95 protein-coding genes, 1 tRNA gene and 4 pseudogenes are annotated in these 96,761 nt (G+C 42.5%); 44 read left to right on the forward strand and 56 right to left on the reverse strand.

Annotated features, from left to right (window positions below):
• Positions 1 to 767: 767 nt before the first annotated feature.
• On the reverse strand, positions 768 to 2,222 hold the full coding sequence (locus tag C5469_RS16395; RefSeq protein ID WP_166308929.1) for a carbon starvation CstA family protein: 1,455 nt from the start codon (positions 2,220 to 2,222) through the stop codon (positions 768 to 770).
• 155 nt (positions 2,223 to 2,377) lie between these two features.
• Here C5469_RS16395 and yihX point away from each other — a divergent pair, with 155 nt between their 5' ends.
• The 3 genes from yihX (at position 2,378) to fabY (ending at position 4,599) form a co-directional block, all read left to right on the forward strand.
• The gene (gene yihX / locus C5469_RS16400) at positions 2,378 to 2,983 is read left to right on the forward strand and encodes a glucose-1-phosphatase (protein ID WP_166308932.1); all 606 of its coding nucleotides are present in this window, start codon (positions 2,378 to 2,380) and stop codon (positions 2,981 to 2,983) included.
• 189 nt (positions 2,984 to 3,172) lie between these two features.
• Positions 3,173 to 3,610 carry a D-aminoacyl-tRNA deacylase gene (gene dtd / locus C5469_RS16405; protein WP_166308935.1) on the forward strand — a complete coding sequence of 146 codons (438 nt, stop codon included), beginning with the start codon at positions 3,173 to 3,175 and terminating at the stop codon, positions 3,608 to 3,610.
• A 71-nt stretch (positions 3,611 to 3,681) separates the two neighbouring features.
• Positions 3,682 to 4,599, forward strand: a complete 918-nt coding sequence (gene fabY, locus C5469_RS16410) for a fatty acid biosynthesis protein FabY (RefSeq protein ID WP_166309125.1) — start codon at positions 3,682 to 3,684, stop codon at positions 4,597 to 4,599.
• Between the two features lie 111 nt (positions 4,600 to 4,710).
• Here fabY and C5469_RS16415 read toward each other — a convergent pair whose 3' ends face one another.
• From C5469_RS16415 to C5469_RS16425, 3 genes are all read right to left on the reverse strand, one after another.
• Positions 4,711 to 5,019 (reverse strand): hypothetical protein, encoded by a 309-nt coding sequence (locus tag C5469_RS16415; protein ID WP_242689500.1) that lies wholly within the window; start codon positions 5,017 to 5,019, stop codon positions 4,711 to 4,713.
• Between the two features lie 129 nt (positions 5,020 to 5,148).
• Positions 5,149 to 5,433: a hypothetical protein gene (locus tag C5469_RS16420; RefSeq protein ID WP_166308941.1), complete on the reverse strand. Its 285-nt coding sequence runs from the start codon at positions 5,431 to 5,433 to the stop codon at positions 5,149 to 5,151.
• Between the two features lie 222 nt (positions 5,434 to 5,655).
• On the reverse strand, positions 5,656 to 7,362 hold the full coding sequence (locus C5469_RS16425) for an AsmA family protein (RefSeq protein ID WP_166309128.1): 1,707 nt from the start codon (positions 7,360 to 7,362) through the stop codon (positions 5,656 to 5,658).
• Between the two features lie 570 nt (positions 7,363 to 7,932).
• Here C5469_RS16425 and C5469_RS16430 point away from each other — a divergent pair.
• Positions 7,933 to 9,486 carry a 4-hydroxyphenylacetate 3-hydroxylase N-terminal domain-containing protein gene (locus tag C5469_RS16430; RefSeq protein ID WP_166308944.1) on the forward strand — a complete coding sequence of 518 codons (1,554 nt, stop codon included), beginning with the start codon at positions 7,933 to 7,935 and terminating at the stop codon, positions 9,484 to 9,486.
• Positions 9,487 to 9,564: 78 nt separating this feature from the next.
• On the opposite strand, the gene C5469_RS16435 is transcribed toward C5469_RS16430, so the two are convergent.
• A complete protein-coding gene (locus C5469_RS16435; protein WP_166308947.1) occupies positions 9,565 to 10,950 on the reverse strand; it encodes a uracil-xanthine permease family protein in 1,386 nt (461 codons plus the stop codon).
• 242 nt (positions 10,951 to 11,192) lie between these two features.
• Between C5469_RS16435 and gltS the strand changes: the two genes are divergently transcribed.
• Positions 11,193 to 12,401 carry a sodium/glutamate symporter gene (gltS, locus tag C5469_RS16440; RefSeq protein ID WP_166308950.1) on the forward strand — a complete coding sequence of 403 codons (1,209 nt, stop codon included), beginning with the start codon at positions 11,193 to 11,195 and terminating at the stop codon, positions 12,399 to 12,401.
• 94 nt (positions 12,402 to 12,495) lie between these two features.
• Positions 12,496 to 12,741 carry a HigA family addiction module antitoxin gene (locus C5469_RS16445; RefSeq protein WP_166308953.1) on the forward strand — a complete coding sequence of 82 codons (246 nt, stop codon included), beginning with the start codon at positions 12,496 to 12,498 and terminating at the stop codon, positions 12,739 to 12,741.
• A 2-nt stretch (positions 12,742 to 12,743) separates the two neighbouring features.
• Here C5469_RS16445 and C5469_RS23255 read toward each other — a convergent pair.
• Positions 12,744 to 12,885, reverse strand: a pseudogene (locus C5469_RS23255) (transposase); the annotation flags it as partial.
• Positions 12,886 to 12,989: 104 nt separating this feature from the next.
• Here C5469_RS23255 and C5469_RS16450 point away from each other — a divergent pair.
• The gene (locus C5469_RS16450) at positions 12,990 to 13,763 is read left to right on the forward strand and encodes a Fic family protein (protein WP_166308956.1); all 774 of its coding nucleotides are present in this window, start codon (positions 12,990 to 12,992) and stop codon (positions 13,761 to 13,763) included.
• A gap of 371 nt (positions 13,764 to 14,134) precedes the next feature.
• Here C5469_RS16450 and C5469_RS16455 read toward each other — a convergent pair whose 3' ends face one another.
• Positions 14,135 to 14,428 carry a type II toxin-antitoxin system RelE/ParE family toxin gene (locus tag C5469_RS16455; RefSeq protein WP_023046512.1) on the reverse strand — a complete coding sequence of 98 codons (294 nt, stop codon included), beginning with the start codon at positions 14,426 to 14,428 and terminating at the stop codon, positions 14,135 to 14,137.
• A gap of 2 nt (positions 14,429 to 14,430) precedes the next feature.
• Positions 14,431 to 14,700 carry a type II toxin-antitoxin system Phd/YefM family antitoxin gene (locus tag C5469_RS16460; RefSeq protein WP_012776389.1) on the reverse strand — a complete coding sequence of 90 codons (270 nt, stop codon included), beginning with the start codon at positions 14,698 to 14,700 and terminating at the stop codon, positions 14,431 to 14,433.
• 334 nt (positions 14,701 to 15,034) lie between these two features.
• On the opposite strand from C5469_RS16460, the gene C5469_RS16465 reads away from it, so the two are divergent.
• Both C5469_RS16465 and C5469_RS16470 read left to right on the forward strand, forming a co-directional pair.
• Positions 15,035 to 15,985: an Rpn family recombination-promoting nuclease/putative transposase gene (locus tag C5469_RS16465; protein WP_166308959.1), complete on the forward strand. Its 951-nt coding sequence runs from the start codon at positions 15,035 to 15,037 to the stop codon at positions 15,983 to 15,985.
• A 98-nt stretch (positions 15,986 to 16,083) separates the two neighbouring features.
• On the forward strand, positions 16,084 to 16,233 hold the full coding sequence (locus tag C5469_RS16470) for a hypothetical protein (protein ID WP_021326377.1): 150 nt from the start codon (positions 16,084 to 16,086) through the stop codon (positions 16,231 to 16,233).
• A gap of 405 nt (positions 16,234 to 16,638) precedes the next feature.
• Here C5469_RS16470 and C5469_RS24530 read toward each other — a convergent pair whose 3' ends face one another.
• Together C5469_RS24530 and C5469_RS16480 are read right to left on the reverse strand one after the other, a co-directional pair.
• On the reverse strand, positions 16,639 to 16,767 hold the full coding sequence (locus C5469_RS24530) for a CcdB family protein (protein WP_166308962.1): 129 nt from the start codon (positions 16,765 to 16,767) through the stop codon (positions 16,639 to 16,641).
• Positions 16,764 to 17,030 (reverse strand): type II toxin-antitoxin system CcdA family antitoxin, encoded by a 267-nt coding sequence (locus C5469_RS16480; RefSeq protein ID WP_166308964.1) that lies wholly within the window; start codon positions 17,028 to 17,030, stop codon positions 16,764 to 16,766. Before C5469_RS16480 ends, C5469_RS24530 begins: the two co-directional genes overlap by 4 nt.
• A 604-nt stretch (positions 17,031 to 17,634) precedes the next feature.
• Between C5469_RS16480 and C5469_RS16485 the strand changes: the two genes are divergently transcribed.
• Positions 17,635 to 18,945 (forward strand): RCC1 domain-containing protein, encoded by a 1,311-nt coding sequence (locus C5469_RS16485; RefSeq protein WP_166308967.1) that lies wholly within the window; start codon positions 17,635 to 17,637, stop codon positions 18,943 to 18,945.
• 81 nt (positions 18,946 to 19,026) lie between these two features.
• Positions 19,027 to 20,322 (forward strand): RCC1 domain-containing protein, encoded by a 1,296-nt coding sequence (locus C5469_RS16490; protein WP_166308970.1) that lies wholly within the window; start codon positions 19,027 to 19,029, stop codon positions 20,320 to 20,322.
• Positions 20,323 to 20,939: 617 nt separating this feature from the next.
• Here the strand turns inward: C5469_RS16490 and C5469_RS16495 are convergent.
• From C5469_RS16495 to recG, 3 genes are all read right to left on the reverse strand, one after another.
• On the reverse strand, positions 20,940 to 21,200 hold the full coding sequence (locus C5469_RS16495) for a hypothetical protein (protein WP_166308972.1): 261 nt from the start codon (positions 21,198 to 21,200) through the stop codon (positions 20,940 to 20,942).
• Positions 21,201 to 21,404: 204 nt separating this feature from the next.
• Complete coding sequence (locus C5469_RS23700) at positions 21,405 to 21,572, reverse strand: hypothetical protein (protein ID WP_242689501.1); 168 nt, start codon at positions 21,570 to 21,572, stop codon at positions 21,405 to 21,407.
• Positions 21,573 to 22,133: 561 nt separating this feature from the next.
• Positions 22,134 to 24,215: an ATP-dependent DNA helicase RecG gene (gene recG, locus C5469_RS16505; protein WP_166308975.1), complete on the reverse strand. Its 2,082-nt coding sequence runs from the start codon at positions 24,213 to 24,215 to the stop codon at positions 22,134 to 22,136.
• Between the two features lie 429 nt (positions 24,216 to 24,644).
• Here recG and C5469_RS16510 point away from each other — a divergent pair, with 429 nt between their 5' ends.
• The 12 genes from C5469_RS16510 (at position 24,645) to C5469_RS16565 (ending at position 36,259) form a co-directional block, all read left to right on the forward strand.
• Positions 24,645 to 25,211 (forward strand): tyrosine-type DNA invertase, encoded by a 567-nt coding sequence (locus C5469_RS16510; RefSeq protein ID WP_021326372.1) that lies wholly within the window; start codon positions 24,645 to 24,647, stop codon positions 25,209 to 25,211.
• Positions 25,212 to 25,638: 427 nt separating this feature from the next.
• Entirely contained in the window at positions 25,639 to 26,226 is a 588-nt protein-coding gene (locus C5469_RS16515; protein WP_166308978.1) for a fimbrial protein, read from the forward strand.
• Positions 26,227 to 26,351: 125 nt separating this feature from the next.
• Positions 26,352 to 27,092, forward strand: a complete 741-nt coding sequence (locus tag C5469_RS16520; protein ID WP_166308981.1) for a fimbrial biogenesis chaperone — start codon at positions 26,352 to 26,354, stop codon at positions 27,090 to 27,092.
• A complete protein-coding gene (locus C5469_RS16525; RefSeq protein WP_242689502.1) occupies positions 27,076 to 27,690 on the forward strand; it encodes a fimbrial protein in 615 nt (204 codons plus the stop codon). Before C5469_RS16520 ends, C5469_RS16525 begins: the two co-directional genes overlap by 17 nt.
• Positions 27,691 to 27,757: 67 nt before the next feature.
• Positions 27,758 to 28,435 (forward strand): fimbrial protein, encoded by a 678-nt coding sequence (locus C5469_RS16530; protein ID WP_166308984.1) that lies wholly within the window; start codon positions 27,758 to 27,760, stop codon positions 28,433 to 28,435.
• Between the two features lie 54 nt (positions 28,436 to 28,489).
• On the forward strand, positions 28,490 to 29,161 hold the full coding sequence (locus C5469_RS16535) for a hypothetical protein (protein ID WP_023044536.1): 672 nt from the start codon (positions 28,490 to 28,492) through the stop codon (positions 29,159 to 29,161).
• A 52-nt stretch (positions 29,162 to 29,213) separates the two neighbouring features.
• Positions 29,214 to 29,963: a fimbrial biogenesis chaperone gene (locus tag C5469_RS16540; RefSeq protein ID WP_235184673.1), complete on the forward strand. Its 750-nt coding sequence runs from the start codon at positions 29,214 to 29,216 to the stop codon at positions 29,961 to 29,963.
• A gap of 68 nt (positions 29,964 to 30,031) precedes the next feature.
• Positions 30,032 to 30,793: a fimbrial biogenesis chaperone gene (locus C5469_RS16545; RefSeq protein ID WP_023044534.1), complete on the forward strand. Its 762-nt coding sequence runs from the start codon at positions 30,032 to 30,034 to the stop codon at positions 30,791 to 30,793.
• A gap of 84 nt (positions 30,794 to 30,877) precedes the next feature.
• Positions 30,878 to 33,610: a fimbria/pilus outer membrane usher protein gene (locus C5469_RS16550; RefSeq protein ID WP_081704201.1), complete on the forward strand. Its 2,733-nt coding sequence runs from the start codon at positions 30,878 to 30,880 to the stop codon at positions 33,608 to 33,610.
• A 164-nt stretch (positions 33,611 to 33,774) separates the two neighbouring features.
• Complete coding sequence (locus C5469_RS16555) at positions 33,775 to 35,196, forward strand: hypothetical protein (protein WP_166308987.1); 1,422 nt, start codon at positions 33,775 to 33,777, stop codon at positions 35,194 to 35,196.
• Between the two features lie 143 nt (positions 35,197 to 35,339).
• Positions 35,340 to 35,831 (forward strand): CaiF/GrlA family transcriptional regulator, encoded by a 492-nt coding sequence (locus C5469_RS16560; RefSeq protein WP_166308990.1) that lies wholly within the window; start codon positions 35,340 to 35,342, stop codon positions 35,829 to 35,831.
• A 35-nt stretch (positions 35,832 to 35,866) separates the two neighbouring features.
• Positions 35,867 to 36,259 carry a hypothetical protein gene (locus tag C5469_RS16565; RefSeq protein WP_207629110.1) on the forward strand — a complete coding sequence of 131 codons (393 nt, stop codon included), beginning with the start codon at positions 35,867 to 35,869 and terminating at the stop codon, positions 36,257 to 36,259.
• Here C5469_RS16565 and spoT read toward each other — a convergent pair.
• From spoT to C5469_RS16590, 8 genes are all read right to left on the reverse strand, one after another.
• On the reverse strand, positions 36,256 to 38,373 hold the full coding sequence (spoT, locus tag C5469_RS16570; RefSeq protein ID WP_166308996.1) for a bifunctional GTP diphosphokinase/guanosine-3',5'-bis pyrophosphate 3'-pyrophosphohydrolase: 2,118 nt from the start codon (positions 38,371 to 38,373) through the stop codon (positions 36,256 to 36,258). The two genes, C5469_RS16565 and spoT, sit on opposite strands and share 4 nt — an antisense overlap.
• A 17-nt stretch (positions 38,374 to 38,390) precedes the next feature.
• On the reverse strand, positions 38,391 to 38,666 hold the full coding sequence (rpoZ, locus tag C5469_RS16575; protein WP_011144672.1) for a DNA-directed RNA polymerase subunit omega: 276 nt from the start codon (positions 38,664 to 38,666) through the stop codon (positions 38,391 to 38,393).
• Between the two features lie 54 nt (positions 38,667 to 38,720).
• Positions 38,721 to 39,344 (reverse strand): guanylate kinase, encoded by a 624-nt coding sequence (gene gmk / locus C5469_RS16580; protein ID WP_021326362.1) that lies wholly within the window; start codon positions 39,342 to 39,344, stop codon positions 38,721 to 38,723.
• Positions 39,345 to 39,706: 362 nt separating this feature from the next.
• The gene (locus C5469_RS16585; RefSeq protein WP_166308999.1) at positions 39,707 to 40,552 is read right to left on the reverse strand and encodes a hypothetical protein; all 846 of its coding nucleotides are present in this window, start codon (positions 40,550 to 40,552) and stop codon (positions 39,707 to 39,709) included.
• Positions 40,553 to 40,669: 117 nt separating this feature from the next.
• Positions 40,670 to 40,798 carry a hypothetical protein gene (locus tag C5469_RS24085; protein ID WP_278249770.1) on the reverse strand — a complete coding sequence of 43 codons (129 nt, stop codon included), beginning with the start codon at positions 40,796 to 40,798 and terminating at the stop codon, positions 40,670 to 40,672.
• Between the two features lie 38 nt (positions 40,799 to 40,836).
• Complete coding sequence (locus C5469_RS24090) at positions 40,837 to 40,965, reverse strand: hypothetical protein (RefSeq protein ID WP_278249770.1); 129 nt, start codon at positions 40,963 to 40,965, stop codon at positions 40,837 to 40,839.
• A 254-nt stretch (positions 40,966 to 41,219) separates the two neighbouring features.
• The gene (locus C5469_RS24095; RefSeq protein ID WP_278249771.1) at positions 41,220 to 41,351 is read right to left on the reverse strand and encodes a hypothetical protein; all 132 of its coding nucleotides are present in this window, start codon (positions 41,349 to 41,351) and stop codon (positions 41,220 to 41,222) included.
• 651 nt (positions 41,352 to 42,002) lie between these two features.
• On the reverse strand, positions 42,003 to 42,488 hold the full coding sequence (locus C5469_RS16590) for an SH2 domain-containing protein (protein ID WP_166309002.1): 486 nt from the start codon (positions 42,486 to 42,488) through the stop codon (positions 42,003 to 42,005).
• Positions 42,489 to 44,034: 1,546 nt separating this feature from the next.
• Here C5469_RS16590 and C5469_RS16595 point away from each other — a divergent pair.
• On the forward strand, positions 44,035 to 44,265 hold the full coding sequence (locus tag C5469_RS16595) for a hypothetical protein (RefSeq protein ID WP_166308920.1): 231 nt from the start codon (positions 44,035 to 44,037) through the stop codon (positions 44,263 to 44,265).
• A gap of 247 nt (positions 44,266 to 44,512) precedes the next feature.
• Here C5469_RS16595 and C5469_RS16600 read toward each other — a convergent pair whose 3' ends face one another.
• Positions 44,513 to 44,791, reverse strand: a complete 279-nt coding sequence (locus tag C5469_RS16600) for a helix-turn-helix domain-containing protein (protein WP_036837648.1) — start codon at positions 44,789 to 44,791, stop codon at positions 44,513 to 44,515.
• Positions 44,788 to 45,108, reverse strand: a complete 321-nt coding sequence (locus tag C5469_RS16605) for a type II toxin-antitoxin system RelE/ParE family toxin (protein WP_162120309.1) — start codon at positions 45,106 to 45,108, stop codon at positions 44,788 to 44,790. The genes C5469_RS16600 and C5469_RS16605 overlap by 4 nt, the downstream gene beginning before the upstream one ends.
• A gap of 88 nt (positions 45,109 to 45,196) precedes the next feature.
• Here C5469_RS16605 and C5469_RS16610 point away from each other — a divergent pair, with 88 nt between their 5' ends.
• Positions 45,197 to 45,499 carry a hypothetical protein gene (locus tag C5469_RS16610; protein WP_166309005.1) on the forward strand — a complete coding sequence of 101 codons (303 nt, stop codon included), beginning with the start codon at positions 45,197 to 45,199 and terminating at the stop codon, positions 45,497 to 45,499.
• Positions 45,500 to 45,613: 114 nt separating this feature from the next.
• On the opposite strand, the gene C5469_RS16615 is transcribed toward C5469_RS16610, so the two are convergent.
• The 4 genes from C5469_RS16615 to C5469_RS16630 form a co-directional block, all read right to left on the reverse strand.
• The gene (locus tag C5469_RS16615) at positions 45,614 to 45,886 is read right to left on the reverse strand and encodes a type II toxin-antitoxin system RelE/ParE family toxin (protein ID WP_166309008.1); all 273 of its coding nucleotides are present in this window, start codon (positions 45,884 to 45,886) and stop codon (positions 45,614 to 45,616) included.
• A complete protein-coding gene (locus tag C5469_RS16620; protein ID WP_166309011.1) occupies positions 45,886 to 46,326 on the reverse strand; it encodes an antitoxin PaaA2 family protein in 441 nt (146 codons plus the stop codon). Before C5469_RS16620 ends, C5469_RS16615 begins: the two co-directional genes overlap by 1 nt.
• Before the next feature lie 551 nt (positions 46,327 to 46,877).
• Entirely contained in the window at positions 46,878 to 47,201 is a 324-nt protein-coding gene (locus C5469_RS16625; RefSeq protein ID WP_166309014.1) for a CcdB family protein, read from the reverse strand.
• The gene (locus C5469_RS16630; protein WP_132351939.1) at positions 47,201 to 47,449 is read right to left on the reverse strand and encodes a type II toxin-antitoxin system CcdA family antitoxin; all 249 of its coding nucleotides are present in this window, start codon (positions 47,447 to 47,449) and stop codon (positions 47,201 to 47,203) included. The genes C5469_RS16625 and C5469_RS16630 overlap by 1 nt, the downstream gene beginning before the upstream one ends.
• 177 nt (positions 47,450 to 47,626) lie before the next feature.
• Between C5469_RS16630 and ligB the strand changes: the two genes are divergently transcribed.
• A complete protein-coding gene (gene ligB, locus C5469_RS16635; RefSeq protein WP_242689503.1) occupies positions 47,627 to 49,498 on the forward strand; it encodes an NAD-dependent DNA ligase LigB in 1,872 nt (623 codons plus the stop codon).
• Here ligB and C5469_RS16640 read toward each other — a convergent pair.
• Entirely contained in the window at positions 49,492 to 50,109 is a 618-nt protein-coding gene (locus C5469_RS16640) for a trimeric intracellular cation channel family protein (RefSeq protein ID WP_166309017.1), read from the reverse strand. The two genes, ligB and C5469_RS16640, sit on opposite strands and share 7 nt — an antisense overlap.
• Before the next feature lie 134 nt (positions 50,110 to 50,243).
• Here C5469_RS16640 and C5469_RS16645 point away from each other — a divergent pair, with 134 nt between their 5' ends.
• Entirely contained in the window at positions 50,244 to 51,533 is a 1,290-nt protein-coding gene (locus C5469_RS16645) for a YidR family protein (RefSeq protein ID WP_166309020.1), read from the forward strand.
• 58 nt (positions 51,534 to 51,591) lie between these two features.
• On the opposite strand, the gene C5469_RS16650 is transcribed toward C5469_RS16645, so the two are convergent.
• A complete protein-coding gene (locus C5469_RS16650; RefSeq protein ID WP_166309023.1) occupies positions 51,592 to 51,912 on the reverse strand; it encodes a YceK/YidQ family lipoprotein in 321 nt (106 codons plus the stop codon).
• 290 nt (positions 51,913 to 52,202) lie between these two features.
• Here C5469_RS16650 and C5469_RS16655 point away from each other — a divergent pair, with 290 nt between their 5' ends.
• Positions 52,203 to 52,331, forward strand: coding sequence for a type II toxin-antitoxin system HigB family toxin (locus tag C5469_RS16655; RefSeq protein WP_339414565.1), 129 nt, complete (start codon positions 52,203 to 52,205; stop codon positions 52,329 to 52,331).
• 3 nt (positions 52,332 to 52,334) lie between these two features.
• A pseudogene (locus C5469_RS16660) lies at positions 52,335 to 52,442 on the forward strand (transcriptional regulator); the annotation flags it as partial.
• A 92-nt stretch (positions 52,443 to 52,534) separates the two neighbouring features.
• On the opposite strand, the gene C5469_RS16665 reads toward C5469_RS16660, so the two are convergent.
• A complete protein-coding gene (locus tag C5469_RS16665; RefSeq protein ID WP_166308923.1) occupies positions 52,535 to 52,729 on the reverse strand; it encodes a hypothetical protein in 195 nt (64 codons plus the stop codon).
• Here C5469_RS16665 and C5469_RS16670 point away from each other — a divergent pair, their 5' ends adjacent.
• On the forward strand, positions 52,730 to 52,954 hold the full coding sequence (locus C5469_RS16670; protein ID WP_166309026.1) for a hypothetical protein: 225 nt from the start codon (positions 52,730 to 52,732) through the stop codon (positions 52,952 to 52,954).
• Between the two features lie 212 nt (positions 52,955 to 53,166).
• On the opposite strand, the gene C5469_RS16675 is transcribed toward C5469_RS16670, so the two are convergent.
• Positions 53,167 to 54,420 (reverse strand): valine--pyruvate transaminase, encoded by a 1,254-nt coding sequence (locus C5469_RS16675; protein WP_166309029.1) that lies wholly within the window; start codon positions 54,418 to 54,420, stop codon positions 53,167 to 53,169.
• 205 nt (positions 54,421 to 54,625) lie between these two features.
• Positions 54,626 to 55,183: a DNA-3-methyladenine glycosylase I gene (locus tag C5469_RS16680; RefSeq protein WP_166309032.1), complete on the reverse strand. Its 558-nt coding sequence runs from the start codon at positions 55,181 to 55,183 to the stop codon at positions 54,626 to 54,628.
• A gap of 195 nt (positions 55,184 to 55,378) precedes the next feature.
• On the opposite strand from C5469_RS16680, the gene glyQ reads away from it, so the two are divergent.
• From glyQ to C5469_RS16705, 5 genes are all read left to right on the forward strand, one after another.
• Complete coding sequence (glyQ, locus tag C5469_RS16685; RefSeq protein WP_166309035.1) at positions 55,379 to 56,293, forward strand: glycine--tRNA ligase subunit alpha; 915 nt, start codon at positions 55,379 to 55,381, stop codon at positions 56,291 to 56,293.
• A gap of 9 nt (positions 56,294 to 56,302) precedes the next feature.
• Positions 56,303 to 58,372: a glycine--tRNA ligase subunit beta gene (gene glyS, locus C5469_RS16690; RefSeq protein WP_166309038.1), complete on the forward strand. Its 2,070-nt coding sequence runs from the start codon at positions 56,303 to 56,305 to the stop codon at positions 58,370 to 58,372.
• 119 nt (positions 58,373 to 58,491) lie between these two features.
• The gene (locus tag C5469_RS16695) at positions 58,492 to 58,752 is read left to right on the forward strand and encodes a type II toxin-antitoxin system RelB/DinJ family antitoxin (RefSeq protein ID WP_021325378.1); all 261 of its coding nucleotides are present in this window, start codon (positions 58,492 to 58,494) and stop codon (positions 58,750 to 58,752) included.
• Positions 58,752 to 59,024, forward strand: a complete 273-nt coding sequence (locus C5469_RS16700) for a type II toxin-antitoxin system YafQ family toxin (RefSeq protein WP_166309041.1) — start codon at positions 58,752 to 58,754, stop codon at positions 59,022 to 59,024. Before C5469_RS16695 ends, C5469_RS16700 begins: the two co-directional genes overlap by 1 nt.
• Positions 59,025 to 59,240: 216 nt before the next feature.
• Positions 59,241 to 59,317 (forward strand) — tRNA-Pro (locus tag C5469_RS16705).
• A 100-nt stretch (positions 59,318 to 59,417) separates the two neighbouring features.
• Here the strand turns inward: C5469_RS16705 and C5469_RS16710 are convergent.
• The 4 genes from C5469_RS16710 to C5469_RS16725 form a co-directional block, all read right to left on the reverse strand.
• Complete coding sequence (locus C5469_RS16710; RefSeq protein WP_207629112.1) at positions 59,418 to 60,494, reverse strand: methyltransferase domain-containing protein; 1,077 nt, start codon at positions 60,492 to 60,494, stop codon at positions 59,418 to 59,420.
• A 133-nt stretch (positions 60,495 to 60,627) separates the two neighbouring features.
• Positions 60,628 to 61,008 carry a PadR family transcriptional regulator gene (locus tag C5469_RS16715; protein ID WP_166309044.1) on the reverse strand — a complete coding sequence of 127 codons (381 nt, stop codon included), beginning with the start codon at positions 61,006 to 61,008 and terminating at the stop codon, positions 60,628 to 60,630.
• Between the two features lie 212 nt (positions 61,009 to 61,220).
• Entirely contained in the window at positions 61,221 to 61,505 is a 285-nt protein-coding gene (locus tag C5469_RS16720) for a helix-turn-helix domain-containing protein (protein ID WP_166309047.1), read from the reverse strand.
• The gene (locus tag C5469_RS16725) at positions 61,495 to 61,752 is read right to left on the reverse strand and encodes a type II toxin-antitoxin system RelE/ParE family toxin (RefSeq protein ID WP_166309050.1); all 258 of its coding nucleotides are present in this window, start codon (positions 61,750 to 61,752) and stop codon (positions 61,495 to 61,497) included. Before C5469_RS16725 ends, C5469_RS16720 begins: the two co-directional genes overlap by 11 nt.
• Positions 61,753 to 61,908: 156 nt before the next feature.
• Between C5469_RS16725 and C5469_RS16730 the strand changes: the two are divergent.
• A pseudogene (locus tag C5469_RS16730) lies at positions 61,909 to 62,632 on the forward strand (helix-turn-helix transcriptional regulator).
• A gap of 222 nt (positions 62,633 to 62,854) precedes the next feature.
• Here the strand turns inward: C5469_RS16730 and C5469_RS16735 are convergent.
• Positions 62,855 to 63,739 carry a DUF1266 domain-containing protein gene (locus C5469_RS16735; RefSeq protein ID WP_166309053.1) on the reverse strand — a complete coding sequence of 295 codons (885 nt, stop codon included), beginning with the start codon at positions 63,737 to 63,739 and terminating at the stop codon, positions 62,855 to 62,857.
• A 1,038-nt stretch (positions 63,740 to 64,777) separates the two neighbouring features.
• Here C5469_RS16735 and dppA point away from each other — a divergent pair.
• The 7 genes from dppA (at position 64,778) to C5469_RS16770 (ending at position 73,113) form a co-directional block, all read left to right on the forward strand.
• Entirely contained in the window at positions 64,778 to 66,385 is a 1,608-nt protein-coding gene (gene dppA, locus C5469_RS16740) for a dipeptide ABC transporter periplasmic-binding protein DppA (protein WP_166309056.1), read from the forward strand.
• Positions 66,386 to 66,602: 217 nt separating this feature from the next.
• Positions 66,603 to 67,622, forward strand: a complete 1,020-nt coding sequence (dppB, locus tag C5469_RS16745) for a dipeptide ABC transporter permease DppB (RefSeq protein WP_166309059.1) — start codon at positions 66,603 to 66,605, stop codon at positions 67,620 to 67,622.
• Positions 67,623 to 67,633: 11 nt separating this feature from the next.
• Positions 67,634 to 68,536 (forward strand): dipeptide ABC transporter permease DppC, encoded by a 903-nt coding sequence (gene dppC / locus C5469_RS16750; RefSeq protein WP_166309062.1) that lies wholly within the window; start codon positions 67,634 to 67,636, stop codon positions 68,534 to 68,536.
• Between the two features lie 12 nt (positions 68,537 to 68,548).
• Positions 68,549 to 69,529 (forward strand): dipeptide ABC transporter ATP-binding protein, encoded by a 981-nt coding sequence (dppD, locus tag C5469_RS16755; RefSeq protein ID WP_166309065.1) that lies wholly within the window; start codon positions 68,549 to 68,551, stop codon positions 69,527 to 69,529.
• Complete coding sequence (gene dppF, locus C5469_RS16760; protein ID WP_166309068.1) at positions 69,526 to 70,545, forward strand: dipeptide ABC transporter ATP-binding subunit DppF; 1,020 nt, start codon at positions 69,526 to 69,528, stop codon at positions 70,543 to 70,545. The genes dppD and dppF overlap by 4 nt, the downstream gene beginning before the upstream one ends.
• Before the next feature lie 216 nt (positions 70,546 to 70,761).
• Positions 70,762 to 71,496 carry a HAMP domain-containing protein gene (locus C5469_RS16765; RefSeq protein WP_166309071.1) on the forward strand — a complete coding sequence of 245 codons (735 nt, stop codon included), beginning with the start codon at positions 70,762 to 70,764 and terminating at the stop codon, positions 71,494 to 71,496.
• 141 nt (positions 71,497 to 71,637) lie between these two features.
• The gene (locus C5469_RS16770; protein ID WP_166309074.1) at positions 71,638 to 73,113 is read left to right on the forward strand and encodes an insulinase family protein; all 1,476 of its coding nucleotides are present in this window, start codon (positions 71,638 to 71,640) and stop codon (positions 73,111 to 73,113) included.
• Positions 73,114 to 73,538: 425 nt separating this feature from the next.
• Here C5469_RS16770 and C5469_RS16775 read toward each other — a convergent pair whose 3' ends face one another.
• The 7 genes from C5469_RS16775 to C5469_RS16805 all read right to left on the reverse strand — a co-directional run bounded on the left by C5469_RS16775 (position 73,539) and on the right by C5469_RS16805 (position 84,567).
• The gene (locus tag C5469_RS16775; RefSeq protein WP_166309077.1) at positions 73,539 to 74,429 is read right to left on the reverse strand and encodes a LysO family transporter; all 891 of its coding nucleotides are present in this window, start codon (positions 74,427 to 74,429) and stop codon (positions 73,539 to 73,541) included.
• Positions 74,429 to 75,187, reverse strand: a complete 759-nt coding sequence (locus C5469_RS16780) for a 2OG-Fe dioxygenase family protein (protein ID WP_166309080.1) — start codon at positions 75,185 to 75,187, stop codon at positions 74,429 to 74,431. The genes C5469_RS16775 and C5469_RS16780 overlap by 1 nt, the downstream gene beginning before the upstream one ends.
• A 487-nt stretch (positions 75,188 to 75,674) precedes the next feature.
• Positions 75,675 to 75,881 carry a 2-hydroxymuconate tautomerase family protein gene (locus C5469_RS16785; protein ID WP_012776434.1) on the reverse strand — a complete coding sequence of 69 codons (207 nt, stop codon included), beginning with the start codon at positions 75,879 to 75,881 and terminating at the stop codon, positions 75,675 to 75,677.
• 54 nt (positions 75,882 to 75,935) lie between these two features.
• Positions 75,936 to 76,931: an inner membrane protein YhjD gene (gene yhjD / locus C5469_RS16790; protein ID WP_166309083.1), complete on the reverse strand. Its 996-nt coding sequence runs from the start codon at positions 76,929 to 76,931 to the stop codon at positions 75,936 to 75,938.
• A 189-nt stretch (positions 76,932 to 77,120) separates the two neighbouring features.
• Positions 77,121 to 81,563, reverse strand: a complete 4,443-nt coding sequence (locus C5469_RS16795) for a hemagglutinin repeat-containing protein (RefSeq protein ID WP_166309086.1) — start codon at positions 81,561 to 81,563, stop codon at positions 77,121 to 77,123.
• A 61-nt stretch (positions 81,564 to 81,624) separates the two neighbouring features.
• A complete protein-coding gene (locus tag C5469_RS16800; RefSeq protein ID WP_166309089.1) occupies positions 81,625 to 83,292 on the reverse strand; it encodes a ShlB/FhaC/HecB family hemolysin secretion/activation protein in 1,668 nt (555 codons plus the stop codon).
• A gap of 681 nt (positions 83,293 to 83,973) precedes the next feature.
• Positions 83,974 to 84,567 carry an inclusion body family protein gene (locus C5469_RS16805; protein ID WP_166309092.1) on the reverse strand — a complete coding sequence of 198 codons (594 nt, stop codon included), beginning with the start codon at positions 84,565 to 84,567 and terminating at the stop codon, positions 83,974 to 83,976.
• Positions 84,568 to 85,079: 512 nt separating this feature from the next.
• Here C5469_RS16805 and C5469_RS16810 point away from each other — a divergent pair.
• On the forward strand, positions 85,080 to 85,808 hold the full coding sequence (locus C5469_RS16810) for a LuxR family transcriptional regulator (RefSeq protein WP_166309095.1): 729 nt from the start codon (positions 85,080 to 85,082) through the stop codon (positions 85,806 to 85,808).
• Positions 85,809 to 85,999: 191 nt separating this feature from the next.
• Here C5469_RS16810 and C5469_RS16815 read toward each other — a convergent pair whose 3' ends face one another.
• The 12 genes and pseudogenes from C5469_RS16815 to C5469_RS16870 form a co-directional block, all read right to left on the reverse strand.
• Positions 86,000 to 86,269, reverse strand: a complete 270-nt coding sequence (locus C5469_RS16815) for a type VI secretion system PAAR protein (RefSeq protein ID WP_166309098.1) — start codon at positions 86,267 to 86,269, stop codon at positions 86,000 to 86,002.
• Positions 86,270 to 87,105: 836 nt separating this feature from the next.
• Positions 87,106 to 88,137 carry a hypothetical protein gene (locus C5469_RS16820; RefSeq protein WP_166309101.1) on the reverse strand — a complete coding sequence of 344 codons (1,032 nt, stop codon included), beginning with the start codon at positions 88,135 to 88,137 and terminating at the stop codon, positions 87,106 to 87,108.
• 95 nt (positions 88,138 to 88,232) lie between these two features.
• Complete coding sequence (locus C5469_RS16825) at positions 88,233 to 88,742, reverse strand: hypothetical protein (protein ID WP_166309104.1); 510 nt, start codon at positions 88,740 to 88,742, stop codon at positions 88,233 to 88,235.
• A gap of 508 nt (positions 88,743 to 89,250) precedes the next feature.
• On the reverse strand, positions 89,251 to 90,225 hold the full coding sequence (locus C5469_RS16830) for a hypothetical protein (RefSeq protein ID WP_242689505.1): 975 nt from the start codon (positions 90,223 to 90,225) through the stop codon (positions 89,251 to 89,253).
• A gap of 62 nt (positions 90,226 to 90,287) precedes the next feature.
• Complete coding sequence (locus C5469_RS16835; RefSeq protein WP_242689506.1) at positions 90,288 to 90,941, reverse strand: hypothetical protein; 654 nt, start codon at positions 90,939 to 90,941, stop codon at positions 90,288 to 90,290.
• The gene (locus tag C5469_RS16840) at positions 90,932 to 91,132 is read right to left on the reverse strand and encodes a hypothetical protein (RefSeq protein WP_166308926.1); all 201 of its coding nucleotides are present in this window, start codon (positions 91,130 to 91,132) and stop codon (positions 90,932 to 90,934) included. Before C5469_RS16840 ends, C5469_RS16835 begins: the two co-directional genes overlap by 10 nt.
• Positions 91,133 to 91,761: 629 nt before the next feature.
• On the reverse strand, positions 91,762 to 92,613 hold the full coding sequence (locus tag C5469_RS16845; RefSeq protein WP_166309110.1) for a hypothetical protein: 852 nt from the start codon (positions 92,611 to 92,613) through the stop codon (positions 91,762 to 91,764).
• 243 nt (positions 92,614 to 92,856) lie between these two features.
• Entirely contained in the window at positions 92,857 to 93,708 is an 852-nt protein-coding gene (locus C5469_RS16850; RefSeq protein WP_166309113.1) for a hypothetical protein, read from the reverse strand.
• A 55-nt stretch (positions 93,709 to 93,763) separates the two neighbouring features.
• The gene (locus C5469_RS16855) at positions 93,764 to 95,365 is read right to left on the reverse strand and encodes a hypothetical protein (RefSeq protein ID WP_166309116.1); all 1,602 of its coding nucleotides are present in this window, start codon (positions 95,363 to 95,365) and stop codon (positions 93,764 to 93,766) included.
• Between the two features lie 2 nt (positions 95,366 to 95,367).
• Complete coding sequence (locus tag C5469_RS16860) at positions 95,368 to 95,550, reverse strand: hypothetical protein (RefSeq protein WP_166309119.1); 183 nt, start codon at positions 95,548 to 95,550, stop codon at positions 95,368 to 95,370.
• 43 nt (positions 95,551 to 95,593) lie between these two features.
• Positions 95,594 to 96,406 (reverse strand): DUF4123 domain-containing protein, encoded by an 813-nt coding sequence (locus C5469_RS16865; RefSeq protein ID WP_166309122.1) that lies wholly within the window; start codon positions 96,404 to 96,406, stop codon positions 95,594 to 95,596.
• Positions 96,406 to 96,761 (reverse strand): annotated as a pseudogene (locus tag C5469_RS16870) (type VI secretion system Vgr family protein); the annotation flags it as partial. The pseudogene C5469_RS16870 and the gene C5469_RS16865, both read right to left, overlap by 1 nt.

Consider the following 96,761-nt stretch of genomic DNA (forward strand, 5'->3'; position numbering starts at 1 on the left):
GATAGAAACGCTTAAAGCGTACGTTGCCAGTCAAAATACGCCGGAGTGACGTGTTTTAAAGCCCTGCGGGCTTTTCGCCTTATATCCCCGCCCGCACTGGGCTAGGGTTTACGGCGGATTTTGCTAAGTTTAGGATCGTTTACTTCGATACAAGCGAGCAGTTATCTATTAAAAGAAATGCTTTGATGACATTAATGAAAACAACTCTTTTTGGTATCACATTTGAAAACGTACAAACCTGCATTATTAAAGTGAAGTTTTAGTATTTGAATAGTGTGTGATTTAACCCACTATTCGTAGTGTGCTGCTAATAACAATTGTAGTCAATACTATTTATGTCTGCCACCATGCAGAAGGATGAGCGTGATTATAATTTGGTGAGAGTTTGTATGAGTTGTTTTTTATTTAATAGTTAAGCAAGAAACGATTAAAAGCGGTGAAGGGTATCTTTGCTTGAAGACTCTCCAATTTAACCATTATTGGTAGGTTTACTTTTAAATGGTTTAGTCTATCTAATTTTCTACAATGCACGCCTCCACACGATTAAGAAGCTATATTTAAATAATAGAAAACCTGATGTTCTGATTGATGTTGGGATGCTCTTTCAGATAAGAAGTCATCGGTTGGATATTCATTACTTATAAAGAAGTTATCCCAGACATTTTCTATGGGGAAAATTATGTTTTTATCTTATAAAAGAAATCGGGAATTAAAAACCCCTCAACTGCTTATCGTGAGGGGCTATATTTAACTATCTTTTTTAGTTTTTACTCATTAAATGCTTCGGTTTCTATATTGTTAGAAACTGATTTAGAGCGGACTTTCGCAAAGAAAACAATAGTGATAACCGCCGTTGCTACCAGACCGATAATGACGGAAGTATTCCAGTTCAAAGCAAAACCTTCTGGAGCAAATGCCAGATAAGTGAAGCATACCGCTGTCATAAACATGGCTGGCAGGGTAGTGATCCAGTGGAATTTATCACGGCGTAGTAGCCATGCTGAGGCAGCCCATAACATGACCATTGCTGTGGTTTGGTTTGCCCAGCCGAAGTAACGCCAGATGATATTGAAATCAGTTTTGGTAATCAGATAACCGACAATAAACATTGGCACACTTAATAACAGGCGTTTAATCATTTTTTGCTGAGGAATATCCAGGAATTCAGCAATAATAAGGCGTGCAGAACGGAATGCTGTATCGCCGGACGTGATTGGCAGAATCACCACGCCGAGGATTGCCAGAATGCCGCCGACAGTGCCCAGCAGAGAAGTAGAAACTTCGTGAACGACCAAGGATGCCGTACCTTTATCGATCACTGCCTGTAGTGCGTTAGTATCTTCATAGAAGCTCAGACCCAGCGTACACCAGATCAGCGCGATAATACCTTCACCAATCATTGCACCGTAGAAAACAAAGCGGCCATTCTTCTCATTCTGCATGCAACGCGCCATTAGCGGCGATTGGGTGGCGTGGAAACCAGAAATTGCGCCACAGGCAATAGTGACAAACAGTAACGGCCAAATAGGTAGATCTTTCGGATTAAAGTTAGTGGCGAAATCCAGCCCTTGTGAATAGAAAGGCTTATCACTCATAACTAAACCGGCCATCAGCGCGACAGACATAAATAGCAGCAATGCACCGAATAGCGGGTAGAGACGGCCAATGATTTTATCGATAGGAACCAGGGTTGCGAGAATATAGTAAGCAAAGATAACGCCAACCCAGATGGCAATGTTATCCCACCCCATTGCATCTTTCAGCAAGTTGTTCAGTAGACCTGCTGGACTCAGAACAAAGACTACACCCACCAACATCAGTAAAATGACAGCAAAGATATTCATGAAATGCTTCATGGTTTTGCCCAGCTCGTTACCGACGATAACGGGTACTGATGCTCCGCGAGCACGAACACTGAGCATACCGGAGAAGTAATCATGTACTGCACCGGCAAAGACACAGCCAAATACAATCCACAGCATAGCAAGCGGACCGTAGAGAGCACCAAGAATCGGGCCGAAAATAGGGCCAACGCCAGCAATATTCAGTAACTGAATTAACCAAACTTTTGGGGTGGACATGGCGACATAATCGACACCGTCAGCCATAGAAATAGCAGGAGTTTTTCTTTCTGGCCGAATGGTGAATATTTTCTCGACAACTTTGCCGTATATGAAATATCCAGCCAGAAGAAGCCCGATACAGAACAGGAACCACAACATAAAATAATACCTTACTCTACTTTTTTGATCTGGATGCTACTTTATCGTTTCATAAGAAAAATACCGTGAAGTAATTCGCTTTTTACTTTTCCGCTCTGTTTTCTAATTAGAAATACGATTAAAGTAAAAAGTCATTAATTAGCCAGGAGGTGGTTATGCTATATATCTTCGATATGGGTAATGTGATTATTGATATTGATTTTAAACGAGTTTTAGCTGTATGGAGTAATTTGAGCGGTACACCTCTTGCGACGTTGACTAAAAGTTTCTCTATGGGCGAAATGTTTGAAAAACATGAGCGTGGTCAAATTACTGATCTGGAATTCGCGGATACTTTATGCCAGGAAATGAGTATTTCACTCAGTTTTGAGCAATTTGTTGCTGGATGGCATGCTATTTTTATTGATATTCGACCTGAAATCATTCAGATAATGAAGAAATTACGTGAAGCAGGGCATCGGGTTGTGGTGTTATCCAACACAAACCGTTTACATCTGGATTACTGGCCACATAATTACCCTGAAATTGCAGTATCGGCGGATTACCTTTATCTGTCCCAGGATTTGGCAATGCGTAAACCAGAACCTGATATTTTCAAGTATGTTCTTGATAAAGAAGGTTTTTATTCGGATCAAGCCGTATTTTTCGACGATATGCTGGAAAATGTGGAAGCGGCCAGTGCTCTGGGGATCAAGGGTGTTCATGTTGTTGATAGGCAGACAGTGCCAGATTATTTTAAAGCAATCGGTTTTTCTGAATAAAATGAGGGATTGTGCGGATAATATATACCCAATAGATTTCAAATTGCAGCGCGGCGGCAAGGGAGCGAATCCCCAGGAGCATAGATAACGATGTGACTGGGGTAAGTGAAAGCAGCCAACAAAGCAGCAACTTGAAAGATGAAGGATATAGGACAATATATTGATGCTAATCTCTGAACAAGGAAAAATATGATTGCGTTAATCCAGCGAGTCACACAGGCAAATGTTGTTGTTGAGAACGAAATTGTTGGGGAGATTGGTCACGGCTTGCTGGTATTGCTGGGTGTTGAAAAAGAGGATGATCAACAGAAGGCAAAACGGTTATGTGAGAAGGTGATAGGGTATCGGATATTTAGTGATGAGCAGGACAAAATGAACTTGAATGTCCAACAGGTCGGAGGCAGTTTGCTGGTTGTCTCCCAGTTTACACTGGCTGCCGATACTCAAAAGGGCATGCGACCAAGTTTTTCTGGCGGAGCAAGCCCGGATAAGGCTGATGAATTATATCGCTATTTTGTTGAACGATGTTGCCAAAGTGGTGTAAAAACAGAAACCGGGCGGTTTGCTGCCGATATGAAAGTCAGCCTGACAAACAATGGGCCAGTCACTTTCTGGTTGCAGGTCTAGAACGAAAAACAGCCAGTAAAGCGCAACCATCCCCGATGACACATCATGATCAAGAGAAAAGGGCCGTTTCTATGTATTATCTGCGAGTACCTGAAACAGAACAAGAATTGGAAGCATATTACCAATTTCGTTGGGAAATGTTGCGTAAGCCGCTGAATCAGCCTGTAGGCTCTGAGAAAGATGGTTATGACACTATGGCTCATCATCAGATGGTTGTGGATGAGAAAGGTAGCCCAGTGGCGGTAGGGCGTTTATACATCAATGCGGATAGTGAAGGCGCAATCCGCTTTCTGGCAGTACATCCCCATGTGCAAGGTAGAGGGTTAGGAAAATTAATCGCAATGGCCCTGGAATCCGTTGCCCGTCAGGAAGGTGTTAAACGGGTAGTATGCAGTGCTCGTGAATATGCGGTGGAGTTTTTCAGTAAATTAGGGTTTGAAAACCGCGGGCCAATTACTAGCCCGCAAACGACACCAGTTCGCCATTTTCTGATGATAAAACCGGTGGCAACACTTGATGATATTCTTCACCGGCCAGATTGGTGCAACGAACTGCAAAAAGCTTGGTACAAACATATTCCCCTCAGTGAGAAAATGGGTGTGCGGATTTCTCAATATACCGGCCAAAGTTTTATTACCACGATGCCGGAAGCAGGGAATCAAAATCCTCACCAAACTCTCTTTGCAGGTAGTCTGTTCTCATTGGCAACGCTAACCGGTTGGGGGTTGATCTGGCTGTTGTTACAGGAACGCCAACTGGGGGGAGATATTATTCTGGCTGATGCCGATATCCGTTACAAAAAGCCTGTTATTGGCAGGCCAAAATCTGTTGCGGATCTTAAAAATATGAGTGGCGATTTGGCTCGTCTGGCACAGGGCAGTAAAGCGAGAGTGAAGCTGGAAGTGACGGTTAGCGGTGATCATGGGCTAGGTGCCGTGTTTACTGGTACCTACATGGTATTGCCAAATGCTTATACGGCTATCGCTTAGATTGACAGTGGCATTAAATATGCCACTGGTAATATTTCTATAAAATTAAGCTTCGTTGAGCACACGCAGCATAAAGTCATCAAGTTTAGTGCGGAAATTGGCTATATTGCTTCATGTATATTTTATATGTTCAGCAGCTTTGCGTACAACATCGTAGTAACTGGCTGGCAATATACCCATCCGAGGCGAAACAGGGGCAGGGAATGAGCGGCGGGGTGGTGCGACATTGAACCACTCGGATGTGTAATAGAGTTTTAATCGATGATTAAGATTAAACTTCGTATCATACGCGAGGCCCGTAAGGTCAAAGTCAGGATCAGTTGTCGGTATGATAAATTCACCAAGATAGATCTTGTCAGTTTTCTGGGAAGTGCCATATGCCACAACTAATGCGTGCTCCGTGGGTGATGCGGCCAACACAAGGGCTGGCCTTGGTTTTGGTCCTGGGACACCGATATGCTGTGGAAATCGGCACCAGAGAATACTTCCGATCGTAGCAAGTGGGGTGAAGCGAGTAATTCTCTCTTTTGTTGCCATTTGTCACTTCCGTCAAATCAAACTTTGAGTAAAGACATCATCTGACAGGGCGTTTGCTTCGCTTGCGTTACGGATAGTGGAGAGCTGTTCGTTCGTCAGCGGGCCATCATCACGTTCATAATGAGGTAGGTACTGGTCGGCCAGATTGCGTAAAGCAAGGTGGGTGAGTTCTGTTTTGCTCATTCCAGTAACGTTTACCAGAGCCTCAAGTGTTTCAGCGCTGATACCGGTAGGTGTATCCTGATTGCGCAGACGCAAAAGGAAACTTGCTACTGGTTTTTCATGATTCCGTTGCATAAGTGTGCCTCGTATGAATGTATCTGTTTAGACATGATTGATAGCATATTTATATCAGATATAAATATGCTATCAATCTTTATCTGATATGTAGTAATCACGAATAAATAAAGCGCGAAATATCAAAGCTATCAGGCATGTTTCTGTGAAGTGGGCATGTTCTCCTTTCGGAAGCACAAACATACGGCATCTTACTTCCTATGGGACAACATGCCCAGATGGCTATAACTTAACAACCGGACAGGTTTCACAGTTTGGTGTGGATATTTGTCCCTTATCGATGATTTGAGTTTCCTGGCCTGATTGTTTGTCTGTGGCAATAAATGTGCCATTGATAGTGTTTTTAATGTCATTAGCAGATAGATCTCCCTGTATTAACAGCGTGAAATTACCTTTGCCCTGTAATTTCAACGGAATCCAGCCCCATTGAGGCAAAATTGCTAAATCTGCATCTATTCCCCGGAAATCTAAAGTGAATGGCTTCTGTACTTGTTGATCCACTGTGCCTTTAATTTTCAGTAACCCATCATCAATAGAGGCATCTAATTGGTCGAGGATCAGTTTATTGCCCTCCGTATGTAATTTAAGGTAAGGACGATGTAATTCAACTTTGTTGAATGTTGCGCTGGTGGCGCTCAGGTTTGAAGAGCCGTTCCAGATCCCCCATTTCCCTTCTTTTAATAATTCCATGTTATCTATGTGACCATTGAGAGCAGTAAGCTGGAATGGAAAATCGGGATTAATATCAATCAACAAGCTGTTATTAATCGTCAGTTGGTTAATAGAAAATTCGGATATCCATTTAGGAAGGGATTCTTTTAATGATTGGTGCCAATTTTCTGGCAAGGTATAAGTTAAACCAGCAACCGTTGCATTTGTGATGTTGAGTTGCTTTGTTTGGTGATCCCATTGAGCTTTGACGTGGAATAATCCCTTTTCCCAACGGGTAGTGAGATTGGAAATACGGAGTTCATTGCCTGCAAGACGCAGGTGACCAATAGCGTCAGTGAAATGAAGATCATTCAGCGTAGTGTCCATGACGTTGAAATCAATGATGCCTTCTTTTGTTTGCCAACTCCCATTAGTCAAACCAATATTTTTTACTGAGGCATCCAAATAGTTAGCAGACCAGTTTTTACCTTCCAGTTTAGCATTAGTCAGGCTTAGATCTTTGATGCTGATTGCGGGTAATTTACTCACTTTTAGCCATAACTCTTTAAGAGTCATTGGCGTTTGCCAACGGACATTGCTGATAAGTAAACTATCCCACTGCCAGCTACCATCGGGCAGACGTTGCCCATTACCCGATATCGAACCCTGTGCCAATGTTGCACCAAGTGAATGGATAATAAGGGCATTCTGCTGGCTATCTCCTTGCATAATGACTTTTTCAAGAGGAATACCATTCAGCTTCAGCTTCTCGGCACTAAACTGAAATTTGCCACTTCCTGACAACTCATTTGGTTGCGGGTTCCATGGGGTTATGCCGCCGGTAATGTTTTGTCCCTGAATTTGCCAGTCTGCATTTTCTGACTGAATAGCCATCTGATTAAGTTGCAGGATATTGGCGCTAAAAGGCAGGGATTGTCGTTGGTCTTTTATGGTTAATTGGCCCTGTTGCAATAACAGACGATGAAAATGACGTGGGGCAGTGAGTTGTTGCCAGTTGAAATCGAATGATGCAACTTGAGCGGCTAAAGTGAAAGTGTGTTGCTTATTGCTAATGACGATATCGGAGAATGCCAGGGTTTTAGGTTGTGACCAGCTATGTTTAATATTGTTAATTTGAACCTGATAACGACTATTATTACTAAGCCATTGACTAAGCTGATGTGCTCCCCAGTTTGTTTGCATCACAACATAAATAGTGATCATTGCCAGTATTAGCAGTAATAACAGAGTAACCAGCGATTTTCCTAACCATCTCATCATTAGACTCCAGCCTAATCGGTTTAACCAATGCCCTTTTATGCCGTAATTTTCTTGTTCACTCAAGAGATAGAGTGTAAAAGTTATGAACAGGAATGATTATTTATAACATTTATATAATTGGATAATAAAAACAGAGATACCAATCAATAACCCTGTTAATTGCCAGCTTTAATGATTATCAGATAGCGAAATAAATTGAAAATAATTCATTATTATTAGTGAGTTTATTTCAACAAAAACAAGCTGTAAGTATTTATTTTTATTTGACTGTGTTTTTATTTCCTATACAAAGCTGAATTTTTTGTTAAAATTTTAGAGCATGTTTTTAGTCATATAAATAGTTATATTGTGTAACTAATGTCACTATTAAAGTTATCAAGAGTGGCGTAGTGATATCGCAAAGCTTTTCCCAAAAAATTAATGTATTACGAGGTGATCATAAATAATGTAATAATTTTATTTGCATAATTAAACCTATTTTTATCCTGGTTTAATTGATGTTTGGAATAAAACGTCGCGATTGATTTTACTTATTTACCAGTGAATAAATAATGTCAGGAATATACTATGTCAGATGAAATGAAACAAAAATCGCCGGATGAAAATAATGCCCGTATCACCCGCCCACTAAATGGCAAGGAATATCTGGAAGGGTTAAATGATGGTCGGGAAATTTGGGCTTATGGTGAGCGTATTCACGATATTACCAGCCATCCTGCTTTTCAAAATCCAGCCCGCGCTGTTGCGAAACTCTATGACGCCTTGCACGATCCTGCTTATCGTGACGTACTGACTACAGCGACTGATACGGGTAGTTGCGGTGTGACACATCCCTTTTTTCGTATCCCGCGCTCACAGCAAGATTTAATTGCTGATCGTGATGCTATCGCCGCGTGGGCGCGCATAAGTTATGGTTGGTTAGGGCGAAGCCCTGATTATAAGGCTTCGTTTCTTACCACACTGGGCGCAAATCCGGAGTTCTATGGTGATTTTGCTGATAATGCGAAAACCTGGTACACCCGTTCACAGGAAAAAGTGCTTTACTGGAATCACGCAATTGTTAACCCGCCAATAGATCGTCATTTACCTGCTGATGAAATTGGTGATGTTTGTATTCATGTGGAAAAAGAGTGCGATGATGGATTAATCGTTAGCGGTGCTAAAGTCGTTGCCACGGGATCAGCAATCACCCACTACAACTTTATCGGCCATTATGGTTTACCGATCAAAAAACGGGAATTTGCATTGGTCTTTACCTTGCCGATGAATTCACCGGGGTTGAAATTAATCTGTCGCCCCTCTTATGCATTGGCGGCGGATAAAATGGGAAGTCCTTTTGATTACCCACTCTCTTCCCGCTTTGATGAGAACGATACCATTATTGTTTTGGATAAAGTGAAGGTCCCATGGGAAAACATATTTATCTATGGTGATATCGAGAAAACATCGTCGTTCTTTTCTGAAGCTGGCTTTTTTCATCGGGCATTGTTACATGGCGTCACCCGGTTGGCCGTTAAACTTGATTTTCTTTGTGGGTTAATTATTAAAGGCGTTGAAGCGACGGGTACGCAAGATTTTCGTGGTGTGCAAACACGTATTGGTGAAGTATTAGCATGGCGTAATATGTTTTGGGCGATTAGTGATGCAATGGTTAAATCACCTCAACCTTGGCATGGGGATGCTTTATTGCCGCGATCTGAGTATGGAATGGCTTATCGCTGGTTTATGACGTTAGGCTACCCGCGGATAAAAGAAATTATTGAGCAGGATTTAGGGAGTGCGCTGATTTATGTTAACTCTCATGCCAGTGATTTTACTAATCCGGAACTTGCTCCCTATCTTAATAAATATGTGCGTGGCTCAAACGGTTATAGCGCTGTTGAGCGCGTAAAACTGATGAAACTGATTTGGGATTCTATCGGCACAGAATTTGCCGGCAGACACGAATTATATGAGCGCAATTATTCCGGCAACCATGAAAATATAAGAATTGAACTGCTATTAACTGCCCAAGCGTCAGGATTAGTGGATCAATTTAAGGGATTTGCTGAGCAGTGTATGAGTGAATACGATCTTAATGGTTGGATTGGTGACGATTTTATTTGGCCTTCCAGTCGCTAGGCTAAACCATAATCACGCACAACTATGATTTTATGTGCGTGATTATCTGCAACCTGATATTGGACTTTTCGGCGGATATTATTTTTCCTGAGGAAATACCAAATTAAGAATAATAGCGGTCATACCACCAGCGGCAATACCAGAAGAGAGTAGCGTTTTCAGCCAGTCAGGCGCGAACTGTAAAATCAGTGGTTGTTGAGCAACGCCCATTCCAACCGCTAAAGATAGTGCGATAATCATAATTGCCCGGCGGTTAAGTGCCTCTCTGGAAACGATACGGATACCAGACGCGGCAATTGTACCGAACATCACGATAGTAGCCCCTCCTAATATCGGTTCAGGGATCTGTTGTACAAATCCTGCCACCGCAGGAAACAGACCTAACAGAATCAGCATCAACGCCACGGCATAACCCACATGACGGCTGGCAACGCCGGTTAACTGGATAACCCCATTATTCTGCCCAAAGCAGGAGTTCGGGAAAGTATTGAATACGGCAGAAAGCATAGAATTTAGGCCATTAGCTAAAACACCGCCTTTAATACGCTTCATATATAGAGGACCGCTGACCGGTTGTTCAGAAACATCTGACGTCGCGGTAATATCCCCGATGGTTTCCAGTGAAGTGACCATAAAAATCAGCATTAATGGGATCAGCAGATTCCAGTCAAAGGAAAGACCATAATAGAGTGGCGTAGGAATCGTTATCAATGAACCGTTCTCCTGCACCGTTGCTTGCGGCAGCATACCCATTAGCCAGGCGACAACATAACCGACTGCCATTGCAATCACCAGAGAAGCGACACGTAGATAAGGATTACGCTGGCGATTCAACAAAACAATCACCGCTAACACAACACCTGCCAGAAACAGATTATCCGGAGAACCAAAAGTATGATTTTCGATAGCAGAGAATCCGCCACCGATAGAGGTCAACCCAACCTGAATAAGAGACAAACCGATAATCATTACAACAACACCGGAAACCAGCGGGGTGATAATTCTCCGAGCCAGATGTAATACGCGGGATAACAGAATTTCAGTAACGGATGCCAACATCAGGGTACCGAATAGTGCTGCCATCATGGTCGGGATGTCTGCCCCACCGTTTTTGAGTGCCAAACCGCCCATGATCAGTGGGGAAACAAAGTTAAAACTGGTTCCTTGAATGGAAAGTAAACCAGAACCAACTGGCCCCCAGGTTCGGATCTGGATTAATGAAGCTAACCCTGAAGCAAACAGAGACATACTGATGATCCGCTGTGTATCGTGAGCGGGTAGCCCCAGCGCCTGACAGATTAAAATTGCTGGCGTGATAACAGCGACAAACATTGCCAGTAAATGCTGGCAGGCAGCAAACAACGTTTGTAGCAGCGGTGGCCGATCTTCTAAGCCATAAATTAATTCACTGTCTGATTTTTTCGGGGGTATTGTTGCAGTTTGTTCAGGGGATGAAGTGAACATGGTGTGAAATTCCGGACCGACAAAAAACGCATTTTAATCATCTACTGCGCAAAAGCAATCGTTTGCGTAAAAATTCTGTTATTTGTCATGATTCACGCTGGTCACATTTTTATATGTTTTAACTTGTGTTTGTTGCAGATTTTTTTTCTAATCCAGCGTTGCCTGCTTTTGGCGTTTTCTAAAGGATGAGTATAACGTCGTAATAACTTACATAATTTTAACAATATAGCTGGGGTACATAGATGTATCATCTTGATGTTTATGGCACGCTTGTTGCGTCCGCATTAGTACTATTACTTGGGCGTAAACTTGTACAATCAGTTCCATTTCTTGAAAAATACACCATTCCGGAACCTGTCGCGGGTGGCCTGTTAGTTGCTTTGATGCTTTTAGTCGTTAAGCAAATGACTGGCTGGGAAATCAGCTTTGATTTGTCTCTTAAAGACCCTTTGATGTTAACTTTCTTTGCCACGATCGGCCTGAATGCGAATCTTTCCAGTTTGCGAGCGGGTGGTAAGGTACTTTTCACTTTTGTCTTCGTTGTTGTTGGCTTGTTGTTGGTGCAGAACACAGTGGGTATCGCGCTGGCTGAATTGCTGGGCCTGGACCCACTAATGGGCTTACTGGCGGGATCTGTTACCTTATCTGGTGGTCATGGTACGGGAGCCGCTTGGGGTAAACTGTTTAGTGAGCGTTATGGTTTTGAAAATGCGACAGAAGTGGCAATGGCCTGTGCGACTTTCGGTTTAGTACTGGGTGGTTTGATTGGTGGCCCGGTTGCCCGTTTTTTGGTGAAAAATACAAAAACCCCAGGGTTGAAGGCAGATGATACCGAAGTGCCAACGGCGTTTGAAAAACCTTATACCGGCCGGATGATTACACCGCTGGTCATGTTGGAAACTATCGCATTGATCGCTATCTGTCTGATGGCAGGTAATTTTATTTCTGAGCTTATGCAAGGTACATGGTTTGAATTACCGACATTCGTCTGTGTGTTGTTTATTGGGGTTATCCTCAGTAACAGCTTGTCGGCGTTAGGTTTCTACCGGGTATTTGATCGGGCGGTTTCTGTCTTGGGTAACGTGAGTCTTTCGTTGTTTCTGGCAATGGCGTTGATGAGCCTGAAATTGTGGCAGATGGCATCTCTGGCATTGCCAATGCTGACAATTCTTGCGATACAGGCAGTCGTCATGGCGTTGTATGCAATTTTTGTCACCTATCGTGTGATGGGTAAAAACTATGATGCTGCGGTTTTGGCTGCGGGTCATTGTGGTTTTGGTTTGGGGGCGACACCGACGGCTATTGCGAACATGCAGGCGATTACCGACCGTTTCGGTCCATCTCATGTGGCGTTTCTGGTGGTGCCGATGGTAGGCGCGTTCTTTATCGATATCGTTAACGCGATTGTGATTAAACTCTATCTGCTGTTGCCGGTATTCCCGGCGGTGTAGGGGCAAATTAGAGAGATACTGCGCCAGCGATTGAGTTGGTGCAGTATTGTGATTGTGTTTCAGCCTTTCTTTTGAAATATGAGGATTATCACTAATGGAAATGTTCAATCCTCCTCATCCAGGCGAAATTATTGCTGATTCTTTGGAAGAGCTAGGCTTGGGAATTCGTGATCTTGCGCGGGCATTAAATGTTGCTCCGTCTACGGTTCAACGTTTAGTTTCGTGTAAAGCGGCAGTCACGCCAGAAATGGCGGTAAAGTTATCTAAAGTACTTGGTAGCTCTCCACGGTTGTGGTTGAAACTGCAAGAATCTTATCAGACCGCTGACAAACCTTGTTAAAAATAACGGTGTCCGCGTACTGCTTCGCATCTGCAAAACTGCGCTCTATCGTCTCCTTTCGTCGTTTGTAAATCTTTTCCCCCATGAGGTTAATCGGTTTTCTCTGGCTTGCTCTTTACTGGCCTCCCAGACATGGCAGGTTATCATTAAGCGAGAGCGTTTCTGGCGGGAAAGTCTGGGAAGGTGGTCTTTTACTGTGTTTTACTTATAATTTAGCGCATTCGAAATAGTAAAAAGGATGAGCAACAATGAAGCTTTTCAACGCTCTGGGGTTTCGTTGGGACCGGTCTGCTGTTCCTCTTTTTGTCCCGATTTACTCCATTGAACGGGTATGTTTCCGTTTTCACCGAATGTTGCCAGAATTTGTTTGGGATGCCAGCGTGCTTGAAGGTAATCCTTTTACTTTCCCAGAAGTGAAGACATTATTAGACGGTGTAACCGTCGGTGGTAGGCAAGTTTCTGATCAGGAGCAAGTACTGAATCTCGCAGAAAGTTCCAGGCGACTGTTATTTATGGTAAGAAAAGGTCAATTTGAGTTGACCAAAGCTACATTTACTGAACTTCACAGCATAGTTGCCCGCAACGAAGCCTTGGAATGGGGACGGTTCCGTGGAGAAGGGCAAGAGGAGAATTACACTCCAGATGTCAGTTTGGGCGAGTATGGTCGGCATACTCCGTTACCTACTGTACCCGGCGCGCCAGAATTGAACCGCATTTTTCAAGCCGGTATGGCTGCATTGGATGAGTGTCAGCCTTTCGAAAAGGGGGCCGCATTCTTCCTTTTCGGCGCGCTACAGCAATTCTTCTTTGACGGTAATAAACGTACTTCGCGTTTCATGATGAACGGTATTTTGATGTCAAATGGCATAGATGCTATCAGCGTGCCTGCGGCGAAAATACATGAGTTCAACGAAAAGATGGTGCGCTTCTACTTGAGCAAAGATGCTTCTGAGATGATGGCGTTCCTTGTGGATTGTCACCCGGAAGCAGAGCAAATTCGTGCGCTGAATACACGAAATTAGCGATCACTGCGCCTAACCTGTTGGATTCGTCCCTATATGTTTTCAATCATGCATTGCCATAATGTGTATTCGGTAACTAGCGTTCAATTCATGTTCTTTCCCCAAGCTTGACGATAAAAAAGTTATTTTGTTTTTATCGTCAACGCTTAGTTTTTTGATCTAAAAAAGGTCTCTGATATGAGCCCATGGCGGGATTCCACTTTGTTTACCCTGCCATGTGGTAATTCATTTACCAGCGATTCTATACTCCACTTATAGCAAAAATTTTTATTGCATTACAAATGTCATTACAGGAGATAACGTTATGAGTACTATTCAGGTCAGAGTTGATGAAGAACTTAAAAAAAGTGCCCCACGTTTTATGCTCTTCATTATAGATGGTTATGTGGATCTTGCGTCTGATGCAACACCGCCAACACTTCAATACCCGTCGGAACTTCCCGGTAGTAAATCATGTGGCTCTCTACGGGGAAACTCAGCACACCAAAATAAAGATCCTCACTGCGATCACGACCGGGGGATGGGTGACGATCAAGAATTTTCGTCATAGTCACACGTAACGAAGTTGAATAAGCTTCCGCAACATTCGCCCCCCATCGGCGCATAGAATAGAGTTTGATTGCACGAATATGCTCTCTGGCTTTCTTAGTAAACCGGACACCCATCCTTAAGCCTTACCCTCAAGTTCATCAACCGTCAACGGCGCAAATACATCATCAATACTATGTAATTCGCCACGATCAGCTTGTGCAATAGATTCAGCCAGAACGGCTTTTAAATTCTGTAACTTGAGCTGTGCGAACTGATCATACTCTTCAGGAGAGATAACCACGGCCACACGCTTACCATGCTTACTAATTTCCACAGGTTCACGCTGAACTTTCATAAGCAGATCACCAAACTGGTTCTTAGCTAGTTGTGCGGGAATAATTTCCATACATCACCTACCGTCTAAAATGGCTCGAATAGCTATTATAGCTAAAAATGCATGGAGCTACCAGTAATCAAAATAGCCAACCGCCAACCAAGATGACTTTTGGGTGTCGCTCGTCAAGTGAAAGAGTTTCTGGCGGGAAAGTCTGGGGAGGTGGTGTTCTTAAGCTCAGTTTGGTGAGCGGAGCTTAATTAACCTGAACTTCGCTTAAGAAGGAAATTAAAGTACCTGAGATACGATCAACGTTTTTGTCAAAGAAAATTCAAGACATCTCAGTCCGCTTGGTTTCTTGCTTAATATTCCTTCAATATAAAAGAAAGTATGCTACCATTCACCAATGAAGAGAAAAAATACACCAACGCCCCATGACTCTGTTTTTAAGCAGTTTTTAAGTCATATTGATACTGCCAGAGACTTTTTGGAGATACATTTGCCGGCGAGATTACGGGCAGTTTGTGATCTGGATACACTGCGGTTGGAATCAGGGTCATTTATTGAAGACAATCTGCGGGCGCATTATTCCGACATTTTGTATTCATTGAAAACGGCGCAGGGTGACGGTTATGTGTATTGCGTCATCGAACATCAGAGCTCTCCAGACAAAATGATGGCGTTCCGATTAATGCGCTACGGTATTTCAGCCATGCAACGGCATCTGGAGCAGGGACATGAAAAATTGCCGCTGGTCATTCCGGTATTGTTCTATCACGGTAAAATACAGCCGTATCCTTGGAGTACCAATTGGCTCGACTGTTTCGATGATCCGGCCCTGGCGGAGGAAATCTATTCCAATAAATTCCCGCTGGTCGATGTGACGGTAATCCCGGATGATGAAATCTTGACGCACAAACGGGTCGCGCTACTGGAAATGGTGCAAAAGCATATCCGCCAGCGAGATATGGCAGAACTGCTGCAAGAGTTGGTTATACTGCTGACGTATGATTACTATACGGATGAGCAGCTAAGAAGCATGCTAAACTACTTATTACAGGTGGGAGATACCGCCGATCCAGAGGGTTTTATTCGGCGACTGGCAGAACAGTCCCCGAAGTATGAGGAGGTACTGATGACAATAGCACAAAGATTGGAACATAAAGCACGTCAAGAAGGACGTCAGGAAGGGCGTCAAGAAGGACGTCAAGAAGGACGTCAAGAAGGACGTCAAGAAGGATGTCAGGAAGCAACGTTAAAAATTGCTCATGCATTGCTGAACAGCGGAATCGACCGTGAAACGGTGATGAAAACCACCGGTCTGAGCCAGAACGAACTGGAGCAAATACGCCACTAACTCGTATTGAGAGTCCTCAATCAGCATTCAACGATCCGTGTTAGAAGAGGATCTTACTGCGACTGGCAGAACAGTCCCCGAGGTATGAGGAGGTACTGATGACAATAGCACAAAGATTGGAACATAAAGCACGTCAAGAAGGACGTCAGGAAGCAACGTTAAAAATTGCTCATGCATTGCTGAACAGCGGAATCGATCGTGAAACGGTGATGAAAATCACCGGACTGAACCAGAGTGAGCTTGAATAAATGTCCGACAAAATTACTGTTGATACATTATCGGCATAAAAATGCTTGAGTTAATGTATGAAACGCATAGAAGTGGCACACTTGCATTCCAAGCGATAAGACCGAGTCTGAATCTACGTGTTTCTGAAATCTCTGTTCTTAAGCAGAACTGAGGTTAATTAAAACAAAGTGCTGAATAAAAAAACCAGCACTTTGTCAATAATCTGAAATTAATACAACAAAATTTTGGATGATCCAGGTTTACAACCCCTATACTGAAACCTTATTTTGAAATTGATCTAAAGTTTAAATCAACCAATTAAATCCCTGAAACGATAGTATCTAAAGCTGCCATGATATCGGAGTGAATACCCGGCATAACACAGACGATATCCGCAGCTTTTAACTTGCTCTTTGCTACCGTTGTCACTGACTTTGTAATATTGTCCGTGAATTATAATCGTCTAATAGGTCATTCTGAATGTCGATAATCAAAGGGTATTGCGCCCTCGATTTAGGGGATTTGTTGCGGTAAACGGCGTACTGAGCTATCAAATAACCCCGTATTCATCATCATCGGTAAATAGCCCTGCACTACGCTCAAATTCATTGAAAGCGTGGATACCGGCTTTGTTTTCAGCTTTCCATTGCTCTCTTCTTTTCTCACGAACAACCTCGGACAACATTTTATCTAGTGTTGCTGATAAGTTGATCCCTAAATCACGGGCTTCATCTACCACCTCAGCGGTCAAATACACATTTGTACTACATTTACCGGATTGTTTTCGTTCTACGGTTGAGACGCATTTTATTTTCATCAGACACCTCATTTATGCGCATAAATTTATAGCAGATAGTGAGCATCTTCAAGGGGTTCTAAGCTGAAACCGCCGGAATTTATGACACCTTACGCGCATAGTGAATATGATTAGCTAATCTATTAAGTATTATTTTGTTATTGCCGACCATTAACCAATATCTGAGAAAAATATAATAATTCAACCTATAAAAAGTCAAAGCAACTCACTTCTTTATAAATAGAAAATATATTGCGATCCTATTGGTGGTTTTTATTCTTTTCCTTACAGATAATACTTAGTAGATTAAGTTACATGTTTGCGTATTAATAAGAGTAGCCATAAAGGTGTATATCCCCGCTAAATTCTGTCGCTCAAGCCTCATAGTTTTAATTTTTACTCTTTATCGATAAAAATAATCTGAAACCAACTACCAAAAAATCAATTTGGTATTAACCTAAAGTTATCAGGAAATAACTTGTTTCTATTATCTTATTTATAAAAGAACGGCTAGTATTAAATTGCAGTAGAAATTCAGCTTAACCCACAAGGGATAGATTTTATGGCATTAGACTCCCGTGTGGGTAAAAGGTAAATCCGATATAACCATCATTAGGAGAATAATATGAATCAAAATAACGATTCCTCACCAAACATGGATACCGAAGGTAATCCTATCAAGCAATATTGGCAACCGGACAGGAATAGTCTCGCTGATAATAGTACTTCTATCGTATCTAATAACGAGTCAACCGCCATGTTATTGCCAAATGGCAGAGTGATCGCTTGGGGAAATGATTTTAGTAGCCAAATACCACCTGACATTGCCCAATTGCAGGATATCGTCAGTATCAGTGCAACAAGTGAAGCTTTTGCGGCTCTGCGGAAAAACCGTAGCGTGGTCACTTGGGGGAACGAGGATAAAGGTGGTCAGGTCCCCCCAGAAATTGCTCAGTTGCAGGATATTGTCAGCTTGAAGGCAACAGATTCTGCTTTTGTGGCCTTACGGGTAAACGGTGGCGTAGTTGCCTGGGGAGATGAGAATTTCGGCGGCCAGGTTCCACCAGAAATTGCCAAATTGCAGGATATTGTTAGCCTAAGTACAACAGGTTCTGCTTTCGCGGCCCTACGGGCGAACAGCAGCGTAGTGGCTTGGGGAGATGAATATTCTGGCGGTCGGATACCGCCTGAAATTGCAGAGCGGCAAGATATTGTCAGCTTGAGTTCAACAATAAACGCATTTGCCGCCCTGCGGGCAAATCGGAGCGTGGTCGCTTGGGGACTTGAGAACTGGGGCGGGCAAGTTTCGCCAGAAATTGCCCAATTGCAGGATGTTGTTAGCCTGAGTGCAACAGATGCCGCTTTCGCAGCCTTACGGTCGAACCGCAGTGTAGTCGCCTGGGGCTTCAAAAATTCGGGCGACCAAGTTCCGCCTGAAATTGCTGACTTACAGGATATTGTCAGTATCAGTGTAACAGGAACTGCATTTGCCGCCCTACGGGAAAATCACAGTGTCGTCGCTTGGGGAAGCAAATATTCGGGTGGCAGTATTCCGCCAGAAATTGCCCAACTACAGGATGTCGTCAGTCTGAGTACAACATATGGTGCTTTCGCGGCCTTACGGGCAAACCGTAGTGTAGTTGTCTGGGGAGGCAATGGTATTTCAGCTCCGCCCGAAATTGCCGCATTGCAGGATATTGTCAGTATCAGTGCAACAGAAACTTCGTTTGCCGCCCTACGAGCGAACGGTAGCGTCGTTGCCTGGGGATATGGCAGTTACCAAGGCAACCAAATTCCATCCGGGATAGCCCGATTACAAGATGTCGTCAGCCTGAGTGCATCAAGGAACTCATTCGCTGTATTGCGGGCTAATGGTCGGAAGGTGGCCTGGGGCTCTGCTTACGATAATAACTTGCATCATGAATATGAAAATTAATTAACCCATTGGGCAAAGGTCTTACGGTACAAACCTCTTGTGGGTAAGGTAAATCCAATATGACCTTATTAGGAAAATAATATGAACCAAAATAACGAGTTCTCACTAAACGGGGATACCCGCAGTAATTCTATAAATCAATACCGGCAATCCGGCATAAATATTAACTCTGATGACAGTATCTTCAGCGTTTCTAACGGGGCCAGCGCCATGTTATTGCCAAATGGCAGAGTGATCGCCTGGGGAGATGAACGTTATGGCGGCCAAATTCCGCCAGAAATTGCCCAATTGCAGGATATAGTCAGTCTAAGTACAACAGGCTATGCTTTCGCGGCTTTGCGGGCAAATCGTAGCGTAGTCGCCTGGGGACTTAAAGATTGGGGCGGCGAGCTCCCGTCAGAAGTTGCTGAATTACAGGATATTGTCAGCTTGAAAGCATCGGTTTGTGCTTTCACAGCCCTGAGGGCAAACCGCAGTGTAGTCGCTTGGGGGGCTTCGGACTATGGCGGGCAAATCCCGCCAGAAGTTGCTGAATTACAGGATATTGTCAGTCTAAGTACAACAGGCTCTGCTTTTGCGGCTTTGCGGGCAAATCGTAGTGTAGTAGTCTGGGGGGACAACTCTTTTGGAGGTGAAATCCCTCCCGAAATTGCCAAATTACGGGATATTGTCTGCCTGGAAGCAACGGGAGCTTCATTTGCAGCCCTGCGGACAAACCGTAGCGTGGTCGGCTGGGGACTTGTAAGCTCGGGTGGTCAAGTTCCGCCAGAAATTGCCAGACTACAAGATATTGTTAGCCTGAGCTCAACAAATGCTGCTTTCACAGCTCTGCGGGCCAACGGTAGTATAGTTAGCTGGGGGAGCAGTTTTTTTGGAGGTGTAATCCCATCCGAAATTGCTGCATTAAAGGATATCGTCAGTCTGAAAGCAGCAATTTATACCTTTGCTGCCCTGAGAGCAGATCGCAGCGTGGTCTCCTGGGGGGAGAGTGCCAGAGTCCCACCCGAAATTGCTGCATTAAAGGATATCGTCAGTCTGAAAGCAGCAAATTATACCTTTGCTGCCCTGAGAGCAGATCGCAGCGTGGTCTCCTGGGGGGCGAGTACCAGAGTCCCACCCGAAATCGCCAAATTGAAGGATATTGTCAGCCTGAGAGCAGGTGCTAATGCTTTCGCGGTCCTTCGGGCCAACGGTAGCGTGGTCGCTTGGGGGCCCCTAAGCTTGAATGTCCAGGTCCCCCCCGGAATAGCCCGACTACGGGATATCGTTAGCCTAAGTTCATCTGGACGTTCATTCTCAGTCCTGCGGGCGAATGGAGAAAGATTAGCTTGGGATGTTGGTAACGATAATACAGTACACAGTGAATATGATGATTAATCCATTGTTATTATAAATCACTAAAAAACCCTAAAACCAAGGCTGAGCTATAATACTTGGGTTCAGCCTATCGTTTATTCCATTTGGAATATTATCTCTCCCGCTCTTGTTATTACCAAAACCACTTTTCAAATAAAAATTAAAAGACAATAACTTTATGAAATAATTTGGAATGTAAATCCTAAAGAAACCAAAATAACCCACTTTTTTATAAAAAGAAAAAATATTAATCCACCCCTGGTGATTTTTATTCTTTGCTTTACAGCTAATCATTACAAGATTATGTTATATATTTAAGTTACATATTTGCGTATTAATAAGGATAGCCATAAAGATATATATTCCCGCTAAATTCTGTCGCTTAAGCCTCATAATTTTTACTCTTTATCGATAAAAATAATCTGAGAATAACTACCGAAAAATCAATTTAGCATTAACCTATAGTTATCAGCCAATAAAATTTTTCTATTATATTATTAATCAAATGTTGGGACTAAACACCTAGTCTGGAAATATCTTTATCAGTCAAGCAGAAAAACAAGCATTAGGGGAAAAAGTAAATAGCTCAGGAATGGAGATTCCATTCCTGATTATGGTGATTTAATTGGGTCTAACTCTCATTTATCTTGATGAGATATATTAGTGCCGCTATCTTGTACATAATCATCAAAAACAATAATAAAACTGTTATGCGAAGCAGAATATGATTTTTCAATACCTTTCTGTATTACTGACAATGTAAAACCATGCGTATCGGATAGATCCCACACCTTTACATCTTCACAATCAATATCTAAATATTCCTCTCTACCCTCATTTCCATATTTATTAACCGAAACTTTAATCGGTTTAGTTGAGAGGTTTTTAACATAAATCATAAATCCTCCACTATATCAATAATGCAGATTTTAATTTAATTCAACAGCATACGAACATAAATTAAGAAAACCAGTGAAATAATAAAAATTTTTTAGACAGATTGTGCCGAATATAAATAATTTATCTGTTCGCCATTATTCTCAACCTTGTCATTATAAATAATTATGTAGCCATCTGATCTAATTGAATACAACCATGTAACATTATCCTTGAATACTACTGACATTAAAAAAACCGCGCTCATCTGATCTACCCCATTGAGCCACCTCTCCTGGATTAATTTCAATATATTCGTCATTACCTTCGTCACTACTCCATTTGCTAATTGCAACTTTAACCACATAATCTGAAATATTTTTGGCATAAATCATATTAAGCTCTCTATGATATCAACGTAGATTTATTTAGACCTAATTTAAAAACACCCTAATATGTACCATAATGAAATATAAGTATAGATGAAAAAAAACCAACAAAACTACTATTTGCGTGACTTCCATCAAAGTTTTATACTTCGAAAAGAAAATATTTAAAATTACATTCATTGGGTTAATAGAAACATTTACTATATAAACTTAGTAACTCAATATTACATTGATGAAAAATAGCGAAACAGCCTGTCACCCCAATTAGCTGGTAAAAGACTTCGGATAGTGACATGTCGTATCAATTAATTAGAGGTATTATATTCGATTTTTTAAGAAAATAATAAAAACCATTTATATTTTTTGGGGATATATTTTAACGCTGTTATTAATTTAGGAATAATTCGTAGTTGTATTTTTCATTCCTTTAGCAATAATACATTATCAATTTAATAGAATAATTAAAAGAAAGCTCTATAGCAGAGCATCTTAATTATTGAATAAAGCCAGATATCCGTATTTTTGGCAGCGGTGAGAAACGAAAAGCCCGCTCCGATATATTATCAATTACGCATTACTATAATGTGCCCGTTCCGGTAACCAGCGTTCAATTAAGGCGCGAGCATGTTCAGGATAGTGCTGGTGGATATGACGAGCAATACGCTGAACTTCCGGCAACATTCCTTGATCTCTCAGCAAATCAGCCACCTTAAATTCGGCATTCCCTGTCTGACGCGTCCCCAGCAGTTCACCGGGACCGCGAATTTCCAGATCTTTCTGTGCGATAACAAACCCATCATTACTGTCCCGGAGCACTTGCAGGCGTATTCTGGCGGTACTGCTCAACGGCGTTTTGTAAAGCAACACGCAATGAGAGGCGATAGCACCACGGCCAACTCGTCCGCGTAATTGATGAAGTTGCGCCAAGCCAAGCCGTTCCGGGTTATCAATGATCATCAAACTGGCATTCGGCACATCCACACCGACTTCGATAACCGTTGTTGCAACCAGAAGTTGTAGCTCTCCACGCTTAAAAGCCTCCATCACTTCCAGCTTTTCGGCGGCTTTCATTCGGCCATGCACCAACCCGACTTTCAGTTCCGGCAAGGCGAGAGTCAATTCTTCACTGGTAACTTGTGCCGCTTGAGCTTCCAGCACATCAGAATCTTCAATCAGCGTACAGACCCAATAGGCTTGTCTGTTTTCATCAAGGCAGGCATTTTTGATCCGTTGGATAATCTCTTCACGACGTGTATCCGGGATCGCAACGGTCGTGACCGGTGTTCTCCCCGGCGGCAGTTCATCAATAATAGAAGTATCAAGATCGGCATAAGCAGTCATTGCTAAAGTTCGGGGGATAGGGGTTGCCGTCATTATCAATTGGTGAGGATGAAAACCCTGTTCGCGCCCCTTTTCCCACAAAGCCAGACGTTGATGCACGCCAAACCGATGTTGCTCATCAATAATCACCAACGCCAGACCGGAAAATTTAACCTGTTCCTGAAACATGGCATGTGTGCCAACAATCATAGCGACCTGCCCGCTGGCAATGGCTTCCTGTTGTTTCTGACGTGCTTTCCCTTTTTGTTTACCCGCCAGCCAGCCGATCTGAATCCCCAAAGGCTCCAGCCATTGTCGGAAGGTATTAGCGTGCTGCTCTGCCAGTAGTTCAGTCGGCGCCATCAGGGCAACTTGTTTACCATGCGTAATAACCCGCAACGCAGCCAATGCGGCAACCAGCGTTTTTCCTGAACCAACATCGCCCTGAATCAGTCGCATCATCGGAACATCTTTTGCCAGATCTTGCTCAATTTCCGCTACAACCCGTTGTTGCGCGTTAGTTGGAGAAAATGGCAGACGGTTGAGGAACTGCTGTTTTAACTTATTTTCAGTCGGCAGCGACTGAGCATGATGGCGTTGTGCGCCCGCTCTAGCTTCTAACATACTTAAATGATGAGCCAGAAGTTCTTCCAGGATCAGGCGGCGGTGAGCCGGGTGTTTGCCGGTTTCCAGATCAGCCAGAACAATATCTGGCGTGGGGCGGTGCAGGGTATGTAATGCTTGTGGCAGGCTGATCATAGAACGGCTTAACTCTTCCGGCAGGAGTTCGTTGATCGCACAGGTATCAAGCAATTGCAGGGTCTGCTCAATCAGCTTACGGAGAGCCGCCTGGCGAACACCTTCCGTCGTCGGATAAATAGGCGTTAATGTTTCTTGAAGACGTACATTTCCAGCATAATTTTGAATCTTATACTCAGGATGGATAATCTCCGCTCCCTGACTACCTCTTTTGATTTCACCGTAAGCAACAACCTGCTTCCCTTTTGCCAGATTGTTTTTCATTGCCGCAGAGAAATTAAAAAAACGCAGTGTAAGTACACCAGTGCCATCACTGATTTGGCAGATCATCATCCGGCGGCGGCCAAAAATAACATTGGTATGGAGGATTTCTCCGGTGACTGTGGCATGGATACCCGGTAAAAGATTATTAATCGTATAAAGGCGGGTCTGGTCTTCATAACGAAGCGGGAAGTGCAATAGCAGATCCTGCAAGTTGATCAGGCCCATTTTTGCCAGTTTAGCTGCCTGACTTGCCCCGACGCCATGCAGGGAAGTTAAAGGGATGGCATCAAGCAGTTGGCCTTTCATGCGATTTCTTCTCTCCATTGCTTGCTTGACAGTTCGTCATGTTTCATTGGTTGCGAACCAGTCTTGCTTATTTTCCATAATAATACAGACCAGGTTAATGTAATCAACGTAATATTTTCCTAATAATTGGTTGAAAATCATGTCAATACACTGCGGGTAAACACCTGTAATCATCAAGGTTATCAACCAAATTTAACAGCATGCTCCTGTAATGATGAAAAAATAATCAAAAAAAGGTGTTTAAATCCTACCTCTCATCTGTATAACCCTCTGTGACCCCGGTGAACAACATACCATTTGGGCAAATTGATGGTGTGTATTTTATTCCCAGGTTCTGTCGGTTGCTGGCTTATGTCTCGAAGTTGGGAACGATTCTGTCAGGGGGAATAATAGCCGGGTTATGCTATCAATATGTTTGGAGAAATAGTCATGGGCCAAAGAAAATATCTGACTCAGTCAGAAATAGAAAGTATGCTGGAAATGGCGAAAGTCGGTGCTAATCCAGAGCGGAACTATTGTCTGGTGTACATGAGTTTTATCCATGGTTTTCGTGTCAGCGAAGCCAGACATTTACGGTTATCTGATATGGAATTGAAAGAGCGATGCCTGTATATCCGGCGGTTAAAAGGAGGATTTTGTACTAACCATCCTCTGTTGCTCCGTGAGGTTCGGGCGATTAAGGCATGGCTTAAAGTGCGCAAAACTTTCTTGGGGGCAGATAGTGATTGGTTGTTCTTGTCACGCTCTGGGAAGCCACTTACACGTCAGCGGATTTACCAGATTATTAGTCGATTAGGGCAATTGGCGAATATTGCTGTCGTTCCGCATCCGCATATGTTGCGTCATGCCTGTGGTTTTGCCCTTGCAGACCGGGGAGTGGATACCCGACTGATACAAGATTATCTTGGACATAAAAACATTCGTCACACTGTGCGTTATACAGCGAGTAATGCTGAACGTTTTCAAGGAGTTTGGGGCGTGAAAGGCAAACGTTAATCACTACAATTAGGACCATTTTGACAATCAAGATACACCCACCGCGAAACTATACTGAAGATTTTCTAATAAAGAAAGATACAGAATTGTATATCTTTGTAAAGCATTATGTATTCTAACACAGCTATATCAAAATAACCTAATTTTTCCCTGAATCCCCCCAAAATACCTCATTTCCCAGGCTCCTTTCTTGAAATTGTTGATTTCACTTTTCAGATTCAACAATAAAATATTCTTAAATTTTGCAAGTAGTCATTGGATTGTTTTGTTTGTGGCGAATTTTTGAACATAAGTTTCAGGGTGTATCTTGATTGTCAAAATGGTCCTAATTGACAATTTTATGTACAGCTAAGTGTTACTGATAATCAGCAAATGGTATGTAAAGTTAAGTCTGATTTTTGTTCTATAGTTAAGCGAGATTAATGAAATGAAAAAGATATTAAAGATAAGCGTCGTGGCGGCGTTGGTTTTGGGGGTAGTTTCGGCTGCCAATGCGGCGGATAACGCAGTTGTTACAGTTACTGGCATGATTTTGGCTGCAACATGTGATGTTACTAACCCTGGTTCAAATGGGTCGGTGGATACGGGAAACCATAGAATAGACGAGTTTGCAAAGCCGGGTGATGATAAATTTCCAAGCATAGCAATTGCGAAATATATACCAAAAAGTGAAAGGCATTTCACTATCCGTCTTGCTAACTGTGATGCAAATAATACAGATGCAAGTAAAGTTAAGTTGTATGTGACGGGTAATACGTTGGAAAAAGCAGATTATCTCTTTAATGCAGTTAAAGAGAAAAAGTCAGGTATAGCATTAAGTTATCTACAAGATAATAAATCAGAGTTTGTTAAAAATGGCACCCTAATTCCTATGAATGTTTCTACTGATAAATCTAATGTAGCTGATATCAAGAATAGCTATAAGGATTTTACTGTATATATAGCATCATATGACGATTCCCCTGAAAACCAGAGTATTAACGCTCCTATCACCTTCTCCTATGCGTATAACTAATGCTTATGTTGTTTCAGCCTGAGGGATGCTTCCTCAGGCTCCTTCGATGAAGAATCTTAGATGATTGATGGTGCCTTTTATTAGGCAACTACTGGTTGGTTGAGCCAAGATATGAGAAACAAAAGATGATCAGTAAACACCGACTTCCTAACATCATAGTAAAAAGTCTTGTATTTGCCGCGTTTTTGTTCGCGTCACAGAGTCAGGCTGAAGGCGGATTTGGCATCAATGCTACACGTATTATTTTTCCACAGGATAAAGCTGGAGCAACGGTATCGGTGCGCAATACAACAACCAATATCCCTTATCTGGTGACAACTAAAATCACTCGCACTGTTGATGGCAAGGGTAAAACACCGTTTTTCGTCTCACCGCCTTTATTTCGTCTCGATCCTAAAGGGACTAATGCCCTGCGCATCTTAGGTGATACCAGCAAATTGCCAACCGACCGGGAGAGTGTCTTTTATTTTAATGCTTCCGCTATTCCCAGTAGTAATCCTCTGGGCCAGCGCTCTGAAAGCGCTAAGATTTCGGGTGGGCTGGTCTATGCCATCGGCAATACCATCAAACTATTTTATCGGCCAACGGGGTTAGTGGGTACGCCAGAGCAGGCATACAAAGCGCTGCGCTTTACCCATGCTGCCGGGGGCATTCAAGTCAGTAATAATTCGCCTTATCACATCAGCTTTACGCAGATCAAAGTTGATGGGGTGCCAGTGAAGTTTTCTGATAGTCATCCGCAAATGCTGGCGCCTTTCAGTACCCATGTTTATCCCGCTCAGAATAATCAGAATAAAAAGAAAGTGGAATGGGCGGTGATCGACGATCTCGGTGGAGGAGATAACTTCGATGGCACAATCCAATAAAACCGGTATCTCAATGGTTCTGTATGTACGCAGGTACCTGAGTTACATCGGCATGGCGGGGGTTTTGTGGCTTTTTTCTGCTCCTTTGTGGGCGGAGAATTCTGTCAGTGCCAAGTTTAAGGCCACAATTACCCAAGGGACCTGTGATATCTCTGTGAGCGACAGCAATATCGAACTCGGTACTGTGCAATTTAAAGACGTAGTATCAGGCAAAATCAACAAGGAAGCCTATCTGACGCTGAAAAATTGCACTGCTGTGGTCAATAAAGACAGTATTACTCCCACAATCACCGTTACCGGCGATCACGTTGATACGGATGAAACGCTGTTTCGTAATCGTGATAAACAAAGCCCGGCAATGGGCGTTACTGTGCAATTGAAGACACTCAATGGCGGGGAGTGGTCCTCGGATTTGAAGAACGGAGTCCCATTTCACTTGGCTAATAAAGGCACAATCATAAATGACCACGCCCCTTCTGTTTCTGTGCCGGTCAAGTTTTCACTGATGTGTGCTCCAGTCGTCGGTGAATCGGCAGCTGATTGCAAAAAGACAGGCAAAATCAGCGCAACGATGACATTCACGTTTGATTATCGCTGATGTTATCGGCATTGCAGTGCGATATCCGTTAACAGAAGAGTCATAGAATTAATTTGAGGCAAGTACGATGTTTGGGACAGTGACAGGACAAGAAAAAAATAGGCTGAATGACCCGTTGGCCTGTCTGACCAAGGGCAGATATGCGGTAATGCGCTGCTTTTGCTGTTCTATATTGGTTCTATTGTTTCTGGCGGGCAGTGGGGCGGCTGAGGGGCATTACCCCAGAAGCACGAGTGGAGTGGATGTGGAGTTTTATGCTGGGATTATTCCAGAACCTTGTGATATGGAGATAAGCAGCGGAGGTACGCTGGATTTCGGTTCGTTGTCGGCAGCGAGCTTTGCAAAGCCAGGGGATATATTAAGCCCTCATAAGCTTCAATTGAAGTTGACTAATTGTGGCTATCCGAATGCCAATACTCTCAGTAGTCCCGAGATATCTGTGGAAGGTACTACTATCAACAACGGACGCATCATGTTCCGTGATTCTGATGGCCCTGATAGTTCTGAGGGATTTGGATTTGTTCTCATGTATTCAGTGTCGGATGATGGAGGCGACGAGATTGATTGGGGTGACTTAATATCCACTGGAAGGGGTACATCGCTAGACGATCTTGGTATTGAAATTGAAGACCAGCAGGCGGAAGTTCCTATAGTGGTAGCGATCGCTAGGGAGCGGCAGGGTGATGGTGTTATTCGACCTGGTCAATTACATGCGAGTGTCACTTTTACATTTACCTATCGGTGAGGGCGGTTTATCACGGAGGATACAAAGTGGGAAACGAGTGATAAGGGGAGTTGGATGAAAATGAATAATAAAAAACTTATGAACAGTTGTTTAATAGGCTATCGCAATCGGACAAAGTATTTGTTACTCGTCATGATAATGGTCGGGTTGAGTGTCAATCTGGTTTTGCCGGTGCAAGCTCAAACTCAACCTCACGACACAACTGCTCATTTTTCATTGGACGGTTTTCTGTTGCCCCCGACTTGTGTGCTGTCAGTGAATGGCATGTCCGGTGGCAAATATTCTATAAACTACGAAAAACCTTACAGGGCCAGTCAGTTCAAGGATGGTGTATCTCTGGAAGAAACGAGAAAAACGTTAAAATTCACTCTGTCGGGTTGTAATCAGGCACCTCTCAAAGGGGACGGCACTCAAATTAGAAAGCAACCGACTCTGTTCGTATGGGGTAATAAGGACACTGATAGTAACAATCTTTACCTTTTCTGGATGCCAGGTTCTACCGCTAAGTGGGTGGGAATTTTGCTGAGCAAAGAGGGGGGAGTTAACCAGGGACCAGTCAAGGTGAAGTCTGTCGAGGACCCGGTACGCTTCGATTTTGAACCTAACCTTGATAAGGACGATGGTCAATCCATGACATTTTCGGTGGTTATGGCCGGTGATAAAGAACATAGAGTGATCGGAGGAGAACTCCTTGTCTCTATACATTTTGAGTTTGAGTATTCGTGATAACTAAGTTCAGGTACGCCTGATAAATGTTGCCAGAAGTGAAGTGGAAGGTATGAATATAAAAACGGTGAATATAAAAGCGTGGATAATGGGATTATTGGGGCTATGGGCAATGATGGCGTTACCGGCTCATGCCGGTCTGATGCTAGGACAGACACGGCTGGTTTATCATCAAAGTGACAAAGTACAAAGTATCTCGTTGCAGAATTCGGGTGATGGCGCGTATCTGATACAAGCGGCAGTGACCTCATGGGATGATACCAAGACTCGGTCATCGGCGTTTACTGTGCTGCCCCCCTTATTTCGTATAGAAGGTAACAGTGCGAATGTGATGCGCGTTATCCGTACCGGTGGTGATTTCCCGGCTGATCGTGAGTCACTGTTTCGTCTTCGCATCAATGCGATTCCTGCGGGGGTAGTTCCCCGTGAGTCTGATGGGCAACAGGATAAGGTTGATGCATCCTTGTCTATCTCGCTAGGTATGAACATTAAATTTATTTACCGGCCAGATAATCTACCGATGACACCGAAACAGGCGTATTCCCGGCTGACGTTTACGCGAACCAGCAATGCCGTCGTGGTGGTTAATCCGACGCCGTATTACCAAACGTTTTCTTGGCTGAACTTGGCTGGTGAAAGCATAAACCTGAATAAAGCGCCATCCATGTTAGCGCCTTTTGGTCAGGTGACTTATTCCCTGACCGGCTTGGCAGGTAAAGCGGCTGATAAGGTGACGTGGGCGATGATGACCGATTTCGGGGGAGAAAGTAAGCCGCAGAACGGTGTATTGCAGAGCCACTAAGCAATGTTTTGGACTGAGTAATATTTTTGGGATGAAGAAATACTGCATGGCATTAATGGGATACTTCAATGAAACAGATATATACAGCTGTGTTGTGTACTTTGTTAATGATCTTGCCTGTATCGCGACTGAAAGCAGAGCCGCAGGGGATGTTTATCGATGAGCCGCGTGTGATCTACCTTGGGTCATCCAGCAACGGTGCTATGTCGACTTTCAGTAATAACAGTGACGACAACTACCTTATTCAGTCAATGGTACGGGAAATGGACCCAAAGAGCGGTTTACCGACAGCGGTTAATGCGCCGTTTATCGTGATTCCTCCTCTGGGCAAGGTGAATGCGCACAGTAGTCAAGTACTGAAAATCCTTCGCACTGGTGGGGACTTTCCAAAAGATCGTGAGTCGGTGTTCTTTCTAAATGTGCGCCTGTTGCCTTCCGAGAAGGAAAATTCTGTGCCAAATAACCTTGTCCAGATGAAAGTGGTCATGACTCTGGCAGTGAAGTTGTTCTATCGCCCGAAAGGATTACCAAAAGAGGGGGTTGCTGGAGCAGTGAAGCAGTTACAGGTATCGGTCAAGGAAGATACTGTGACTCTAACGAATCCGTCGCCGTTCTGGGTAACGTTGCAGACTTTGAAGGTGAATTCGTTTGCTGTGCCTGTTGGGAGTTTGTTCAGTATGGTGCCGCCATTGAGTCAGCAGAGCTGGTCACTGCCATCGGGTAAAACACTACCGGGCAGTCATGTCACAGTATTGTGGCGAGCTATCGATGAATTTGGTTTAAATACCGATGAAGAGAGCCGGTCCGTTGTTGTCTCTGGCAGCCACTAGCTAATAGTGAGTGGCGTTGCAGATATCAACAGAAGATATGTGAGCAATGGACCTATCATTAAATAATAGAGATGGCAATTAAGAATGAAAGTATTAATTCCGGCAATAAGCTGTCGTTCAGAACGTCCGTCTATTTGTCGTATAAATCCGGGCATTTCCACCGCTATATCCTTGTCAAAATGCGGAATAGGATTGTGCCTTTCTCCGGTTTTTTGCCGGATGATGCTGGTATTACTGGCGGGTTGGCATACTCAGGTAACAGCGCGTGACTATTTTGATCCTTCTTTATTGGAGTTTGGCCAAAGTTCAGGGCAAACGGTGGATTTATCACAGTTTGAAACTGCTGGTGGTCAGGCACCGGGAACTTACCGAGTTGACATCTACATTAATGGTACTTTCTTTGATTCACGTGATGTTACGTTCCAGCATAATGGTGCTGGTAGTAACGAGCTGGTTCCCGTACTTACCCCAGATTTATTGGAGGCTGCGGGTGTCAATGTGAGTAGTATACCGGCATTAAAAGCATTACCGGCGGATAAGCCAATGGGTAGTCCATTAAGCAAATTCATTCCTCAGGCCACGGCTCATCTGGATTTTTCTCAGATGAAGTTGGGCTTGAGTGTTCCCCAGATAGCGATGAAACCTTTGGAGAATGGTCTGGTTGATCCAAAGTTGTGGCAAGAGGGGATTCCGGCTTTTTTATTGAATTACAATATTAATGGCAATCGGAACCGACGCTCACAATCTGGCAATAAACAGACGAGTCAGAGTCTGTTCGGTAGCTTTAATTCTGGGTTGAATTTGGGGGCCTGGCGTCTTCGTAATACTGCCACCTATTCTTATAGTGCTCAGACTTATAATTGGTATGACTCATTTAATGGTCCAGTGAAGAAAACGACTCAATCCCAGCAAAGTTGGAATTTCTTACAAACCTATTTGCAGCGTGATGTAGTGATGTTACGCAGTGATCTGACGATAGGGGATACCTCGACTGGCAACGTGGCGGGTCAGGTATTTGATGGTTTTCCTTATCGGGGTATTGGGCTTGCTACCAGTGACTCAATGATGCCTGGCAGGCAGAGTGGTTTTGCACCGATTATCAGCGGGATAGCTAAATCCAATGCGCAGATTACGGTGACGCAGAATGGAAGCGTGATTTACCAAACCAACGTCGCGCCAGGCCCATTTCGTATCACAGATCTGGTCAGTAGCAGTACTGCGGGCGACTTACAGGTAACGATAACCGAGGCGGATGGTACCCACCATGGGTTCAGTCAAGCCTATTCTAGTTTGCCCATGATGCTGCGGCAGGGGCAATTTAAGTACGAAGTGGCAGCCGGACGCTATCGTGCGGGGGGATACAACAATCGTAAGCCGGTGTTTGGCATGGCCTCGATGATTTACGGTTTGCCTGGCAACGTCACATTATACGGTGGGGGTTTGGTGGCGCAATCGTACCAGTCTGCGGCGCTGGGGGCTGGGTTTTCCCTTGGTATGATGGGGGCGTTATCTGCGGATGTCACGACGGCTCGAACTCGGTTGCAAAATGCGACTAACTTCCTGCGCGGGGAGTCTTACCGTGCTAAATATTCGAAAAGTATGCTGACCACTGGCACGACAGTGGATTTAACCGCGTACCGCTATTCCACCCGTAATTATCTGAGTTTCTCGGATGCGAATATCCAAGGCTACAGTGTTTGGGGAGAACTTCCCTATTGGATGTCTGAACGGCGGCGTAGTAGTTGGCAAACGAGACTAAGCCAGTCATTGCCCGGTAATTATTCCTTGTGGCTCAGTGGTCGGCGGGATAACTACTGGGGCAGCTCTAAAACCAATACCACTCTGTCGATGGGGTTGAATGGTTCTTTCTACCGTGTGGGTTGGGGGCTTAATTACAGCATTGATCGCATGCGAGGTAATGGTGATTGGCCTGAGAACCGGCAAATTTCGTTGAACGTGAATGTTCCTCTGAGCTTATTTGGCTCCTATGCGGCCCTGAATAATGCGTATGCTAATTATAATTTTTTCCGTGATAGTTCCGGGCGTAGCAATAGCCAGCTAGGGTTAGGTGGCTCCGTATTGGATGACAATAGTCTGTCCTGGAGCGTATCACAAAGCCAAGCTAATCAAGGGCAAGGAAACAGTGGTTCCGTGTCGATGGGATACAATGGCGCTTTCGGGCAGGCGAACTTGGGATACAACTACGATTCACAGGGGGGGCGTAGTGTGAACTATGGGTTTAACGGAGGATTGATTGCTCATCAGCATGGTGTCACCTTGGCATCGCGTATTGGCGATGCTGCTGTGTTAGTGCGAACAGCGGGGGTTGAAGGTGTGCGTGTGATGAACTCCAGCTCGGTTACTACTGATCGCTGGGGGTATGCGGTTATGCCATATGCTAGGACGTACAGCCGTAACAGTATCAGCTTAGACCCGTCATCGCTGCCTGAAGGGGCGAATATGGAGCAAGGCAGCAAGAACGTATTCCCGACGAAAGGGGCTGTTGTGATAGTGGATTACCCCGTACGTATTGGGCAGCAATTGCTGATGAATCTCACCTATCACGGTAAACCTGTACCGTTTGGGGCAATGGCGGGGCTGAAAGGGGAGGCAGATACAAATCTGGCGGCGATAGTGGGAGATGGTGGGCAAGTGTACCTGAGTGGTATGCCGTCTAAGGGGGTACTGAAAGTGAAGTGGAGTAATACACCGGATAGCCAGTGCGAGGTGGCATTTGACCTGGGAGCACCTCCGGTAAAGAAGAAAGGCGATAAGAGTTGGAGTCCAATGAGGCAACTGAACGAAACCTGCCGTTAAAAAGGGATGCTGTATGGTGACAATCTGCACGGGCAATCCAATGCAGAAAACCAAAAGAAGAGGAATCCCTGAGAGGTGGATGTATTTCGGCTGAGACGGGGTGATGGCAACGAATGAGAAGTTCTAACAGGACAATTGGGGAGTAATCCTTGGTTGGGTATCGCATGAATATGAATAAAATGTTTATTAACAGGATAATGCAGGCTGTTGGTCGGATGGTAGCTTATCGTTGCCAGTGGCAGTGGCCGACATGGGCAGGCGTGATATGCCTATCTGTGGGTATCTTTTCTTCCTCCTCGGTACTTGCTACACAAGTAGAATACTGGAATGCGGCGGCAGTCAGTGATGCGCTTGGGCCTAGGCAAGCAGTGCCGTGGAATCGCTCTGTCATCACCTATCCAGCATCGGGGAAAGCAAACTTAGGCGCAAATATTGTGTTTCCCAATGTGTCATCAATGTTGTGGCAAGGAGATGACCCCAAAATAACGATGGAGAACGCTAAGTTTCGGCTCGTATCTAAGGGGAAAATCTTTGACGCTTTGCAAGTTAGCTCGGGTACATACAACTGTAAAATTAAAGCTAGCTTTAAGGATAATCGTCCGGGAACAGCGGAAAAGCGTTTTTCGCTGGATATGATGAATAATTCAGGTCTTAATCAAACTGAATACGAATCTCTTGAAGTAAACAATGGCGATACCAAGGTTGATGAAGATGTAAAAAATGCGGCATTGCAAGATTTCAAATTCGATGTTTCTTGTAGTGGGGACAACTTTTCATGGCAGCGACATCCCGATCAGAAGATCAAATTCGACACGAGTCCTAATGGTGATCTTGTAGGATTTCAGGTTAAGACCTCAAGTGAGAACGATTTTGTGGTTTGGCAACGACCACTAGGTAGTCTCCCTGAGATCAAAGACCCTACAGTAATATTGCAGCCCCCAGAGTGTTTTATTCCGGTTTTTACTGGCAGGAGATTTAGCTTTGGTGAGGTTCAGCCAATAGACGAACCCCCGGGAAGCGGTCAGTTCAACCCCGTCAAACTCAAGGACATGAACTTTATTATGCGAGTTTCCTGCATTGTCACCGAAGGAGAAAATACAGGTGGCACTGTAATTGTGGTGGCATCTTCTAATCATATAATGCCAGGTACTCAGAATCAAATGTTGCGGGTGATGCATAATGCAGAGGCTGATAGTAAAGAGATTGATAATGAAGCGTTGGGGGTAAAGCTTGAGCTGTCTAGCGTAGAAGTCCAAGGACCTTCTAAGAGTGGTCCGGTTAGTTTCAGTGCTGATCCTGATCCTAAATTTAGTTGTATGGGGAATGTTGTTGTGGGTAAAGGTAATACAACTCAGTCAATGAATAAGCAAATAACATTTGCCGACGGTAGTAATAGTACAGATGCAGGAACTGGTGGTTTTGTGTGCCTTCAAGTAGAGAGCCCTACACCATCTACACCACCTACACAACAGACTACGAAGTTTAACTTCAATGTCACTGGAAGCCTCTGGCAACTCCAGAGATTGAAGCTTTCGGATTATGGTTATTTCCAGACGAATTTGGACATGACGTTGGTAAGGCCATAGCGCCTGCGGAGAGCGTTATTTTTACACAAATCATTAAATATGGTGGGCGGATTAGCCTATAGGTATTTCATTTCAGATAAATCACAGTATTTCATTTCTCATGTGGTAACAGGTAAACCAGTTAGTCACCGGGGGAGAGTAAAATGACAATCAATGTTAATGATTCAATGCTGCTTCAGATAAGCGGCAGTCAGACCGATTTGCTTGGAAGTCAGACTATTACGGGTAAACAAAGTAATCATGGGGATTTTCGTCTGCCTGCCTGCTTGTCTCATTTGAATGATACACCGTTGTACATGGCGGTCGCGTATTGGGGATTATTGAAGGGACGCGGATTTACTAAACGTGAAATCAGCCAGGTGTTCCGGGTGACAGAACGCCGGGCAACAGATGTGATGAATTATATCTACAATGAGCGACGTGATGTGATTGCCTGTGAAAAAGTCTTCTTTCGTGAGAAGCAGGGAAGTCGTCGGCTGATGCTGATTGTTACGGCAGTCGTTGAACCAATGCCCCAGAAGGGCCAGGCGCCGGTAACGAAAACGGTGAAGTCGACGCGCTCCCGGACGTCACTACAAGCTAATCACATGCGCACTTGGTTTTTACAACGCGCTTGCGGTCCGTTTATCTCCTGAGTCGTATCACACATGTGGCTATCTGGCGGGACATGATGGAAGGCGAGTTTTTATCGATTGTGTGTGTGATGCCTTATGGGATGCTGATAAGCCGGGTGGTACTGGTTATCGGTATCGTATTGCTGGCTGGCTGTGGGTTTTTGTTAGGCAACACAATTCGCCATTCGCGGTATCCCCGTATGCTGTTAGCGTATTGGTGCCGAACATGGATCTTGCCACTGTTGTTTATCACTATCGGGCTGGTATTGATGTTTGGTGTGGGTGGGGAGGGTTGGTTAGACCGCATACTGGATGAAGTTGATTCAGTATTGATTGGTCTGTCCTTTGATAACCGGGATGACGTGCGGCTGGTGCCGTCATTGCCGGGTCGGCTGTGGATAGCGCTGTTGGCTGTTCACCTGCTGATTTGCACGGGCTATCCGGTTTAGTTTCTGTTACGGCTGACTCGCATCACATCCGGCATAATTCGGATTTTGCGCATAATATTCGCTAACTGAATACGGTCTTTGGTGGTCAGCCGGATAAAAGCGCAGTAAACACGACCATCTTTCTCTTCTGTATTCATACCTTGAATACTGGAATTGGCTGCGTTAATGGCGGCAGTCAAATTTGCCAGCGCCCCTTGGTGGTTAAACATATCCACTTTTATTTCGGCAGTGAAATCGTTATTGATCTCTTTATCCCATTCAACCGCCATAAATTTTTCGGGTTCTTTCTGATAACCACGAATATTACGGCAGGATTCATGGTGGATAACCAACCCTTTTCCGGGGCTGATATGGGCGATAATCGGGTCTCCGGGGATGGGGCGGCAGCATTTGGCAAAAGTAATCAGCACACCGTCAGCGCCTTTGATGGGCAATTTACGTGCTCTGTTGTTATGGCTACCGGTGCTTGTGGTATTTTCCTGTGCGCCTAACAGGTTGCGGGCGACGACGATACTCATGGTATTGCCAAGCCCGATTTCAGCCAGTAGATCATCTATGGTCGCGAGTTTCATTCTCTTCAACTCTTTACTGATATTTTCCTGCGGAATATCAACCAGCTTTTTCCCGTTACCCAACGCGTGATTCAACAGGCGGCGACCTAGCCCAATGGAGTCTTCCCGTTTAAGGTTTTTTAGCAATTGACGGATCTTAGCGCGTGCTTTTGAACTGACGACAAAGTTCAGCCAGGCGGCATTTGGGCGAGCGCCCGGTGCGGTTATAATCTCAACGGTTTGACCACTGGTAAGCGATTGAGATAATGGGTATGGCTGGCGATCAACTCGTGAACCAACACAGGCGTGACCAATATCGGTGTGTACGGCATAGGCAAAATCAACTGGGGTGGCACCTGCGGGTAATTCCACAATACGTCCCTTCGGGGTAAAAACGTAAATCTCATCAGGAAACAGATCAGATTTAACGCTTTCGATAAATTCAAAAGAGCTGCCGGCACTTTGTTGTAGTTCCAGCAAACTTTGCATCCAGCGTTGAGCACGAACTTGCGCGGCTGTACCGGATTCACCTTGTGCTTTGTAAGCCCAATGTGCAGCAACGCCCATTTCAGCCATTTGATCCATATCTTCGGTGCGAATTTGAACTTCAACGGGCACGCCATGAGGGCCAATCAGGGAGGTGTGCAGGGATTGATAGCCGTTAGCCTTAGGGATGGCAATGTAATCTTTGACTCTGCCCGGGCGGGGTTTATACAGGCTATGCATCTGCCCCAAAACCCGATAGCAGATATCAACATTATTAACAATGACCCGAAACGCATAGATATCCATAATAGAATGGAAACGTTGTTCTTTGAGGTGCATTTTCCGGTAGATAGAATAGAGATGTTTTTCCCTGCCGCTGACTTTGCATTCAATACTGGCTTCGGCCAGCCTGCCTGCAATTTCAGACAGAATTTTCTGGATCATCTCTTTACGGTTACCACGGGCAGCTTTTACCACCTCTTTGATAACCCGGTAGCGGTTGGGGTGGAGGGCTTCAAACCCGAGTTCCTCTAACTCCGTTTTCAGATGATGAATACCCAAACGATGAGCTAAAGGGCTGTAGATCTCTAACGTTTCCCGGGCGATACGACGGCGTTTATCTGGACGTAACGCCCCGAGAGTACGCATATTATGGGTACGGTCTGCCAGTTTGATCAAAATGACGCGGATATCTTGCACCATCGCCATGATCATTTTGCGGAAGTTTTCTGCTTGTGCCTCTTTTTTATCGCGGAAATTCAGCTTATCAAGCTTGGAAACCCCCTCAACTAACCCAGCGACCACAGGGCCAAAAGGTTGTGCGATATCCTGAAAGGTGGCGGGTGTGTCTTCAATAACATCATGCAACAAAGCGGCCATCAGTGTCTCATGGTCGAGACGCATCTCGGCCAGAATACAGGCAACCGCGACAGGATGCGTAATGTAGGGTTCACCACTGGTACGGGTTTGCCCTTCATGGGCATCCCGTGCAACAGAATAAGCCTGCTTGAGGAGTTCAATTTGACTCCCAGGCAGGTATTTTTGGATAAGCTGATTCAGGCTTTCAAACAGATACAAGGCAGACCTACCGTAGATTAACGACGACTTTCCGCGATAGCGGAAACCGCTTGCATTTCTGCTGCTTCCTGCTCTTGTTGTTCCTGGCGTTCACGGACATCCAGGATTTTACCGTTAATCAGACCCTCTTCCACTTCACGCAGAGCGATAACGGTCACTTTATCGTTCTCTTCAGCAACCAGCGGGTCTTTACCGCCTGTTTGCAGTTGACGTGCTCGACGAGCAGCGACCAACACCAGGTCAAAACGGTTACCAATTTTTTCTACAGCGTCTTGAACAGTTACGCGTGCCATATGTGTGCGACTCCACAGGTAAAGAAATGACTGGGCATAATACTGAAATTGGGTTCAGTCTGCCAATAATTTGCTGATTAAAGCATCATGCCGTTGTGCCTGGCGCTCCCGATGCAGGCGTTCTGAACGGATAATGGTGTGCAGATCGGCCAATGCAGTATTGAAATCGTCATTAACGATTAAATAATCATACTCGTTATAGTGAACCATTTCTGCAACAGCCTGCTCCATGCGTTTTTCAATAATGTCTTCACTGTCCTGACCCCGACCGCGCAGACGGCGGCAAAGCTCTTCTTTTGATGGTGGCAGGATAAAAATACTGCGGGCAGAGGGCATTTGTTTGCGGATCTGCTGCGCGCCTTGCCAATCGATATCAAGAAAGACATCAACGCCACTGGTAAGGGTTTCTTCAATCACTTTCTGGGATGTACCGTAATAATTACCGAAAACACGGGCGTGTTCCAGAAATTCATGATTATCGATCATTTGGCAAAAGGCTTCTTCAGTGATAAAGAAATAGTGTTCACCATGATTTTCACCGGGACGCATTGCGCGCGTGGTATGGGAAACAGAAACCTGAGTATCGTACAAAGGTTGTGTTTTTAATAAAGCCTGAATTAGACTTGATTTACCCGCCCCGCTTGGCGCAGAGACAATATATAATGTGCCTTGGATCATGATGATATCTTGGTTGATTGGATAACAATGTATACCCTTTATCTTTCAGGTTGCTGCTTTCACTTACTGCTGCGTTGCAACTTGAAATCTATTGGGTATAAATAAAAGCAGAATAAAATTCTTGTAACAGTATACACGTACCTGCTCATACGTGTCGCGTTACCGATGCATTTCCACAGAAATTTTCTTGGGGAAAGATGGCTAGTGGATATTTTGTATCGCCGCTTGTTTGGTTTTACCCGTCGGAATTTATAGGCTGAATGTCTAACTCGCCCTATTCAACCGGGGATTGTTCCCCGGCTGCCTTGTTAAAGATGACCATTTGTTGCCATCACCCCCTCCCGGGTAAATTACCTTTACTCTTAGGGGGTCACTTTCTGCTGGTTATCATTGTTTTCTGCGTGAGGTTGTACTATGGCTGGATCTTTAAAATTGGGATTTAAACCACCTGGTGGACTCCAGAAAGCAACGTTATAGATATAATAGTTGGGATCTTTGCTGTCTTGCATTTCAATTGATGGCACCCCATTCTTCCAGTCACTTTCGAATTTGACTTTCTCTTCAGGTTTCCGCTGCCATGAAAAACCCGTTCCCTTACAGGATACAGTGTAATTCAGATCTACTAGTTTGGACTCCATCACGTTACTATCCCCTTTAAACCAGTGGATATCCTTATTTACAACGACTGCATCTGTAAAAAGTGTTGACTTGGCCTTTCCTGCTGCCTTGTCTTTGCGGTAGGCCGTCATCTCACAGGTGTACTTTCCTGTAACGACGTGTGGAACAACGAAGAGACGGTTTTGCGCTCTAACCCAAAGCATGAGATCTTTTAACACGGTGGGATACTCTGTTTCTGGAAACTCAACATTGAACCTTGATGGAAAAACACCTATTAAGTTTTTTGTCCCTTTTGGCGGATAACGAACTGGCTTACCGTTATTGTTTTCCCCATCCAATACCGGCTGCCCGAGGGCAACAATGGCTAGCTGGGGAACCCAGTCTATGATTTCAGCTTTATATGCAAGAACCGGGGTAGAGAAAAGCGCACTTACAGATAAGCTCACTCCCACCACCCATATCGGCCACCGGCGACAATGCGCCGTTATCCGGCCAATATCCTGTTTCACTCCGCTGATGGATGTGTTGCCAGCATTCATTAAATATTCAGATGGGGATGATTCCCCGATTGTTAGGTTAAAAATTTTCATTCTCTGTGATAACCCTGTCCCGGCCAGATTGTATTGGCCTTTTAAGGGTTCTCCTTTTTCAGATGATTATTTTCTGCATCGGATCACCCGTGCAGGCCGTTATTACACTTACCTGCCTTAACGGCAGGTTTCGTTCAATTGCCTCACATCACTTTCAAGATCCAGGATGATGGCATATTGCTTAAGGTATATTTGCCTGCCATCTTCCGTTATTGCTGCCAGATTTATCAGCAATTTTTTCTGCATCGGATCACCCGTGCAGGCCGTTATTACACTTACCTGCCTTAACGGCAGGTTTCGTTCAATTGCCTCACATCACTTTCAAGATCCAGGATGATGGCATATTGCTTAAGGTATATTTGCCTGCCATCTTCCGTTATTGCTGCCAGATTTATCAGCAATTTTTTCTGCATCGGATCACCCGTGCAGGCCGTTATTACACTTACCTGCCTTAACGGCAGGTTTCGTTCAATTGCCTCACATCACTTTCAAGATCCAGGATGATGGCATATTGCTTAAGGTATATTTGCCTGCCATCTTCCGTTATTGCTGCCAGATTTATCAGCAATTACTGGCCGTACACATGGATAATCCAACATGACTATTGCCCATTGCGTTTGAGGCCGGAGGGAAGACTATCCCGGATAATTAGTCTTATCCCAAAAACTTAGGGGGTTGCGTATAGAATACGGGTATTGCTACGAGAGCCATTACCTTTTCCAGAATAGGATCTCGGTATTGCCTTTATAAGGTTATCGCTAATATCCATGCCAAGGGAGAAAATGTCATTTTGATTCATATTACTCGCCTAAATTAAGGTTATATCGGATTTACCTTTTACCTACAGGGGAGCCTATACCATAAAAATTATCTCTTGCGAGTTAAGCTGTTTTTTTACTGAGACTAATAAGACATAGATAATATTAGCAGCTCTTTTTAAAAAAGGGTAATAGAAAATAGTTATCAGCCGATAACTTTAGGTTAACACTAAATCTGCTTGTTGGTCGTGGTTTTAAGGTTATTTTCTACAGATAGATTAAAAGCGTGAGCGTAATGAGGTTTAGGCAGAAGAATTTAGAAGAGATATACATCTTTATGACTATTATTACGTGAATGAGTAACTTAATTTACTAATAATTAATTGCAAAGTAGGAAATAAGGTGTTGTTAGGGTTTTGTCGTAATTCTTGTGCTGTGTGGTTTATAAAAAGTCAGTTATTTTGAGGATTTTAATATTTATTTTCCAAACTGTTTCGTGGAGTTATTGCCTTTTCATCTTTATTTGGAGGGTTATTTTAGTAATAACAGCGGGAGGGGGAGCCGATATTTCAAATGGAATAAACGACAGGCTAAGCCGGGGAGGATGATGCCGGAAATCTGTGAGGATCTCCGGCTGTTCTATTAACGATGTTTATTTATTGTATCCGTCCTTCTTAATTATCCTGGATAGATTACCTGGTTTCATCACTGGGACCCGATTGCTCCGGGTTAGCACTCTCCGTACCCGGCTTCATGATGGCTGGGTCTTTAAACGTATCATTCGGGTTGTCGTCGTATGGTGGTACCCAGAACACAACATCATGAATCCAATTGCAAGTGTCTTGCATTTTAATTGACGGCACCCCGTTTTCCCACTTGCTTTCCAATTCAAATTTTTCTTCGGGTTTACGTTCCCATGAAAATCCGGTTCCCTGGCAGATTACTGTGAACATCAGGTCGTTCACGTTAGATTCCATAACGTTTTTGTCCCCCTTGAACCAGTAGATGGTATGATTCTCAACGACAGCATCTGTATAAAGGGTTGCTATGGCTTGCCCTGGCGTTCCATCTTGACGTTTGGCAATCATCCTACAGGTATATTTACCTGTGACCACATGTGGAACCTTGAAGATTCGGTTTTGTGCTCTGACCCAGAACTTGCCCTCTTTTAGCATCATCTTTTTTCCTACCGGTATCGGAAAACTATGGTCTATGACTGCCGGAAAGACTCTCACTAAGTTACGGGTACCCACTGGCGGGTAACGAATGGGTTTACGCCGTTGTCTTTCCTATCTATCATCGGACGCCCGAGAGCTTTAACGGCGTACTCTGGGTTCCAGGGGGGCAGCCGGGATCGATGGGTCTTGCATTGTAATCGAGGCAACATCCTGATTCGCTCTGCTGCTGAACTTTTTTTCAGTATTCATCGGAGACTCTGAGGGGAGTGTTCCCCGGTTGTTATGTTAAAAGTTTTCATTCTCTGTGATAACCCTGTCCCGGCCAGATTGCATTGGCCTTTTAAGGGTCCTCCTTTTTCAGATGATTATTTTCTGCATCGGATCACCCGTGCAGGCCGTCATTACACTTACCTGCCTTAACGGCAGGTTTCGTTCAATTGCCTCACGTCACTTGCAAGCTCCAGGATGATGGCATATTGCTTAAGGTATATTTGCCTGCTATCTTCCGTTATCTACGGTTATGTCAGTCTTTCAGTCTATTTTTAAGGGTTCATACGAAGAAATACGTAATAGACCAATGAATCGTAGCCAGGGGTAAAACCGTCGTTTTGATTCATATTACTCTCCTAATGAAGGGTGTATCGAATTTACCTTTTACCCACAGGTAGTCTATGTCATAAAACCTATCCCTTGCGGGTTAAGATGAATTTCTACTGATGTGAAGAATATTGTCTATTCTTTAAATATAATAGGAAAAATAATTAAGACTAATTATAAGTCTATTCTTTTAATCCGTTTTCAATTGCTTTTCTAGCAATAAGTGATAGAAATTACAATTTTGAAGTTTGATAAGAAAAATTTAAAGGAAATATATATCATTATGGTTGTTAATAATATATGAATGCATAAATTAATTTACTAATAATTAATCGAAAAACAGAAAGCGAAGAATTATTAATGTTTTTGTTGTAATATCTATTCTATATAATTTATAAAAAGCCTGTTATTTTCGGGGTAATGTTTGTTTTTAAAACTATTTCGTAAAGTTATTTCCTTTTGATATTTATTTTAAAGTTGATATTGATAATAATAACAGAGAGAGGAGGCTGATATTCCTAATTAATGCGTAATAGGCAGAGTTATTATATTTATCTCTACCTTGGACGGAATCTGCCGTTATGTATGGATAGCCAGAGAGTAATGGATACTTAATTTATTGATATTGGTTCTGTTCATTGTTTTCAGTACATCGATAGTTGCGGCTGAGACATTGAATACAGAGAAAAATTGCCCTGATTGATATGGTATTTTTTACATGATGACATATTCAGGCGCTATTATCGAGCGCCGGCTTGTAGCGAGATGAATGTGTTAGAAACAATGCAAGAAAAATAAAGTAATGAACAAAAAAGAGGTTGTCCGGGGTAAGAATGGAATTTACACTGCATTCTATGGTGTATAATTTATCAACAGTTATTGCCTTAATATCATTAAGTTAATTTTATTCTGTCATAAGTTTGTGGTGCAAATTATAGGGGTTACAGTGATGAGGCTTGAACTGCAAAATTTAGATGAAATGTCACCGGCGCAAGAGCACACTTTTATGACTATCTTTGATGCTCAATTGGCAAATGACGATGGCTCGGAGGCGCGTGCTCACCTCAATGCTGGTGAACCAATTTATTATGCGGAGTTTGATACTCCAGCAGGGATGGTTATCAAGGAATACCCTGGTGGCCGTAGAGAGTTGGTTAGTTTTATGAGTGGTACAGAGTAAATGGTTGAGGTTTTGGAAGCATGACTCATCGGCCTCAGCTATGGGTTATTGCGGGACCTAATGGAGCTGGAAAATCGATGTTGGTTTGATGTCACCTAACGGAAAAAGTTTCTGTAGTTAATCCCGATAATATAGCAGGAGAACTCACTCTGCATAATCTATCACTGAAAAATACGGATGTATTTGGTTGTTACAAAAGAAAATAAATATGAAAAACACCCGAAGATGCTTTTCTATATCGCTTGGATTAAATTGTTTTGAAGCCAAAATGTAGTTCACAATTGCAAGCTCTGGCGTAGTTCAATAGTGTTTTAAGTGTTGGGTTTCCATTTCCTTTTTCAAGCCTGGAAATATTCGCTTCTTTTGTTCCCATACGTTGCGCAACTTGATTTTGAGTTAAACCAGCAGCACGCCGCATGTGTAATAGAGTATTAATTAGCTCGAATTCTGGTTCTAGCGCATCATATTCAGCTTTTACATCTGGGTTAGCTAATGCTTTGGATTTTAGAGACTTTAAACTACTCATTTTGTAACCTCTTTCATTCGTTCATAAGCGAGATCAAGATCCTTTTTAGATATCTTCTGGTTTTTCTTAATAAACGCATGAAGGACAATGATATTTGAACCTTGTAGATAGCAAAACAATCCGCGTCCTAGACCTTCTTGCGCTTTGGCGCGAATCTCGAATAGACCTTTTCCCATTGACTTAGTGTGTGGTTCTCCAAGATTAGCGCCATGTTCTTCAATAAGCTCAAGCAGTTTTAGCATGCGAGCCTGAATTCTGGGTGGCATATTGAGGATCGCATCCTCGACACCATCATAGAGTTCAATGTTCCAGTTCATATTCAATATTGCCCTTAATCTTATCTTATGTGATAAGTTTGTAAGTTGTCAAGACTCTGTTTTCGATGAAAACCACTGGTGGCGGAGATTGTTGATAGCAGCCCTGAACCAAGTATTAAATACATCAGGTTTTCACCATGATATCCGCTCTATGCAGTATATGAAAAAGCTCGTTATCTTGGGATTTCAGGAAGTTATTCCTTCGAACCGCTTCGCAAAGTTATTATCTCAGCCTTGGACAGCCTCTCTTTATCCTCTATTTTGCCGTTATGCATGGATAGCCAGAGAGCAACGGATGCTTAATTTATTGATATTAATTCTTTTCATTATTTTCAGTACATTGATAGTTGCGTCTGAGACATTGAATACAGAGAAAAATTGCCCTGATTGATCTGGTATTTTTTACATGATGATATATTCAGGCGTTATAATCATTCAATCACCAACTCGTAGCTAGATAAATGAGTTAGAAACAATGTAAGAAAAATTTTATCGCTGTGAATAACTAGGGCCATTGCCGGGCGGTATGTAACACTCTGAGTATCTGTAAAAGGTTTCTCCGAACCCGGTAGATCATTACGTAATGGGGATGAACGACAGCCTCCCGCGTCCCTTTCACCCTACCAGGTTTATACATCTTGGGATGTTGGCAGGCAGTTTCTGCCGTCAATTCAAATTCATTATCCAGTTCAATTGCAGCTAGCGGATTATCCAGCGCGATATATTCCATAATAGCCTCACGATCAGCCAAAGCCATTGGCTTCCATTCCAACTCCATTATATCTCCTTACGTAGGGCCGCTTTTTTGGCTGCAAACCGTGCTTTAACTTCCTCATGAGGAACGCTGGGGTGGCGATCATCGATAGCTGCCTGAACTTGCTGACGGAACCATGCATCATAGGCAGCAGCCTTATGTGCCCGTTTCAGGGCTTCTGCACGGTCTGGACGGGCCGTTTTCGTTGGGGTATCCAGATTATAATTGGCTGCATCTACATTGAACTGTGCAATGCCTATGTCTTTAAGATAAGTGACAAGGGTTTCCAGCCGTTTAAACAGGCGTACTTGACGGCTGCGCTGGGCAATCAGAGGACGCTCCACTGCGCCATATTTCACCATCAGAGTCCACCCATCGTTATGACCTACCACATGTACCGAGTTAACAGCACCGGCTTCAATCAGGCGATTTAGTGTGGAATGATCGATTGTTTCTGTGACCATAAACGTTCTCCTGAGTTATTTATATGCAAGTATACCCGTTATCTTTCAAGTTGCCTCTTTGTTGGCTGAACTCGCTCACCCCGGTCACATAGTTCGCTATGCTCCCGGGGATTCACTCCCGTGCCGTCGCGATGCATCTTGAAATCCATAGGGTATATTTAGAGTAGCATATGCATTTAATTATTAATTGCAATGCAATAAATAGTTAAATGAATCAGGTTTTCACCATGATATCCGCTCTATGCAGTATATAAAAAAGCTCGTTACCTTGGGATTTCAGGAAGTTATTCCTTCGAACAGCTTCGCAAAGTTATTATATCATCCTTGGACAGCCTCTCTTTACCCTCTATTTTGCTGTTAGTCATGAATAGCCAGAGATCAACGGATGCTTAATTTATTGATATTAATGCTGTTCATTGTTTTCAGTACACCGACAGTTGCCGCTGAGACATTGAATACAGAGAAAAATTGCCCGGATTGAGCAGGTATTTTTTACATTCTCCGCACGAAGGGGTCTGACGGTTCTAGTTATCTTTCTTCTCTTTGCGGGTTCAGGTGTTCATTATGATGGCATCGAGGGCTGAGATAATTTCATTTCTGGATGAGGCTACGTTGCATATAAAATCTGATTTGTTGATTTTTTTTGCATCCAGAAACGTTATTGCCGGTGTAAATATATAATAAATGTTATTATTAATAACCACCTGAGGGGTGATTCTTTTCTGGTTGAGGCTAATGTCATTTTTAGATACCAGAGGAACAATAATCCTTGTTGTTAAATCATCAAAATAATCATTCTGGATAATAAGGTAAAACGGCCAAAGCCTGTTTGTTTTGGCCGATGGATTACGATACACATCAAATTGCTGCGGCATTACAGGCTCCCGAAAAATTCATCGTCCGTAAGCATTCCAGCTTTCGCCATGAATATGTTCATAGCCTGCATATCTTCTTTTTCTTTCTCTCTCTCATCCTTTTTAGCTTCTATAGCCTGCGCCAGAAGGATATCTAGCGTTGCTGAGAGATTCATGTCCATACTACGGGCTTTATCGACCAGTGAGGCCGTCAGGTACACGTTGGTGCTTCTTTTGGTGCTGTTACGGGGAGAGGTAACGGTATTCATGGTGTTTACTCCTATGCGCAAAGGTATGCGCACAAGTATGATGGGTAACGGAAAAACAATCAAGTATCCTGCTTCTTGAAAGACTTAGAGTAGCATATGCATTTAATTATTAATTGCAATGCAATAAATAGTTAAATAAGTCAGGTTCTCACCATAATTATCTGTTTTGTGCAGTATATGAAAAAGTTCGTTATCTTGGGATTTCAGGAAGTTATTCTTTCGAACCGCTTCGCAAAGTTATTATCTCTGCCTTGGAGAGCTTCTCTTTATCCTCTATTTTGCTGTTATGCATGGATAGCCAGGGAGCAACGGATGCTTAATTTATTGATATTAATTCTGTTCATTATTTTCAGTACACCGATATTTGCGGCTGAGACATTGGATACAGAGAAAGATTGCCCTGCATGGTCGCAAGACAAATTACAACGTGAAACAAAAAGTCTGATGCAACAGATGGTTCTATGGGATCAACTCTATCGTCAGAAAGGGATCAGCGAGATCGATGATGAAGTTTATGATCAATTAATGGCGGAGCTAATTCATTGGCAACTCTGTTTGAAACAAGCGCCTCATTCGGATTTTCCTGTGGCAGTTATTACAGATAATAAGCTTGTTCATCCGGTTGCTCATACCGGATTAAGTAAACTAAAAGACGAACGGGAAATTAACCGATGGTTGCATGGCAGATTACCTGTCTGGTTACAGCCAAAGATTGATGGCGTGGCGGTAACATTGATTTACCAGAAAGGAAAATTAGTTTCATTAATCAGCCGGGGTAATGGCTCTGAAGGCATAGATTGGACAGCGAAAAGCCAATATATCTCTGAGATTCCTCAAGAGATAGAAAATGTACCGCCTTATATGGTACTGCAAGGGGAGCTTTTTCTGCATAAGGATGGGCATATACAGCAATCTTCTGGTAGTGATGGCGCTCGTAATCGTGTTGCGGGTTTGATGATGCGCAAGGAGCATTCGCCAGAATTAAAGCAAGTCGGTTTGTTTATCTGGAGCTGGCCGGATGGCCCTGCCGAGATGGAAAATAAATTGCGAAAACTAGCGGATATGGGTTTTCCATTAGCGCTTCGCTACAGTCATAAAATAGAGAAGCCAGAACAGGTACAGAAACTGCGGATGCACTATTTTGAACAACCTATGCCTTTTGCCACAGACGGTATCGTGCTGAAACAGGAAATTGAACCTAAAGGAAGTCAGTGGCGGTCTGGATCTAACAGTTGGGCTGTGGCATGGAAACACCCTTTGCGCCATCAAGTCACATACGTCAGGGAAGTGAGTTTTACTATTGGCAGAACGGGCAAAATCTCAGTTGTGCTTGGGCTGGATAAGGTAAAACTGGATGACCGACAAATCAGTCGAGTCAATATTGGTTCAGTCCGTCGTTGGCAGCAGTTGGATGTGTTACCGGGGGATCGGGTGACTCTCACGCTGGCAGGTCATGGTATCCCGAAATTAGATCAAGTGGTGTGGCGGATTAAAGAGCGTCAGGATATTCAGCCACCCGATAAGCAGCGTTATCATGCGCTGAGTTGCCTGACGTTAACGGTGGGCTGTGAACAGCAATTTAATGCACGACTGAAATGGCTTGGTGAAAAGCTGCACATGACAGGTGTCAGTAGCGGTAGTTGGGCAATGTTGACTGAACGGAAATTAGTCACTGATTTAACCGGTTGGTTGTCACTTTCGGTTCAAGACATTGAGGCTTTACCGGGAATCGGAGATAAACGAGCACAGGCTATTTATTCACAATTCAGGAAGGCAAAAAATCAGCCTTTTTCTTATTGGATGAAAGGCATTGGGGTGCCTTATATGGATAAGTTGTCTGACGATGTTGATCACTGGCAGCAACTGGAGCAGAAATTAGCCGGAGCACAGTTAAAACAACAGCTCACTGCCGGGCAATTGAAAAAGTTGTCTGATTTTGTCAATGACACGCAGATTAAAATAATTGCAGAAAAACTGTCAGTAGCAGGGATAACGGGTTTTGACCGGGAAAACGGGGTCGTGGTTAACCCCGTTGGTATAGTTCAGTGATCGGAGTGCTCATAACTAAAGACAGGTAATCCAAGGCGGTAGCGAATAGCAACCAGTCTTGCTGTCAAACCTGCGATCAGGGTAATTAGAACAATGCCGTTTGGCGGTAACAGCGTGTGTTGTAAGCCAATATATAACCAGGCAGCGGCAAAAGAGACACCAGCATAAATCTCTTTTTGGAAAACCAGAGGTATGGTGTTACACAACATATCGCGTAACACACCACCGAAAACACCAGTGATAACCGCAGCAATGGCGGCAATGATTGGGCCATAGTTCATATCCAGTGCAATCTGGGCACCGATAATGGAGAAAACAATCAAACCAATGGCATCAAGGATCAGGAACAGACGGCGTAAATGCTTCATCATGGGGGCGACCCAAGTGGTTATCACGGCGGCGCAGGCGACGGTGACAATATATTCAGGGTGTTTAACCCAGCCAAGAGGATAATGCCCTAGTAGTATGTCCCGAACGGAGCCACCGCCAATGGCGGTTACTGAAGCAATAATAATCACGCCGAACATATCCATCTTACGGCGGCCAGCGGCTAAAGCACCCGTCATCGCTTCAGCAGTAATACTAATGATATAAAGAACACTCAGTAACATAGATTATTCGATGTGCACAGCGTAAAAAGGTAAGGGTAATGTCGAAATGGTAAAGTCTCGACTGAAATTTTTTAGTTCCATCTGTTTCGGATTAATATTATTTATCCGAAAAACCCTGATATAAGGATAATGCAATGGCCTTTCAGGAACGGCAAATCACGTTTGACAATCGCAGCCATCAGCTTACTAATATTAATGTCTGGACACCAGACAGCCAGTGGTTAGCTTATGATGTTCGTCCCCATGGTGCTTCTTTTACCGGTTTAACAATAGAAAAAATTCATGTACACGGTGGCAAAACAGAAATTATCTATCAGGCCAAAGATGGCGCTCATGTTGGCGTGGTGACGGTCAGCCCAACAGAACCCGTCCGGTATGCGTTTATTCATGGGCCTGAATTCCCTGATGAGCAATGGCATTATGATTTCCATCACCGGCGGGGGGGGATTGTCAGTGAGGATTTACCCAGAAAAGCGGTTACATTGGATGCCATGGATATTACTGCCCCTTATACACCGGGAGCGCTGCGCGGAGGCAGCCATGTTCATGTATTCAGCCCGGATGGTAGTCGTCTGAGTTTTACTTATAACGACCATGTTATGCATGAGCTTGATCTAGCGCTGGATTTACGCAATATCGCCGTGGCTGTGCCTCTCAAGTCGGTTGAATCACCTAAACACCATCCTCGTGAATATGATGGTAGCTATTTCTCCGTTGTAGTCAGTAGTACAACACCTCAGCCAGAGCTGGGTAGTGATGAGATTAACCGTGCCTATGAAGAGTGTTGGGTCGGTCAAGCTGGATATTGTAAAGCGGATGGCAGTTGGCAGCGTTGGGCGTTGGCATTTATTGGCGATACTATTTCTGCAACAGGGGAAAAAGTACCAGAAGTTTATATTGTTGATTTACCCGAACAGGATGCTGATTATGCGATAGCAGGGGAAAAACCACTGGAAGGTACGGAAACAACATTACCTGCACCGCCGGCTAATGTCATGCAACGTCGTTTGACATTTACCAATCATGAACGTTGGCCGGGGGTGGTGATTAATCCGCGTCATTGGTTGCGGGTTTCACCTGATGGTGAACAGATTGGTTTTCTGATGAAAGATGACAATGGCATTGTACAACTGTGGACAATATCGCCAAATGGCGGAGAACCGTGTCAGATAACTAAAAGTAATTATGGTATTCAATCTGCTTTCAGTTGGGAGCGGAGCGGTCAGTATGTTGTTTTTATTTGTGATAACAGTGTGATGCTGTGTGATGTGCAAAATAGTCAAATACAGCGTTTGACGAAGCGTACCGAGAAAGCACCTGCTGCGGATGCCGTTGTGATTTCACCTGATAGCTGTCATGTTGCCTTTATGCGTGAAGTTAATGGCTATATGCAAATCTTCTTGGTGGAAACCGAGCTAAAATAAATACATTTGCTACCAGTTGGTTACCCACTGGTGGCAATCAATAAACCAGAACGAATGATTAATTTGTTTTAGGCTGATTTTGTGCTTTTTCTATTTTTTCAATTCGTTTTTTTGGTGAATTTGCAGACTGATCCTCATCAGATTTTATATAGTCATAAGGTAATAAAAGGGTATCTAACAGCGCAGAAAAAGGGAGATCAATCGCTAGTAATGGCTTCATCACCCAGCCAGTATCATTATCTGTCAGCATTTCGATATTTGCCTTAGTACCGGGATAATAACCGAGGCTAGGCCCTGCATGTGTCATGATGCTGGTACATCCGCTGGTTAACAGCCAGCCTAATGTGACGCAAAATAGAATTAATTTATTGCTCTTCATCGGTTTTACTGATCTCGTATGGTCAAACAGCCAGAACATTCCGCTTTAATTAAGTTACTCTGTTACCTGTCGGGTGACTAATATTTACCAGGAGAACTTAGCTAAGGGCTTCTATCTATATCAGTCACTATAATCACACTATGCAACATTGAACATAGGACGAATACCTGAGAATAGTGAATTTTTTGTGTCATACGATTTTTTTCTATATCTTTTTGATGAATAAAAAGCAATTCAAGCCATATAATGAGTTGTGGAGCCTATTAATTTAAACCATCTTTAAGGGTAAAGTGATTTGGTCTGAGCTAATACACTTAATTGTTTCCATTTTTTACCCGATTGACTGGTTGTATGTGAAATTTGTTGGAACACATCGGCAATATGATGCGATAGACGCCAACACAATTGAGCCGGAGTAAGCTATGAATATTAAACCAATCAGAACAGAGCAGGATTATAAGGCAGCTTTAAAAGCCATCTCACCATTGTTTGATAATCAGTCTGAAATTGGATCTCCCGAATTTGATTATCCAATGCGCCGTAAAACCCCGTCCTTCATGGCATAGGTATCTACACATCTTCGAACTGACCCAATGCTCTTGCCGCTAAACGGGTCAGTTCTTCAAGGGGATACTCCGATAGCAATGTCAGCGTGTTCAGGAGTACCGATAATCCAGCAAGGAGAGCAGGTGCACTCTCTAACGGCGATGCGGTCGTTATTGAGAAAACGCCAGACAGCTTGGGTCGTCGCGAATGTGGTTTTCTGGGCACTGGCGACATCTTTAATTGCGCAGGCGAGCGGGTCTGAAGGAGTCATATGTTGTTTAACCCGCATCTGGTATCGGCGGTTAAGCCGGGCATCAAGCCCGGCGATAGAGAAATTGAATGCATACTGAAGAGTAATATCATTAATTTCAATAAATGTGTAGATACCTATGCCGCACTGGGCAAGGGTTTACGGCAGTTTTTGCTAACACTACCAATGATTCGGAAACTTAATAAGCCGTTTGGCATATCGGCTGAAAGTCTCATTAATGCATAATGCACTAGCTCTCAGTAAACGCACAAAAACCGGCCTATTCAAGCCATTGAATTGATGATTTTCTGATTAAATAGTACTGCTTAAGGAGAGCGGTTAGACAGGGAATGTTTCTTTCTCTTCTTATGTACAAAATCTTCTGAAAATAATCATATGAAAGTCCTCGTTGTCATTTAGCTCCTGCATTTCCCAGCAGGAGCTTTTTATTGTTAATTTCAGGCGGCTTGCTGATGTGCCAGTTCAATTTCTTCCGCCAGAATTGCAATGCCTTTTTCGATACTTGTTGGGTCAGGAACGTAGTTCATGCGCATACATTCGTGAGCATGTGGCCAGTTTTGTTCCAGTCCGGGGAAGAAATAGTGACCTGGAACCATTAGCACGCCGCGTTTTTTCAGTCTTTGGTAAAGCGTTTCTGTTGTTATCGGCAGGTTTTTAAACCATAACCACAGAAAAATGGCACCTTCTGGTTTATGGATAAGGCAAAGTTCTGTTGGCAGATAGCGACGGATAATCTGAATCACGTCCTGAACGCGTTGTTGATAGAACGGGCGGATAACTTCCTGTGACAAGCGAAGCAGGTCATTGCGACGGATCATCTCTAATGCTATTGCTGGACCAACACCACCTGGTGCAAGGCTGATGATGCCGTTCATGTTACTAACAGCATTGATGATTTTATCGTTAGCAATAATGATTCCGCAGCGTGAACCCGGTAGACCTAATTTGGATAAGCTCATGCACAGAATAATATTGGGATTCCACAATGGCGTGGCTTCGCTGAAAATAATACCAGGGAAGGGGACGCCATAAGCATTATCAATCAATAGTGGGATTTGATGTTGTTGGGCCAAACGATCTAACCGTTGTAACTCTTCATCAGTGATAACGTTACCGGTTGGGTTGGTTGGACGAGAAACACAAATCAAGCCAATATCTTTGGTAATTTTCAGATGGTCGAAATCAACGTGATATTTGAATTGACCTTCTGGTAATAATTCAATATTGGGTTTATTGGCAACAAATAAGCCGTCATCTAGCCCTGAGTCAGAATAACCAATATATTCCGGTGCCAGTGGGAACAGCACTTTACGAATAGAGCCATCTTCACTGCGCCCAGCAAGCAGGTTAAACAGATAGAAAAATGCACTTTGGCTGCCATTGGTCAGGGCAATATTTTGTGTGCCAATTTCCCAACCAAGCTTTTCGTGCAACATGTCTGCCAGCGCCTGAATTAGCGTATCTTTACCTTGAGGACCATCATAGTTACATAGCGTGTCAGCCAGTTGACCGTTTGCGGCCATTTCGGTGAGTAATTGTTGAAAATAGTCATCCATTTCCGGGATATGTGCCGGATTGCCACCGCCTAGCATAATTGCACCGGGAGTCCTCAACCCTTGATTAAGATCATTCATCAGGCGGGTTATGCCTGCATCTTGTGTGAATTTGTTGCCGAATTGAGAAAAAATCATAGCCGTGTTCGTTATCGGTGTGTTGTTTGAATTAGGAGATATAACACCATACCCTTCGCATTATCGGGGTGCAATCTGGAAAATTATGACTATTAATTATTTAATATGGCATTTAATTCAGCATTTAAAATAAAGAGCTAAATGTTTGGTTAATATCCAGTTTTATTCTTGGTGTGAATCTTGGGGCTATTGTAATTCCCTGAATTTATTTTCTACATAAACAGTCAGTTATATGGTCATTGACCAAGCCTGTCGCCTGCATAAATGCATAGCAAGTGGTACTGCCGATAAATTTGAACCCTCTTTCTTTCAATGCTTGTGATAACTCATCTGAGAGATCTGTTTTTACCGGCACCTCTGTGGTGGTTTTCCACTGATTAATAATCGGTTTGTTATCAACAAAACGCCAGATAAAGGCGCTGAATTCCTCACCCTGTTGTTGCATTTTAAGATATGCCCGCGCATTGTTGATAATGGCGTTAATTTTGGCACGATTACGGACAATGGTGCGATCCTGCATTAACCGTTCTACATCATTTTCATTCATGACCGCGATTTTTTCTGGGTCAAATTGGTGAAAACATTGGCGATAGCCTTCACGTTTTTTCAAAATAGTCAGCCATGATAATCCAGATTGCTGCCCTTCCAGGCAGATCATTTCAAACAATTTCTGACTGTCTTTTTGTAGTTTTCCCCACTCATGGTCATGATAAGCCAGATACTCAGGATCAGACGTAACCCAATGACAGCGTGTTAATTCCATAGTTGTGATTTCCTGTGCTGTTGGTTGAGAATTGATCATACTTCAACTGTATATATATACAAGTAAAATAGCCAGATGGGGATTTTTTTATTTCAGGGTCGAATTGAACATTAATTCAGGGCTGTATATCTTAAGGTCAAAGGGTATACTGGCCTACTTCCTTTCAAATTCATATATATCGCGTGCGAATCCAACATGCAAAAATTTGATACCAAAACCTTTCAGGGGCTGATCCTGACATTACAGGATTATTGGGCGCGCCAGGGCTGCACCATTGTCCAATCATTGGACATGGAAGTCGGCGCTGGTACTTCTCATCCAATAACTTGCCTGCGTGCACTTGGCCCGGAGCCAATTGCTGCGGCTTATGTGCAACCTTCCCGCCGTCCGACGGATGGCCGTTACGGTGAAAACCCTAACCGCTTACAACATTACTATCAGTTTCAGGTCATTATTAAGCCCTCACCAGACAATATTCAGGAATTATATCTGGGTTCTCTGAAGGCGCTGGGGTTGGACCCAACGGTTCATGATATCCGTTTTGTTGAAGATAACTGGGAAAACCCAACGTTGGGGGCCTGGGGATTGGGTTGGGAAGTGTGGCTTAACGGGATGGAAGTCACTCAGTTTACTTACTTCCAGCAGGTAGGTGGCCTTGAGTGTAAACCTGTCACTGGTGAGATCACTTACGGTCTTGAGCGTCTGGCAATGTATATCCAGGGCGTAGATAGTGTTTATGATCTGGTTTGGAGCGATGGTCCGCTGGGTAAAACCACTTATGGTGACATTTATCATCAAAATGAAGTGGAACAGTCCACTTATAACTTTGAATATGCGGATGTCGATTTCCTGTTTACCTGTTTCGAACAATATGAAAAAGAAGCTCAGGATTTATTGGCGCTGGAAACACCGCTACCTCTGCCAGCTTATGAACGCATTCTCAAAGCGGGTCATACATTCAACTTACTGGATGCCCGTAAAGCCATCTCGGTGACTGAACGTCAGCGTTATATTCTGCGTATCCGCGCCCTGACCAAAGCTGTTGCAGAAGCGTATTATGCCTCCCGTGAGGCATTGGGCTTCCCTATGTGTAAAAAGAATCAGAACTAAGAGGCTGTCATGACTCAACAGACTTTCCTGGTGGAAATCGGCACAGAAGAGTTGCCGCCGAAGGCTCTTCGTTCACTGGCTGAAGCATTTGCGGCTAATTTTGCGGCAGAACTGGATAACGCTAATTTGGCTCATGGTGAAGTGAGCTGGTTTGCCTCTCCGCGCCGTCTGGCGCTGAAAGTAGCCAATCTGGATGAAGCGCAGGCTGATCGTGAAGTGGAAAAACGTGGCCCGGCGATTGCTCAGGCATTTGATGCGGAAGGTAAACCGACAAAAGCGGCTGAAGGTTGGGCTCGCGGCTGTGGTATTACGGCTTCTCAGGCTGAACGGTTGGTGACAGATAAAGGCGAATGGTTACTGTATCGCGCGCTGGTTAAGGGCCTCAATGCAAAAGAGCTATTGGCGGGTATGGTCAACAATGCACTGAGTAAGTTGCCAATTCCTAAACTGATGCGTTGGAGCGATAAAGAGACTCAGTTTGTTCGCCCGGTTCATACCGTCACCATGTTGTTTGGTAATGAATTGATTGAGGGAGAAATTCTGGGAATTAAATCCGCTCGTGTCATTCGTGGTCACCGTTTTATGGGTGAATCTGAGTTTACGATTGAGAACGCGGAACAGTATCCTGCGATTTTGCAGCAACGCGGTAAAGTGATCGCAGATTATGAAACCCGTAAGGCGCTCATCAAACAGGATGTGGAACAAGCAGCTGTTCAACTGGGCGGCATTGCGGATATTAGTGACAGCCTGCTAGAAGAAGTGACTTCGTTGGTTGAATGGCCGGTTGTGCTGACGGCGAAATTTGAAGAGAAATTCCTTGCCATGCCGGCAGAAGCACTGGTTTATACCATGAAAGGGGACCAGAAATACTTCCCGGTTTACGACAATGCTGGTAAGTTGATGGCGAACTTTATTTTTGTCACCAACATTGAATCTTCTGATCCACAGCAAATTATTTCTGGTAACGAAAAGGTGGTTCGTCCACGTTTGGCTGACGCAGAATTTTTCTTTAAGACGGATCGTAAACAGCGTCTGGAAGATAATCTACCTCGGTTAGAAACGGTTCTATTCCAGAAACAGCTTGGTACTTTGCGTGATAAAACGGATCGTATTCAGGCGCTGGCTGGCTGGATTGCAGAGAAGATCGGCGCTAATGTTGATCACGCTACCCGTGCGGGCCTGTTGTCTAAATGTGACCTGATGACCAACATGGTATTTGAGTTCACCGATACGCAGGGTGTGATGGGGATGCATTACGCCCGCCATGACGGTGAAGCGGAAGAGGTTGCTCTGGCACTGAATGAGCAGTATCAACCGCGTTTTGCCGGTGATGAATTGCCTTCTTCCGGCGTTTCTTGTGCGTTAGCCATTGCGGACAAAATGGATACTTTGGCGGGTATTTTTGGCATTGGTCAGCATCCAAAAGGCGATAAAGACCCGTTTGCGCTGCGTCGTGCTGCGCTGGGTGCTTTGCGTATTATCGTTGAGAAAAAACTGCCGCTGGATTTGCAGGCACTGACAGAAGAAGCGGTTCGTTTGTATGGTGACAAGCTGACGAATACCAAAGTCATTGATGACGTGGTGGAGTTTATGCTTGGCCGTTTCCGTGCCTGGTATCAGGAGCAAGGTTACAGCATTGATACCATTCAGGCTGTGTTGGCTCGTCGTCCAACCCAACCCGCTGATTTCGATGCCCGCGTTAAGGCGGTGACTCACTTCCGTACCTTGGATGAAGCCGCAGCATTGGCAGCCGCGAATAAGCGCGTTTCTAACATTCTGGCGAAGTCTGAAGAGACACTGAATGAGAAAGTCAGTGCTTCTGTGCTGAAAGCACCTGAAGAGGTGAAACTGGCAACGCATCTGGTGGTTTTACAAGATAAGTTGACGCCTTTGTTTGCTGAAGGGTGCTATCAGGAAGCATTGGTTGAGTTGGCCTCCCTGCGTGAAGTTGTCGATGCTTTCTTTGACAACGTGATGGTGATGGATGAAGACCAGCAGGTGCGAGTGAATCGCTTAACTTTGTTAAGTGAATTGCGTGAGTTATTCCTGAAAGTGGCGGATATTTCGTTACTGCAATAATAAGCTGAAATAGCTAATTCCGGCTGTTGTGAGATGCAATGGCTGGAATTTAATACCTCTAACCTTGATTTTGTAGCTCATTCGAGCTACGTTTTATTTATAAATTAAAAGGGGGATTTATGGCTGCAAATGCGTTTGTTCGGGCAAGAATCGATGAGACATTAAAAGCAGAAGCTACCGAGGTTTTGGCTGGTATGGGGTTAACCATATCTGATCTAGTGCGTATCACCTTGACTAAAGTTGCGAAGGAAAAAGCATTACCGTTTGAAATGCGAGTACCTAATAAATTGACTGCCGAAACTTTGGCTAAGAGTGATCGTGGTGAAGACATTCATCAAGCAAAGGATGCTGACGATTTATTTGATCAGCTTGGTATCTGATGCGCCAACCAAGATATTCAAGTCAATTTAAGCGTGATGTGAAATCTGCACAAAAACGTGGCAAAGATATGAACAAACTTAAGGTCCTAATGAGTTTGTTGATTGATAATAGACCATTGCCTGCTAACTATCAGGATCATCCTCTCCGTGGTGAATGGAAGGAGTTTCGTGATGCTCACATTGAGCCTGATTGGTTATTGATTTACAAAGTAGTTGGTGATGTCGTTAGGTTTGAACGAACAGGAAGACATTCTGACCTATTTGATGAATAAACCTTTCTGGGGGTACTGGGTAGCAGGTTAAATTAACTTAGTTAGGAAAAAGAAAGTCCAGATTTAGCTACAACATTATTTTTTACCTAATTGACGTATTTCTGTGAAATCCGTGAGAAAGTGCGACGTTCATGCTGTTTTTATCAGCAACTAATCCCTGATTATCAAAAAGGTATTGACGGCCTGTAGCGAGCGCAGTAAGATTCGCCTCGTTTTCGGCGAGTAGCGCAGCTTGGTAGCGCAACTGGTTTGGGACCAGTGGGTCGGAGGTTCGAATCCTCTCTCGCCGACCAGTTAATAGTTTGGGGATGTTGAATAAGTCCGCAGACTTAAAAGAAAGTAGAAAAGCCTTGCAGTGATTGCTGTAAGGCTTTTTGTCATCTGCTGCTTACTCTAACAGCCACAGTCGCCTGGTGCATAAGTTTGCATGACTTTGATATCAGCATCAAAATTCTTTGGCCTTCCACTTTTGAAAAGACCGTAGTGTTTCTTTCCATCACCCATTAAATCAAAAAGTGTATGATAACGACTTTTGGTGATCATATCGGCGGTATTGCGGCATATGGGAACAGCTCTACCTGTCTCAAAAATATGTTCTTGATCAAGAACAAACTGATCCGGTGCATCCGGTAAATTGCCTTTGTAAATGGCAACTTGACCATAATCTTCACAACGGTCTTCCAAATCTAATTTGAATAGCCTCAGCGTCATTGAATACAGTTTTGCGCCGCCTAGTTTTGCTTTGATCTCCTTATTATTTATGGATTTCAAGCTGCTATTAATGATACGAACATCATTGAAACCGGCTGTTTTTGCCAGCCGTATGAAATCTTCAAAATACAGAGCGTCACCAATACACTCACAAACCATCTGCTGATCATTTTTCAGTGATTGATCCAACCTTCTATCTAAAAAAATATCAGAAAAATAGATTTCACCACCCGATTTGAGTAAACGAGCCATACCTGCCAACACGCTCGCTTTAGATACCGATAGATTGATGACACAGTTTGAGACGATAACGTCCATACTTTCAGGCGGTAAATTAAGTTGTTTTAGTGACTCGATATATCCTTGCTGAAAATGCACATTGGTGGATGGGTAGTTAAAGGTCTGACGATGATAATCCACAAAACGCTGGGCAAACTCGATTTGTTCTGCTGTTGCGTCAATACCAATAACTTTACCCTCAGTACCGACGAGGTGGGACAGGATAAAACAATCACGTCCACTCCCACATCCTAAGTCTAATACTGTCGTTCCTTCTAGCAAGGGAGGAAAAGGCGTACCACAACCGTAAAAACGGCTCTGTACATCAGGATGGATAAGCTTAAGAACTTCTTTGATTTTGTCTGAAGTAGAGTTGTCTACAGTGCATACATTTATAGCAAGATCCTCTCTATTAGACAGGGTTTTGCCATAATAGTGTTGTATGTCTTCGATCCGCTGTTTAAGCGATTGTTCGTTCATATTTATTTCCTTCAAATTAAATCATTTAATAGGCCGATATTACGTTTCGGTAATTTGGCGCCAGATTTACAATAGATCCCTCATATTCCTGATCAATGCATAGATGATCAATGTATATAGTCAAAAAAAACCGTCATTGCTGACGATTGATATGTGTAGCGACTTCCATCCAGGCTTCCACAGCGACAGCAAAGGCTTCGCGCCCTTTGTCTGTTAATGTGTATACTTTGCGTCCACGGCCTGCAACAGTTTCGTTGTGTACCGTTACATACCCACCCTGTTCAAATTCACGCAGCACCGGATAAATTGTACCTTCAGTTGGTGAGCAACATCCTTGGGTGGAGCACTCAACCTCTCTGGCAATTTCATAACCGTGCATAGGCCGTTGTTGCAGGGCACTGAGAATAAAAAACTTGGATAGGCTCATCTTAATGATGCCGTTCCAATACATTCTGTCCGTGTAGTCCACTGTTGTTCGTTTAACAGTACTGTGTGTGTTTTTAGATTTGTTCATAACGGCATCATATGCATTGAACATCAAGGTGTCAATGTATAAGATAGTCCGTTTAATTTACTTTATTATTGACTTCATTCATCATTATGAGTCACCTATTTATAGAGATAAAGTCCATACTGGAATTATGCCGATTACGCCGTTTCTGCTCCACGATAGGATTGAGTAAATGAATAAATTTCTGACTACATTCAATGCTATACTTTTTTTCATCAACCCATGACTATTTTGATACTGGCCCCACATGCCGCAGCGTACCGTTCAAGTGTTGAAATACTGGCTTTGCTGGCGTTTTTTTCTAATTTGCTTACGGCTGGCTGAGTGATACCCATACGTTCAGCAACTTGAGTACTGTTTATGCCAGCTCGGCGGCGCATATCAGCCAAAAGTTCCTGTAGTTCTTCCTCTTTCTTCTCTGCGAGATAAGCGGCCATCACATCTGGATTTTGTAAAGCCTTTGCCTTTACTTCAGAATAAGGAATACCTTTAACTTTCATATGTCAGTTCCTCTAGTCTCTTCAATGCTAATTGGATCTCTGCCGAGGGCGTCTTTGCCGTCTTTTTAACGAACGTGTGCAAGATATATATTTTTTTACCTTTAGCAAAAGCAAAAAAGGTACGTGTAATATTCTTTTTGCCAGTTCTTAACTCGAAAAGGCCATCCTGAATAATATCAGTGTGTGGATAATGCAACTGATTACCTTGTGACTCAAGCTTATCCAGTGCAGCGAACGCCTTAGTCATTAACAATATCTATATTTCCTTTTTCCATATAAGGTTGTAAGAGATCTTCAATAATCTCTCGAATCATGGGTTTATAGTAGCGATTAAAATAATCTCTTGAAAGTCTTTGCATGGAAGTTATTACAGTTTTTTTATTCAATCATGATAGGTGAAATTATGGAAGATAAAAGTATGAGTTTCTCTGTAAACAGGGAGCTGGATGTTCATTCAAAAAGTTTTGATGCCTTCATATCATACTATGGAAAACAGCAACGATCTTTGGGTTATAAAAGACAAAGAATCTCGATTCGTCTATGCTAATGGTGCTACGCTTTATTACAGTGGCTTTCCTAAGGGTTTTAACATAGAAGGTAAGCTTGATAGTGAATGTCCGGCACCGTCGGCTGAGTTTGCAGATATTATACAAGCTAATGATAAAAACGTAATGACCATTGAAAAAACCATTCCGGTACTAAACACCTTCATTTATGGCGGGAGAAAAAAAATGATCCAACCGTTTCTAGCTCATATTACACCGCTAATGAAGGATGGAAAGTGTATTGGGGTTGTTGGACACGGTAGAAAACTTGAAATTTATTCCATGTATCATTTTGAAAACAACAGGCATCCTGGCTCATTAACTTTTGGCACACCAGCTGATTTATTTACTGATAGAGAGTTCGATATCGTATTTTTTGCTTTGCAATCACTAAGTGCCAAAGATATAGCTAAAAAATTAGGTATTTCATATAGAACGGTACAAAGTAGGCTACAATTAATTTATCAAAAAATGGGGATAAATTCATTAAGCCAGTTAAAAGAATATTGCAGGGGTAAAGGATATGATAACTATGCTCCTACTAGATTTATTAATCCTAATCCCTATATACCTCTAGTGTAACAATGAGCCACCTCCTAAGGAGGTGGTCTTTTACTGTTATTATCTTTTACATGGTTTTTTTATCTCGTTGCGACCATATTGAAAATGTTATCAATAATGGGATAACAAAGATTGATTTTCTTATAGGAAATTTCTGTTCGGAGAATAACCGATAATTATCTAATTCATAATTATCGATTGGATAATTATCGAGATAAAATAACTTTATCTTTGGCCGAGTAATTATTCTTGTATTTCGGCTGGCTCAGGAAAATATCCACCATTATCCAGTGTTGACTGAATCATATTCTTTATTTCATCCTCTCCTAATTTTTCTCCTTCTTCATCTTCATAGCCTAATGTTAAAACAGCATTAACAAAGGGATCGATATTAGCTTCTGATAAGTTTGCATTCCAGTTTAATGTGTTGGATGGGCCGCCAGGTTCTTTGTTGATAAGTGTGACAATTTTACCATAGAGATCTTGTGTAATGGTCCAGCGCATATCTGTACTGCTCCAGTACCATCTTCCCAGTAAAAAATGATGCCAGAACTCTTCCCAGCTCTTATATTCTCTCTGAATGGTATGGGTGATAATCTGTACAAAATTGTCTGCTTCTTCTCGACTCAGATATTCTGTACTGATACCATTGCAAATTAACTTGATATAACGGACGTAATCCCAGGCAAGAAAATTTACTGTTTGAATATTATTTAAATTTTTACGAACAACTTCGGCCCGCCAGAGAAGTTCTTTAGCTTCTCCATCTTCATCATCTTCTTTTTGAATGTCTTTCTTTATTTGCTCATAGTCTGATCCGGATACACCAGAGAAGAAATAGACTTCTTGGCGGAATTTATGCCGATGACCATTAGTTAATAAATGAAATAATTGAGCAATCAGGCTTTCTCTGTCATTAATACCCCAGGCAGTCTGAAGTGAGCCAGCATCTTTGCTGCCGGGAACAATAATCGGATCATTACAGGGATATTCTTCAACAGCAGCATAGGGAGTTCCCAATATATAAGCCCAGTCTTTGGATTCAAATTTTGGTAATTTACCCGATGCTCGACTTTGGTATTCATTTCTCAAATTATTAAGGATTTTTTTCTCAACAATTGATTTCATAATGATGACAGCGAAGATAATAAAGAGAATAATAGAAACAATGGTAACTAAAGTATAGTGATACCATCTCCAATCTGAGAATAAATCTGAAAACATGATTATTGCTATTCCTTATTTAGTATAAAAAATGGGTTATTTCTATGAGTTAGTTAAATTGGTAACTTGTATTAGTTACTATATAATCTAATGCAATATCTTTAAGATATAAGATACCAGTTTCGATATGGGTATTTAAACAAAATGAGAAGGTAACTCATGTTTTCCATACTAACAAAATTATTATTAAATATAAAGCTGAATTGTTAATTTTATCTTAAGTAGTTAATCGTGTTTCTGGAATATCTGTAGGAATGTAGGTGTTTCACTTAATATATTTTGCCGTTACATTTCTTTGGTACGTAAAAAAGATTTGGATGATTGAGTGAATGTTTAAGGTATGCCATGGCCGTTGACCGGAAAAGAGATATATTTTTCGGTGAAATTTTGTCATGGGCTACTTTGGATTAGGTCGTTGGGGCTGGCAGTTTGGTAATTACCTGTTTACTGGTACACCATTAATAGAATCAAAGAGATTAAAGGTTATAAAAGTAGATAGACTACTAACAGGTTTTTATATTGATTTACATGATTAGTATTACACTTATTTGATTCACTTTTAGGTGCCAATTTTATTCGGCATACAATATTTTGTGCCAGTTTTTACCTTTCCTACTGAAACAATAGTTTACTATTTAAGCATTTAACCGCAAATTTTGCGTATGGGTTAATAGTTACTCATGCTATAACCATCACCTTATTATGGTCTTTTTGGCTGCAAAATGTGCATTGTGTCATGTTTTTGTGCTAATTATGTTAATAATAGGTTTCCTTTGTGTTTTCCTGTTGCTTATGACATCTGTTGAGATCTTATTGACGCAAGAGACAACAGTTGTTTAATTGATAAGCTGAAAATAATAAAAAACCCCAAACAGCACAGTTCCTGAAACAAAATTCAGGTTCTCGCTGTACACAACAACATCACAAATGGAGTGCAAGAGAATGACAACTTCCTCTAAAAAGACAGGGTTATTGAAGCTAGGGATCAGCTTAATTGCATTGGCCGTCACTGCCAGCATTCAGGCAAAAACATTGGTTTACTGCTCTGAAGGCTCACCAGAAGGATTTAACCCACAACTGTTCACGGCGGGTACAACTTATGATGCCAGCTCCAGACCACTGTATAACCGTTTGGTTGATTTCAAAACAGGTAAAACTGAAATTATCCCGAGTCTGGCTGAAAAATGGGATGTTAGTGATGACGGTAAAGTTTACACTTTTCATCTGCGCAAAGGCGTTAAGTGGCACGATAACAAAGAGTTCAAACCAAGCCGAGAATTCAATGCTGATGATGTGATCTACACTTTCATGCGGCAAAAAGATACCAACCACCCATACCACAAGGTGTCAGGCGGCAGCTATGAGTATTTTATTGGTATGGGTATGAGTGAGATGATCAATAAAGTTGAAAAAGTAGACGATTATACGGTCCGGATTGAACTGAGCCGCCCAGAAGCACCATTCTTGGCTGACTTAGGAATGGATTTTGCCTCTATTCTGTCAGCCGAATATGCGGATAAGATGATGAAAGCCGGTACGCCGGAGAAAGTCGACCTGAATCCAATTGGTACAGGCCCGTTCCAGTTGCTGCAATATCAGAAAGATTCTCGCATTCTGTATAAAGCTTTCAAAGAGTACTGGGGAGATAAAGCCAAAGTTGACCGGCTAGTTTTCTCTATTACTCCTGATGCATCCGTTCGTTATGCAAAATTACAGAAAAATGAATGTCAGATCATGCCATATCCAAATCCAGCGGATATTGCCCGCATGAAGAAGGATAAAGATATCGTCTTGATGGAACAGCCTGGTCTGAATGTCGGTTATGTTTCTTTCAACGTCACCAAAAAGCCATTGGATAACGTCAAAGTTCGCCAGGCGCTGGCAATGGCTGTCAATAAAGACGCTATTATTGATGCGGTTTATCAAGGCGCTGGTCAGAAAGCCAAAAACCTGATCCCACCAACCATGTGGAGTTACGACAATGATCTTAAAGATTACTCGTACTCTCCGGAAAAAGCGAAGCAGTTACTGAAGGAAGCGGGGATGAGTGATGGTTTTGCTATCGATTTGTGGGCAATGCCAGTACAACGACCGTATAACCCGAATGCTCGCCGTATGGCTGAAATGGTTCAAGCTGACTGGGCGAAAATTGGTGTTAAAGCCAAAATTGTCAGCTATGAATGGGGGGAATACCTAAAGCGGGCTAAAGATGGTGAGCATCAGATTGTGATGATGGGTTGGACGGGGGACAATGGGGACCCAGATAACTTCTTCGCAACTTTGTTTAGCTGTGCAGCCAAACAGCGAGGTTCCAACTACTCTAAATGGTGTTACAAGCCGTTTGAAGATGTCATTCAGCCAGCACGAATCGCTTCTGAGCATGCTAAACGCGTTGAGCTTTATAAACAGGCTCAGGCTGTGATGCACGAACAGGTTCCGGCGCTGATTATCGCTCATTCCACGGTTTATGAACCGGTACGTAAAGAGGTGAAAGGTTATGTCGTTGATCCTCTGGGCAGACATATTTTCAGCAACGTATCTCTTGAATAATCTTGTTTTTACTCGGTTGTGATAGGCCATCTTCCTGATTTTTTAATGGAGGTGGCGACTTTTCCCCGGCTATCAGTTATCGCCGGGGAAAGGCTGACAAACAAGTAGAGGCAGGAAGTTCATTGAGTTGTGAGCGAAAAGGGGGAAAGTCCTCCCCCTTATCAAGCCAAGCGGCCTGAGAGCTGTAACCGGCATTTAAAAAAAGAGAGTTTGGGATATGTTGCAGTTCATACTCCGACGTCTGGGGTTAGTGATCCCAACGTTTATCGGCATTACTTTGCTGACTTTTGCTTTTGTCCATATGATCCCCGGAGACCCGGTGACTATTATGGCTGGGGAACGTGGAATATCTGCTGAGCGCCATGCTCAACTAATGGCTGAAATGGGGTTGGATAAGCCACTCTGGCAGCAATACTTTCATTATGTAAATGGTGTATTACACGGGGATCTTGGTATCTCCCTGAAAAGTCGCATCTCTGTGTGGGAAGAATTTGTTCCCCGTTTCAAAGCAACCCTCGAACTAGGGGTATGCGCCATGCTGTTCGCTATTGCTGTGGGTATTCCGGTTGGAGTACTGGCCGCAGTAAAACGTGGATCGGTTTTTGATCATACTGCGATAGGGCTTTCCCTAACCGGATATTCCATGCCGATCTTCTGGTGGGGGATCATGTTGATTATGTTGGTCTCTGTCCAATTGGATCTGACTCCGGTATCCGGCAGGATAAGCGACAGCGTTTTCCTGGATGACAGTTATCCACTGACGGGCTTCATGCTGATGGATACCCTTATCTGGGGAGAAGAAGGCGATTTTAAAGATGCCATGATGCATATGATCTTGCCTGCTATTGTCTTGGGGACGATTCCACTGGCGGTCATTGTCCGTATGACCCGCTCTTCTATGTTGGAAGTGCTGGGTGAGGATTATATCCGTACTGCTCGCGCAAAAGGTTTGAGCCGCATCCGGGTGATTGTAGTGCATGCACTGCGCAATGCATTGCTGCCAGTTGTGACCGTCATAGGCTTGCAGGTGGGTATTATGCTGGCGGGGGCAATCCTGACTGAAACTATCTTCTCTTGGCCGGGGCTTGGGCGCTGGTTGATCGATGCCCTTCAACGCCGTGATTATCCGGTGGTGCAGGGAGGCGTATTGCTGGTAGCGATCATGATCATTTTGGTGAATCTGGTGGTTGACGTGCTGTATGGCATTGTTAACCCGCGTATCCGTCATAAGAAATAGGGGGGCACATTATGTCTCAAGTGACTGAGCCTGTAGCAAACAGTGCGCCTAAGATTATGACGCCGATACAGGAGTTCTGGTATTACTTCAAGCGCAATAAAGGGGCGGTTGTTGGTCTGGTTTATATTGTACTGATGTTACTCATTGCGCTGTTGGCGGGGGTACTTGCTCCGCATGGTGCGGCTGAGCAGTTCCGTGATTCCTTGCTGACGCCACCGGTGTGGCAAGAAGGAGGAAGCTGGCAATTTATTCTGGGTACCGATGATGTAGGGCGTGATTTGCTTTCACGTCTGATGTATGGCGCCCGGCTTTCATTGCTGGTGGGATGTCTGGTTGTGGTGTTATCCCTGTTGATGGGGGTTATGCTGGGCGTACTGGCGGGTTACTTCGGTGGTGTGGTGGATATTATCATCATGCGTATCGTTGATATTATGCTGGCACTGCCAAGCTTGCTGTTGGCTCTGGTGTTGGTAGCAATATTTGGCCCATCAATTGTCAATGCTTCGCTGGCGCTGACTTTTGTCGCTCTGCCACATTACATTCGTTTAACCCGCGCTGCGGTGCTGGTGGAAGTTAACCGCGATTATGTTACGGCTTCACAAGTGGTGGGTGCCGGTTCCATGCGTCAGATGTTTGTCAATATCTTGCCTAACTGTCTGGCACCGTTGATTGTGCAGGCTTCTTTGGGTTTTTCTAATGCCATTCTTGATATGGCTGCTTTAGGTTTTCTGGGGATGGGGGCGCAGCCACCTACACCGGAATGGGGAACGATGCTGTCTGATGTATTGCAGTTTGCACAAAGTGCCTGGTGGGTGGTGACATTCCCAGGATTGGCAATTCTGCTGACAGTGTTGGCATTTAACCTGATGGGTGACGGTTTGCGTGATGCACTTGATCCTAAACTCAAGCAGTAGCGAGGTAGAGAAATGGAACTGTTAAATGTAGAAAAATTATCGGTCCACTTCGGTGACGAAGAAGCACCATTCCGCGCCGTTGACCGCATCAGCTACCGTGTTGAACAGGGGCAGGTTGTCGGGATTGTTGGAGAATCCGGTTCCGGTAAATCAGTCAGTTCATTGGCCGTGATGGGATTGATTGATTATCCCGGCAGGGTGATGGCGGACAAACTGGAATTTAATCAGCGTGATTTGACCAAAATCTCCGAGAAAGAGCGCCGCCAATTGGTCGGGGCGGAAGTGGCCATGATATTCCAGGACCCAATGACCAGTCTGAATCCCTGTTATACCGTAGGGTATCAGATAATGGAGGCGCTGAAAGTACATCAGGGTGGAAATCGTCGCACCCGCCGCCAGCGGTCGATTGATTTGCTGACATTGGTTGGTATTCCCGATCCTGCATCGCGTCTGGATGTTTATCCGCATCAGTTATCTGGTGGTATGAGTCAACGGGTCATGATCGCAATGGCGATTGCTTGCCGACCAAAATTACTGATTGCTGATGAACCGACAACAGCTTTGGATGTCACCATTCAGGCGCAAGTTATTGAACTGTTGTTGGAGTTGCAACAGCGGGAAAATATGGCACTGGTATTAATCACCCATGACTTGGCATTGGTTGCGGAAGCGGCTCATCATATTATCGTGATGTATGCCGGGCAGGTTGTGGAATCCGGCAAAGCATCGGAAATCTTTCGGGCACCACGCCATCCGTATACTCAGGCGCTACTCAGGGCATTACCTGAATTCGCCATAGATAAATCTCGTCTTGCCTCTTTACCGGGCGTTGTGCCGGGGAAATATGACCGACCGGTTGGTTGCCTGCTGAATCCACGCTGCCCATATGCCAATGATCATTGTCGTCAGATGGAGCCAGAATTAAGGTGGGTAAGGGAACGTCAGGTGAAATGTCACATGCCGTTAGATGATGCGGGGAGGCCGACCATATGAGTGAACATATTTATCAGGAACAAGAAACATCGACGGCACCGTTATTAAAAGCGACAGAACTGAAAAAGTATTACCCGATCAAAGGCGGACTTTTTTCACCTATCCGTACCGTAAAAGCGCTGGATGGTGTCTCTTTCGAACTGGAGAAAGGGAAAACGTTGGCAGTTGTTGGTGAATCTGGTTGTGGTAAATCCACGCTAGGGCGGCTGCTGACGATGATTGAAAAGCCAACAGAAGGTGAACTTTATTATCAGGGACAGGATTTACTGGTGCCAAATAAAGAAGCTGAAAAGCTACGGCGCCAGAAAATACAGATTGTGTTCCAAAATCCTTATGGTTCACTCAATCCACGTAAGAAAGTTGGACAGATCCTAGAGGAACCACTGCTAATCAACACCAAACTGAGTGCACATGAGCGCAAAGAGAAGGTGTTGCAGATGATGGAGAAAGTGGGGCTGAAAACCGAACACTACAGCCGTTACCCGCACATGTTCTCTGGTGGTCAGCGTCAGCGAATTGCGATTGCCCGTGGGCTGATGTTGAACCCGGATGTGGTGATTGCAGATGAGCCGGTTTCTGCGCTGGATGTATCGGTGCGGGCACAGGTGTTAAATCTTATGATGGACTTGCAGCAAGATTTAGGACTGTCCTATGTCTTTATTTCTCATGATTTATCTGTGGTCGAGCATATCGCTGATGAAGTGATGGTGATGTACCTTGGCCGCTGTGTGGAAAAAGGCAGTAAGGAGATGATCTTCAGTAACCCACGTCACCCCTATACACAAGCGTTATTATCAGCAACGCCACGGCTGAATCCTGAATTACGCCGTGAACGGATAAAACTGACAGGTGAATTGCCAAGCCCAATGAATCCACCACCCGGTTGTGCATTTGCGGCCCGCTGTCGCCGGGCACTTAGCGTTTGTACTCAGTTGCAACCAAAACTGAATCAACATGGTGATCAACTAATTGCTTGTTTTGCGGTTGATCAAGATGAAAATGTTGCTGTGGAATAATTGTTTAGCAATTATTCAATAAAATATCTTTGGTGATAATGGGTTAACCATTATCACCATTTAAATATTTGTATGTGTTGCTAAAGGTAATTATTTCTGAAAAATAACGACTTGGATAAGTGAAACAGGGATCGTTAGCGATAAAATCAAGTATACTCCATTCCATTGATGACATGTTATAACAGCAATATCCTATAGGCATTGGTTTGAGTGAAAATGAAATTGCGCGTCAAACGTTCGTTAACCATTAAACAGATGGCCGCAGTGACCGGCGTCACGCTGGTAACCATTGCTATTTTTATTGCTATTCAGTTGTGCCATCTTATACAGCAACGTAAAGATGATTATATCAGCCAGCTTAATAATGCAGCAGTTCAGGTGCAGGCACCGTTAACGGAAGCACTGCTCAGTTCTGATCTCAGTAAGGCAAAGGAGTTGCTGATAGGGCTGCGTACAGCGGGTATTTTAGGGCGGGCAGATGTGGTGTTACCGGAAGATATCCGGGTGATACGATTGAATTTTGCCACCCATCGCCCGATTCCCGAACTGGCTAAACGTGTTTTTGGGATACCGGTCGAAGTGAGCATTCCTCTTTATGCGTATGGCTCAGTACCAGCAAATGCCAAACCGTTAGGGCATTTGATTTTGCAGGTGGATTCTAACCGGGTATATCGTTTTGCTATTAATACATTGGCACTGATGCTGACAGCTTATTTATTGCTAGCGCTTATTCTTACGATATCAATAAGCTGGTGTATCAACCGGATTATTGTGCACCCATTGCGCGACATTGCACGGGATCTTAATAACGATCAACCACCGGAGCCAATGACTTGCCCTAAACACCATCAGGATGATGAACTGGGCCTGCTGATCAGGGGATATAATCGTCAATTTGATAAGCATAAATTTCCGTCATCAAGAAACCATTCGGGGCGGTTTGAGGTCTAACCCTCAGTTATAATCCTGACAGGATCTTGCCTGCTAAAATTCAGGTTTTTGCTTTTGTTGCCGTTATTATTGGTCAAGGGGAACATATTCCGTTATCAATAGAAGGCTAAAACCAAGGATAGACATCGTATAGGGGTTCACATGCAGGGTACGAAAATTCGTTATTTTATTGGTGGGATAATGCTGGTCGTTGCAGGCCAGACGCAGGCAGAAGTCCTGCAACCTGACCCTGCCTGGAAACAGGGTAAACTGGAGAACGGTTTTAACTGGCAAATTTTACAGACTCCACAACGTCCTAACGACAGAATACAGTTGCGTCTGGTAGTGAAAACAGGCTCGCTAGCGGAGAAGACCCAACAAGCAGGTTATACCTGGTTGATTCCTAAAATAGCGTTGTTCAGCAGTAAAAGTTTATCTTCTGCGAAACTGGAACAGCTATGGAACAGTGCCATTGATCCGAAATATCCGCTGCCTCCTGCTATTGTTTCATATGATTTCACCCTCTATAGCTTGAGTTTGCCACATAACCGTCCTGAACTATTGAAAAGTGCGTTGAGTTGGTTGGCTGATGCTGCGGGTAAAACGGCGTTTACGCCAGAAACCCTGCAACATGCCATGAAAATGACCGATACATCGGTAGCAACTTATCCACCGGATATACAAGACCCGGTGTGGCGTAGACGTCTGAAAGGTTCAACCTTGTTAGGGCATGATCCGGCTCAGAGCGCAGCTCATCCTGTCGATTTGGATAAACTTAAGCAATTTTACCGGCAGTGGTATACCCCTGATATGATGACGCTGTATGTGGCGGGCCACGTGGATAGCCGTACTCTACCGGAAAATATCGGCCAGGCGTTTTCATCATTGAAAGGCAAACGTCATACTCCAGCGACTGTCGCAACATTGTCACCAATGAAACCGGAGACAATTGGGATCATTAGCGATAAAAATAAAGAAGATACCTTATCCCTGATTTGGGATCTTAACTGGCAGCCGATTAATGATTCACAAGTGCTTAGCCATTATTGGATTAGTGATATTACCCGAGAGGCACTTTATCGCTACCTGCAACTTGGGCTTGAGAAAAAAAATGATAAGGCGCTGAAATTGGGATTGGACTGCAAAGTTCAGTATCAGCGTGCGAGTTGCGCTCTGAATCTCAATACTACGGCAGGTAATCTAAAGCCAGCAATGGAATATCTGGCGGCTGAATTGGTGACATTGCGTGATAAGGGATTACCGAAAGGGCAGTTTGATGAGTTGTATGCGCAGAAACAGACACAGCTCAAGCAATTATTTGCCATGTATGGTCATACCAGCACGGATATTCTGATTAATCAGCGTCTTTTGTCCCAACAGAGCAATGTTGTGGATATTGCCCCTGAACAGTATCAGCGTTTGAGGCAAGCATTTTTGGCTTCCTTGACACCTGAAATGCTTAACCGTGAGTTAAACCAGATCCTTTCGCAAGAAGTTGCGTTTGTTCTAATTCAGCCAAAAGGGGAGACAGAGATGGATGTGAACCAGTTAAGAGATAGCTTTGATCAGATAATGTTGCCTGCATCGCATAAGGTTGATCCTCCGGCACAACCGCCGGTATCCAAACCGGAATCTTGAAAGGTATAGAAAACAGCATCCTTCGGCTGTAGATTTTCATTATCTGTCGGGCTGTATATTGTGTTGTATTTGTGAATATCAGCCATGGCATCGGGCCTGACGCTCGTCCTTGTTCTCCAGTGACGGGCGTAGGTTGCGATCCTTCAAACGGTGGTTTTTTCTGCCTTTAACTTTTGGTTGATAAAGATAAAAATGTCCCCGATGTGTGGCATTCTAGTATTTCTCCAGGATACCTTCCCTAAAACAAACTACATCGGCATTTCACAATGCGTTTCAAGCAGATCACAATATCTTGTTAGAGAAGGGCAGGGTTAATAACACCACTGACACCGCAAAGGTTATATTTTGCTTACAGAATAAATATGGTTATAGCAATAGCATGCTCTTCTTCTTAAAATAAGAAGAAGAGCGAAGAGTTACAAAAATCAAACTAGTCCAACAAATACGGATATAAATAATGGCGCTAACAACGTTAGTACAAATCCACTTGCGATTGCATATTTAATATCCTCATTAGTACAATTTTCTTTAATAAATGGTAAAGCTGAGTCTAATGCTGCCGCACCAGATATCCCTATTGCTCCTTGAGGATAACTTTTCCCAAGAAAATAAAGGAAGAATATACTAAATATTTCTCTAAATAGATCAGTCATGAAAGACAAAGATCCATAATGAGGATTTGTCATTGATGTCACCATAGGTCCAGATAATGAAAACCACCCATATCCACTAGATATTAACATAGACTCACTGATAGAATAGTCAGTCAACATAGAAAACATCAGCGCGCCAATAACAGTACCAGCGATAGTGAAAATAGGGATTTTAATATGATTAATTCTTATATCCTTAAAACTAAAATTAACCAAATCTAACCCTACAAGTAATATCAACGTGTATAACGCATAATTACTTGAGATATTGTATTCTGCCAAGGATAAATTTGTAAACTTATAAACTAAAACGCCTAAGCAGAAAAACATTATAGCTTTAAAACACCCAATAAATGGATCTAAGAATGATTGTTTCCCTTTTTTTTCAATCTGGCAAAGTTTTCTTTTAAATAATATCAAGAATGTTGATATTGATATTAAAGAAGATAACACTATGGATTCAATGATAATTGATGTTCCCAGGTTACTATTTATGAAAACTTCACCTAATTCAATTCCCATCATAAAAAGTAGAATCATAACTATCATAGTTATGCTTCCTACTAACTTTGCCTTGATATTTTCCTTGATTAATTTACCAAGAAAAAAACCTAGAGCCAGTAAAAAACAGATAATAAGAATTGAAGTGATTGACTCCTTCATTATATATCCTGTTTAGTCATTGAGAAGTCTATAAGGATCATGCTCCTTTCTGACTCGCCACCGTCTTCTTTTAACGTAATATGAGAGATATAATGGCTGACTAATTCGTCGCATACCGCGAAACTCTCTAGGAAATTTTCTAATGTAAACTGACTGATTATTTCGTCGTTACTAACCTCTTCTATTTTTTTATTCCTGGCTGAAACTTTTCCTATATAATTTATTCCGCCATCGATATTTTCACTTCTATTTATTAAATGAGCAAACGTAAAAGGCTCACCGTCTTGGTGGAAACAGTCAGGAGAACTAAATCCGGGTAGCTTATTATCCGAACACTTTACCTTAACAAAGTGTATTCCAACATATATGGGTAGATAATGGTTACTTAGTCCAAATGTATTCTTAAAATCATCAAGAATTATATTCTCCAATAGTGCATTATTTTTTACTTCATCACTTAATGCCCTAAAATATCTCATGTTTTTATGTTCTGGATTGTTACCTCCTTGATCATAACCAGATAAATTATTACCGTTATCATCCTTTACTGTTGGTAACCAATGCAACTCAGGTTCTTTTAACCATGGAATAATTATGGCATTTCCATACCGACGGAATCGGGAAACTTTGGCAGGAGCGTAAGTGTCGGGTTCCAATTTGCTGAATTCATTTAATAAGTTACTTCTATCTTTCTCTGAATACTCCAGATTTAGTTGATAATGGGAGAAGCCTACAGATTTCAAGTTATTCTTAGTCATTTTATTAAAAAAATTTATGTTTTATTGTAATGTGATGATATCAAAAATGAATATTATGTCTATAATTATTTTAACTTTGAACTAACAAATACATAACTAAAAATAAAACAAGAAACGGGGAAAAAATCGCTCAAAACTCAGCAGATCTACTAATGTTTATTTGGTATCTGTAACTCAATTAGTCACATAAAGAAAGGATTACATCACGTAGGATAAAAGTCAGTCGATTCTTTTAATCTTGTGTTTCACGCAGGCATAACCAGTAAATGTCGGCCAATACTGGAGAGAGTCGATGATGGCTTTTTGACGATAGGATATGCAGAAGAACAAGCCCATCTTGGAAAAACTTCTGACATAATAAATAAGCAGGAATAGAGCTATCTCATTGAATTATTGGAATAATCAATAAGATCAAAAAACTCTATGCCTGTCTCGTTTTACGAGGATACTTTAGCGGAAATACCGCCTTTATCATACTAAAGTCGAGCTATTTTTTAGCTGCGGCTCTAAGTTCAGTCACATTCTGGCCGCCAATACCCCAGTTATCCGTTTCGACTTCATCAATAATAACAAAGGTCGTTGCAGGATTTTTACCCAATACATCGACCAGTAACTGGGTGGCTCCTTCAATTAATTGCTTCTTTTGTTCTGCTGTAGCACCTTCACGAGTAATTCTGATATTAACAAACGGCATAAACAGCTCCTTTTCACGGGTTATTATTGGCAGATGGGATCTGCCAGGGCACATTTATTCGGTATTTTTATCCTGATTATTATCTGCTGTGGCTATCCAGGCAGCGCAGAACAGGGTTAAACGGGCAAAGAGATAGAAAAATGTCATCAGACCAATAACAGAGCCGAATGCGGCACCAGAAGGGGAACTGGCGAGGCGAGGCAGTGTCATGGTCATAATATATTTAATAACTTCAAAGCCGATAGCTGCCATCAACGTCCCTTTCAACAGCGCCTTGCGTTCTGGCTGATGGTGGGGTAATACCCAGAATAGCCACAGGAACAGCAAATAATTAGCTGCAATAGAAATTGCCAGGCCAATCAGGAACCAGGATGGCCGCAGCCACTCAATGCCGCTTAATCCTAATATTTCGACGATGATTGCCTGTGCAGAGCCTGCGATAGAGGTCAGCGACAGCGTGATAACCAGCGCTAACAGTAGCCCAATCAAAGAAATGGCATCACGAATATATTTAAAATAGATCTTCTTTTCGTCTTCCTGATTACGCAGCCAAACAGGGTGAAATTGCGCGAGAATAGCCTGGCGTAAATTACTTACCCAGTTCACACCGGAATAAAGTGCAATGGCTAAACCGGTTAATCCCACCGTAGTACGTTGTTTAATTGCGGCATCGACACTATTTTTCAGCGTATTGGCGAGCGTCGGATCACTAATACTGTTTGCGATCCCATTGATCAGTTTTGCCAGTAAATCGGGATTAGAGGCCAGAATAAAACCCGCAATAGCGAAAGAGAGCATCAAGATTGGGATAAGTGATAAGAATGAAAAATACGTTATTGCGGCACCAAACTGATTACCCATCCGATCATGAAAGCGCAGAGTTGCACGAATAAAGTGAGAGACGACAGGAATATTGCGGATATAATTTCCTATTCTGACCGTCAGAGAAATGGCTTTCTTACCGTGATGAATTCCCTTCTCCAAAGGTGTTCTGGATAACCTATCCGGCTGATGCTCTGCTATTTCCTGTCTTTCTGCTTCATTTGGCATGTATAGCCTCGATAGTGACCTTGGATAAATATGAATGATCTCATAGTGCCACTTTAAGATGATTATTAACAATTCATAAAAACGATGAAGAAGTATTATGTCAGTAAAAGAAATCGTTATTTCCTACTGTTTAAATAAAAAGATCCTCTATTAGAAGGATCTTTTATGGATACATTAACTCATAACCGATCACTGAGACTTACGATTGATTATTTCACCATCAGTTATACCATTTTCTGTTTCATTACTATAGGTTTTCACCAAAGGTATTTTGCCGGACAATACACCTTCCTGAACGGCTTTGACAATTTCGCTCACAGAATCAGGTAATACAACGTTACCTCCTTTGCCATTGTCATAACCCGTGACAGATTGTTGCTCTACATTTTGGGTATTAAGAATGACATTGCCTTTCTCGCTACCAATCTGCCCACCGATCAGATGTGTATTTCCTTTTACATCCAGATTAACTCCCTGATTACCGGAAATGGCTGATTGTTCGCTGACACTTTCCTGATCTTTGATATCGACATTGCCTTTGAATTTACCTGTAACACCATTAATACCTTTAATATTATTGATAGCGTTAAATGCAGAGGTCAGCCTTTCCTGCAATCCTTTCTGTTGTGGCTCTTCGGTTGGGTTTTTAGCTGGATCGTCTTTTGATACATCATCTTTAGACGAATCATCCTGAGGTACAGTATCTTTCGTTACCTCATCTTTAGGTACGTCGTCACTTGTTACTTTGGATTCTTTCGCATAATTAAGACCCGCATCAACACCGACATTCAATCCATGTTCAGTGTCTTTACGGCTTTCGACCCGCAAGTCACCGCCAATGTTACCTGTTACTTGATCAGCGTCTATCCGTGCTCCGCTAATTGTGGTATCACCGCCACTGTTGATGACGACATTTTCACCTTTGATATGGCTATTGTGTTGAGTTGTTGCTTGCAAGCGATCAACGCCGGCTTTTAGTTCTCCGCCAAAGTTCTGCTTTGTGGTGGTAGTTGTACTGTCATCTTCCGCTTTTTTGATGGAGCTTGAATGACCACCGTTGCCTTTCAGATTGAATTCCCAACCATCGTTGTTTACTCGATCTTGAGCAGATACCAACTCAACATTACCTTGTTTAGCATTCAGGTTGATCTGTTTACCTGTCACTGCCGAGCCTTTCAGCGTCAGGTTATTACCTGCTTCCAGTTTGACACCTTGCTGACCGCCAATTTCACTCACCTGAGCTGTACTGCTATTTTTGCTATCTGTGTTGTAACTGCCGCCGAGACCGATGTGAATATTCTTGCCTTCTGGGGAGTTTCCGCCTTTAGCAGAAGCTTCACCGTGATAGCCGGTTGTGGTTTTCATTGTGCTGTTGGTGGCATGATCAAAACGGATATTACCTCCAGCGTCTATATTGGTTTTGCCTGTGTCAGCCTTCAAAGAGGTACCTTGATATTCAGCATCCCTTGCGACACGGATATTAATGTCATTGGCTGCGGTAATCTGGCTGGTAACAGATTGGGTTGTGGAGGTGTAGCTGCTTTGGGTGCCGCCTTTACCTTTACCATTCGCGGAGATATCTTCGCCGGTTGTGGTATAAACCCGTAGGTCAGCATTGCCACTGGTTTCACTGTGACGACTTTCGTGGTGATTCCGTGCTGCTTCACTGGTGTGGTTGCCAGCTTCCAATGTAACGTTACCCTTGTCGGCATGGTATTGAGTGCCTTGATCATACAGTTCGCCATTGGTTTTAATGACGACATTGCTGGCCTGAACAGATGTCACAACGGCTTCGGACTTTTTGTTCTCTGTCTGGATACTACTGCCGTTGGCTGCCAGATCGGCTCCCAGATTGGGAGTACTTTTCTTGGTGAATGTGCCATCCAGCGCGGCTTTAGCAGGTTCTTTCACGGCTTTCTCAACTGGGCGGGTGACAGCGCTGTAATCTATATTGACGCCAATATCGGTGCCAACCTGTAACTTACTGTTGGAATGGGATTCAGTATTGGTGACGGCCAAATTGCTGACTTTGCCCGCCTCAGCAGTGTAAGTGCCACTGACTTTATGGTTCGTGCCTTCCTGAACCAATTCACCATTGGCTTTGATATTCAGATCACCTGCGATCTGAGAACCAGAAACCACGGCGGTACTATTGGTATGAGCGCTGTTATTACCTTCATAGCCACCGTGAACACCGGAACCAACTTTATCTATTCCTCCGGTGAGATAAACACCGACGTGTTTTTTACTCTGAAATGTCTCTTCAGATTTTTTATCTTCTGCCGCTAACAGATGAACATTTGCGCCGGTGATCTTCGCATCACCCTTAGTTGTCACCAGATTGGAACCGCTGAGGGTGACATCCTTATCCGTATCGATAGTGATACTTCCTCCGCTCAAGGTGGATGCTTTCTGGATTATCGTCTGATTTTTCTGGGTGTTACTGGTATGTTCAATCCCCACGCCAGCACGATACTGCTTATCCGTCTTTTGTTGGAACTGACTTTGCAGATCTAAAGAGGTGTTTTGTTTATCAACCTGTTGCTGTTCGCCATAAGAGCGTACCTTAATATTACCGGATGTCTTTAGGTCGAGAGCGCCAGCACTTTTTACCTGACTGCCAACAACATTGAAATCTTCATCACCGAGTAATTTGAGATCCGCCTCAGAAACTAACTCACTGCCATGGGATTTCTGTTGTTTGTTGTTGGTTTTTTGTGAGCCGTTGGTAATGTTGAATACCGTACCCGTTCGTTCATCAATGTTCTGATTGAGATGGCTGACCGCATTATCGATCGTTAACTCGCCACTATTGGCATGAACAAAAGCACCTTTAACCGCTTTTACTTTGCTGCCGGTGATAGATATACCCTCTTGGCCTGACAGCAATAAACTCCCATTAGCCGTCAGTTCAGAGGCATGACTGGTTTCTTTCAACTCGCTGTTGTCTTTATTACCGCCACCGCCGATACCGCCCCAATATTTCTTATCATCACGTACAGCATGGCTGTCAGCGATTTTCTGAACATTGATTTGCAGTTCTTGACCGGCACTCACGGTCATATTTTGACCTGCGTGGATTTTCGCGCCAAGAATGTTAGCTTGGGTTCCTGCTTTAATATTAAGATCAGTTACTGCTTGTAATTCACTGGCAATCAGACGCTGAGTTTGTTTACTCTCTTCCCAATGTCCTGTTTGCAATTTAGCCGTGTGATTTTTTTTATAACCTGTTTCTGTGGTTTTTTCTGTTTCAGTCAGACCGGCAATGTGGACACCTTTTTCCGCTGTAATAGTCAGTTTATCTTTAACATCTATTTTGCTGCCAAGGATCTTAATATCACCTTCCGTCGCGTTTAAAGCCACACTTTTTTTGGCCTGAATATTGTTTCTTTCCTGATGCTGTTTTTCACTCTCTTGAGTCACATCGTGTCGCCAGGAGTAACCCCGTTGGTTATTAATATTCTTAGTGGATTGCATTAATTGCTGTCCATCTAAAGTCAGATTGGCTCCACTGAGATTAACATCGTCACCCACTATATCAGTGGCTGTGATTTGGTTATTGTTATTAGCAACCAATGAGATATTTTTGCCTGCCAATTTAGTCCGGGTAAGTGATTGGCTGCTTTTACTGTCATGTGTATAACGTTCATTGAAAAGAGTTTGGTAATTATTACTACCGTCACGATGATATTTCGATTCGCTGACTTGGCCTTTTACCTGAATATTATTGCCCAAGAGATCAACATTTCCACCTTGTAGGTGTGCGGCTTCTAAATTAAGGTTGCCATGAGAATTCACAATAATCTCGTCACTGGCAGTAAGAGAACCTTGTAGATTAACCCCGCTGCCTTTTGCTGTATTGAGCAGATGAATACGTCCGGCTTGCATACTGCCGAGATAATAGCTATCCAGTACTCCAGTCAGCTCTTGTTGAGAGTTAAGCACTTCTCTTGTGGCTGAGATTTTATTCGCCCCACTGATAGCGTTAATCTCTTTTTGAGCCTTGACGGTTCCCCGGTTATCAATTTTTGGTGCAATGAGATTAAGAACCGCGTTGGCGGTTAAACCATCTGATTTAATCTTCAAGCTATTCTGATTATCAAAGGTGTTAAAACCTTGCAGATTGCCTTGTTCCACCAGTGGATTACCAACGACCAGAGAAGCTTGGTTGGTATTGATAAAACCACATCCATTACATGTAATGCCGTTCGGATTTGCCAACACATAATCTGCGGCTATGCCAAAAACTTCCTGTTGCCCTAATAACAGGGAAGGGTTCCGGCTGATAACTTCATTCAGAATCAGACTGGCGGCCTGGCCATTTAGATTGGGGTTAGCCGCGAGTTGGCCTGCTAATTGTGATTGGCCATCCTCCAAAGCGTTATTCAGAACGGCACCTGCATGGCCGACGTTATAATCCAAATATTGGTTATGTGACAGCCCGGAAGCAGAAGGGGGCACGATATTTACAACCGTTGCTTTACCTTCGATAGCTAAAATATCGGGACGATGTGCCGGATCGCCACCACCAACGATTTCATTGGCAAAGCTGGTAGAACAGGACACAAGGATGATTGCCATGGACGCGGCAAGTTTGCCAGTAGGAGATAACTTGAATTTTTTATTTTTCATACATGAGTCTCTATATATTATTTATATTTGTGTGCACAACATTGGGTACTGCTTAAGACCATCAAAAGGTGTAAGAAAAACGGGTTAAGACTTGAACGGGTTCATCAACGGCTTTGCGGTTGGAAAGCCATTTCCCGCGACTGGCTTCGATATCGAACACCATGCGTTGGTATCTCAACGTGGCTCCGGTGCTTATACCCGCACTACTTTGCCAGCCTTGAGGGCTGCGATAGCCTTGAACTTGGCCGACATCAATACCGATACGCATTGATAATGTACTGTTGGCCATTGGGAACGTGCGGGACAGCGTATTTTGCAGATACCAGCCGTTATCGCCGGATAGCGTATTTTTGCTAAATCCCCGTACCGCATTTCGATCAGAGATATTCAGCCATTCGACACCGGGCAGGCTGCGCCGGTTGTATTGCCCATAAAACAGGTTATTGAGCTGATAAGGGGAGTTGAATAACGTAAACCGCTGATACAGGTTGACCATCAACTTACCTTTGGTGAATTGTTTATCAAGATAAGTCGTGACGGTTTGTGCACCGAACCAGGGTAAACCCTGTTCAACACTCAGATTCAGAGTGATTAAACCGGTGGGGATAATTTGTAAATGATTCACACCGAGTTCAAATACACTCAGTGTCTGACTGCTGACACCAATCTTGGCGTCATCAATATAATTGTTGTAATTCTTATAAATAAGTTGCCCGCTGACAGTATTAATCTGAGATTGATTACGATAGAAGGCAAAATCAGAACGCATGCCAACTTGCTGAGTATTCCCATAGATTTTTACGGTTTTGTTTTGCAAATGGGGATGGCTGGCATATTGGGAATAACTGCCAAATCCACTGAATGTTGCTGCACCGTAGGGTACTGAATAGAGAAGGGTTGCCGCGCGACTGTAGCGATTGGATGGGCTATCCAACGTGCTGCTGACATTCAAGCTAATAAAGTCAGATAAACCAAATGGGCTATCGAAACTTGCATTTGTGCGAGCCAGCCATTTCCCGGTACTTTTCTGCCCATAATTATCGGTAATGATATTCAGCAACCAAGGTTTACTGTGCTGATTATGCAGTTTAATGACTGAACCGCCGTTCACTGTCCCCGGTAAAATATCCAGTGTGGTTTTATTGGACTGTAACCGATTAGCCTGATCTAAACCTTGATCAAGCTGCGTGATATTAAGAGGCTGTTTTTCCAGACCGGGGAACAACATACTGCTATTAACCCAACGATCACCGCCTTCGATTTTCTCAATAAACCCTTCAACAACATTTAGCCCTAACTCTCCATCTGCATCGGGAGCAATAAATTGAATACGGGCAGTGATATAGCCTTTACTGATATAGAGACGAGTAAGCTCATGGCTGAGCCGGTTAATATCATGACTACTGATACACTCTGGGGACAAAGCGCTGAGAGTATTTAAATCTCGTGCAGAGAGAAGAGAAATCCCTTTAAGGTAAACACCGGTTAATGGCAGGCACTGCCTGGATTCCGGCAATGCAGGCACAGGCGTTGATTCGGGGACGGTACTAGCCTGCTGTTTTAATTGCTGATATCGGCGTTGTTCTATTAATTGGTTAATTTCCCGAGAACTCTCTTGCAACGTTCTCCTGGCTTCTGTCATCGGCAGATTATCATTTATCTCTGCGGGTGAAGCGGTTATTTGGTAGGAAATAGAACACAATATTAAAATAGATATTCTTTTTATCATACATTCACCGATAAAGATGATATTTTATTCCATAAAACATAAATATGGGTTGGTAGCCTAATGGTAATTGCATACATATTGGCTAATTTATGATTTATTAAAGCATATTCCGGGTTATATCATGCTCTGATTAACGACTTGCGTTTCTGTTATATCTCGATTTTCTATTAGAAATTTCAATTAGTTGGTTATTCGGATAATAATGAGTTAATAAGAACACTTATTTTATTGCTTATTAATGAATTAACTTAAGTGGAATGAGTAACCGGGGGTTATTTTGATGGATAATAGAATTATTTCATTAGGAAAATCTTTAAAGAAATTGGGTTTTAAGTCAAATAAGTAATGATAAGATAAATTCATATCCGATGTTATTTAGCTTAAAAATGATAATGTCTAATGTGATAGTTTTTATGAGTGATTTTTTATAGAAATGAATAATAGAAAGGGATAGCGCTTAAATCTTAAATGGAATAATTGTCGTAATATTGTTAAATTGGTGGATGGAAATAAAATTTTCTTGTGTATTGGAAGTTTTATTTTATAAGTAAATAATATTGCTTCGTTTTATTATTATATGTGTTGGTGTTAATTATGGATATTTAGGTGAAATTGATAAAACGGAAATACTGGAAAATTATTTTAATAATTTTCCAGTAGGAAATGACAGTATACAAATGTTTAGCTATTAGTTACTTCAACATATGGATCGTATCGATAATAACCTAAGAGCTTTGTGCCGTCATAAGCGGCAAAAAACCATGTATATTGTTCTACACCGGGTTTATGCGCTGTTGCCTGGAAATAACTATCTTTAGATTCAATAAAAATTACCTTCGGTTCATCCTCATCTGCATTAACTCCTGAAGGGACCATTGGAACTTTTTTGCCCATAGGGTTCTGTGACCAGATTTGTGATGGAACAGAGATGACATCTTCCGTTGTACTAAGCTTTTTGAATTTATACAATATAATCGTATAGTCGAAATTATTAGATACAGTAGTAGCTCTCCACCTAATATTGGCATTAATAGGAACAGTTACACGGGCACCAGATGAACTCGCCACTTTCAGTCCAAGTGCTGGCGTATAATTAGCTATATATACATGCTGACGGATAATTATTGGATTTGTAGGGTCCAGAGAATTTTTGATATTATTATCGCGAAGATACTCAATGATTGAATCAACATCAATAACAAAGGTTACATCAGCTGTAACTGAGTTCCTGGCTGTAACAAAATCATCTTTACTCTGAATGACTTCACTCATCATAACACCTCTTTACATATTTAAATCATTTATTTTGAATCGCAAGGTTATTTTGATTTCTTCTTCTTATTATTATAACTTTCCTTTTATATAATTAACTATTAAAGTTGAAATAGCTACTGGTATAAATCATAGTTTATATGGGAAAATTACTCATATATTTATTAGGTGCTGCTTTATATAGTTCAATATTTTAGTTAATTAATTGTGATAAGAAATAAAACACAAAAACTTTAGGTTAATATGTTAAATAATTGCTTAAATTACCTTGAATAATAGTTTAATATGTTTCATATAACTATAATATATTTCCACGCATATATTATTTTCATGATTATTAAAATCTCAATCCTATTGATATAATTTCTATCGTTTACGAATAATACATTGTGGATTATCAGATCTTGCTTATTTATAACAGCAATAAATTATTTTCTTTATTAAGTGTAAATTTTGCTACTATAATAGATATTGGGATTCACTATCAATATTCTTAATTTTTCAGAGGACATTGAATGAATATTTATCGGCCATATACCTCACCCTATAAATTTCATGAATTGGATGTAGATGCTCATTTTGTGGCTGAAATTTGTGAAATTATTAACAAAATTTCGGGGTTTAATTTGTTCTCTCTTATATTAAAGGCACGCTTTCCTATATCTAACCGTGAAGTGTATTTATTTAATAATTATCATGAATCCTGGAGAAACCTGTATATAGAAAAAAAGTATTGGATGATTGATCCTATTCTAAATTTCCGACCTGTTCCACCTTCTTTTTCAAAAGTATGGGACTTGGATTTTTTTTCAGAATCTAATGGGCAAGAGCTTTGGTATGTGAGTCAGAATTATGGATTTCGTTCTGGGATCACATTTGGGCTTCCTGCATTTTCAGGAACTTACGGAATATTTTCTGTTGCGGGGAAAGATGGGCATATTGATAACGAGACAATGTATAAATGCAGTGGAGAAATTTTAGGCGTGTATATTAGGATAATAAGATATTTGATCTCACACACAAAGTATTTGCAATTTTTCTATGTAGATGAAACTTCATTTTCAAATAGAGAATTAGAAATATTAAGATATACTGCAGATGGAATGATATCAAGTGAGATTGCATCGATTATCTGTGTAACTAAAGGTACAGTTGATTTTCATCTAATGAATATTGTTAAGAAACTTGGTTGTAGAAACAAATTTCAGGCAATAGCTAAGGCTGCATTACTTGGCTATATATAACTAATATCAACGAAAAATTATTATATACCCGTTATCTTTCAAGTTGCCTCTTTGTTGGCTGCACTCACTCACCCCGGTCACATCGTTATCTATGCTCCCGGGGATGCGTTCACTTACCGCCGCGCTGCAATTTGAAATCTATTGGGTATAGCAGCTCTTTCTGCGACATTTCACGGTTGTGGCTGGTTCGTTTAACCAATATTGACGCTGCCCCCACCAATGACCACGCCACCACAACTGACGGCATCACCGGTTCTGGCGGCGGGTTTGCCATCAATAAAGACTGTGCTGGAACCGCCTGCAATAGTTCGTGGATGAGAAGAATGTGGCGCTAAGCTATCGCCTTGGCGGGCGAGAGGAATCCCATCGGCTTTCACACTGGTGGAACCGGAAATCACCGGTGTCGCTTCACTATCATCATGTGCGGTACCGATATCACCCATTTTTACTGCGTTTCCCATTGTGTTTTCCTTATTTAAGAGAAATTAAGTTTATTTTGAAGTATAAATTTCCAGTTGATTAAACAGGGTAAAACCCTCTTTTTATTTTATGTCCTTAGCGAGTTTTAATAAATTTCTCGTTACTAGGATAATATTGAGGATTTATTGAAAACTTTGAATGACTTTCTTTATTAACAAGTCCTCTTTGTTATTTTTGTTCTTATGTTATTATCGAGTTATAATAAATATTTTTCCATCAAAACGATATCTTGGATTTATTGAAAATCTTGAATGGTTTTCTTTATCAATAAAACTGAGTGGTGAGGGTGACATAGAGACAACTCGACCATCGAGGGATAATTCAATTTTTAATTTACTAAACTCTAAAGGTAAAAGTTGGAAATCAGTCGAGTTTAAAAATGTATCTAATCCCAATAAATAAAAATAATCATCATTATTTCCACCATTAGATTTTACTGACTCATTTAATAATTATTTATGAAGTTTTTTTAACCCTTCAGGATTTTTGTTTTTCAATAATTCCCAATATTCTTTATAGGCATTAATAAGGACTAGTTGATGTTTTTCTGATAATGAATCTATAGTTTCTTTATCATAATATGAAAGCAGTCTCATTCCATTGATAAATAATTCTATTGAGCATTTGTTGACTTCAATTTCTAATCTGTAATCAGCGGGTTCTATTTTGTTATTTATAGAGTTTTCATTTTCTTTAGATAGCCCAGTGATGGGTAATATAAATAATAATACAATTGGGAATTTTTATCATTAAACATAATGAGGTGTTATTCAAAGTCAAGAAAAAATATCGGGTTAAATAACCCGATATGGGTTAATTAAATTACCTGGACAAATCGACCGTTAATTAATGAAAAAATCGGCGCGATAGTAGCCAGATCTGTATCGCCATCTTCATCATCAACGTAATAGGATATTGGGGAATTCTTTAAGTCTGATTTATTCACCAATCTGACCATTCTGCCCTCGTTCATTATTTTAACTTTGTAGTCATTCCAGTTAATTGGTATCATTTTAAAACTTTTTTCTTTAAAATCTTGATGAAAAAATTTGCTGGTAAAGATACTCTCTACACTTTCACCGGTTGACCAAGCCCAGGCTTTAAGCGCGACTTTTTGTTGTTCCCGGATAGTATTTACGTCTTTGGCATGATATGCCTGCCAGACAGCCATATAAGCCTGTTGCAGTTGTCGGCGCTGTTCCGGTGTATCGGTATAAGGCGTTGCTTTAACCCATTCCCAGTCAGGTAACCCATTGATTTTTACCGTTCGGCTAAACCGGTATAAGGTCATATTGGGCGGGAATTTTCGAATATTGAAGAAGTTTTTATCTTTATGTCCGGCTTCTACATTATCTGCTTGTATCACATGGCGTACAACTGGTGTACTGATAGCTGCGTATTTGGTTTCATCCTTTGATTTTGTTGCCACGGGCTGACCATTTTCATCAATCCTTACTTCAATCGTTGTCAGAATCTGGTTGTTTTTACCACGCATGGCGGTCAGCTCCAGCTTGCACTTCGCTTCAGGATTGAAATGATTACGGGCTTTATCTGACAGTTTATCTTGGGAAAACCAGCTTAGCGCCCCGAACTCTAGGCTGATTTCATTTTCGCCATTGGCCATTAATAGCATAGAGCCAGTGCTTCCAGTACCAAATCCTCGGCCGGCTTGGGCCGAATTACGGTTACTGAATCCCGTTACGCCATTGGTTTTAAGATCACAAAAGACATATTGGATATCGAATACACTACGAATATAGAGTCTGGGTTCATCTGCGTTAGCACTAAACATAAAAATGGCGCTTGCTGAGAGTAATAGTGAGAAAAGAAGAGACAACTTTAATTTCATTTTTTTACCTTCAAGTTCTTTCATCTAAATTTATTATGGAATAATAACTGATCTATTATTTAAAGAGGGATAAATCCTCTTTGTCTTTCAAATTATCATCGGGTTAAAATAAATCTTACTCCATCAAAACGATATTTTTGATTTAATGGTATCTTGTTTTTATCAATAAATGCAAGCGGTGAAGGAGACATAAAAATAACCCGACCATCAAGAGAAATATCAATTTTAGATTGATTGAAATCTAAAGGTAAAATCTGAATGTCAGGTGAATTTATAATTTCATCTAATCCTATTGATGAAAAGTAATCATCATTATTACCACCATTAGCTCTGACTGATTCATCCAGGAATTCTTTATGCAGTTGCTTCAATCCTTTAAGATCTTTGCTTTTTAAGAACGCCCAATATTCTTTATAGGCAGAAATAAGCGCTGATTGATAGTTTTCTGGTAATGAATCTATAACGTTATTTTCTTTTGAAAATTGATAGGAATTTACCCAGTTCCATACAGGGTAATCACTCTTTATGTCAAATTGTTGTGAATATTCATAATAGTATTTTTCGTTGTTATGATTTATCTTGTTGCGGCCTAATAATCTCGCCAATTGTTCATTTTCCGATTTTATATCAAGAGATGAGTCAGAGATATTATGTTATATATTATCATTAGGATTGTATTTTATACTCATAACTGGTTTTAGATCAGGAGTTTCGAATCTATTTCTTGCCTCTAGTGTGAAGTTACATATTGAACCTGAATCGAAAATATCCTTTTTTTCTATTTGATGGCCAAGTATAGAATTGTATTGTATTATTTTTAGGTTTCAGATATTCACCTATGCCGATTAGTGTATTCATCGGTTCTTTATCATAATATGAAAGGATTCTCATTCCATTAATAAATAACTCAATTGAGCATTTATTTACTTCAATTTCTAATCTGTAATCAATGGGTTCTATTTTGTTATTTATAGAATTTTCACTTTCTTTAGATAGCCCCGTGATGGGTAATATAAATAATAATACAATTGGGAGTTTTTTATTATTAAACATAATGAAGTGTTATTCAAAGTCAAGAAAAAATATCGGGTTAAATAACCCGATATGGGTTAATTAAATTACCTGGACAAATCGACCGTTAATTAATGAAAAAATCGGCGCGATAGTAGCCAGATCTGTATCACCATCTTCATCATTAACATAATAGGATATTGGGGCGTTATTTAAGTCTGATTTATTTACCAGTCTAACCATTCTACCCTCATTCATTATTTTAACCCGGTAGTCATTCCAGTTAATTGGTATCATTTTAAAGCTTTTTTCTTTAAAATCTTGATGAAAGAATTTGCTGGTAAAGATACTCTCTTCACTTTCACCGGTTGACCAAGCCCAGGCTTTAAGCGCGACTTTTTGTTGTTCCCGGATGGTATTTACATCTTTGGTATTATAGTCTTGCCAGACAGCCATATAAGCCTGTTGCAGTTGTCGGCGCTGTTCTGCTGTATCAGTATAAGGCGTTGCTTTAATCCATTCCCAGTCAGGTAAGCCACTGACTTTTACCGTCCGACTAAATCGGTATAAGGTCATATTTAATGGGAATTCTTTGGCATCAAAATATTTTTTATCTATGTGTCCGGCTTCTACATTGTCTGCCTGTATTACATGGCGGACAATCGGGGTGCTGATAGCGGCGTGTTTGGGTTCATTCGTGGATACTATTGTTTCAGGTTGACCATTTTCATCAATCGCTACTTCAATTGCTGTCAGAATCTGGCTGTTTTTACCGTGCATGGCAGTCAGCTCCAGTTTGCATGTCGCTTCAGGGTTGAAGTGATTACGGGCTTTATCTGACAGTTTATCTGGGGAAAACCAGCTTAGCGCCCCGAACTCTAGGCTGATTTCATTTTCGCCATTGGCCATTAATAGCATAGAGCCCGTGCTTCCAGTACCAAATCCCCGGGCGGCTTGGGCTGAATTACGGTTACTGAACCCCGTTACGCCATTGGTTTTAATATCACAAAAGGCATATTGGATATCGAATACGCTACGAATATACAACCTGGATTCATCTGCGTTAGCACTGGACATAACAAGCACTCCTGATAATAGTAATAACGATTTTAATTTCATTTTTTATCCTTTTTTCTTTCTTATCTCATTCCTGGGAATCCCGTAGTGATAAATGGGATATTATCCAGCTTAGGTTTAGGGTTATAACCCATTTCCCACGGCGTTGTTTCAGCCCCTGGGACTGTCTCAGGCCGGGTAATAAGCCGTTCTTCCCCTAGCAGATTTATTCTTAACGGGGATTCGCTGGCCTTTAGTGGATCGGCAATGACCCACTTCTTCTTGACTTTAGCAATAGATTTTTTCTTCTTATCTGCGTTTATATCAGCCTCTATTTCAATTTCAGCTGTAATCCCATCATGGTAACCGACGAGATCGATCCCCTTATCATGTTGATCGAATTTAAAACCCGCCGCCGTTTTGACAGCGCCTTTCGCATTTAGCGCAACTTCCATTATCATAATCCTGGTCTTAAAAGCGGCATTTATTTTTCCTTCCAGGCTTAATTTCAGATCATTCTTATTACCGGCATCAAAAGTCCATTGCTTGCTTTTATAGGCAGCACCCAGCTGAAAGGACAGATTGCAGGCTAAAATAAGGCAACATTCAATCTCTAAGTAGTTTTTATCATTCGCATTCTTACGTTCTATTGCTTTCCGGAATTTGGCGGCGATTTGGTCTATCTTGCAATAAGCGGCACCCATTTGGATAAGGTCCAGTTTGGCGGTCATGCCCATAAACGGGGCGGCACTGAAACCCACAAAATGGGAACTGTCATCGACTGAGGTGAATGCGGTGTTAAGCTATCGCCTTGGCGGGCGAGAGGGATCCCATCGGCTTTCACACTGGTGGAACCGGAAATCACCGGTGTCGCTTCACAATCATCATGTGCGGTACCGATATCACCCATTTTTACTGCGTTTCCCATTGTATTTTCCTTATTTAAGAGAAATTAAGTTTATTTTGAAGAATAAATTTCCTATTCATTAAATAGGATGGAAACTTCTTTTTATTGCATGTCATTAGCGAGTTGTAATAAATCTTTCATTACCAATATAATATTGAGGGTTTATTGGAAACTTTGAATGACTCTCTTTGTTAATAAGTCTTCTTTGTTATTCGTGTTCTTATGTTATTATCGAGTTAAAATAAATTGTTTTCCATCGAACCGATATTTTTGATTTAATAGTGTCTTGTCTTTACTATTATTTTTGTTAATAAATACAAGTGGTGAGGGAGACATAAAAACAACCCGGCCATCAAGAGAAATATCAATTTTAGATTGACTAAAATCTAAAGGTAAAAGTTGAAAATCAGGTGAATTTATAATTTCATCTAATCCTATTGATGAAGAATAAATTTATAAGCCTGAATGTCATATCTCAATGAATTTCGATTTTTCTTTTGGTTATAGTTCATAATAGTCTATATTCCGATTTATTTTGCATATCGTTTAGAGAAAACATATTTCTATATAAATGATTGTTGCGGGAGATTGTTATTTTCAGCCTAAGATTGATTTCATCTTAGGCTGAATGATTATCGTGATTTTTTTACTTAACGAGCAATCATCACTTTGCCGTTAATAATCGATAAATAAGGGTTGTACTCAAAATTTTTATTCGTAGCTTTATTGTCTAATACAAGAGGTGAGCTGCCTAATGCTCCTTCTTCCAGCCGGAACAATCGTCCTTCTTTATAACTTACCAGCTTATATCGGCTCCAATCAGGTGCTCTGACAACATAATTTTTATCATCTAATATTTCTTTAAAACCGAATGAGTTAAAGAAAGTCTCTGGTCGGCTATTTTCACCTATCGCCCATTCTTCCCAGGCGAGTTGACTCATTTTCCATAATTGATTTAAATCTCGTTGATGTAAGGTATTGCTGATTTCCAGATAGAAGTTTTTTATCGCTTCTATATCATTTTTTTCTGAAACGGGCCGCGCTGTTGTCCACATCCAGTCCGGTAATCCACTGAGCGTAAAGGTTTTCTGTGCGGCAAATAGCCCTTCTTCCGCTTCTATTTTTGACATGGCTGCGTAATCAAAGCCGGCCTTACCATTTGGTAACTGGCTCTGCGATTCTCGTGTTGTGGCATTGCCTTTATCATCAACAGTCAATTTGATATGGCTGATCACTTCATCTTTATCATCATACGGAGACGCTTTAGTGAGGGTGGCTTCACACTCATTGTCTGGGGAAAAAGTATCCGAGTTTTCATCCAGAGACCCCATCAGCAATTCCATCGTATTCTGACCATTTTCGACAAAGGCCGTGACATTAAAGCCACTGGATTGTGTGCCTGTCTTTGACCCGACATTATCCAGTGCCATCACGCCATTAATTCTCGCCACACAGAGACTACGCTGGCTCTTAAACGACAACAGATATTTGTGTTCGATCATAGGTGTTTTCCCCAATGTGGAATAACTTATCATAAGGAGTAAAATTAGCGGAGTACTAACCCAGAGATACCCTGAATTTCGATTTTTCTTTTGGTTATAGTTCATAATAGTCTATATTCCGATTTATTTTGCATATCGTTTGGAAAAAACATATTGCTATATAAATGATTATTGCTGGAGACTGTTATTTTCAGCCTAAGATTGCTTTCATCTTAGGCTGAATAATTATCGTGATTTTTTTACTTAACGAGCAATCATCACTTTGCCGTTGATGATCGATAAATAAGGGTTGTACTCAAAGTATTTATCTTCCTTTTTATTATCCATTCGGATAGGTGATCCTCCCCATACACCAAATTCTAGTCGGAATAGTCGCCCTTGTTTATAACTTATTAGTCTGTATTTACTCCAATCGGGTGCTCTGACGATATAGTTTTTGTTTTCTAGTTTTTCTTTAAATCCAAATGAGTTAAAGAAAATCTCTGGTTGGCTGTTTTCAGCTCTTGCCCACTCTTCCCATGCAGGCTGACTCATCTTCCATAATTTATTTAAATCTCGCTGATGTAAGGTATTGCTGATTTCCAGATAGAAGTTTCTTATCGCCTCCATATCATTTTTTTCCGAAACTGGCCGCGCTTTTGTCCACATCCAGTCCGGTAATCCACTAAGCGTAAAGGTTTTCTGTGCGGCAAAAAGCCCTTCTTCCGCTTCTATTTTTGACATGGCTGCGTAATCAAAGCCGGCTTTACCATTTGGCAATTGGCTCTGAGATTCTCGTGTTGTGACATTGCCTTTATCATCAACAGTCAATTTGATATGGCTGATCACTTCATCTTTATCACCATACGGAGACGCTTTAGTGAGGGTCGCTTCACACTCATTGTCTGGGGAAAAAGTATCAGAATTTTCATCCAGAGACCCCATCAGCAATTCCATCGTATTCTGACCATTTTCAACGAAGGCAGTCATATTAAAACCACTCGATTGTGTTCCAGATTTCGAATCACTGTTTTCCAGTGCCATCATGTCATTAATTCTCGCCACACAGAGACTATGATGTGTATTGAGTGACAATAGATATTTATATTCAATCATATTTGTTTTTCCTGATACTGAATAACTCATCACTAGTAGTAAAGCCAGCAAAGTATTAACCCAGTTGTACTCTGAATTTTGATTTATCTTTTGGTAACGGTTCTTGAAGTATCCACTCTTTTTCAATTTCATCTTGTAAATTTTTCTTATCCGTTGATTGCTGACCTTTAATTTTTCCACTATTTTTCTCCTTTTCTTTTCCAACTCCTACCCCATAAGCTACATTGCTCTTCGCTTTAATCCCTTCATGATAAAAGACCAGATCCAGCTTATCTTTCCGGCTGTTATCCAATGCAACACACACTTCAGCCATAATTTCAGCGCTGGCCTTAAAATATCCCTCTACAGCCCAATACCGGACACCACCCCGAATATTGGTTTCTGCGCCAATAGCCAGGCTGCCTTTGACCAACGCTCCGGGCTCAAAATGCCACTCTTTCTTCTCATCCGAAGCCCAACTGAAACCCAAATCGATGCTGCCTTTCACGATTAAATCCAGTTGAACACCAAGATAGGCACCATCTTTGCCCCGTTTAACTTCTTGTTCCCGTTCTTGCCCATGTTCACGAATAGTTGCCACCAACGTATCCAGTTTATAGTAATTCGCAAACATCTGGATAACATCCAGTCGGAGGGCTATGCCGAACAGCGGGGCGGCTTTTATCCCCCCTTTACATTTAAAATAAAGCTGATTTGTAGAACTTTGACATAATGCGCCTTCGCCATGAAGATTAATGACCGGATATAAAATTTCGGCAGATAAGAGTTTGATTTCGTCTGGTTTCTTGCCATCCGATAAGACCTTGTTAATTTGTTTAACCGAGTTTCCCACCGATTCAAGCAAATTCAGCTTATGAGTGCCTTTTTTGTACTCCTGTTCTAATTCTTTGGACCATTTACGCGTTTCTTTTCCACGGGTAGAAGAGATTTTGCCGGTAATGGTCAGGGTGTTGGTGACTTCATAGGGTGTCGTGTATTTTCTTGTTAATCGTTTTTCGTATCGGGAGCCAGGTCTGGCCCGGTTAGGGTAATTTTCGCGAAAGGTTTGACGCCGTTGTTCGTCATTAAACTCTTCAATCGCCTGTTTCAGCCCAAAAAAAACATCCACCTCAAATTTCTCAAGAAGCACTAAATTGATAGCCGTGTAAAAGACCGGCTTTTTACCCACGAAAATGTTTTTTATTTCATTGTAAATATTAATTTTTTGGGGAACAAACGGCTCCCCGGCGCACTCGGTCACTCGGATAAAATAGGATGATTTTTCCAGGCCGGCGAGTCCATTATTGGGAATAACAAACTTATCAATAAAACGGAAAGGATTATTTTCCTCTAATGAGAAACCCCCGGCAGGCAATCGGTAAGCAATTTTCCCTTTATACGGTTGAGCCGGAGAAAATCGGGCAATGTGTTGAAAAACATTATCATCATAAATATCACCAATCGGACACTGAGAATTATTGGAGGCACAGCCTTTACTAATTGACTTGATCGTTAAGGGAATAGGCTGGTCATCTTCTACCACCATATAAATGGCGGGGAAAAATTTTTCCTGTATATAACTGAATTTTTTGTCACCAAGGGTAATATCAACGCGGTGTGTGCAGGTATCCGGGTTTTTGCAATCACAAATGGCGTTCCCGGCAGCTAATGACGTCATTATTATTTCCTCTGGCTAATATTAACGCGGTCGTTACCGAGGGTTACCCTGCTGCAACTGACTGCATCATCGGTTTTGGCCGCAGATTTACCCTCAATCAAAACCGTACTAAAGCTTGCTGCAATAATCCGGGGATGGCATGAAGGCGGTACTAAGACATCACCGATTTTCATGGCATTTTCCATATTCTTTCCTCATGTCTATAAGGTTAAGATAATTAATATTAAATCACAGTGGTACACTACCTAATTCCTGTAATAACAGCTTTTCTGCCCGTAAATATCCCGGTTCGCTGTCATTCTCCAGCAATGTTTTATAATGAACGGGCAGTTCTTCTATCGAACAATATTTATGTAATACAAATAACTTCATTAACCCCCGAATACTGCGGTCATCCGTAATACTGATATTTCTGAACCACGTGAATAGTGTACGGGCATAATCAATGTAATTAAGTCCTTCTATTCTTCCCCACTCATCAATGAATGAGGCCAGTTTCTGCACATAACGTTCTGTAAAAATAATCTGGATCTTTTCCAGTTGTTCTGGCGTGATCGATAACATCTTTCTTTTACTGCTAGCACCCCGAGGAAATTGTTTTCTGGCGGCGTGAAAATTATCCTGCCTGTCAATGCCCGGATAATTTGTGGCAATTTTATCTATCGGCCCGAGAAAACAGTGAATTTCCCAGTCACTCAGGATGCTGAGAAAATCCCAGATATTGCGCGGGTCATAAAACCGGAAAAACACCGGTTTAGACTGATCGGGCAATAAGACCTGAAGGTATTTACGCAGATGCTGGCGCAGTGTTCTCATGTCGGCTTGCGAGTGTAGGAAGATCCCCCAGGGTGTTCCCCATTCTGCCAGAAAAAGCCCGACTTTTTCGGTCACTTCCACCAGATACGGGGCCACTTTCAAGAGTTCAGGCTGTAAAGACTCGTCATACAGACACGTCACAGGCGGGTCAAAGTGTTCCAGGATAAAAAACAGCCGGGGTTCGGCGGCACCGTCAATGACGGCATAATATTTTTCTTCTGTCATTACTGTTTATCCTTCATCGGACAGTGCGCCACGAACAGGGAGCCGGCACTGGCGGCGGCCTGTAAAATCGCCGGATTCGCCGGTTGCAATAAGTCCCCCGGGCTGCCCCCGGAATTGAGATTAATGGCCGGGCCTTTGATATCAACGCCTCCGGCATGAATGACGATAAAGTTACCGCCGACTCGCAGGCTGATTTTGCTGCCACTTTGCACAGTGAGGTCACCGTTGGCGTCAACACTGAATACGCCCTGGATTTTTTGGGCCACATCACCTTTGACCTGCAAGGCGTTGTCACCGTCAATCTGGGCAAGATAGTTCCCGGTCGTTTTATGCTCCTGTTGCCCTTCTACGGTTA

This window comes from Photorhabdus cinerea (assembly GCF_011189575.1).
Lineage (GTDB): Bacteria > Pseudomonadota > Gammaproteobacteria > Enterobacterales > Enterobacteriaceae > Photorhabdus > Photorhabdus cinerea.

Bases quoted from the DNA above. Each gene is read 5' to 3' on its own strand.
- C5469_RS16395 (WP_166308929.1), bottom strand. From the start codon at position 2,222: ATGTTGTGGTTCCTGTTCTGTATCGGGCTTCTTCTGGCTGGATATTTC.
- yihX (WP_166308932.1), top strand. From the start codon at position 2,378: ATGCTATATATCTTCGATATGGGTAATGTGATTATTGATATTGATTTT.
- dtd (WP_166308935.1), top strand. From the start codon at position 3,173: ATGATTGCGTTAATCCAGCGAGTCACACAGGCAAATGTTGTTGTTGAG.
- fabY (WP_166309125.1), top strand. From the start codon at position 3,682: ATGTATTATCTGCGAGTACCTGAAACAGAACAAGAATTGGAAGCATAT.
- C5469_RS16420 (WP_166308941.1), bottom strand. From the start codon at position 5,433: ATGCAACGGAATCATGAAAAACCAGTAGCAAGTTTCCTTTTGCGTCTG.
- C5469_RS16425 (WP_166309128.1), bottom strand. From the start codon at position 7,362: ATGAGATGGTTAGGAAAATCGCTGGTTACTCTGTTATTACTGCTAATA.
- C5469_RS16430 (WP_166308944.1), top strand. From the start codon at position 7,933: ATGTCAGATGAAATGAAACAAAAATCGCCGGATGAAAATAATGCCCGT.
- C5469_RS16435 (WP_166308947.1), bottom strand. From the start codon at position 10,950: ATGTTCACTTCATCCCCTGAACAAACTGCAACAATACCCCCGAAAAAA.
- gltS (WP_166308950.1), top strand. From the start codon at position 11,193: ATGTATCATCTTGATGTTTATGGCACGCTTGTTGCGTCCGCATTAGTA.
- C5469_RS16445 (WP_166308953.1), top strand. From the start codon at position 12,496: ATGGAAATGTTCAATCCTCCTCATCCAGGCGAAATTATTGCTGATTCT.
- C5469_RS16450 (WP_166308956.1), top strand. From the start codon at position 12,990: ATGAAGCTTTTCAACGCTCTGGGGTTTCGTTGGGACCGGTCTGCTGTT.
- C5469_RS16455 (WP_023046512.1), bottom strand. From the start codon at position 14,428: ATGGGTGTCCGGTTTACTAAGAAAGCCAGAGAGCATATTCGTGCAATC.
- C5469_RS16460 (WP_012776389.1), bottom strand. From the start codon at position 14,700: ATGGAAATTATTCCCGCACAACTAGCTAAGAACCAGTTTGGTGATCTG.
- C5469_RS16465 (WP_166308959.1), top strand. From the start codon at position 15,035: ATGAAGAGAAAAAATACACCAACGCCCCATGACTCTGTTTTTAAGCAG.
- C5469_RS16470 (WP_021326377.1), top strand. From the start codon at position 16,084: ATGACAATAGCACAAAGATTGGAACATAAAGCACGTCAAGAAGGACGT.
- C5469_RS16480 (WP_166308964.1), bottom strand. From the start codon at position 17,030: ATGAAAATAAAATGCGTCTCAACCGTAGAACGAAAACAATCCGGTAAA.
- C5469_RS16485 (WP_166308967.1), top strand. From the start codon at position 17,635: ATGAATCAAAATAACGATTCCTCACCAAACATGGATACCGAAGGTAAT.
- C5469_RS16490 (WP_166308970.1), top strand. From the start codon at position 19,027: ATGAACCAAAATAACGAGTTCTCACTAAACGGGGATACCCGCAGTAAT.
- C5469_RS16495 (WP_166308972.1), bottom strand. From the start codon at position 21,200: ATGATTTATGTTAAAAACCTCTCAACTAAACCGATTAAAGTTTCGGTT.
- C5469_RS23700 (WP_242689501.1), bottom strand. From the start codon at position 21,572: ATGATTTATGCCAAAAATATTTCAGATTATGTGGTTAAAGTTGCAATT.
- recG (WP_166308975.1), bottom strand. From the start codon at position 24,215: ATGAAAGGCCAACTGCTTGATGCCATCCCTTTAACTTCCCTGCATGGC.
- C5469_RS16510 (WP_021326372.1), top strand. From the start codon at position 24,645: ATGGGCCAAAGAAAATATCTGACTCAGTCAGAAATAGAAAGTATGCTG.
- C5469_RS16515 (WP_166308978.1), top strand. From the start codon at position 25,639: ATGAAAAAGATATTAAAGATAAGCGTCGTGGCGGCGTTGGTTTTGGGG.
- C5469_RS16520 (WP_166308981.1), top strand. From the start codon at position 26,352: ATGATCAGTAAACACCGACTTCCTAACATCATAGTAAAAAGTCTTGTA.
- C5469_RS16525 (WP_242689502.1), top strand. From the start codon at position 27,076: ATGGCACAATCCAATAAAACCGGTATCTCAATGGTTCTGTATGTACGC.
- C5469_RS16530 (WP_166308984.1), top strand. From the start codon at position 27,758: ATGTTTGGGACAGTGACAGGACAAGAAAAAAATAGGCTGAATGACCCG.
- C5469_RS16535 (WP_023044536.1), top strand. From the start codon at position 28,490: ATGAAAATGAATAATAAAAAACTTATGAACAGTTGTTTAATAGGCTAT.
- C5469_RS16540 (WP_235184673.1), top strand. From the start codon at position 29,214: ATGAATATAAAAACGGTGAATATAAAAGCGTGGATAATGGGATTATTG.
- C5469_RS16545 (WP_023044534.1), top strand. From the start codon at position 30,032: ATGAAACAGATATATACAGCTGTGTTGTGTACTTTGTTAATGATCTTG.
- C5469_RS16550 (WP_081704201.1), top strand. From the start codon at position 30,878: ATGAAAGTATTAATTCCGGCAATAAGCTGTCGTTCAGAACGTCCGTCT.
- C5469_RS16555 (WP_166308987.1), top strand. From the start codon at position 33,775: ATGAATATGAATAAAATGTTTATTAACAGGATAATGCAGGCTGTTGGT.
- C5469_RS16560 (WP_166308990.1), top strand. From the start codon at position 35,340: ATGACAATCAATGTTAATGATTCAATGCTGCTTCAGATAAGCGGCAGT.
- C5469_RS16565 (WP_207629110.1), top strand. From the start codon at position 35,867: ATGGAAGGCGAGTTTTTATCGATTGTGTGTGTGATGCCTTATGGGATG.
- rpoZ (WP_011144672.1), bottom strand. From the start codon at position 38,666: ATGGCACGCGTAACTGTTCAAGACGCTGTAGAAAAAATTGGTAACCGT.
- gmk (WP_021326362.1), bottom strand. From the start codon at position 39,344: ATGATCCAAGGCACATTATATATTGTCTCTGCGCCAAGCGGGGCGGGT.
- C5469_RS16585 (WP_166308999.1), bottom strand. From the start codon at position 40,552: ATGAAAATTTTTAACCTAACAATCGGGGAATCATCCCCATCTGAATAT.
- C5469_RS24085 (WP_278249770.1), bottom strand. From the start codon at position 40,798: ATGCAGAAAAAATTGCTGATAAATCTGGCAGCAATAACGGAAGATGGC.
- C5469_RS24090 (WP_278249770.1), bottom strand. From the start codon at position 40,965: ATGCAGAAAAAATTGCTGATAAATCTGGCAGCAATAACGGAAGATGGC.
- C5469_RS24095 (WP_278249771.1), bottom strand. From the start codon at position 41,351: ATGAATCAAAATGACATTTTCTCCCTTGGCATGGATATTAGCGATAAC.
- C5469_RS16590 (WP_166309002.1), bottom strand. From the start codon at position 42,488: ATGATGCTAAAAGAGGGCAAGTTCTGGGTCAGAGCACAAAACCGAATC.
- C5469_RS16595 (WP_166308920.1), top strand. From the start codon at position 44,035: ATGAGGCTTGAACTGCAAAATTTAGATGAAATGTCACCGGCGCAAGAG.
- C5469_RS16600 (WP_036837648.1), bottom strand. From the start codon at position 44,791: ATGAGTAGTTTAAAGTCTCTAAAATCCAAAGCATTAGCTAACCCAGAT.
- C5469_RS16605 (WP_162120309.1), bottom strand. From the start codon at position 45,108: ATGAACTGGAACATTGAACTCTATGATGGTGTCGAGGATGCGATCCTC.
- C5469_RS16615 (WP_166309008.1), bottom strand. From the start codon at position 45,886: ATGGAGTTGGAATGGAAGCCAATGGCTTTGGCTGATCGTGAGGCTATT.
- C5469_RS16620 (WP_166309011.1), bottom strand. From the start codon at position 46,326: ATGGTCACAGAAACAATCGATCATTCCACACTAAATCGCCTGATTGAA.
- C5469_RS16625 (WP_166309014.1), bottom strand. From the start codon at position 47,201: ATGCCGCAGCAATTTGATGTGTATCGTAATCCATCGGCCAAAACAAAC.
- C5469_RS16630 (WP_132351939.1), bottom strand. From the start codon at position 47,449: ATGAATACCGTTACCTCTCCCCGTAACAGCACCAAAAGAAGCACCAAC.
- ligB (WP_242689503.1), top strand. From the start codon at position 47,627: ATGAAAAAGTTCGTTATCTTGGGATTTCAGGAAGTTATTCTTTCGAAC.
- C5469_RS16640 (WP_166309017.1), bottom strand. From the start codon at position 50,109: ATGTTACTGAGTGTTCTTTATATCATTAGTATTACTGCTGAAGCGATG.
- C5469_RS16645 (WP_166309020.1), top strand. From the start codon at position 50,244: ATGGCCTTTCAGGAACGGCAAATCACGTTTGACAATCGCAGCCATCAG.
- C5469_RS16650 (WP_166309023.1), bottom strand. From the start codon at position 51,912: ATGAAGAGCAATAAATTAATTCTATTTTGCGTCACATTAGGCTGGCTG.
- C5469_RS16665 (WP_166308923.1), bottom strand. From the start codon at position 52,729: ATGACTCCTTCAGACCCGCTCGCCTGCGCAATTAAAGATGTCGCCAGT.
- C5469_RS16670 (WP_166309026.1), top strand. From the start codon at position 52,730: ATGTTGTTTAACCCGCATCTGGTATCGGCGGTTAAGCCGGGCATCAAG.
- C5469_RS16675 (WP_166309029.1), bottom strand. From the start codon at position 54,420: ATGATTTTTTCTCAATTCGGCAACAAATTCACACAAGATGCAGGCATA.
- C5469_RS16680 (WP_166309032.1), bottom strand. From the start codon at position 55,183: ATGGAATTAACACGCTGTCATTGGGTTACGTCTGATCCTGAGTATCTG.
- glyQ (WP_166309035.1), top strand. From the start codon at position 55,379: ATGCAAAAATTTGATACCAAAACCTTTCAGGGGCTGATCCTGACATTA.
- glyS (WP_166309038.1), top strand. From the start codon at position 56,303: ATGACTCAACAGACTTTCCTGGTGGAAATCGGCACAGAAGAGTTGCCG.
- C5469_RS16695 (WP_021325378.1), top strand. From the start codon at position 58,492: ATGGCTGCAAATGCGTTTGTTCGGGCAAGAATCGATGAGACATTAAAA.
- C5469_RS16700 (WP_166309041.1), top strand. From the start codon at position 58,752: ATGCGCCAACCAAGATATTCAAGTCAATTTAAGCGTGATGTGAAATCT.
- C5469_RS16710 (WP_207629112.1), bottom strand. From the start codon at position 60,494: ATGAACGAACAATCGCTTAAACAGCGGATCGAAGACATACAACACTAT.
- C5469_RS16715 (WP_166309044.1), bottom strand. From the start codon at position 61,008: ATGAACAAATCTAAAAACACACACAGTACTGTTAAACGAACAACAGTG.
- C5469_RS16720 (WP_166309047.1), bottom strand. From the start codon at position 61,505: ATGAAAGTTAAAGGTATTCCTTATTCTGAAGTAAAGGCAAAGGCTTTA.
- C5469_RS16725 (WP_166309050.1), bottom strand. From the start codon at position 61,752: ATGACTAAGGCGTTCGCTGCACTGGATAAGCTTGAGTCACAAGGTAAT.
- C5469_RS16735 (WP_166309053.1), bottom strand. From the start codon at position 63,739: ATGAAATCAATTGTTGAGAAAAAAATCCTTAATAATTTGAGAAATGAA.
- dppA (WP_166309056.1), top strand. From the start codon at position 64,778: ATGACAACTTCCTCTAAAAAGACAGGGTTATTGAAGCTAGGGATCAGC.
- dppB (WP_166309059.1), top strand. From the start codon at position 66,603: ATGTTGCAGTTCATACTCCGACGTCTGGGGTTAGTGATCCCAACGTTT.
- dppC (WP_166309062.1), top strand. From the start codon at position 67,634: ATGTCTCAAGTGACTGAGCCTGTAGCAAACAGTGCGCCTAAGATTATG.
- dppD (WP_166309065.1), top strand. From the start codon at position 68,549: ATGGAACTGTTAAATGTAGAAAAATTATCGGTCCACTTCGGTGACGAA.
- dppF (WP_166309068.1), top strand. From the start codon at position 69,526: ATGAGTGAACATATTTATCAGGAACAAGAAACATCGACGGCACCGTTA.
- C5469_RS16765 (WP_166309071.1), top strand. From the start codon at position 70,762: ATGAAATTGCGCGTCAAACGTTCGTTAACCATTAAACAGATGGCCGCA.
- C5469_RS16770 (WP_166309074.1), top strand. From the start codon at position 71,638: ATGCAGGGTACGAAAATTCGTTATTTTATTGGTGGGATAATGCTGGTC.
- C5469_RS16775 (WP_166309077.1), bottom strand. From the start codon at position 74,429: ATGAAGGAGTCAATCACTTCAATTCTTATTATCTGTTTTTTACTGGCT.
- C5469_RS16780 (WP_166309080.1), bottom strand. From the start codon at position 75,187: ATGACTAAGAATAACTTGAAATCTGTAGGCTTCTCCCATTATCAACTA.
- C5469_RS16785 (WP_012776434.1), bottom strand. From the start codon at position 75,881: ATGCCGTTTGTTAATATCAGAATTACTCGTGAAGGTGCTACAGCAGAA.
- yhjD (WP_166309083.1), bottom strand. From the start codon at position 76,931: ATGCCAAATGAAGCAGAAAGACAGGAAATAGCAGAGCATCAGCCGGAT.
- C5469_RS16795 (WP_166309086.1), bottom strand. From the start codon at position 81,563: ATGAAAAATAAAAAATTCAAGTTATCTCCTACTGGCAAACTTGCCGCG.
- C5469_RS16800 (WP_166309089.1), bottom strand. From the start codon at position 83,292: ATGATAAAAAGAATATCTATTTTAATATTGTGTTCTATTTCCTACCAA.
- C5469_RS16805 (WP_166309092.1), bottom strand. From the start codon at position 84,567: ATGATGAGTGAAGTCATTCAGAGTAAAGATGATTTTGTTACAGCCAGG.
- C5469_RS16810 (WP_166309095.1), top strand. From the start codon at position 85,080: ATGAATATTTATCGGCCATATACCTCACCCTATAAATTTCATGAATTG.
- C5469_RS16815 (WP_166309098.1), bottom strand. From the start codon at position 86,269: ATGGGAAACGCAGTAAAAATGGGTGATATCGGTACCGCACATGATGAT.
- C5469_RS16820 (WP_166309101.1), bottom strand. From the start codon at position 88,137: ATGAAATTAAAGTTGTCTCTTCTTTTCTCACTATTACTCTCAGCAAGC.
- C5469_RS16830 (WP_242689505.1), bottom strand. From the start codon at position 90,225: ATGTCCAGTGCTAACGCAGATGAATCCAGGTTGTATATTCGTAGCGTA.
- C5469_RS16835 (WP_242689506.1), bottom strand. From the start codon at position 90,941: ATGGGCATGACCGCCAAACTGGACCTTATCCAAATGGGTGCCGCTTAT.
- C5469_RS16840 (WP_166308926.1), bottom strand. From the start codon at position 91,132: ATGGGAAACGCAGTAAAAATGGGTGATATCGGTACCGCACATGATGAT.
- C5469_RS16845 (WP_166309110.1), bottom strand. From the start codon at position 92,613: ATGATCGAACACAAATATCTGTTGTCGTTTAAGAGCCAGCGTAGTCTC.
- C5469_RS16850 (WP_166309113.1), bottom strand. From the start codon at position 93,708: ATGATTGAATATAAATATCTATTGTCACTCAATACACATCATAGTCTC.
- C5469_RS16855 (WP_166309116.1), bottom strand. From the start codon at position 95,365: ATGACGTCATTAGCTGCCGGGAACGCCATTTGTGATTGCAAAAACCCG.
- C5469_RS16860 (WP_166309119.1), bottom strand. From the start codon at position 95,550: ATGGAAAATGCCATGAAAATCGGTGATGTCTTAGTACCGCCTTCATGC.
- C5469_RS16865 (WP_166309122.1), bottom strand. From the start codon at position 96,406: ATGACAGAAGAAAAATATTATGCCGTCATTGACGGTGCCGCCGAACCC.